The organism is Streptomyces sp. NPDC058000, assembly GCF_042886435.1.
Classification (GTDB): Bacteria; Actinomycetota; Actinomycetes; order Streptomycetales; family Streptomycetaceae; genus Streptomyces.
In genome coordinates this window covers 55,170-170,512 of sequence record NZ_JBHVQS010000012.1, presented here as the reverse complement: position 1 = coordinate 170,512, position 115,343 = coordinate 55,170, and the positions used below count along the sequence as shown (strand labels likewise).

At 72.6% G+C, this 115,343-nt stretch carries 86 protein-coding genes, 2 tRNA genes and 1 pseudogene (1 of these 89 only partly in view); 47 read left to right on the top strand and 42 right to left on the bottom strand.

Going from position 1 to position 115,343, the window contains the following annotated elements; all coding sequences use genetic code 11:
- From ACFVT2_RS15820 to ACFVT2_RS15795, 6 genes are all read left to right on the top strand, one after another.
- Positions 1 to 257, top strand: the 3' end of a protein-coding gene (locus tag ACFVT2_RS15820; protein ID WP_390017411.1) for a hypothetical protein. Its footprint begins 613 nt before the window's first position; 257 of the gene's 870 nt are visible here — the last part of the coding sequence; its start codon lies beyond the left edge, outside the window; its stop codon occupies positions 255 to 257.
- Between the two features lie 44 nt (positions 258 to 301).
- The gene (locus tag ACFVT2_RS15815; RefSeq protein WP_390017409.1) at positions 302 to 2,008 is read left to right on the top strand and encodes an FHA domain-containing protein; all 1,707 of its coding nucleotides are present in this window, start codon (positions 302 to 304) and stop codon (positions 2,006 to 2,008) included.
- 126 nt (positions 2,009 to 2,134) lie between these two features.
- Positions 2,135 to 2,539, top strand: coding sequence for a globin (locus tag ACFVT2_RS15810; protein WP_390017406.1), 405 nt, complete (start codon positions 2,135 to 2,137; stop codon positions 2,537 to 2,539).
- A gap of 197 nt (positions 2,540 to 2,736) precedes the next feature.
- On the top strand, positions 2,737 to 6,255 hold the full coding sequence (locus ACFVT2_RS15805) for an FtsX-like permease family protein (protein WP_390017403.1): 3,519 nt from the start codon (positions 2,737 to 2,739) through the stop codon (positions 6,253 to 6,255).
- Between the two features lie 30 nt (positions 6,256 to 6,285).
- Complete coding sequence (locus tag ACFVT2_RS15800) at positions 6,286 to 9,042, top strand: FtsX-like permease family protein (RefSeq protein WP_390017401.1); 2,757 nt, start codon at positions 6,286 to 6,288, stop codon at positions 9,040 to 9,042.
- A 139-nt stretch (positions 9,043 to 9,181) separates the two neighbouring features.
- Entirely contained in the window at positions 9,182 to 10,204 is a 1,023-nt protein-coding gene (locus ACFVT2_RS15795; RefSeq protein ID WP_390017398.1) for an ABC transporter ATP-binding protein, read from the top strand.
- 385 nt (positions 10,205 to 10,589) lie between these two features.
- On the opposite strand, the gene ACFVT2_RS15790 is transcribed toward ACFVT2_RS15795, so the two are convergent.
- The 7 genes from ACFVT2_RS15790 to ACFVT2_RS15760 form a co-directional block, all read right to left on the bottom strand.
- Entirely contained in the window at positions 10,590 to 11,420 is an 831-nt protein-coding gene (locus tag ACFVT2_RS15790) for a hypothetical protein (protein WP_390017396.1), read from the bottom strand.
- On the bottom strand, positions 11,417 to 11,851 hold the full coding sequence (locus tag ACFVT2_RS15785; protein ID WP_390017393.1) for an acyl-CoA thioesterase: 435 nt from the start codon (positions 11,849 to 11,851) through the stop codon (positions 11,417 to 11,419). Before ACFVT2_RS15785 ends, ACFVT2_RS15790 begins: the two co-directional genes overlap by 4 nt.
- 5 nt (positions 11,852 to 11,856) lie before the next feature.
- Positions 11,857 to 13,521, bottom strand: a complete 1,665-nt coding sequence (gene ettA, locus ACFVT2_RS15780; protein WP_390017391.1) for an energy-dependent translational throttle protein EttA — start codon at positions 13,519 to 13,521, stop codon at positions 11,857 to 11,859.
- Between the two features lie 284 nt (positions 13,522 to 13,805).
- Complete coding sequence (locus ACFVT2_RS15775; protein WP_390017484.1) at positions 13,806 to 15,191, bottom strand: LAETG motif-containing sortase-dependent surface protein; 1,386 nt, start codon at positions 15,189 to 15,191, stop codon at positions 13,806 to 13,808.
- Between the two features lie 241 nt (positions 15,192 to 15,432).
- Positions 15,433 to 15,975: a single-stranded DNA-binding protein gene (locus tag ACFVT2_RS15770; RefSeq protein WP_390017388.1), complete on the bottom strand. Its 543-nt coding sequence runs from the start codon at positions 15,973 to 15,975 to the stop codon at positions 15,433 to 15,435.
- A gap of 326 nt (positions 15,976 to 16,301) precedes the next feature.
- Positions 16,302 to 18,068, bottom strand: coding sequence for a GTPase (locus ACFVT2_RS15765; protein ID WP_390017385.1), 1,767 nt, complete (start codon positions 18,066 to 18,068; stop codon positions 16,302 to 16,304).
- Between the two features lie 401 nt (positions 18,069 to 18,469).
- The gene (locus ACFVT2_RS15760; protein ID WP_390017383.1) at positions 18,470 to 20,221 is read right to left on the bottom strand and encodes a dynamin family protein; all 1,752 of its coding nucleotides are present in this window, start codon (positions 20,219 to 20,221) and stop codon (positions 18,470 to 18,472) included.
- Positions 20,222 to 20,533: 312 nt separating this feature from the next.
- Here ACFVT2_RS15760 and ACFVT2_RS15755 point away from each other — a divergent pair.
- Positions 20,534 to 20,609, top strand: a tRNA-Arg gene (locus ACFVT2_RS15755).
- 74 nt (positions 20,610 to 20,683) lie between these two features.
- On the opposite strand, the gene ACFVT2_RS15750 is transcribed toward ACFVT2_RS15755, so the two are convergent.
- Positions 20,684 to 21,910, bottom strand: a complete 1,227-nt coding sequence (locus ACFVT2_RS15750; RefSeq protein WP_390017482.1) for an FAD-dependent monooxygenase — start codon at positions 21,908 to 21,910, stop codon at positions 20,684 to 20,686.
- 263 nt (positions 21,911 to 22,173) lie between these two features.
- On the opposite strand from ACFVT2_RS15750, the gene ACFVT2_RS15745 reads away from it, so the two are divergent.
- On the top strand, positions 22,174 to 22,923 hold the full coding sequence (locus ACFVT2_RS15745) for a TetR/AcrR family transcriptional regulator (protein ID WP_390017380.1): 750 nt from the start codon (positions 22,174 to 22,176) through the stop codon (positions 22,921 to 22,923).
- Positions 22,924 to 23,106: 183 nt separating this feature from the next.
- On the opposite strand, the gene ACFVT2_RS15740 is transcribed toward ACFVT2_RS15745, so the two are convergent.
- On the bottom strand, positions 23,107 to 24,249 hold the full coding sequence (locus ACFVT2_RS15740; RefSeq protein ID WP_390017377.1) for a rod shape-determining protein: 1,143 nt from the start codon (positions 24,247 to 24,249) through the stop codon (positions 23,107 to 23,109).
- A 152-nt stretch (positions 24,250 to 24,401) separates the two neighbouring features.
- Positions 24,402 to 26,468 carry an FUSC family protein gene (locus tag ACFVT2_RS15735; RefSeq protein ID WP_390017375.1) on the bottom strand — a complete coding sequence of 689 codons (2,067 nt, stop codon included), beginning with the start codon at positions 26,466 to 26,468 and terminating at the stop codon, positions 24,402 to 24,404.
- Between the two features lie 447 nt (positions 26,469 to 26,915).
- Here ACFVT2_RS15735 and ACFVT2_RS15730 point away from each other — a divergent pair, with 447 nt between their 5' ends.
- Positions 26,916 to 27,935 (top strand): alpha/beta hydrolase, encoded by a 1,020-nt coding sequence (locus ACFVT2_RS15730; protein WP_390017372.1) that lies wholly within the window; start codon positions 26,916 to 26,918, stop codon positions 27,933 to 27,935.
- Between the two features lie 71 nt (positions 27,936 to 28,006).
- Here ACFVT2_RS15730 and ACFVT2_RS15725 read toward each other — a convergent pair whose 3' ends face one another.
- The 9 genes from ACFVT2_RS15725 to iolC all read right to left on the bottom strand — a co-directional run bounded on the left by ACFVT2_RS15725 (position 28,007) and on the right by iolC (position 40,512).
- Positions 28,007 to 28,444 carry a hypothetical protein gene (locus ACFVT2_RS15725; RefSeq protein ID WP_390017370.1) on the bottom strand — a complete coding sequence of 146 codons (438 nt, stop codon included), beginning with the start codon at positions 28,442 to 28,444 and terminating at the stop codon, positions 28,007 to 28,009.
- Between the two features lie 129 nt (positions 28,445 to 28,573).
- Entirely contained in the window at positions 28,574 to 29,434 is an 861-nt protein-coding gene (locus ACFVT2_RS15720; protein ID WP_390017367.1) for an ABC transporter permease, read from the bottom strand.
- Entirely contained in the window at positions 29,431 to 32,283 is a 2,853-nt protein-coding gene (locus ACFVT2_RS15715; protein ID WP_390017365.1) for an alpha/beta fold hydrolase, read from the bottom strand. Before ACFVT2_RS15715 ends, ACFVT2_RS15720 begins: the two co-directional genes overlap by 4 nt.
- Before the next feature lie 144 nt (positions 32,284 to 32,427).
- Positions 32,428 to 33,555, bottom strand: a complete 1,128-nt coding sequence (locus ACFVT2_RS15710) for a hypothetical protein (protein ID WP_390017362.1) — start codon at positions 33,553 to 33,555, stop codon at positions 32,428 to 32,430.
- A gap of 204 nt (positions 33,556 to 33,759) precedes the next feature.
- Positions 33,760 to 35,253 (bottom strand): CoA-acylating methylmalonate-semialdehyde dehydrogenase, encoded by a 1,494-nt coding sequence (locus ACFVT2_RS15705; protein WP_390017360.1) that lies wholly within the window; start codon positions 35,251 to 35,253, stop codon positions 33,760 to 33,762.
- 36 nt (positions 35,254 to 35,289) lie between these two features.
- Complete coding sequence (gene iolD / locus ACFVT2_RS15700) at positions 35,290 to 37,350, bottom strand: 3D-(3,5/4)-trihydroxycyclohexane-1,2-dione acylhydrolase (decyclizing) (RefSeq protein ID WP_390017358.1); 2,061 nt, start codon at positions 37,348 to 37,350, stop codon at positions 35,290 to 35,292.
- Positions 37,347 to 38,396: a 5-deoxy-glucuronate isomerase gene (gene iolB / locus ACFVT2_RS15695; RefSeq protein WP_390017355.1), complete on the bottom strand. Its 1,050-nt coding sequence runs from the start codon at positions 38,394 to 38,396 to the stop codon at positions 37,347 to 37,349. The genes iolD and iolB overlap by 4 nt, the downstream gene beginning before the upstream one ends.
- A 137-nt stretch (positions 38,397 to 38,533) precedes the next feature.
- Positions 38,534 to 39,421: a deoxyribose-phosphate aldolase gene (locus ACFVT2_RS15690; protein ID WP_390017352.1), complete on the bottom strand. Its 888-nt coding sequence runs from the start codon at positions 39,419 to 39,421 to the stop codon at positions 38,534 to 38,536.
- 98 nt (positions 39,422 to 39,519) lie between these two features.
- Positions 39,520 to 40,512, bottom strand: a complete 993-nt coding sequence (iolC, locus tag ACFVT2_RS15685; RefSeq protein WP_390017349.1) for a 5-dehydro-2-deoxygluconokinase — start codon at positions 40,510 to 40,512, stop codon at positions 39,520 to 39,522.
- 403 nt (positions 40,513 to 40,915) lie between these two features.
- Here iolC and ACFVT2_RS15680 point away from each other — a divergent pair, with 403 nt between their 5' ends.
- The 5 genes from ACFVT2_RS15680 (at position 40,916) to ACFVT2_RS15660 (ending at position 46,363) form a co-directional block, all read left to right on the top strand.
- On the top strand, positions 40,916 to 41,836 hold the full coding sequence (locus tag ACFVT2_RS15680; RefSeq protein ID WP_390017347.1) for a sugar phosphate isomerase/epimerase family protein: 921 nt from the start codon (positions 40,916 to 40,918) through the stop codon (positions 41,834 to 41,836).
- Positions 41,837 to 42,009: 173 nt separating this feature from the next.
- Positions 42,010 to 43,056: a Gfo/Idh/MocA family protein gene (locus tag ACFVT2_RS15675; RefSeq protein WP_390017479.1), complete on the top strand. Its 1,047-nt coding sequence runs from the start codon at positions 42,010 to 42,012 to the stop codon at positions 43,054 to 43,056.
- A gap of 569 nt (positions 43,057 to 43,625) precedes the next feature.
- Complete coding sequence (locus ACFVT2_RS15670; protein ID WP_390017344.1) at positions 43,626 to 45,173, top strand: sugar porter family MFS transporter; 1,548 nt, start codon at positions 43,626 to 43,628, stop codon at positions 45,171 to 45,173.
- Between the two features lie 69 nt (positions 45,174 to 45,242).
- Entirely contained in the window at positions 45,243 to 45,836 is a 594-nt protein-coding gene (locus tag ACFVT2_RS15665) for a peptidoglycan-binding protein (RefSeq protein ID WP_390017342.1), read from the top strand.
- 332 nt (positions 45,837 to 46,168) lie between these two features.
- A complete protein-coding gene (locus ACFVT2_RS15660) occupies positions 46,169 to 46,363 on the top strand; it encodes a helix-turn-helix transcriptional regulator (RefSeq protein ID WP_390017340.1) in 195 nt (64 codons plus the stop codon).
- Between the two features lie 307 nt (positions 46,364 to 46,670).
- Here ACFVT2_RS15660 and ACFVT2_RS15655 read toward each other — a convergent pair whose 3' ends face one another.
- The gene (locus ACFVT2_RS15655) at positions 46,671 to 47,756 is read right to left on the bottom strand and encodes a LacI family DNA-binding transcriptional regulator (protein ID WP_390017338.1); all 1,086 of its coding nucleotides are present in this window, start codon (positions 47,754 to 47,756) and stop codon (positions 46,671 to 46,673) included.
- A 560-nt stretch (positions 47,757 to 48,316) separates the two neighbouring features.
- Here ACFVT2_RS15655 and ACFVT2_RS15650 point away from each other — a divergent pair.
- Both ACFVT2_RS15650 and ACFVT2_RS15645 read left to right on the top strand, forming a co-directional pair.
- A complete protein-coding gene (locus tag ACFVT2_RS15650; RefSeq protein WP_390017336.1) occupies positions 48,317 to 49,351 on the top strand; it encodes a Gfo/Idh/MocA family oxidoreductase in 1,035 nt (344 codons plus the stop codon).
- Positions 49,352 to 49,365: 14 nt separating this feature from the next.
- Positions 49,366 to 50,189, top strand: a pseudogene (locus ACFVT2_RS15645) (TSUP family transporter).
- A gap of 53 nt (positions 50,190 to 50,242) precedes the next feature.
- Here ACFVT2_RS15645 and ACFVT2_RS15640 read toward each other — a convergent pair.
- Positions 50,243 to 50,830, bottom strand: coding sequence for a GNAT family N-acetyltransferase (locus tag ACFVT2_RS15640; protein WP_390017333.1), 588 nt, complete (start codon positions 50,828 to 50,830; stop codon positions 50,243 to 50,245).
- A 30-nt stretch (positions 50,831 to 50,860) separates the two neighbouring features.
- Positions 50,861 to 51,505, bottom strand: a complete 645-nt coding sequence (locus ACFVT2_RS15635) for a DedA family protein (protein ID WP_390017331.1) — start codon at positions 51,503 to 51,505, stop codon at positions 50,861 to 50,863.
- Positions 51,506 to 51,762: 257 nt separating this feature from the next.
- On the opposite strand from ACFVT2_RS15635, the gene ACFVT2_RS15630 reads away from it, so the two are divergent.
- Positions 51,763 to 52,050 carry a heavy-metal-associated domain-containing protein gene (locus tag ACFVT2_RS15630; protein ID WP_390017328.1) on the top strand — a complete coding sequence of 96 codons (288 nt, stop codon included), beginning with the start codon at positions 51,763 to 51,765 and terminating at the stop codon, positions 52,048 to 52,050.
- Positions 52,051 to 52,761: 711 nt separating this feature from the next.
- Here ACFVT2_RS15630 and ACFVT2_RS15625 read toward each other — a convergent pair.
- The 5 genes from ACFVT2_RS15625 to ACFVT2_RS15605 form a co-directional block, all read right to left on the bottom strand.
- Complete coding sequence (locus tag ACFVT2_RS15625; protein ID WP_390017325.1) at positions 52,762 to 54,051, bottom strand: citrate synthase; 1,290 nt, start codon at positions 54,049 to 54,051, stop codon at positions 52,762 to 52,764.
- 176 nt (positions 54,052 to 54,227) lie between these two features.
- Complete coding sequence (locus tag ACFVT2_RS15620) at positions 54,228 to 56,519, bottom strand: AAA family ATPase (RefSeq protein ID WP_390017322.1); 2,292 nt, start codon at positions 56,517 to 56,519, stop codon at positions 54,228 to 54,230.
- A 90-nt stretch (positions 56,520 to 56,609) separates the two neighbouring features.
- Positions 56,610 to 57,506 carry a sugar phosphate isomerase/epimerase family protein gene (locus ACFVT2_RS15615; protein WP_390017319.1) on the bottom strand — a complete coding sequence of 299 codons (897 nt, stop codon included), beginning with the start codon at positions 57,504 to 57,506 and terminating at the stop codon, positions 56,610 to 56,612.
- The gene (locus ACFVT2_RS15610) at positions 57,503 to 58,681 is read right to left on the bottom strand and encodes a DUF993 family protein (RefSeq protein ID WP_390017317.1); all 1,179 of its coding nucleotides are present in this window, start codon (positions 58,679 to 58,681) and stop codon (positions 57,503 to 57,505) included. The genes ACFVT2_RS15615 and ACFVT2_RS15610 overlap by 4 nt, the downstream gene beginning before the upstream one ends.
- Positions 58,678 to 59,826 (bottom strand): Gfo/Idh/MocA family protein, encoded by a 1,149-nt coding sequence (locus ACFVT2_RS15605; RefSeq protein ID WP_390017314.1) that lies wholly within the window; start codon positions 59,824 to 59,826, stop codon positions 58,678 to 58,680. Before ACFVT2_RS15605 ends, ACFVT2_RS15610 begins: the two co-directional genes overlap by 4 nt.
- Before the next feature lie 165 nt (positions 59,827 to 59,991).
- Between ACFVT2_RS15605 and ACFVT2_RS15600 the strand changes: the two genes are divergently transcribed.
- The 3 genes from ACFVT2_RS15600 to ACFVT2_RS15590 all read left to right on the top strand — a co-directional run bounded on the left by ACFVT2_RS15600 (position 59,992) and on the right by ACFVT2_RS15590 (position 64,252).
- Positions 59,992 to 61,155 carry a LacI family DNA-binding transcriptional regulator gene (locus tag ACFVT2_RS15600; RefSeq protein WP_390017312.1) on the top strand — a complete coding sequence of 388 codons (1,164 nt, stop codon included), beginning with the start codon at positions 59,992 to 59,994 and terminating at the stop codon, positions 61,153 to 61,155.
- Positions 61,156 to 61,183: 28 nt separating this feature from the next.
- Positions 61,184 to 62,110 carry a sugar phosphate isomerase/epimerase family protein gene (locus ACFVT2_RS15595; RefSeq protein WP_390017310.1) on the top strand — a complete coding sequence of 309 codons (927 nt, stop codon included), beginning with the start codon at positions 61,184 to 61,186 and terminating at the stop codon, positions 62,108 to 62,110.
- A 321-nt stretch (positions 62,111 to 62,431) separates the two neighbouring features.
- The gene (locus ACFVT2_RS15590; RefSeq protein WP_390017308.1) at positions 62,432 to 64,252 is read left to right on the top strand and encodes a glycoside hydrolase family 3 protein; all 1,821 of its coding nucleotides are present in this window, start codon (positions 62,432 to 62,434) and stop codon (positions 64,250 to 64,252) included.
- 86 nt (positions 64,253 to 64,338) lie between these two features.
- Here ACFVT2_RS15590 and ACFVT2_RS15585 read toward each other — a convergent pair whose 3' ends face one another.
- The gene (locus ACFVT2_RS15585) at positions 64,339 to 65,757 is read right to left on the bottom strand and encodes a S28 family serine protease (RefSeq protein WP_390017305.1); all 1,419 of its coding nucleotides are present in this window, start codon (positions 65,755 to 65,757) and stop codon (positions 64,339 to 64,341) included.
- A gap of 119 nt (positions 65,758 to 65,876) precedes the next feature.
- Positions 65,877 to 66,443 carry a TetR/AcrR family transcriptional regulator gene (locus tag ACFVT2_RS15580; RefSeq protein ID WP_390017302.1) on the bottom strand — a complete coding sequence of 189 codons (567 nt, stop codon included), beginning with the start codon at positions 66,441 to 66,443 and terminating at the stop codon, positions 65,877 to 65,879.
- 480 nt (positions 66,444 to 66,923) lie between these two features.
- On the opposite strand from ACFVT2_RS15580, the gene ACFVT2_RS15575 reads away from it, so the two are divergent.
- The 5 genes from ACFVT2_RS15575 (at position 66,924) to ACFVT2_RS15555 (ending at position 72,553) form a co-directional block, all read left to right on the top strand.
- Positions 66,924 to 67,985 carry an alpha/beta fold hydrolase gene (locus ACFVT2_RS15575; RefSeq protein ID WP_390017300.1) on the top strand — a complete coding sequence of 354 codons (1,062 nt, stop codon included), beginning with the start codon at positions 66,924 to 66,926 and terminating at the stop codon, positions 67,983 to 67,985.
- Between the two features lie 103 nt (positions 67,986 to 68,088).
- On the top strand, positions 68,089 to 68,280 hold the full coding sequence (locus ACFVT2_RS15570; protein WP_390017297.1) for a hypothetical protein: 192 nt from the start codon (positions 68,089 to 68,091) through the stop codon (positions 68,278 to 68,280).
- Positions 68,281 to 68,601: 321 nt separating this feature from the next.
- The gene (gene abc-f, locus ACFVT2_RS15565) at positions 68,602 to 70,236 is read left to right on the top strand and encodes a ribosomal protection-like ABC-F family protein (RefSeq protein WP_390017295.1); all 1,635 of its coding nucleotides are present in this window, start codon (positions 68,602 to 68,604) and stop codon (positions 70,234 to 70,236) included.
- Between the two features lie 80 nt (positions 70,237 to 70,316).
- Positions 70,317 to 71,978: an ABC-F family ATP-binding cassette domain-containing protein gene (locus ACFVT2_RS15560; protein ID WP_390017292.1), complete on the top strand. Its 1,662-nt coding sequence runs from the start codon at positions 70,317 to 70,319 to the stop codon at positions 71,976 to 71,978.
- 20 nt (positions 71,979 to 71,998) lie between these two features.
- A complete protein-coding gene (locus ACFVT2_RS15555; protein ID WP_390017290.1) occupies positions 71,999 to 72,553 on the top strand; it encodes a CGNR zinc finger domain-containing protein in 555 nt (184 codons plus the stop codon).
- Here ACFVT2_RS15555 and ACFVT2_RS15550 read toward each other — a convergent pair.
- Together ACFVT2_RS15550 and ACFVT2_RS15545 are read right to left on the bottom strand one after the other, a co-directional pair.
- Positions 72,550 to 76,608, bottom strand: a complete 4,059-nt coding sequence (locus tag ACFVT2_RS15550; protein ID WP_390017287.1) for an ABC transporter ATP-binding protein — start codon at positions 76,606 to 76,608, stop codon at positions 72,550 to 72,552. The genes ACFVT2_RS15555 and ACFVT2_RS15550 overlap by 4 nt on opposite strands.
- Positions 76,609 to 76,735: 127 nt before the next feature.
- Positions 76,736 to 79,594: a discoidin domain-containing protein gene (locus ACFVT2_RS15545; RefSeq protein WP_390017284.1), complete on the bottom strand. Its 2,859-nt coding sequence runs from the start codon at positions 79,592 to 79,594 to the stop codon at positions 76,736 to 76,738.
- A 237-nt stretch (positions 79,595 to 79,831) separates the two neighbouring features.
- Between ACFVT2_RS15545 and ACFVT2_RS15540 the strand changes: the two genes are divergently transcribed.
- From ACFVT2_RS15540 to ACFVT2_RS15530, 3 genes are read left to right on the top strand one after another with little or no spacing between them, the layout of a single operon-like run.
- Entirely contained in the window at positions 79,832 to 80,599 is a 768-nt protein-coding gene (locus tag ACFVT2_RS15540) for an ATP-binding cassette domain-containing protein (protein ID WP_390017282.1), read from the top strand.
- Positions 80,571 to 82,856 carry a YhgE/Pip family protein gene (locus ACFVT2_RS15535; RefSeq protein ID WP_390017280.1) on the top strand — a complete coding sequence of 762 codons (2,286 nt, stop codon included), beginning with the start codon at positions 80,571 to 80,573 and terminating at the stop codon, positions 82,854 to 82,856. The genes ACFVT2_RS15540 and ACFVT2_RS15535 overlap by 29 nt, the downstream gene beginning before the upstream one ends.
- Positions 82,853 to 83,491 carry a TetR/AcrR family transcriptional regulator gene (locus tag ACFVT2_RS15530; protein WP_390017277.1) on the top strand — a complete coding sequence of 213 codons (639 nt, stop codon included), beginning with the start codon at positions 82,853 to 82,855 and terminating at the stop codon, positions 83,489 to 83,491. The genes ACFVT2_RS15535 and ACFVT2_RS15530 overlap by 4 nt, the downstream gene beginning before the upstream one ends.
- A 10-nt stretch (positions 83,492 to 83,501) precedes the next feature.
- Here the strand turns inward: ACFVT2_RS15530 and ACFVT2_RS15525 are convergent, their stop codons facing one another.
- Both ACFVT2_RS15525 and ACFVT2_RS15520 read right to left on the bottom strand, forming a co-directional pair.
- Positions 83,502 to 85,229, bottom strand: a complete 1,728-nt coding sequence (locus ACFVT2_RS15525; protein ID WP_390017275.1) for a thiamine pyrophosphate-binding protein — start codon at positions 85,227 to 85,229, stop codon at positions 83,502 to 83,504.
- Positions 85,230 to 85,327: 98 nt separating this feature from the next.
- Entirely contained in the window at positions 85,328 to 86,830 is a 1,503-nt protein-coding gene (locus tag ACFVT2_RS15520) for a sodium:solute symporter (protein WP_390017273.1), read from the bottom strand.
- A gap of 222 nt (positions 86,831 to 87,052) precedes the next feature.
- Here ACFVT2_RS15520 and ACFVT2_RS15515 point away from each other — a divergent pair, with 222 nt between their 5' ends.
- Positions 87,053 to 88,624: a helix-turn-helix domain-containing protein gene (locus ACFVT2_RS15515; protein WP_390017270.1), complete on the top strand. Its 1,572-nt coding sequence runs from the start codon at positions 87,053 to 87,055 to the stop codon at positions 88,622 to 88,624.
- A gap of 62 nt (positions 88,625 to 88,686) precedes the next feature.
- Positions 88,687 to 89,124, top strand: a complete 438-nt coding sequence (locus tag ACFVT2_RS15510; protein ID WP_390017267.1) for a hypothetical protein — start codon at positions 88,687 to 88,689, stop codon at positions 89,122 to 89,124.
- Between the two features lie 250 nt (positions 89,125 to 89,374).
- Here ACFVT2_RS15510 and speB read toward each other — a convergent pair whose 3' ends face one another.
- Positions 89,375 to 90,346 (bottom strand): agmatinase, encoded by a 972-nt coding sequence (gene speB / locus ACFVT2_RS15505; RefSeq protein WP_390017265.1) that lies wholly within the window; start codon positions 90,344 to 90,346, stop codon positions 89,375 to 89,377.
- A gap of 192 nt (positions 90,347 to 90,538) precedes the next feature.
- Between speB and ACFVT2_RS15500 the strand changes: the two genes are divergently transcribed.
- The gene (locus ACFVT2_RS15500; RefSeq protein WP_390017263.1) at positions 90,539 to 91,330 is read left to right on the top strand and encodes a phosphatase; all 792 of its coding nucleotides are present in this window, start codon (positions 90,539 to 90,541) and stop codon (positions 91,328 to 91,330) included.
- 70 nt (positions 91,331 to 91,400) lie between these two features.
- On the opposite strand, the gene ACFVT2_RS15495 is transcribed toward ACFVT2_RS15500, so the two are convergent.
- Together ACFVT2_RS15495 and ACFVT2_RS15490 are read right to left on the bottom strand one after the other, a co-directional pair.
- A complete protein-coding gene (locus ACFVT2_RS15495; RefSeq protein ID WP_390017260.1) occupies positions 91,401 to 91,934 on the bottom strand; it encodes a GNAT family N-acetyltransferase in 534 nt (177 codons plus the stop codon).
- Positions 91,931 to 93,214, bottom strand: a complete 1,284-nt coding sequence (locus ACFVT2_RS15490) for an XRE family transcriptional regulator (protein ID WP_390017258.1) — start codon at positions 93,212 to 93,214, stop codon at positions 91,931 to 91,933. The genes ACFVT2_RS15495 and ACFVT2_RS15490 overlap by 4 nt, the downstream gene beginning before the upstream one ends.
- Before the next feature lie 174 nt (positions 93,215 to 93,388).
- On the opposite strand from ACFVT2_RS15490, the gene ACFVT2_RS15485 reads away from it, so the two are divergent.
- The 6 genes from ACFVT2_RS15485 (at position 93,389) to ACFVT2_RS15460 (ending at position 96,444) form a co-directional block, all read left to right on the top strand.
- Positions 93,389 to 93,712, top strand: coding sequence for a hypothetical protein (locus tag ACFVT2_RS15485; RefSeq protein WP_390017255.1), 324 nt, complete (start codon positions 93,389 to 93,391; stop codon positions 93,710 to 93,712).
- Complete coding sequence (locus tag ACFVT2_RS15480; RefSeq protein ID WP_390017253.1) at positions 93,709 to 93,915, top strand: hypothetical protein; 207 nt, start codon at positions 93,709 to 93,711, stop codon at positions 93,913 to 93,915. Before ACFVT2_RS15485 ends, ACFVT2_RS15480 begins: the two co-directional genes overlap by 4 nt.
- A 99-nt stretch (positions 93,916 to 94,014) precedes the next feature.
- Positions 94,015 to 94,428, top strand: a complete 414-nt coding sequence (locus ACFVT2_RS15475) for a hypothetical protein (RefSeq protein WP_390017251.1) — start codon at positions 94,015 to 94,017, stop codon at positions 94,426 to 94,428.
- Positions 94,429 to 94,511: 83 nt separating this feature from the next.
- Complete coding sequence (locus ACFVT2_RS15470; RefSeq protein ID WP_390017248.1) at positions 94,512 to 95,117, top strand: DUF6875 domain-containing protein; 606 nt, start codon at positions 94,512 to 94,514, stop codon at positions 95,115 to 95,117.
- Between the two features lie 29 nt (positions 95,118 to 95,146).
- Positions 95,147 to 95,899, top strand: a complete 753-nt coding sequence (locus ACFVT2_RS15465; protein WP_390017245.1) for a hypothetical protein — start codon at positions 95,147 to 95,149, stop codon at positions 95,897 to 95,899.
- Positions 95,899 to 96,444: a GNAT family N-acetyltransferase gene (locus ACFVT2_RS15460; protein WP_390017242.1), complete on the top strand. Its 546-nt coding sequence runs from the start codon at positions 95,899 to 95,901 to the stop codon at positions 96,442 to 96,444. The genes ACFVT2_RS15465 and ACFVT2_RS15460 overlap by 1 nt, the downstream gene beginning before the upstream one ends.
- Here the strand turns inward: ACFVT2_RS15460 and ACFVT2_RS15455 are convergent.
- The 3 genes from ACFVT2_RS15455 to ACFVT2_RS15445 form a co-directional block, all read right to left on the bottom strand.
- Complete coding sequence (locus ACFVT2_RS15455) at positions 96,377 to 97,291, bottom strand: acyl-CoA thioesterase (protein WP_390017476.1); 915 nt, start codon at positions 97,289 to 97,291, stop codon at positions 96,377 to 96,379. The genes ACFVT2_RS15460 and ACFVT2_RS15455 overlap by 68 nt on opposite strands.
- A 107-nt stretch (positions 97,292 to 97,398) precedes the next feature.
- The gene (locus tag ACFVT2_RS15450; RefSeq protein ID WP_390017239.1) at positions 97,399 to 98,556 is read right to left on the bottom strand and encodes an acyl-CoA dehydrogenase family protein; all 1,158 of its coding nucleotides are present in this window, start codon (positions 98,554 to 98,556) and stop codon (positions 97,399 to 97,401) included.
- Between the two features lie 96 nt (positions 98,557 to 98,652).
- Positions 98,653 to 99,309 carry a TetR/AcrR family transcriptional regulator gene (locus ACFVT2_RS15445; protein WP_390017237.1) on the bottom strand — a complete coding sequence of 219 codons (657 nt, stop codon included), beginning with the start codon at positions 99,307 to 99,309 and terminating at the stop codon, positions 98,653 to 98,655.
- 145 nt (positions 99,310 to 99,454) lie between these two features.
- Between ACFVT2_RS15445 and ACFVT2_RS15440 the strand changes: the two genes are divergently transcribed.
- From ACFVT2_RS15440 to ACFVT2_RS15425, 4 genes are read left to right on the top strand one after another with little or no spacing between them, the layout of a single operon-like run.
- A complete protein-coding gene (locus tag ACFVT2_RS15440) occupies positions 99,455 to 101,086 on the top strand; it encodes a carboxyl transferase domain-containing protein (RefSeq protein ID WP_390017474.1) in 1,632 nt (543 codons plus the stop codon).
- Positions 101,087 to 101,094: 8 nt separating this feature from the next.
- On the top strand, positions 101,095 to 103,185 hold the full coding sequence (locus tag ACFVT2_RS15435; protein ID WP_390017234.1) for a biotin carboxylase N-terminal domain-containing protein: 2,091 nt from the start codon (positions 101,095 to 101,097) through the stop codon (positions 103,183 to 103,185).
- Positions 103,182 to 104,138 carry a hydroxymethylglutaryl-CoA lyase gene (locus ACFVT2_RS15430; RefSeq protein WP_390017232.1) on the top strand — a complete coding sequence of 319 codons (957 nt, stop codon included), beginning with the start codon at positions 103,182 to 103,184 and terminating at the stop codon, positions 104,136 to 104,138. The genes ACFVT2_RS15435 and ACFVT2_RS15430 overlap by 4 nt, the downstream gene beginning before the upstream one ends.
- 2 nt (positions 104,139 to 104,140) lie before the next feature.
- Positions 104,141 to 105,295, top strand: coding sequence for an acyl-CoA dehydrogenase family protein (locus ACFVT2_RS15425; RefSeq protein WP_390017229.1), 1,155 nt, complete (start codon positions 104,141 to 104,143; stop codon positions 105,293 to 105,295).
- Positions 105,296 to 105,452: 157 nt separating this feature from the next.
- On the opposite strand, the gene ACFVT2_RS15420 is transcribed toward ACFVT2_RS15425, so the two are convergent.
- Positions 105,453 to 107,048 (bottom strand): beta-N-acetylhexosaminidase, encoded by a 1,596-nt coding sequence (locus ACFVT2_RS15420; RefSeq protein ID WP_390017226.1) that lies wholly within the window; start codon positions 107,046 to 107,048, stop codon positions 105,453 to 105,455.
- Positions 107,049 to 107,281: 233 nt separating this feature from the next.
- On the opposite strand from ACFVT2_RS15420, the gene ACFVT2_RS15415 reads away from it, so the two are divergent.
- Positions 107,282 to 107,557: a hypothetical protein gene (locus ACFVT2_RS15415; protein WP_016574541.1), complete on the top strand. Its 276-nt coding sequence runs from the start codon at positions 107,282 to 107,284 to the stop codon at positions 107,555 to 107,557.
- Between the two features lie 80 nt (positions 107,558 to 107,637).
- Positions 107,638 to 109,467: a glutamine--fructose-6-phosphate transaminase (isomerizing) gene (gene glmS, locus ACFVT2_RS15410; protein WP_390017471.1), complete on the top strand. Its 1,830-nt coding sequence runs from the start codon at positions 107,638 to 107,640 to the stop codon at positions 109,465 to 109,467.
- Positions 109,468 to 109,801: 334 nt separating this feature from the next.
- Here the strand turns inward: glmS and ACFVT2_RS15405 are convergent, their stop codons facing one another.
- Positions 109,802 to 110,323 (bottom strand): universal stress protein, encoded by a 522-nt coding sequence (locus ACFVT2_RS15405; protein ID WP_390017223.1) that lies wholly within the window; start codon positions 110,321 to 110,323, stop codon positions 109,802 to 109,804.
- A gap of 1,022 nt (positions 110,324 to 111,345) precedes the next feature.
- Here ACFVT2_RS15405 and ACFVT2_RS15400 point away from each other — a divergent pair.
- The 3 genes from ACFVT2_RS15400 to ACFVT2_RS15390 all read left to right on the top strand — a co-directional run bounded on the left by ACFVT2_RS15400 (position 111,346) and on the right by ACFVT2_RS15390 (position 113,425).
- Positions 111,346 to 112,617 carry a GlxA family transcriptional regulator gene (locus ACFVT2_RS15400; protein WP_390017221.1) on the top strand — a complete coding sequence of 424 codons (1,272 nt, stop codon included), beginning with the start codon at positions 111,346 to 111,348 and terminating at the stop codon, positions 112,615 to 112,617.
- A gap of 5 nt (positions 112,618 to 112,622) precedes the next feature.
- Positions 112,623 to 113,243: an oligoribonuclease gene (orn, locus tag ACFVT2_RS15395; protein ID WP_390017219.1), complete on the top strand. Its 621-nt coding sequence runs from the start codon at positions 112,623 to 112,625 to the stop codon at positions 113,241 to 113,243.
- A gap of 106 nt (positions 113,244 to 113,349) precedes the next feature.
- Positions 113,350 to 113,425, top strand: a tRNA-His gene (locus tag ACFVT2_RS15390).
- A gap of 81 nt (positions 113,426 to 113,506) precedes the next feature.
- Here the strand turns inward: ACFVT2_RS15390 and ACFVT2_RS15385 are convergent.
- The gene (locus tag ACFVT2_RS15385) at positions 113,507 to 114,157 is read right to left on the bottom strand and encodes an NAD(P)-dependent oxidoreductase (protein WP_390017216.1); all 651 of its coding nucleotides are present in this window, start codon (positions 114,155 to 114,157) and stop codon (positions 113,507 to 113,509) included.
- 162 nt (positions 114,158 to 114,319) lie between these two features.
- Between ACFVT2_RS15385 and ACFVT2_RS15380 the strand changes: the two genes are divergently transcribed.
- On the top strand, positions 114,320 to 115,228 hold the full coding sequence (locus ACFVT2_RS15380) for a helix-turn-helix domain-containing protein (RefSeq protein WP_390017214.1): 909 nt from the start codon (positions 114,320 to 114,322) through the stop codon (positions 115,226 to 115,228).
- The last annotated feature ends 115 nt before the right edge of the window (positions 115,229 to 115,343 follow it).

The following is a 115,343-nucleotide window of genomic DNA, read 5'->3' as shown; positions in this document are numbered from 1 at the left end:
GACTGGATGCGGCCAAGTGGGGAGATGCCGGCCGCGCCGTGGTGGAGCTGCGTCGCGCGGCGTCGCTGGCCGGCGCCCCGGGGAACGGGGACACTGCGAAACTCCTTGCGAAGGTGGTGGGCGACGTCGATCCCGCGACCGGTACTGTGCGACAGGCGGCGAAGGCGGCCGAGGTCGAACGGGAGAGCTCCCGGACGGCTCCCGGCCCCCACTCTCCACCCGGAGAAACCGCAATGAACGAGCACGATCAGCCCTGATCGGCACCACCCGGAAGAAACGGTACGGAGGGGGAAGAACCGACATGCCGACCTGCCCGAGCGGCCACCAGTCGGTGGCCGAAGACTGGTGCGAGGTGTGCGGCCAGCGCATGGCGGGTGCCGTCCCCCCGCCACCCTCTCTGCCCGCTGGATTCCTGACCACGTCGCCGCCCGCCGAGCCGACCGGCCCCGCCGGTCCCCCGCCTGGCCAGCCCGGACCGCCGCCGCCCGGCCACGCCGGTCCCCCGCCGGCGGGTCAGCCCGGACCCCCGCCCGGCATGCCCGGCCCCGGCCCGGTCGGCCAGCCCGGCCCGCCGCCCGGCCTGGGTGGTCCCGGCGCGCCCGGACCCGGCCCCGAGGCCCAGGGCGGTTACGGTTTCCCGCCGCCGCCCGGACCCGGCCCGCAGGCCCCGTTCGAGCAGCCGGCCCCGTTCCAACAGCAACAGGCACCGCAGCAGCCACAGCAGCCGGGCCCGCCGCCCGGCATGCCCGGCCCCGGCGGCCAACCGCCGCAGGGCGGCTACGGCTTCCCGCCCCCGGCACCCGGCCCGGGTGGTCCCGGCACGCCGCCGCACGGCGCGCCGCCCCCCGCGCCCGCGCCCGGCCCCGAGCAGTCCACGGAGTTCTGCCCGCAGTGCCGTACGCCGCGCGAGGGCATGACGCCGTTCTGCGCCGAGTGCCAGTACAACTTCCTCACCAACTCGCCGGCGTCGTTCGCGCCGCCGCCCGGCATGCCCGGCCCCGGCGGCCAACCGCCGCAGGGCGGCTACGGCTTCCCGCCCCCGGCACCCGGTCCCGGTGGTCCGGGCGGCCCCGGCGCCCCGATGCCCGGCCCCGGTCCGCAGGGCGGCCAGGGCGGTTACGGCTTCCCGCCGCCGCAGGCCCCGTTCGAGCAGCAGGCCCCGTTCGAGCAACCGCAGCAGGGCTTCGAGCAGTCGCAGCCGATGCAGCAGCCGGGCCCGCCGCCCGGTATGCCCGGCCCCGGCGGCTTCCCGGGTCAGCCCGGACCGCCCCCCGGCATGCCCGGCCCCGGCCCGGCCGGTCAGCCCGGACCGCCGCCGCCCCCGCAACAGGGCGGTGACGACTGGCCGCTGAGCCCGCCGCACCAGCAGCACCCGGGGAACGCCGCCCCGCCGATGGCACCGCCGTACCCCGGACCCGGCCCGCAGGCCCCGTTCGAGCAGCAGCCGCCGGCCCCGTTCCCGCCGCAGCAGGGCTTCGGGCAGCCCGCCCCGTTCGAGCAACCGCAGCAGGGCTTCGAGCAGCCGGGACCTGACGGCCAGTGGCCCGGCGGCCCCGGCCAGGCTCCGGCGGCGCCGCCGCAAGGTCCGCCGCCGGTGGTCGGCGACGGCTGGGTGGTGGCCATCGCACCGGACCGCGAGTACTTCATGGCGATGATGAGCCGCAGCGGCCCGGAGGCGGCGGGGCTCAACCTGCCCTCGTACTCCCCCGAGCAGGTGCTGCCGCTCGCCAACGGCCAGATCTCGGTGGGCCGGCGCCGCAACAGCACCGGCGAGTCCCCGGACGTCGACCTGGGCCGGACCCCGGAGGACCCGGGCGTCTCGCACCAGCACGCACTGCTCGTCCAGCAGCAGGACGGCAGCTGGGCCGTGGTGGACCAGAACTCCACCAACGGCACCACGGTCAACCTCGCCGCGGAACCGATCCAGCCGTACGTCCCGGTGCCGCTGCACGAGGGCGACCGGGTGCACGTCGGCGCCTGGACGACGCTGACCGTCCGCCGCGGCTGACCACGGCAGCACCGACGAACACCCCAACTCCGGGGCGTGATCACCCGATCACGCCCCGGAGTTGCGTCCGCCGTCGGTCGTCCTGAGTCCGGAGTCCTCGGTCGGGGCGTCTGCCACCATGGACCGGTGAACAACATTCCGCACGGCACGCTTCAGGAGCAGACCTTCTACGAGCAGGTCGGTGGCGAGGACACCTTCCGCCGCCTGGTGCGCCGCTTCTACGAGGGGGTCGCCGAGGACCCGCTGCTGCGGCCGATGTACCCGGAAGAGGACCTGGGACCGGCCGAGGAGCGCCTCGTCCTCTTCCTCATGCAGTACTGGGGCGGCCCCCGCACCTACAGCGAGAACCGCGGCCACCCCCGGCTGCGGATGCGGCACGCCCCGTTCACCGTCGACCGGGCCGCGCACGACGCCTGGCTGCGGCACATGCGGGACGCCGTGGACTCCCTCGGGCTCGCCGAGGAGCACCGGGCGCAGCTGTGGGACTACCTCACGTACGCGGCCGCGTCGATGGTCAACACCGCGGGCTGAGAGAACGGTCACACCGACCGGAACCCGCGCTTCCCCGTCACGATCCGGTCAAGACCACCCACAATCCCTGACCCGGCGCCGCCGCCCTCTGAAAACATCCACGGCATCCGATCACTCTTTCGGATACGCCACGTTTTCGGGTGCTGAGAGCCACCGGCACACCCCGGCCGGCGGCCTGCGCCGCACCGGGGGGATCCGTGTCCGGCTTCATCGTGCTGCGGGTGCGCGCGCACCGTGTGCTGCTGGCCGCGGCCCTGCTCACGGTGGTGCTGACCGCCACCGTCCTGGCCACCCTCGCCGCCTTCTCCGACGCGGCCGGCGACGCCGGACTGCGGCAGGCCCTACAGACCCGTCCCCGAGCGCCCACCTCCGTTCACGCAGGGGAGACCCCCACCGCGGCGGCCGCCGCCCTCCAGATCAAGGCCCAACTCCCGTCCTCCGGACGACAGTTGGCCGACCTGGCGGTGGAGCGGGGCGCCCGGCGGGCCTTCGGCGGACTGCCGTTCACCGTCCGCACGCTGACCCGCTCCGGGCCGTACGCGCTGCCGCGCACCGTCCGGCCGCCGGCCGGGGCCGGACGGACGACGGACGCGACGGGCGGCGCGGAGCCCGACCTCACCCACCTCGCGGTCCTCGACCGCAGCCGGATCGTCCTCACGGCCGGCCACTGGCCCGGGGAGCGCGCGCAGGGCCGGCTCCCGGTGGCGCTGCCCGAGGCCGCCGCCACCCGGCTCGGCCTCCGCCCCGGCCACCGGCTCACCCTCGACAACCGGCTGTCCGGCCCCGCCCACCTCACCATCGAGGTCACCGGCGTCTACCGCCCCAAGGACCGCACCGACCCGTACTGGAAGCTCGACGAACTCGGTGGACGCGGGGTGCGCACCCTCGGCTTCACCACGTACGGGCCGCTGCTCGCCGGACCGGGGGCGTTTCGGGCCGGCGGGCCGCTGGTGCAGGACTCGGTGGCGTGGCTGGCCGGCGCCGACTTCCGCACCCTGACCGCGGACCGGCTGCCCGCGCTGACCGCCGCCGCCCGCCCGGCGGCCCGGGCGCTGATGGCCGACCCGGCGTTCCACGGCCAGGTCACCGCCACCACCGAACTCCCCGACATCCTGGCGAAGTTACAGCGGTCGCTGCTGGTCAACCGGTCCACCGTGCTGATCGTCGCGCTCCAGCTCCTGCTGCTGGCCGAGTACGCGCTGCTGCTGGTGGCGCGGATGCTGAGCGCCGAACGGACCGGCGAACGGGCCGTGCTGCGGGCCCGCGGCGCCTCCCGCCGGCGGCTCGCCGGCCTGGACCTCGCCGAGGCGCTGCTGCTGGCGCTGCCGGCCGCGGTCGCCGCTCCCCTGCTGGCCGGGCCGCTGCTGCGGCTGCTGGCGGGCGGCGGCGGCGGTTGGGGCCTCCCCTGCTCGAACGGGGTCGAGTGCTCGGGGAAGGGCCGGATCGGACTGCCGCCGGACTCCGCCCTCACCGGCGGCACCTGGCTGACCGGTGCGGCGGTGGCCCTGGGCTGCGCCGTCACGGTCGCCGCACCCGCCGTGCTGCGGTCCGGCGCGGACGGCCCGGCCGGGCGGGGGCGGGCGCTGCCCGGTGCGGTCCGGGCCGGCGCCGACCTGGCGCTCCTGGTGGTCGCCGGGGTGGCGTACTGGCAGCTGTGGCGGCGGACCGGCGGCGACGGTGGCGGGGTGCTCAGCCAGGACGGCGGCGGCCAGTTGGGGATCGACCCGGTGCTGGTGGCCGCCCCGGCGCTGGCGCTGCTCGCCGGCACGGTGCTGACGCTGCGGCTGCTGCCGCCGGCCGCCCGGCTCGCCGAACGGGCCGCGGCCCGCGGCCGGGGGCTGGCGGTGGCGCTGGCCGGCTGGCAGATCAGCCGCGGCTCCTCCGCGGGCTCTCCGCCGCGTACGAGCGACGGAGGCCCGCGCCGCGTCACCGACCCGGTGCTGCTGCTGGTGCTGGCCACCTCGCTGGGCATGCTGGCGATCGGCCAGCGCGCCTCGTGGGACCGTTCGCAGGACGACCAGGCGGACTTCCGTGCGGCCGCCACGGTGCGCGTACTGAGCGGGTGGACACCGCAGTTGGGGCAGGGCGGCGGTTACGCGGCCGTCCCCGGGGTGGCCGCGGCGCTGCCCGTCGGGCACGCCGCCCTGAACCTGCCGGACGGCCACGCCGCGTCGCTGCTGGCCCTGGACACCCGGCGGGCGGCAGGTTCCCTGCTGCTCCGCGGCGACCTGGCGGGCGGCGCCGCCGACGGGCCGGCGGGCGCCCGGGCCACCGACGCGATGCTGCGGGCGGCGGCACCTCCGGCCGGCACCCCGGCCGGCGTCGAACTCCCGGCGGACACCGCGCGGTTGGCGTTCACCGCGACCCTGACCTCGCTCCGGACCCTGCCGGCGCCCGCCACCCGCCCGACCGACGACAGCACCGGCGGCCCCTTCCGGTCCGACGCCGGCCCGGTCCCCGCGACCGTCTCCGTCGTCGTCACCGACGCCCACGGCAGCCCGTACACCCTGCCGCTCGGCCAGTTCCCGGCCGACGGCCGGCCGCACACCAGCACCGTCGACCTCGCCGCCGCGGCCGGCGCCCCGGCCGGCCGGCCGACCGGTCCACTGCGGCTGACCGGCCTCGTCCTCGACCTGGACCAGCCGCCGGTCCCGCACCGCCAACGGCTGACCCTGGACACCGCCCAGGCCGTCACCGGCGACGGCACCGCCCACCGCCTCACCGCCCCGCGCGGCCCGGCCTGGACCGGGCAGATCGACGACCGGAGCAGCTCCACCGGCCGGCCCGGCGGCCCCCGGGCGTTCCGGACCGAGGTGCCCGCCGGCGGGCTGCTCACGCAGACCTACGACACCGGCGCCCAGCAGGACCAGTGGACCGCCGCGGTCACCACGGTGCGGATCACCGCCGCACACCCCGCGCGCCCGCCGCTGGCGGCCGTCGCCACCGACGCGTTCCTGCGCGCCAGCGGCTCCCGGGTCGGCGCGGTCGTCGACACCACCGTCAACGGGCGGGCGCTGAAGGCCAGGATCGTCAAGGCGGTCCGCGCGCTGCCCGGCCCGGCGGACGAACCGACCGGCTCCGGCGGGCTGCTGGTCGATTTCGGCGCGGCCAACGAGGCCCTGTCCGACCTCGGCGCCACGCCGCTGGACGCCGCCGAGTGGTGGCTGCGCACCCGACCCGGCACCACCGCGGCGGTGGTGTCCGCGCTGCGGGCCCGCCCCGACCTCGACCCCGGCCAGGTGCTGGTCCGCGACGAGATCGCCCGGGACCTGCACGACGACCCGTTGGGCCGCGGCCCGCAGACCGCGCTGGCCGCCGCCGCGGCGGTCGCGGTGGCCCTGGCGGCGACCGGTTTCGCGGTCGCGGCGGCCGGCTCGGTCCGCGGACGGGCCCGGGAATTCGCCGTGTTGCGGGCCCTCGGCGCGCCCCGCCCCCAGCTGGCCCGGATGATCGCCGCCGAACAGGGCGTCCTGATCGTGCTCGCACTGGCCGTCGGCACGGCCCTGGGGACGGTGCTGACCCGGGCGGTCGTCCCGCTGGTGGTCCTGACGCAGGAGGCGGGCCGCCCGGTGCCACCGGTGCTGGTGGAGCTGCCGACCGGGCAGGTCGCCGGGCTGCTCGCGGCGGTGGTGGCGGTCCCGCTGCTGGTCGTCGCGGCCGTCGGGCTGCGCCGCGGCGACCCGGTACGGGCCCTGCGCGCCCAAGGGGAGCGCTGAGATGACCGAGCCGACCGAGGTGGAATGACGATGCCGAAGGGAACCACGATGCCCGGCGGCCTACTGGTCCGGCTGCGCGCCGCGATTCTCCCGGCTCGCCCCTTCTCCCCATCCGCCGGGGAGACCCCGACGGCCGTGCTGGCCCTGGGCGCCCTGATGCTGATCACCGCGTTCCTCGCGGCGGCGTTCCCGCGCGGGGTGGACGCCTACGAGACCCGCGGCGTCCGGGCGGCGCTGAGCGACGTCCCGCCCGACCAGCGGACGGTGCGGATCACCGCGGGCCGCCTCGACACCACCCCGCGCAGCCACACCCCTGCCGTAATGGACCGTCAGGACAGGGTCCTGCGAAGCCAGTTCACCGCCCCGCTGCGGATCTCCCCCGCCGACGCCGTGCACGGCGCCCGCACCACCGCCCCGCTGTCCTCCCACGACCCCGGGCTGGCCCGACCCGACGGCGTCGATCCCCGCTTCTCGCTGTACGCGGTCTCCGGCCTGGCCCGCCACGCCACCGTCGCCCAGGGCCGCCTCCCGCGCACCGCCGCGCCCGGGACACCCACCCGGGAAGCCGCGGTCACCGTCGCCACCGCCCACGCCCTCCACCTGCGCCCCGGCAGCCAACTCCACGTCGGCGGGCTGACCCTGCGGATCTCCGGACTGCTCACCCCGCACGCCCCGGAGGGCCCGTACTGGGCGGTGGACCCGCTGATGACGACCGCCGCCCTGGTCGCCGAGGGCGTCCCGCCGCAGAAGCTGTGGCAGGCCGGAGTGCTGCTCGCCCCCGAGGACGGGCCGGCGCTGCTGTCCACCAAGGGGCAACCGGAGCGGTTCTGGCGCTACCCGCTGGACACCGGCGCACTGACCGCCGGGGACGCCCCGCTGCTCCAGGACCGGGTGCGGTCCCTCCAACACGGCCCGGGCCTGGCGCGGCTGCGCGGGGTGGTGGGCCCCGGCGGGCTGGCGGAGAGCGCGGTGGACGGCCTGCTGGACGGCTTCGCGCGGACCCGGGCCGCGGTCGCGCCGGTCGTCGCGGTGGCCGCGTGCGGCATCGGCACCGTCGCCGGCGTCGTCGTCCTCATGACCGGGGGGTTGGCGGCCGCCCGCCGCCACCGGGAACTGGCGCTGCTACGGGCCCGGGGCGCGTCACTGCCCGGCCTGGTCGGGCGGTTGGCGGCACAGACCGCGACGCTGGCGCTGCCCGCGGCCGGCGCCGGCTACGCCCTGGCCGTCCTCCTCGTCCCCGGCGAACGGCTGCTGCCCCCGCTGCTCGCCGCGGCCGCGGTCGGACTGCTCGGCACCCTCGCACTGCCCCTGCGGGCCGCCGCCGCACACCGCAGGACGCGCCCCGACGTCCGCGCGGACCTGGTGAGCGGCCGCCCCTCCCGGCGCCGCACAGTCGCCGAACTCACCGTGCTGGTCCTGGCGGTGGCCGCGGTCCTGGCCCTGCGCCGCCGCGGTACCGGCTCCGGGGGCGTGGACGTCCTGGTCAGCGCGGCCCCCGTCCTGGTCGCGGTGATCGCCGCGCTGCTCCTGATGCGGCTGTATCCGCTGCCGCTGCGGCTGGCGGCCCGGCCCGCCGCCCGTACCCGGGGGCTGTCCGGCTTCCTGGCCGTGGCCCGGGCCGGCCGCGCCCCGGCCGCCGGACTGCCGCTGCTCGCCCTCCTCGTGGCGCTGACCACCGCGTCGTTCGGCGGCTCGGTGCTCGCCGGGGTCGCCGACGCACGCGACCGCGCCGCGCTGGCAGCGGTCGGCGCGGACGCCCGCCTCACCGCCGACAAACCACTCCCCCGGGCCCTGTTGTCGTCCCTCACGACCGTCCCCGGCGTCCAGGACACCGTCCCGCTGCGTCTGAGCACCCAGCCCGCCGACGACAACGGCCCGCCCCTCTACCTCGTCATCGCCGACGCCGACGCCTACGCCCGGCTCGCCCGCACCACCGGCCTGGGCGCCTTCGACGCCACCGACCTGGCCGACCCCGGCGGCGACCGCCCGCTGCCCGCCCTCGTCTCCCCCGGCATCCGCACCCGGTTCGGGGACGCCCCGATGGTGCTGCAACCGGAGTTCGGCCAGATCGTCGTCCGTCCCGCCGTGGTACGCCGCGACACCCCCGCCCAGCCCGGCGGCGACTTCGTCGTGGTCAACGCCCGCAGCGTGGCCCGGCTCCACCCCGACACCTACGCCGACCCCGCCACCGGCCCCTCCGTCGTCCTCCTCGCCGGCCGCTCCCTCGACCCCACCGCCCTCCGCACCACCCTCCGGACCCACACCCCCACCACCCTCCCCACCCGCCTCACCCTGCGCTCCACCACCCGCGCGCACTTCGCCGACTCCCCCCTCCAACAAGGCGCGGAACGCCTCTACGCCGCCGCAGTCGCCGCCGGCGCCGGCTTCGCCCTGCTGGCCCTGCTCCTCTCCCTCCTCCAGACCGCCCCGGAACGCGCCCGGCTCCTCACCGGCCTCCGCGCCATCGGCCTGCCACCGGCCCAGGGCCGCCGCCTCCTCGTCCTCGAAGCCCTGCCCCAGGCCCTGCTCGCCGCCCTCGGCGGCACCCTCACCGGCGCCGCCACCCTCCGCCTGCTCGGCCCCGGCACCGACCTCACCCCGCTCGCCCTCCCCACCACCTCCGGCCCCACCCCGACCGCCCCCGTCCTCCTCCACTCCGACCCCACCTCCCTCCTCCTCCCCGCCACCGCCGTCCTCCTCCTCTCCCTGGCCACGGCCCTCCTCCAGGCCCTCACCAGCCAACGCCGAGCGGAGAACACGGGGCTACGGACGGGGGAGTTGGGGTGACGGGGCGACGAGGTGACGGGCGACGGGCGACGGGGCAAGCCTCTACAACCGCCTTCGCCCCCCGGCCCACCCCAACAACCACCCCACCCACCACAACCGCCACGGCAACGGGCGACGCCACGACCACCGGAGCCACCCCATGACGACCCGCCCCGACGACACACCACCACCGCCGTCACCACTCCCGCCCCAGCCGCCCTCCCTCACCGACCTGGAGCACCGCGCCGCCGCCCGCCGCGCCCGCCCCGCCTACGGGCACGACGCCCTGATCGCCTGCGACCGCCTGGTCCGCGTCTTCACCACCGACGGTGTGGAGGTCCAGGCCCTCCAGGGACTCGATCTCCTCGTCACCGAGGGCGAGTTGCTGGCCCTGGTGGGCGCGTCCGGAAGCGGCAAATCCACCTTGATGAACATCCTGGCCGGACTCGACGTCCCGACCGCCGGCGCGGCCCGCGTCGCCGGCCGCGACCTCCTCACGATGGACGCCCGCACCCGCCTCGACTACCGCCGCAACGTCGTCGGCTTCGTCTGGCAACAGACCGCCCGCAACCTGCTCCCCTACCTCACCGCCCTACAGAACATCGCCCTGCCGATGCAACTGCGCGGCGGCCGTCGCCGTGCCGAACGCACCAAGGCGGCGCAGGAACTGCTGTCCCTGCTCTCCCTCACCCACTGCCGCGACCGGCGCCCCCACCAGCTCTCCGGCGGTGAGGCCCAACGCACCGCCATCGCCGTCGCGTTGGCCAACACCCCGTCCGTCCTCCTCGCCGACGAGCCGACCGGCGAACTGGACTCGCACACCGCCGAGCAGGTCTTCGCCGCGTTCCGCACCGCCAACGAGGAGCTGGGCACCACGATCGTGATCGTCACCCACGACCAGAAGGTGGCCGACGAAGTCCGCCGCACGGTCGCCATCCGCGACGGACGCACCTCCTCAGAAGTCCTACGCCGCACGGAAATCGACGCCACGACCGGTCAGGAATCCGTCGTGGCCCGCGAGTACGCCACCCTCGACCGCGCCGGCCGCCTCCAACTCCCCGCCGACTACACCGCCCCCCTGGGCATGCGGGACCGCGTCCTCCTCCAACGGGAACCCGACCACATCGGCATCTGGCCCGACACCCCACCGCCCCCACCCGCCTCCAGCCCGTCCGACGTTTGAGGGCGGACCTCCGGCCTGCTCAGCGCTTGAGGTCCGCCGCCCGTCCGACGTTTGAGGACGAGCCCGCAGGGCGACAACGAGCCGCAGGGCGAGGCCCCCACACAGCCGGGCCCCCCACAACGCAAGAGGAGCCCACGGCCCAGGATTCAGGACTCGGGGCCCGGGATTCACCCCCGGTTTCGGGAAGGCGCGGGACCGGGGCACACCCCACGAACGCCCACAGCCCCCACCCGGGCGACCGCATCGACCCCGTGCCCCACCGGCCCCGGACACCGACCACCAAGGCGCCAAGCGCCAAGACACCGACCACCAAGGCGTCGGCCCCCAAGGCACCGGCCACCACACCCTGAGCAGCCCTCGAAAACCCGGGCCAGCCGGGGCCCCGTCAAACCGGCGTGACCGTAAGCCCCGACAGCCCGGCCAACCCCGCCGGCCCACCCGCCCGCACGGCGATCGACCCGTACGGCGTGCTCAGCCGCAGCCACCCCCCGGCAGCCAACAGCGCCAGCGTCGGCACCGACGCCTCCGCACCCGCCACACCGGCCGTGCCGGACACCGCACCGCTCGCGGCACCCGCGCGGGAGACCGCACCCGCACGCAAGGCCGTACCCGCCCGGGAGCCCGCCCCCGCGCTCCCGGAGGCCGCCATCGCCCCGGCCTGCGCCCCGCGCAAGAACCCGAGCGCCTGCGCGGCATGCACCGCCCGCAACGGCAGCTCCGTATCGCCCAGCGTCCGCGACCAGATCTCCCGCCCGATCCGGTCCCGCTCGTTCCGGTTGCGCCGCTGCGGCGGCAACGCCTCGTCCCGGGCGCGGAATTCGGCGACCGCGGCGGACACCGCACGCAGCAACGCCTCCGGGGCCGGCAGCCCGGGCACCCGCGTCCAACCGCCCCGCGGCGGCAGCACCCCGGCCCACGGCGGGCCGGTGACCGGGGCGGGCACGGTGACACTGCCCGCCGCCTCCGATATGCCTTCGAGGAGTTCCCCCGCGGAAACCGTCACGTCCAGGCCGGGACCACCCGCAACGCCGTCGGCCGCCAGCCGCGCCGTCCGGATCGCCAGCACCTCGAACGACGGCGGGCGGCCGAAGACGGCCAGCACCCCGTTCCCGGCCTGGAGCCGCACCGCCGCCCCGCGGTCGTAGTGGATCAGCCGGGCGAGGAAGGCGGCGAGATCCGCCGCCTCCCCGGCGTCGGCCAACCGCAACACCGTCATGCGCCGACGGCCCCTTCCTGATGCGCGGCGTCGTCCAGGTACTCCTTGAGGATCGCCTTCTCCTCCGCCGTGAGGCGGCGCGGCCGCCCCGCGGCGAAGTCGAACGGCACGACCACGGTCCGGGCCCGCAGGTAGACCGTGTCCTCGTCCTTGACCTCGTACCCCACCGTCATCGATGCGGCGCTGATCTTCGTCACCCACAGCTCGACGGTCACCGGCTCGGGCCGGTGGACCAGCTGCCGCACGTAGTCGATCTCGTGCCGGGCGACGACCGAGCCGCCCGTGAACGACGGACTGCCGTCCCCCGGCGCCAGCCGACTCATGAAGTCGATCCGCGCCTCTTCGAGGTAGCGGACGAACACCGCGTTGTTGACGTGGCCGAACGCGTCCATGTCCGACCAGCGGAGGGGGCAGGAGTAGAGGTGTCGCACGACGGTCAGCCCCGGGTCAGCTTCTTGTACGTCGCCCGGTGCGGACGGGCCGCATCGGCGCCGAGCCGCTCGACCTTGTTCTTCTCGTAGGACTCGAAGTTGCCCTCGAACCAGAACCACTTGGAGTTGCCCTCGTACGCCAGGATGTGCGTGGCGACGCGGTCCAGGAACCAGCGGTCGTGGGAGACGACCACGGCGCAGCCGGGGAATTCCAGCAGCGCGTTCTCCAGGGAGGACAGCGTCTCGACGTCGAGGTCGTTGGTCGGCTCGTCGAGGAGCAGGAGGTTGCCGCCCTGCTTGAGGGTGAGCGCCAGGTTGAGGCGGTTGCGCTCACCGCCGGAGAGCACGCCGGCCGGCTTCTGCTGGTCCGGGCCCTTGAAGCCGAACGCGGAGACGTAGGCCCGCGAGGGCATCTCGACGTGGCCGACGTTGATGTAGTCGAGCTCGTCGGAGACCACGGCCCACAGGGTCTTCTTGGGGTCGATGTTCTCGCGGCTCTGGTCGACGTAGGAGATCTTGACGGTCTCGCCGACCTTGATGTCGCCGGCGTCCGGCGTCTCCAGGCCCTGCAACATCTTGAAGAGCGTGGTCTTGCCGGCGCCGTTCGGGCCAATGATGCCGACGATGCCGTTGCGCGGCAGGGTGAAGCTGAGGTCGTCGATGAGGACCTTCTCGCCGAACGCCTTGTTGAGGTTGTTGACCTCGACGACGACGCTGCCCAGACGCGGGCCCGGCGGGATCTGGATCTCCTCGAAGTCCAGCTTCCGCATCCGGTCGGCCTCAGCGGCCATCTCCTCGTAACGCGCCAGACGGGCCTTGGACTTGGCCTGCCGCCCCTTGGCGTTGGAGCGGACCCACTCCAGCTCTTCCTTCAGGCGCTTGGCGCGCTTGGCGTCCTTCTGGCCCTCGACCTTCAGACGGGTCTGCTTGGTCTCCAGGTACTTGGAGTAGTTGCCCTCGTAGCCGTGGAGGCGGCCGCGGTCGACCTCGCAGATCCAGCCGGCGACGTTGTCGAGGAAGTACCGGTCGTGGGTGACGGCGACGACGGTGCCGGGGTACTTCGCCAGGTGCTGCTCCAGCCACTGCACCGACTCGGCGTCGAGGTGGTTGGTGGGCTCGTCGAGGAGGAGCAGGTCGGGGGCCTCCAGCAGCAGCTTGCACAGCGCGACGCGGCGGCGCTCACCACCGGAGAGGTTGGTGACCTGCCAGTCGCCGGGCGGGCAGCCCAGCGCGTCCATGGCCTGCTCCAGCTGGGTGTCGAGGTCCCAGGCGTTCGCGTGGTCCAGGTCTTCCTGGAGCTTGCCCATCTCCTCCATCAGCGCGTCGGAGTAGTCGGTCGCCATCAGCTCGGCGACCTCGTTGAAGCGCTTGAGCTTGTCCATGGTCTCGCGGGCGCCGTCCTGGACGTTCTCCAGGACCGTCTTGGACTCGTCGAGCGGCGGCTCCTGAAGGAGCATGCCGACCGTGTAGCCGGGAGAGAGGAAGGCGTCACCGTTCGACGGCTGCTCAAGACCGGCCATGATCTTCAGCACCGTGGACTTACCGGCGCCGTTGGGACCCACGACACCGATCTTCGCGCCCGGCAGGAAGCTCAGCGTCACGTCATCGAGGATGACCTTGTCGCCGTGCGCCTTGCGCGCCTTGCGCATCGTGTAGATGTACTCAGCCAAGAGAAACCGTCCGCCAGTTTGGATCTATCAGGTGGTCTGGGTGGCTCCGCCGCGTGGGCCGTGGTGCGGCGTGGCCGCGCGAGGGCAGATACAGCCATCTTGCCGTACGTCCGTCCCCGGACGGAAACGGGCGCCGAGGGGCGGACGGCAAAGGCCCCGGAGCGGACACTTCGCTCCGGGGCCTTTGCGGTACGCGCCCGGTGATCACCGGCTCACGGTGCGCCGACGGCTCACTCACCGGTGGTCACGAGGTCTGTTGTGACAGTGACGACCGACCGTCTCGCTTACGCGGACTGTCCGGTCTTCTTCTTACGCAGGAAGAACACCGCTCCGCCGCCGACCAGCACGAGGGCGACCGCGACGCCCGCGATCACCGGGGTGGCGCTGCTGGAACCGGTCTCGGCCAGGTCGGTGCCGTGACCGCCGGTGGTGCTACCACCCGTGGTGCCGCCGGCCGTGGCCGGGCTGGGGTGCGAGGAGGGCTGGCCTGCGGTCTTGCAGTCCAGGACGCCGGAGAAGCTCTTCTTGAAGCCGCCCGCTCCGGTGATCGTGATCTGGTACGGCTGGTCCTCGCCGACCGGAACGGTCACGGTCTTGGCCGCGCCCGGCGCGACCTCGTAGTCCTTGCCGGACAGCTGGAAGCGGAACGCCTCATCGCCCTTGTTGGTCGCGGTGACGTCCACGCCGCCCTTGGAGCAGTTCTTCTCCGCGGTGATCGCGGGGATCGCACCCTGCTTCTTCCAGGAGACCGTGGCGGCCGCGGAGACCGTGGACTCGCTGGAGCCGGCCAGGATCTGGGTCTGGCTCTTGGCGTGCTCACCGATGCCGGTGAAGGCCCGGCCGACCGGGACCTTGGTCGCGGCCTGCGCGGTCAGCGAGGTGTTGCCGTCGGCGGTCCCCTTGGGGACGTCGAAGAACAGCTGGGTGCCGTCGGCGGCGCTGGTGACCGGCTTGCCGTCCTTGCCCACGATCTTCACGCCGGCGGGCACGCCCGCCGCCGGGGAGATGGTGACGCTGTCGGCGTTGGTGTGCACGGTGACCGGGCCGATCTTGCCGCCGGACTTGCCCGAGACCGCCGGCGGGTCCAGGGTCAGCGACGCCTTGGGCTCGGAGACGCTCTGCGCGTTCTTCTCCAGGAAGTCGGCGAGCTTCTCGGCGGCCGGGTCGACCGCGTCCACCTTGACGTGGTCGGAGAAGCGCCAGATCGCGACCTGGGTGCCGGCCGCGGCGGTCTTCTCGGACAGCTGCCCGGCGCCGGCCTTGGCGGAGAGCGCCGCCAGGTCGTTCACCTGCGGATAGGAGTTCTGCAGGATCCAGCGGATCCGGCCGGCGTCCGGGTTGTCGTGCAACGACGAGGCGCTCCAGGGCACTTCCTGGTAGCGGGCCTGCTGCTGCGTCGGATTGTGGATGTCGATGCAGTACGTCTGCAGCGTGCCGCCGTTGTCGACCGACATCTCGAAGAGGCCGGCACCGACGCGCTGGTCCCCTCCGTTTCCGTGCACCACGGCCTGATCGAAGGTCTTCAGGCCGCCGAGCGTCGCGGTGGCGCCCCCGTGCGACGCGGCCGGGTCGTCCGCCGCGGCGGTCCCCGCGGTGGCTATCGTGCCCGCCGCGATCAGGCCCGAGGCCACGACTGCGGCGGCAAGGCGGGCTGCGCCCCGCCCCTTCATCGAAAGCATGATTTCCCCTCTGGGCAAGGCGGTCGGCTGGAGAGGTCGCCTCACCGGAAAGATCCCAAGAACTCAGCGGCCGAACTGGTCAGCCTGGTCAGCCCCCGTGAGTACTCGTCGGATCTTATGGAGCGGGCGCATCAGGGTCCCCGGTAATAGCGTCCTATAAGCGATCCGAATCGTAATCGTTACCGAATACGCGCACCCTGAGCTGGCATTATCGACAAATCTCCGTACCTTTTCATGGCACAGATACCTTCTGGGGCGAATTGCCGGACGGGCCTGTGCGCCCCACCTGAGCGGCCGTCCGGCGGTTCGCCGGCACCCCCATTACCACAGTCGTACTCGATTCAACTTTCTCCAACGGCGCGCCATCCGGCTCCCGTTGTGTTTCCTCCGCTGCTTTCCGTGCCCTTACCACCCGGCGGAATGCGGACGTCCCACGCGCGAGATCGTGCCCGATCGCCAGGGCTTCGACCTCTGCCGCGAACCAGCGCTGACCCCCCTTCTCCGGCGGCTGTTCGCCCTCCCGAACCCGCAACCGCCCCTGTACGACCAGCGGTTCACCAACCGCCACCGACGCGGCGACATTGTCCGCGAGCGCCCGCCAGGACCGGACGGTATAGAAACTCGTCTCCCCGTCGGCCCAACATTCCCGGGCCTTGTCCCACCGCCGCGAGGTCGCCGCCATCCGGAACCGCGCCACCGACACCCCCGCCGCGGTCTCCCGGTACTCCACCGCCGTGGCCACGTTCCCCACCAGCGTCACCATCGTGTCGTTCATGGAAGACTCCCCCGTCCCCTTCTTTACGACGTCACTTCAGTACGTCGATTCCGTTCAGTACGTCTCTTGAACGCGCCTCTTCGGTACGGCTCTTCGGTACGGCTCTTCGTCGTGTTCTTCTTTGCTGTGCTTCTGCGGCCCGTGTCTTCGGCGCATGCGCATGTCTTCCGTGGCGGGCCGTCCCGTGTGCGCTTCGCTGAATCCATGCTGCACGGATTCGGCGCGGGCCGTGGCGGCCTGTGGACAAAGGAGCCTGTGGACAACTCCGTCACCCGACAGGGACGGCGGTACCCCGTCCGCCGCCCCGCCACGAGGCGCCTCTCACCTCATACGCCCGACGCCACCGCGTACCGCTCCCGCACCTCGCGGTACCGCAGCAATTCGGCTGCCACCGGCTCCAGTACCCGTGCCCGACCGCACCCGGCCGCCGCGCCCCGCAGCCGCCGCTCGGCCTCCTGCCCGTACCGTCGGGCCGGTCCACGGGCCGCCACCCCGGACAGCCAGGTCAGGAACGGTCCGCCCACCGACCCCACGACCGCGGGCAGCAACCCGGACAGCCACTCCGACGCGTCCACCACACCCGTCACGGCGCCCAACAGCCACAGCGCACCGACCACTTGCAGCACGAACAGCAACCCCTGCAACGAGGCCGCCACCGTCCACCACCGCGGCTTCACGTCCGGCCCCTGCCGCAACGCCTCCTCGGCCTCGGCCGCCACCGCGTCCAACGCCTCCGGCAGCCCCTCGGCCCCCCGCGCCGCCGCCTCCCGTACCGCCTGCGCCCAGGGCACCGGCAGCCCCAGCGCGGCCTCGCCCGCCACGGTACGGACCGCCTGCTCCACCACCGGCCGCGCCGCCGCCCGCCCATCCTCGCCCCGCGTGACGCCGGCCGCCGCGGAGCGTACGGGGACGGCCCCAGCGGGCGCGGAGGCAACCCGCCCGGCCTCCTCATCCCCGGAACCGGGCCCTCCCGCCCCCGGGCGGCCCGCCCCGGTACGCGGTGCGCCGATCCGGACCGCACCCGTGCGGTTGCCGGCCCCGGCCGCCGTCGCCGCGCCCCGCCGGCGCGCTCCCCGGCCCTTGCCTCGGGCCCGCAGCCGCGACCACGGCGAACCGCAAGCCCGTTCCGCGTGCCGCAGCCAGTCCCGTTCCGCCGCCCGCCCGGTGGCCACCGCCCCGACCGCCTCGGCGAGCCGGTCGTCGAACTCCTCCCGGGCCCCTTCGGTCAGTCCCACCCGGCTCTCCGCGACGTACGCCGTCCGCAGTCGTTCCGCCGCGGTGTCCACATCCGCCGTCAGCCTGCGGTCCGCCGCGCCCCGTTCCGCGACGAACTGGCCCAGCGCCTCCCGAAGTTCCGCCACGCCCTCGCCGGTCGCCGCGGAGAGCGCCAGGACCGCCGCACCCGGCTCCCCGTGCTCGCCCAGCGCCAGCCCGTCCTCGTCCAGCAGCCGGCGCAGATCGTCCACCACCTGGTCGGCGGCGTCGCCGGGCAGCCGGTCCACCTGGTTGAGCACCACGAAGGTGACCTCGGCGTAGCCCGCCAGCGGGCGCAAATACCGCTCGTGGAGCACCGCGTCCGCGTACTTCTCCGGGTCCACCACCCAGATCACCGCGTCCACCAACTCCAGCATCCGGTCGACCTGTTCGCGGTTGGCGACGGCCGAGGAGTCATGGTCGGGAAGGTCGAGCAGGACCAGCCCGGCCAGTTCGGGACTGCCCTGCGCGGGGGTGTACCGGCGGTGCACCGGCACCCCGAGCCGGCGCAGCAGCCCCTCCGCGCCCGGCCGGCCGCCCGACCAAACGCAGGCCACCGGCTCGCCGGTCGTCGGCCGACGCGCCGCGACCTCCGAACGCGGCGCCCCCGCCAACGCGTTGAACAGCGAGGACTTCCCGCTCCCGGTCGCTCCCGCGAGGGCGACCACGGTGTGCTCACCGGACAGCCGGTACCGCTCGTCGGCCGCCTCCAGCACCCGTCCGGCCTCGTCCAGCACCATCCCGTCCAGCCGGCTCCGGGACAGCGCGATCAGCTCCCGCAGCGCCTCCAGCCGGGGCCGCAGCCCCTCCTCGGCGGCCCGCCGCGCGCCGCCGGGCACCCACTTGTAGCCGGGCCCGCAGTCCCCGACCTCCTCACCGCGCCCGCCGCCGGCCCCGGCTACGTTCCCGCGCCCGCCGCCCGGCCCCTCCCCCGCAAGCGCTCCCGCGCTCCTCCCGCCGCTCTGGCGCCGCCCACGGAACGCCTCACCCACACCGCAAGCCCCATCCACCTGATCCATCCCAACAGCCCCATCCGCCTCGGCCGTCGGCGGAACATCCGCCCCGGCGCCAGGTCCCACGGCCCGCCCACCGTGCCTCGACTCCCCCTCCCGCGCCCGCCGCGCGATCACCCCGTCGTCCCACGTCCCGCCGTCCCCCGTCCCGTCACTCCACGCCGCCCCCTCGCTGTCCTCGCCGTCCTCGCCGGCACCGGTCTCCGCCCGACGCTCCCCGGACTCCGTCACCGCGTCACCGTCTCTCTCCCGCAGCGGTCCGCCACCGGGCATTCGCGTTCCCGCTCCGTCTCCCGCTCGTCCACCGACCGCGTCCGGTGCTGCTCGCGCTGCACCACGGACACCGCGGCGATCAGTTCGGCCTGCTGGTCCGGCGGCACCGTCAGACGGTCCAGGGGGGCCAATCGGCGCTCCCGTTCACCGTCGAGGGCGTGCGCCAGATACGTGGTCAGCAGTTGGGCACCCTGGTCACACAGCCGCAGCGCGCTCTGTGCCCCCAACAGGTCGGCGAGGTTCTCCCCCGCCGTACGGGCCCGGCGCCCGCCCAGCAGCGCGGTGGCCAGCAGGGCCGCCGGTTCCTCGGCGTCGACCGGGTCGCCCCGTTCACCGGCCTGGCCGCCGCGCGCCTCCCGGGTCTCCTCCTCGGCCAGTTCCTCCAGACAGCGCCGCCACCTTCGGACGATCACGCCGATCCGCCCGGCGGCTCCCGCGGCCCCGTCCATGGCGGTCAGCGCCGCCTCGGCCGCCGCGGGGTCCCGCCGCCAGGCGCCCGCGGCCCGCTCGTCGGCCTCCTCGACGGCGCAGACCAGCAGCGCGGTGAGCCCTTGGGCCAGCGCGTCCAGCAGTTCGTCGGCACGACCGCCGAGCCCGTGCGCGTGCCAGTGGGCGCGGGCGTCGCCGGCCAGCACTTCACCGGCCGCGACCTCGCGCCGCACCCGCTCCGCTGCCTCCTCGTACGCCTCCTCGGCCCGGCCGGCCAGCCGTAGCGCCGCGGCGTGCTGGGCGGCGGCGGCCCCGGCCAGCGCGGGCAGCCGGCTGCGCAGCGAGGCGATCACCCCGGAAGCGGTCCGGTCCGCGGCGGCACTACGGGCAACGGGGTCCTGGGCGTGCCGTTCCAGCCACTCCCGCAGACCGGCGACCGCCGTCGCGGGCAACAGTCCGCGGCCCCCGCCCGCGGACTCGGGCAGCTCGGGAATGGTGAACCGGGGTACGTGTCCGAGCCCGGCCCGCTGTAGGAGCTCCGCGTACCGCGCGGAGATCTCGGCGGCGATCTGGTGCGGTACCCGGTCCAGCACGGTGACCAGCGTGACGTCGTACTCCTTGGCGGTGCGCAGCAGATGCCAGGGCACGGCGTCGGCGTACCGGGCCGCCGTGGTGACCAGAACCCAGACGTCGGCCGCGCAGATCAACTCGGCGGCCAGTTCGCGGTTGCCGGCCACCAGTGAGTCGATGTCCGGGGCGTCCAGCAACGCCAGCCCGCTGGGCAGCGCGGCGTCCGTCTCGATCCGCACCGTCGGCGTCCCCGGCTCACCGGCGGCCCGACCGTGCCCACCGCCGAGCCCCTTCTCCTCTCCTTCGTTGCGCTCGCTTGCCTCGCCACCGTCCTGCTCCGGCACCCACACCCGGGTGAGCCCCGGGAGCACCCGCTGTCCGGCGAACCAGCGGTGATCGTCGGGGTGGCAGACCAGCACCGGCGTACGCGTCGTGGGCCGCAGCACCCCGGCCTCCGAGACGCGCCGCCCCACCAGCGAATTGACCAGGGTGGACTTGCCCGCCCCCGTGGAACCTCCGATGACCGCGAGAAGTGGAGCCTTAGGGGCGCGCAGGCGGGGCATCACATAGTCGTCCAGCTGGGAGAGCAGCTCGGCCCGGTTGCGCCGGGCGCGGTCGGCGCCCCCGAGCGGTAGGGGAAATCGTGCGGCGTCGACGCGGTCACGCAGAACGGACAGTGCGTCGATCAGCCGGGGTCCTACGTCCAAGGTCGCCACATGTGCAGAATGCCCAATTTCGTTAGGTTTTTGAAGCGTATAACCCCTTGTGTGCGCCGCGAGAATCTCCACGGAACGCGATAGGTGAGATATGGGATTTTCGTAACATCTCAGACGCAGGCATAACGAGTGCACAACACCCGCCGCGCGAGACGGCAAAAGCCGTGCAGGATTCGTACCTGCCTGCGATTATCGGGATCGCTTCACCGAACCTCCACAACGTGCCACGGAGGTGAAGCAACCGGGACGAGCCACCCGGACCTCTATCCTGGTCCGCGGTTCGTGATCCACGCCCACCATCCGGCCCCCGTAGCTCAGTGGATAGAGCAGGTGCCTTCTAAGCACTTGGCCGCAGGTTCGAGTCCTGCCGGGGGCGCCAGGCCAGACCCTCCCGTTGGGAGGGTCTTTTTGTTGGGTGGGTGGTGGGCTGCCTGGGGGCGGGGGGCGGTTCGGTTAGGGGTGGGGGTTTCCCTTGGTGGGGGTGTTGAGTAGGGACGGGTAGTCGTCGAGGGATATGTCGGCCGAGATTTCGTGGCCCTCTTGGAGGATGGCGGTGAGGGTGGCCGGGTCGTTGAGGGCGGCGTTGCGGGCGGTTAGCGCTTCTTGGGTGAGGGGGGCCAGGAATTCACCGGCGCCGCGGCCGCCTTCCTGGCAGCGCGTGACGTACGGTCGCAGTTTTTCCTCGTAGCGGGTGAAGGCTTGGCGGTGGTCGCCGGCCGCGGTGGCCAGCTCACCGGCGAGGACGTAGGCGCCGACGATCGCCGAGCCGGTGCCCATGCCGCCGACGGTGGCGCCGTAGGCGGCGTCGCCGAGGAGTGCTATCCGGCCCGTCGACCAAGTCGGTATGTCGACGCGACTGATGGAGTCGAAGTAGAGGTCGTCGGCGTCCCAGACCGTTCCGATCAGTTCCGTGGTGCGCCAGCCGGCGCCCTCGTACGCCTGGGTGAGGGCCTTTCTCTGGGCCTGCGGGTCACGGCGGTCGTGGCTCAGCCGCTCGGACGCGAAGACGCAGAAGGTCTCGCCTCCGTAGGTGGGGTCGTCGGCCCGGCGGGGGACACGGCCGACCGTCGCCAACCGGCCGGGTTCGTTGTAGCCGACGGCGCGGGCCGCGAGGTCCGGGGCGGCCGTTATCGGGAGGTCCCAGCCGGCGACGTAATAGCCGAGGTGGCTGACGAATTGGTCTTCGGGGCCGAAGGCGAGCCGGCGCACGGTGGAGTGCAGGCCGTCGGCGCCGATGACCAGGTCGAAGGTGCGGGGCTCGGCGTGCTCGAAGGTGACGTGGACTCCGTCGGCGGATTCGGTGAGGGAGGTGGGGGAGTCGCCGAAGAGGTATTCGGCGGAAGGGGCGTGGGGTGGGCGGGTGTGGTCGTAGAGGATGCGGGAGAGTTCTGAGCGGAGGATTTCCACGTCGCCGCCCGCGAACTCGGGGGGCATGGCGGCCACTTGCTCCCCCTGGGCGTCGATGAAGGTCATGGGGCTGCCGGCGGTGCGGCGCTGTCTGATCTTGTCGAGGACGCCCATCCGCTGGAGCACCTCCAGATGCGCCGCACCGCGGAAGTCGACCGCGAAGCCGCCGCCGCGGAGAGCCGGCGCCACCTCGACGACGGTGGGGCGGAAGCCGTAGCGAGCGAGCCAGTAGGCGAGGGCCGGGCCGGCGATGCTGGCACCGGAGATCAGCACCGTGCGGGGCCGGGCGGACGCGGGCGGCGCGGCGGGCGCGCCTTCTTCCCTGGTCGGAGGCATGGCCGTCGTGGCCGGCGCGACCGTCGCGGCGGTGGTGGCCGGCGCGGCAGTCGTGGCGGTGGCGGCCGTCGCGGCTGGTGTCGTCGTTGATTCGTGCGTCATTGGACGCTCCCCCTGTGTCGGTGTGGCGTGGTGACGAAATAACTGTATCCGGTGGACACGGATATGTATACTCGTGGACACAGTTTTAGGATGCGGGGGTGGCTGGAGACGAGAAGAGCAGTGTGTTCGGGGATCAGGCGGGCAGCGTCGAGCTGTTGTGGGGCGGGCGCGGGCGGCCGAGCCGTGGCCCCAAGCCGGCGCTGAGCCTGGAACGGATCACGCAGACGGCCATCGGGCTCGCCGACACGGGCGGGCTGGGCGCGGTCTCCATGCAGCGGGTCGCGGCGGAGCTGGACTTCACGAAGATGTCCCTGTACCGGTACGTGCCCGGCAAGTCGGAGCTGGTCGCGCTGATGATCGACATGGCGATGGGGGAACCGCCGGAGCCGGCGGGCACCGCGGCCGACGACTGGCGTGGCGCGTTGCGGGAGTGGGCGGAGCGGCTCGCGGCGGTCTTCGACCGGCACCCGTGGCTGTTGAGCGCCATCATCGGGTCGCGGGTCATGGGCCCCAATGAACTCGGCTGGACGGAGCGGGCGTTGGCGGCGCTCGCGAACACCGGGCTGACGGGCGGTGAGCAGTTGGATGCCGTGGTGGTGGTGAGCGGGCACATCCGGGCCATCGCGCAGGTGTCGGCGTCCATGGGCGTGGGCAGCGCTCGGGCGAAGGAGCCGGAGGCGGTGATGAGTGCCGCGCTGAACGAGCTGCTCGTCGGGCGGTCCGAGCGGTTTCCGGCGGTGGCGGCGGCGGTGGCGGACACCGCGGGGGGCGCGTCCCGGGATCAGGCCCGGGAGTTCGGGCTGGAGCGGATCCTGGACGGGCTGGAGGCGTACGTCGGGCGGGGGTGAGGTTGTCGGTCGGGCGGTGCGGTTGTCGGTCGGGCGGCCAGTGCGGTTTCGGTGGCGTGCGTCTTCCGTCGGGCCCTGGTGGTGGATGGGTGTCCCCCACCGAGCGGGCACCCGGAACCGCCCCGGCCCCCTGCCTCGGGGCGGGCGAGCCGCAAGGCAGGGGAAGCCCCACGGGCGCCGCCGCTACATACCCAGTCGTACCGACTTGCGGGGCTGCTCCTTCGCACCCGTCAGGAGGCCGTGCAGGGTGGCGAATTCGTCGACGCACTTGGCGGTGCCGTTGACGACGCAGTCCAGGGGGGCGTCGGCGACCATGACCGGGACGCCCATCTCCTGACGGAGGCGCCGGTCCAGGCCGCGGAGCAGGGCGCCGCCGCCGGTGAGGGCGATGCCGCGTTCGATGATGTCGCCGGAGAGCTCCGGGGGGCATTCGTCGAGGGTGCGGTGGACGGCTCGGACGATGGCCTCGACGGGTTCGGTGAGGGCGGTACGGATTTCTTCGGCGGTGATTTCCTGGAGGCGGGGGAGGCCGCTGAGGTGGTCACGGCCGCGGACGGTGAAGGAGTAGGGGGAGGACGGGGGCGCCTCGGGGTCGGCTTCGGTTTCCGCTCCGGTTCCCGCGGTGGGAGTGGGGAGGGCGGCCAGGGCGGTGGTGTCCTCGGGGGTCCAGGCGGCCGAGCCGATGGCGATCTTGATTTCTTCTGCGGTGCGTTCGCCGATGGCCAGGCCGTGTTCCTTCTTGATGTACGTGGAGATGGCGGCGTCCATCGCGTCCCCGGCGACCCGTACGGAGTGGGCGGTGACCAGGCCGCCCATGGAGACGACGGCGACCTCGGTGGTGCCGCCGCCGATGTCGACGACCATGCAGCCGACCGGTTCGGCCACCGGGAGGCCCGCGCCGATCGCGGCGGCCATCGGCTCTTCGATCAGGTGCACCTCGCGGGCGCCGGCGCCCCGCGCGGAGTCGATGACGGCGCGTCGTTCGACCCCGGTGATGCCGGAGGGGACGCAGATGACGACCCGGGGGCGGGAGAAGCGGCGGCTGGGCAGGGCCTTCTTCATCAGGGCGCGCAGCATCTGTTCGGCGGCGTCGAAGTCGGCGATGACGCCTTCCCGGAGGGGGCGCATCGCGGTGATCCCGGAGGGCGTGCGGCCGATGGTGCGTTTGGCCTCCGAGCCGACGGCGATGACGTCGCCGGCGGCGTTGACGGCGACCACGGACGGCTCGTTCAGCACCACGCCTTTGCCGCGGGCGTAGACGAGGGTGTTGGCGGTGCCGAGGTCGATGCCTATGTCGTACGTACCGGACGAAGTGCTGGACGCCATGGGGAGTTCGTTTGCTCTCTCTCGGGAGGACATTGCGCCGCAGAGAGCGTCATTGACCTACCAATGACGGTAATTGCGGGCAATTATCTAGACTACTGGGGGTGCGGAATGGTTCCTGCGGGGGCGGCCCGCGGGGTAAAGAGGCGGCAAGGTCAGGGGTCGGGGGGCAGCGCCTCGGTGAGGTCGTCGAGGGCGTCCAGGAGGAGTTCGGAGGCGCGGACGGCGACGCCCGCGTGCTCGCCCTCGGCGTTCCAGCGTTCCCAGACGGCGTGCGATTCGCTCCAGTCCAGGGGGGCGCCGTCGCGGACGGCCCGGGCCGCGCGGTCCAGGGCGGGGCGGAGGGCGGCGGTGAACGCGGCGGCGCCGGGCGCGGGTTCGGCGTCCTTGTCGGGCAGGTGGGCCTCCAGGATCATCGTGACCCGGCCCATCGTGGCGAGCGTGGTGCTGGCGGCGTGCGCCGCGTGGAGCGAGAGGCCGCGGTGGCGGACCGGCTCCTTCTCGGCGCGGGCCTCGCTCACTTCCCAGGCGGCGCGGGCCGCGCGGGCGTCCAGCAGGGCCTCGCGGACCTGTCGGGGGCGGCGCTCGGCGGGCCGGGCGTAGCCGTCGAGGACGGCGCATGCGTAACGGCCGTTGGCGGTGAGCCAGTCGGCGAGGCGGTCGCGGAGCCGGGGCGTCTCCCAGGCGGGGAACAGCGCGTAGGACAGCATCGCCAGGACGCCGCCGATGAGGGTGAGCACGACGCGTTCCTGGACGGTCTGTTCCCAGCCGGCGCCGACGATGCCGAGCAGGAAGACGACGTAGCCGGCGATGCAGGCCGAGGTGACCGAGAAGCCGGTGCGCATCAGCAGGTACATCAGGAAGACGCAGACCAGGGCGAGGCCGGCGCTGATGTAGGCGTCGGGATGGGCCAGGGCCATCAGGGCGCCGGCGATGGTGACGCCGACCAGGGTGCCGGCGAAGCGGGCGACGCCGCGGGAGTAGGTCTGGGCGAAGTCGGGGCGCATCACCATGACGGAGGCGAGCGGCGCCCAGTAGCCGTGGCCGAACCGGAGGGCGGTGGCGAGCAGGTAGCCGGCGGCGGCGACCGCGGCGACGCGGAGGGCGTGTCGGAAGATGTGGGAGGACCAGCGGGCCTCGCGGTGCAGGGCGCGGAGGGCGACCGGGACGAGCTTGGGGACGCTGGGGCGCAGCAGGTGGCCGCGTTCGGCCGCGGTGGTGGGGCGGGTGGCCTCGACGGGTTCGTCGGTGAGTTCGACGGCGTCGGCGAGCAGGGAGATCAGGCGGTAGGCGGCGCGGCGGGCGGGGCCGCTGAGCATCGGGCCGGTGGCCGGGACTTCGAGGGCGGCCATCGCCTCCGGTGGCAGCCGGACCGGCTTGTCGTGCCGTACGGCGTGCGCGACGGCGTCCAGGACGGTGGCGGCGGCGCCCAGCAGTTCGCGGGCACGGTCGCGTTCGGGTCCTTCCAGGGGGGCACCGACGACCGGGTCGGCCAGTGAGGCGAGGACCGGGCGGACGCGTTCGGCGAGACCGCGGGGGCCGTGCAGTTGGACGGGGCGGCGCCTGGCCTGGCGGGGGGTGACGGCGGAGGCGAGCCGGGCGTCCATCAGGGGCGCGGGGTCGAAGGGGGCGACCGGGTCGTGCCGTAGTCGTCGGGCGTAGTCGGCCTCGGCGGCCAGGGCGTCGGCCAGGGCGTCGCGCTGGATGCCCCAGGGGCGTACCGGGAACAGGACGATGAGGGTGGCCTGGACGAGGCCGCCGAAGGCGATCAGTGCGGCGTGTTGCAGGGCGCCCAGGACGGACGTCGGGAGCGTGACGGTGATCAGCATGATCGCCACGGTCTGGGTGCCGATGAGGCCGGAGACCGGGCCGATCGCCCAGGCCAGGCCCGCCAGGAAGGTCCAGCCGGTGAGCAGCAGGACGAAGGCGACGAGGTGGGCGGCGGCCAGGTAGCCGAGGAAGGTGGAGACCGCCAGGGCGCCGGCGACGGCCAGGGCCAGGACCGGGCGGGGCCGCATGCTGCGCTGGAAGGTGGCGATACCGGAGGAGAAGGCGCCGAAGGCGGAGGAGACGGCCAGGGCGGGGCTGCCCTGCCACAGGCACAGGCCGATGACGACGGCCACGCCGGCGGTGCCGCGGATCGCGATCAGCGGGGTGAGTTTGGCCCGTTCGACGGTCAGCCCCGAGCGGGCGGCTTCCTTGAGCGCTCGCGACCAGGTCATAGCGAGAGGATACGGGCCGGTAGCTGGGGTGACGGGGTATCGGGGTGTCGGGGTGGGGGTACCTCCCGGCGGTAGCCGGGGGAGGGTGCGGGAGGGCTGCCCGGATGCCTTCGCGGGGGTGCGGAAGGGGGGCGCGCGGGGGCGCGGAGAGCGGGTGGCGGGGCCATCGTGGGAGGGAAGGGCGCCAGGGCGCGTGCGGGTGCCCGCGGTGGTGGGGAGGGGCGCGCGGAGGGCAATCCGGGCTCAGCGGTGCGCCCTCACCAGGAAAATGACGGTAAACCGGATCTCCGCTGAGCGTAAACACCACAGGTCAGAGCGGTGTAAGGAGTTTCGGCCCGGAGCGGTGCGAGCAACCAGACACCCCGGGAGGGAAACCTGTCCCCGCCCCGTCCCCTCTTGCTGGCCGGTCGGGACAACTCCCGGCCCGTTCGCCAAGGAGAAGGTCCCGTGCGCAAATCCCTTGTCAAACCGGTGATCGCGTTGATCGCCCTGACCGTCCTCGGAGCCACGGCAGGCTGCGGCACGAGCGACTCCGAGGCCACCCCCGTACGGTTCAGTGGCCCCCGGACGGGTGCCGCCATGCAGACCGCGCCGACCAGCAAGAACTCGCTGGTGCAGATGCCCACTCACCCGATCAGCTTCCAGGAGACCAGCAAGGTCGGCGGGGCCGGCGAGAACACTCCAATAGCCCTGACCACCTACCACGGGAAGAAGTCCGGCTTCACGGGGAAGGTGTGGGTCTGGGCGCCGCCGGAGTACTACGAGAAGAAGAACGCGAACAAGGGCTTCCCGGTCATGGAGGCGCTGCCCGGCGCCTACGGCTACCCGGTCAACTACTGGATCGGCTCCGACCTCAAGCTGGAGGAGTCCCTCGCCACCTGGTCGAAGGCCGGTAAGAGCCTGCCGTTCATCGTCGTGATGCCGGTGCTCAACCCCAATGACAAGCAGTACTACGACGGCAGTGACATCCCCGGTCAGCCGAAGATCGGGACGTGGCTGAGCAAGGACGTCCCGGACCTGGTCCGGGAGAACTTCCGCACCCTGAAGACCCGCAACGCGTGGTGCATCATGGGCTCCTCCTCGGGTGGTTTCTCGGCGCTGAAGAACGTGCTGCAGAACCCGAAGGACTTCAAGGTGGCGATCCCCAACGGGCCGGACATCGTGCCCGATTCGCCGCTGTGGCGGGGGCACCTCTCGGCGATGCGGGAGAACAACCCCGAGGTGCTGGCGCACCAGTTGATCGCCCGCGGCGGGCCGGACGTCTACCTCGCCTTCCAGGACGGTTCCAAGGAGAACACCGTGCTGCCGAAGGTGCGGAAGTTCATCGCCCAATACGGCCACGGGCCGGTGAAGACGCGGCTGCAGGTCGTGCCGGACGGCACGCACAGCGGCGCCACCTACGTCCAGGGCATGGGCATGGGCACGATGGAGTGGGTCAGCGCCCACATGCAGGGTCCGACCGGCTGAGCGCGGGGCGGACCGAAGGGCGGTCGCGACGGACACCGGTCCGTGGCGGCCGCCCTCGTCGTGTGCGGGGGTCACGGCGCGCAGTCGACGTCCTGGAGGGTGACCGGGTGGGAGTCCAGGCCGACGTAGGCGGTGAAGGCGCGGCGGGTGCCGCCGTCCCAGTGGGTGGTGACGGTGGCCCAGCCGACGCCCGCGGACTGGGCGGTGGTGACCTTGCCGATGGTGATCGACCGCGGGGTGTTCTGGGCGCAGAGCAGCAGGTCGTAGCCGTCGGTGTGGGCGGCGCGGTCCTTGAGGTGGGCGGAGACCTGGTGGCTGCGCCGGTAGGGGGTGGGGCCGTGCTGGCCGTAGAAGCCGGTCAGGAAGTGGTGGATCTCGGCGGCGGTGTGGCGGCCGCCCGGGTCGCTGCGGACGGTGGCGGCGGCGGGTCCGGTGGCGGCGAGGGTCAGGGCGAGGGCCGCGGCACAGGCGGCGAGGGCGGTGACGGGACGCGGTGCGGTACGGGACATGGCAGGTCCTCACCTTCAGGCGTGTGACTGCGTAGACACGCGTTTCCGGCGGAAGGTTGCCGTCCGGGGCGGGCCGGGCAAAGGGGACAGTCGTTCGCAGAACGGTGTGCGTCCCCGTGCCCGGCCCCCTTACGACACCACGTCCTTGCGGGCGAAGCCGCGGAAGGCGAGTGCGGTGAGCACCAGCGCGTAGGACACCGAGACCGAGGCGCCCTGGAGCATCCCGGACCACTCCGTCTGGGGTTGGAGCGCGTCCGCCCATGCGTACTGCCAGTGGGCGGGCAGCACCGCGCGCCAGTCGCCGAGCGCGGTGACCTGGTCGAGGACGTTGCCGACGATGGTCAGCCCGACGGCGCCGCCGACCGCGCCCAGCGGTGCGTCGGTCACCGTGGACAGCCAGAACGCCAGCGCCGCGGTGACCAGTTGGCCGACGAAGACGTAGCCGGTCACCACGGCCAGCCGCAGCACCGCGTCGCCCGGGGCGAGCGCGCCGCCGGTGGGCAGCTGGAGCGGACCCCAGCCGTACGCGGCGGTGCCCACTGCCAGGGCGACCAGCGGCAGCAGCAGCATCGCGGCGGCGCTGAACACCAACCCCACGGTGAGTTTGCTCAGCAGCAGCCGGGCCCGCGGCACCGGCGCGGCGAGCAGGTAGCGCAGCGAGGACCAGCTGGCCTCGGAGGCGACGGTGTCCCCGCAGAACAGCGCGACCGGCACCACCAGCAGGAAGCCGGCGGAGACGAACAGTGCGGTGGCGGCGAAGTTGCCGCCGGAGGCGGTGGCGGTGGCCATCAGGCTGATCCGGCCGGTGTTGCGGGTGCCGGGGTCGCCGCCGATCGCGAACGCCGCGACGAGGACGAACGGCAGCAGCGTCAGGATCGCGGCGATCACCAGGGTGCGGCGCCGTAGGAGTTGGCGGCGGGCCTCGACGCGCAGCGGCAGGGTGCGCCGGGCGCGGTAGCCGGGCGCCGCCGCCGGGGTGGTGGCGGTCATCGTCCGTCTCCTTGGATCAGGGTGAGGAAGGCGTCCTCCAGGCGGCGGTGCGGGCCGACGCGGTGCACCGGGACTTCCAGCCGGAGCAGTTCGGCCAGCAGCTGCGGGGTGCCGTCGGGGGCGGTGAGCCGGATCAGCAGGCCCTCGTCGGCGCGGGCCGCGAAGGCCACGCCGGGCAGCGCGCCGACCTTCTCCACCAGTGCGTCGGGGAGCGGCGCGGCGGCGCCGACGTCGATCAGCACGGTGTCGCCGGAGCCCACGATGTCGCCGACCGGGCCGGCCTGGACGAGCCGGCCGCGGTCCATGACGACCAGGTGGGTGCAGCTCTGCTCGACCTCGGACAGCAGGTGGCTGGAGACGATGACGGTGCGTCCGGCCGCGGCGTAGCGGATCATCACCTCGCGCATCTCGCGGATCTGCGGCGGGTCCAGGCCGTTGGTCGGCTCGTCGAGGATCAGCAGGTCCGGCAGGCCGAGCATGGCCTGGGCGAGGGCGAGGCGTTGCCGCATGCCCTGCGAGTAGGTGCGGACCGCGCGCTCCAGGGCGTCGCCCAGTCCGGCGATCTCCAGCGCCTCCTCGGTGTGTGCGTCGGCGGCGGGGCGGCCGGTCGCCTGCCAGTACAGGTCGAGGTTGGCCCGGCCGGACAGGTGCGGCAGGAAGCCGGCGCCCTCGACGAACGCGCCGACCCGCGACAGCACCGGCGCGCCCGGCCGGATGGCCTGGCCGAACACCCGGACCTCGCCGCCGTCCGGGCGGATCAGGCCCATCAGCATCCGCAGGGTGGTGGTTTTTCCGGCGCCGTTGGGCCCCAACAGGCCCAATACCTGGCCGCGTTCGACGCGGAAGGTCAGGTCCCGGACGGCGTACCGGTCGGTGGACTTGGCGTAGCGCTTGCTCAGGTCGGTGATCTTCAGCGGGACGTCGGCCAGGGCCGGGTCGGGGGCGGGCGCCGCGGTCCTGCGGCGGGCGGTGAGCAGCAGCAGCGCGGCCACCACCGCGGCGGCCGCGGGCAGCGTCCAGGTCCAGGCGGGCAGCGGGGCGGCGGCGCTGCGCACCTCGGGCGCGGTGGGCACGTCGAGGGTCCCGGTGGTCGCCGGGGCGTGGGTGGGGGTGCCGCCGGCCAGGGAGACGGTGTAGGTGGCGGGCGCGGCCGGGGTGGCGTAGCCCAGGTCGGTGGCGGCGAGCACCAGGCGCAGCCGGTGGCCGGCGGCGAAGTCGTGGTCGACGGTGGGCAGGTGGAGCCGCACGGTCCGGCCGTCCCGGGCCCCTTCGACGCGGTATGGAGTGACCAGTTGGGACGGCAGCAGTTGGCGCCGGCCGTCCGGGGCGACGTCGTAGAGCTTGGCGAAGAACACCGCGTCGGGGGAGCTGGACCGGATCCGCACGGTGGTGGTGGGGCTGCCGGTGAGGTGGACGGAGGTGCGCAGCGGGGCGGAGTCGAAGTGGGCGTACTGGCCGGGGAAGTCGAGGGAGAGGCCGCCGGCGCCGAGGGCGGAGAGGTTGCCGAGGGCGCCGACTCCGGGGACGGCGGAGATCGCGGGTGGGGCGGCGCCGGCGGGGTTGGCGAAGCGCTGTTCCCGGCCGGTCAGCGGAACGGGGCGCGGGTCGTGGTCCAGGCCCGGGTAGCGGTCGGCGCTCGCGCCGCGGAGCCGTACGGTGCCGGCGGTGGAGTCCACTCCTCCGGTGCGGCTGACCCGGAACGCGGGCCCGGTGGCGGCGTGTTGGTCGCCCTTGAGGTAGCGGTCGAACCAGGCTGTGGTGCGTGCGGTGAGCCGGGTGGTCTCCCGGTCGCCGCCGTCGTGTCCGCCGGCGATCCAGTCGACGGCGACGGGTGCGCCGTTGTGGCGGAGGGCCCGGGCCGTGGCGTCGGCCTGGTCGAGGGGGAACAGCGAGTCGGTCTGGCCCTGCATGAGGAGGGTGGGCACCTTGATGCGGTCGGCGACGGCGGAGGGGCTGCGGGCCTCCAGGAGCCGGCGGGCCGCGGCGTCCGGTGTTCCGCTGACCGCGACCCGTTCGTACATCGCGCAGAGCGCGGGCTGGAAACGCCCGCAGCCGCCGGCGGAGACGGACGGGTCGGATGAGCCGGATGAGCCGGATGAGCCGGGCGAAGTGGCGGGGGTGGACGGGGTGGTGGGCGCGGCGGTGGCGGTGCCCGAGGTGCCGGTGGGAGAACCCGCCGTGCCGGTGGGGGAACCTGCCGTGCCGGTGGGGGAACCTGCCGTGCCGGTGGTGAAGAAGATCCCGGCCCACAGCTTCTTGAACACCCCGTTGGGGAAGAGGGCGTCGGCGAGGTTCCAGTAGGTGATCTGCGGGGCGATGGCGTCCACCCGCGGATCGTGGCCGGCGGCCAGCAGGGCGATGGCGCCGCCGTACGAGGCGCCGGCGATGCCCACGCGCGGGTCGCCGGGCTTGTCGAGCCGCACCTCGGGGCGCTTGGCGAGCCAGTCGATCAGCCGGCTGACGTCGGCGACCTCGGCGTCCGGGTCGTTCAGTCCGATCTTGCCGGTGGACCTGCCGAAACCGCGCGCCGACCAGGTCAGCACCGCATAGCCGTCCCGGGCCAGTTGCTCGGCCTCGGTACGGACGTCGGTCTTGCTGCCGCCGAAGCCGTGGCCGAGGAGGACCGCGGGCCGGCGGCCGCCGGTGTCGCCCCCCGCGGTGAAGAAGGAGGTGTCGATCCGCACCGTCCGGGTGCCGCCGGGCGTCTCGGGCATCGTCAGGACGTGGTCCTCGCGGTGCACGGTGGGCGGGGTGTCCGCGGCGGCGGCCGCCCAGGTGCCGCCTCCTATGAGGAGGGCCAGCGCGCCCACGGTGGCGTAGAGCCGGCGCCCGCGCAGTCGGAGATCCATAGCTGAATCCTAGGGAGCGGTCCGGGCGGGCGGCCCGTCCCGGGGGCGGAACTGCGCGCCCTCCCGGCGCAGTAGCCCCCGCCGGGCCCGTACCGCGTCCGTGGTACGGGCCCGGCGAGGGCTACCCCGCCGGTGTCGCCGCGGTCAGTACTGCGGCGGGCCGAAACCGCCCTGCGGGGGCTGCGGCGGCTGCGGAACGCCGGGCGGCATGGGCGGGCCGCCGACCGGGGGCATCGGCGGCGGGCCGGGCTGCTGCCAGCCGGCCGGCGGCGGGCCCGCGGGACCCGGTACAAAGCCGGGTGCGGCGAAGGCCAGTGCCGGGGACGGCGGCTGCCAGGCGGGCGCGACCGGTTCGCCGCGGACCATCAGCGCGACCAGCACCAGCGAACCGAGCAGATCCAGCGCCACTTGGGCGCAGATGATGACGCTCAGGCCCGGCATCTGCTTGCTCATCTCGGCGAGATCGCCGGAGCCGAAGAACCAGGCGATCGTCAGCAGGGCGTTGGGCAGCAGGGCGATGGCCAGGCCGAGGGAGAGACCGCGGGCCGCGCAGCCGCGGGTCAGGGAGTTGAGGCCGGCGATCGCGGTCAGCAGCAGGAACACCACCGCGTACCAGCCGGGGGCGAGCGACAGCAGCGAGGTCAGCACGCCCTTGCCCAGGTAGAACGTGGTGACGTACCCGGTGCCGCCCTGCACCAGCATGTAGACCTGGTAGACGACGTAGCACAGCGCCATCGCGCCGAGCACCAGACCACCGATCACGCCGGCGGCCTTGCCCGGGCGGGCCGGCGGCTCGCTGGGTGCCGGGCGCGGCCAGGAACGCATCCCGGCGAGCAGCACGACGCCGGCGACCAGGGTCAGCAGGAACAGCGGCAGGGCGCTGAGGAAGACCCCGTCGAAGGTGGCGGTGCCGGTCTCGGCACTGCTGAACCAGCGGTCGTCGCTGGTGTGGTTGCCGACGCTGATCAGGGCCTGGAGGGCGGTGGCGAAGGTGACGGTGGTGGCCACGGCCAGCAGCCCGCCGGCCGAGCGACGGCCCGCGAACGCGGCGATGGCGGCGGCCAGTTGGAGCAGGCAGAAGCCCAGTTGGACGGGGTTGGTGACCGCGTTGACGCCCGGCCGTCGGCTACCGGCCCAGCTGCCGAAGAGGTCGGCCACGCCGAACGCGCCGATGTCGACGACGAGCCAGTACGCCGTCCACGAGAAGAACAGCAGACAGAGGATGCCCCCCGTGATCCGCGCGCCCTTGGCCAGCGCCATGCCTTGTGCCATCTCATCCCCCGTTGTGTTGGTGCCGCGCCGCCGGCCTCCGGCGGCGCGAGGAGCACCGTAGCAACGCCCGTCCGCGGGGTCTCCCTCGGGCGGCGGCCCGTTGCCGCGGGTATGCGGACTCCCTGCCGGCGGGGGTCCGGCAGGGAGTCCGGGCGGAAGCGCCCGTGAGGGGGGCGCCCCGCCGGCCGGGATCCTGGGCGTCGCTCAGTGGTTGCTCGGGAAGCCCAGGTTGATGCCGCCGTCGGCAGGGTCGGGCCAGCGGGTGGTGACGACCTTGCCGCGGGTGTAGAAGTGCACGCCGTCGTTGCCGTAGATGTGGTGGTCGCCGAAGAGCGAGTCCTTCCAACCGCCGAAGGAGTGGTAGCCCACCGGGACCGGGATCGGCACGTTCACGCCGACCATGCCGGCCTCGACCTCCAGCTGGAAGCGGCGGGCCGCACCGCCGTCCCGGGTGAAGATCGCGGTGCCGTTGCCCCACGGCGAGGAGTTCATCAGCTCGATGGCCTGCTCGTAGGTCTCGACGCGGACGACCGAGAGCACCGGGCCGAAGATCTCGTCGCGGTAGGCGTCCATCTCCGGCGTGACGTTGTCGAGCAGCGAGACGCCGATCCAGTGGCCGTCCTCGTGGCCCTCGACGGTGTAGCCGGTGCCGTCGATGACGACGTCGGCTCCCTGGGCGGCGGCACCGGTGACGTACGAGGCGACCTTGTCGCGGTGGGCCTTGGTGATCAGCGGACCCATCTCGGAGGCCGGGTCGTCGCCGGGGCCGATGCGCAGCTTGTCGGCGCGCTCCTTGATCTTGCCGATCAGCGGGTCGGCGGTGTCACCGACGGCGACGACCACGGAGATCGCCATGCAGCGCTCACCGGCCGAACCGTACGCGGCGTTGATCGCGGAGTCGGCGGCCAGGTCGAGGTCGGCGTCCGGGAGGACCAGCATGTGGTTCTTGGCGCCGCCCAGCGCCTGGACGCGCTTGCCGTTGGCGGTGCCGGTGGTGTGGATGTACCGGGCGATGGGGGTGGAGCCCACGAAGGAGACGGCGGCGACGTCCGGGTGCGTGAGGAGCGCGTCGACGGCCACCTTGTCGCCGTTGACGATGTTCAGCACGCCGTCGGGCAGGCCCGCCTCGGCGGCCAGCTCGGCCAGCTTGAACGCGGCGCTGGGCACCTTCTCGCTCGGCTTCAGGATGAAGGTGTTGCCGCAGGCGATGGCGATCGGGAACATCCACATCGGGACCATCGCGGGGAAGTTGAACGGCGTGATGCCGGCGACCACGCCCAGCGACTGGCGGATCGAGGCCACGTCCACCCGCGTCGACACCTGGGTGGACAGCTCGCCCTTGAGCTTCTCCGGGATGCCGCAGGCCAGCTCGACGATCTCCAGGCCGCGGGCGACCTCGCCGAGCGCGTCCGAGTGCACCTTGCCGTGCTCGGCGGTGATCAGCCGGGCCAGCTCGTCGCGGTGCGCGTCCACCAGCGCGCGGTACGCGAAGAGCACCGAGGTGCGCTTGGCCAGCGAGCTGGTGCCCCAGCTGCGGTACGCGTCCTTGGCGGCGCGGACCGCGGCGTCGACCTCCTCGACCGAGGCGAAGGCGACCTGCTTCTCCTGGGCGCCGGTGGCCGGGTTGTAGACCGGCCCGAAGTTGCCGGAGACGCCCTCGACGGGCTTCCCGCCGATCCAGTGGTTGATGGTCTTCATGCGAGGGGCCTTTCGTACAGTGCGGCAGAGCGGATGTCAGAGGTGGCGGCGGCGGGCGGCGGCGTGCTCGTCGTACGCCTTGCGGGCGGCGACCGCCGCCGGACGCGTCGCGGTCTCGGCAACGGGTACATCCCACCAGGCCTGGGCCGGCGGCGCGCCCGGCACAGTGTCAGTCGTTTTGGTCTCCACGTAGACACATGTGGGCGCTTTTGCGTCACGCGCCTCGGCGAGCGCGGTGCGCAGCTCGGCGACCGTCTTGGCGCGCAGCACCCGCATCCCCAGTGAGGCGGCGTTGGCGGCGAGATCGACGGGCAGCGGCTCGCCGGTGTACGTGCCGTCCGCGGCGCGGAAGCGGTAGTCGGTGCCGAAGCGCTCGCCGCCGGTCTCCTGGGAGAGGCCGCCGATGGAGGCATAGCCGTGGTTCTGGATAAGGACGAGGGTGATGTTGATGCCCTCCTGGACCGCGGTGACGATTTCTGTGGGGTTCATCAGGTATGTACCGTCGCCGACGAGCGCCCACACCGGGCGGTCGGGAGCGGCCATCCGGACCCCGATCGCGGCCGGGATCTCATAGCCCATACAGGAGTAGCCGTATTCGAGGTGGTACTGCCGGCGGGACCGGGCGCGCCAGAGTTTGTGCAGGTCACCGGGGAGGGAACCGGCGGCGTTGAGGACGATGTCGGATCCGTCGACGAGCGCGTCCAGCGCCCCGAGGACCTGGGTCTGCGACGGCTGCGCGGAGGGGTCGGCGGCCTCGTACGCGGCGTCCACCCGCCGCTCCCAGTCCGCTTTGGCCGCGGCGTACTCCGCCTCGTAGGCGGCGTCCACGCGGTGGCCGGTGAGGGCCTCGCGGAGCGCGTCGAGTCCGGCGCGGGCGTCGGCGACCAGGGCGAGGGCGCCGAGCTTGTGGGAGTCGAAGGCGGCGATGTTGAGGTTGACGAAGCGGACGCCGGGCTCGGCGAAGAGGGTGGCGGAGGCGGTGGTGAAGTCGGTGTAGCGGGTGCCGACGCCGATCACCAGGTCGGCCCGCCGGGCCAGCCCGTCGGCGGTGGCGGTGCCGGTGTGGCCGATGCCGCCGACGTCCGCCGGGTGGTCGTAGCGCAGCGCCCCCTTGCCCGCCTGGGTGGCGGCGACCGGGATGCCGGTGGCCTCGGCGAAGGCCCGCAGCGCCTCCTCGGCCTCGCTGTGGTGGACGCCGCCGCCCGCGACGATCAGCGGCCGGCGGGCCGCCCGGACGGCCCGTACCGCGTCCGCCAGGGCATCGGCGTCGGGCGCGGGCCGGGGCACCCGCCACACCCGGTCGGCGAAGAACTCCACCGGCCAGTCGTACGCCTCGGCCTGCACGTCCTGCGGCAGCGCGAGGGTGACGGCGCCGGTCTCGACCGGGTCGGCGAGCACCCGCATCGCCTGGAGGGCGGCCGGAATCAGCGCCTCGGGCCGGGTGACCCGGTCGAAATAGCGGGAGACGGGGCGCAGCGCGTCATTGACCGACACATCGCCGGCGGACGGCACTTCGAGCTGCTGGAGGACCGGATCGGCGGGCCGGGTGGCGAACACGTCGCCGGGCAGCAGCAGCACCGGGAGGCGGTTCACGGTGGCGAGCGCGGCGCCCGTGACGAGGTTGGTGGCCCCCGGCCCGATGGAGGTGGTCACGGCCTGCGCGGAGAGCCGGTCGCACTGGCGGGCGTAGCCCACCGCGGCGTGCACCATGGCCTGTTCGTTGCGCCCCTGGAAGTACGGGAGCTTCGGCGGCCCGTCCGCCGCCCCGCGGGACGCCGCGCCGCCGGACTCCAGCAGCGCCTGCCCGATACCGGCGACGTTGCCGTGCCCGAAGATGCCCCAGCAGGCGGTGATCAGGCGGTGTCGGCGGCCGTCCCGCTCGGTGTACTGGTGGGCGAGGAACTCCACCAGGGCCTGCGCCACGGTCAGCCGACGGGTACCGGCCGCGGCGTCCGTCGCGTCGCTCGTGGGGGCGTGCGCGGGGGCGTGCGCGGGGATGCTCGGGGAGGCGTCCGTCGCATTGCTCGTCGGGTCGTTGGTCTTCGAGTCGTTGCTCTTCGAGTCGTTGGTCGGCGGCTCGTTGGTCGGCGCGGTCATCGCGGATCTCCTGCCGGTGCTTCGTACAGAGGGAGTCGGGGATCGACCGGCTGCTGCGGCCAGGTCGTGCGGATCCAGCCGTGGTCGGGGTGGTCGCAGATCAGCCACTGGCGCTGCTCGCCCGGCCCCGCCATGACGTTGAGGTAGTACATGTCGTGCCCGGGGGCGGCGATGGACGGGCCGTGCCACCCGTCCGGGATCAGCACCGCGTCCCCCGTACGGACCTCGGCGAGGACGTCCGTACCGCGCCCGTGCCCGGAGGGCGTCACCCGCTGATAGCCCAGCCCCGCCGTCCCGTGGGCGGCCGCGATCTCGAAGTAGTAGATCTCTTCGAGCTCGGACTCCTCCCCGGGACGGCACTCGTCGTGCTTGTGCGGCGGATACGACGACCAGTTGCCACCGGGGGTGAGCACTTCCACCGCGATCAGCCGGTCGCAGTCGAACACGCCGGCCGCACCGAAGTTGTTGACCTGCCGCGAGCAGGTGCCGGTGCCGCGCAGCTCCACGGGCACGTCGGACGCGGCGCCATAACGGGCGGGCAGCCGGCGCTCGCAGCGCGCCCCGGTGAGCGCGAACCGCCCGCCGCCCGGACTGGCGATCCGGACCTGCGCGTCCCGCGGCACGTACGCGAAGTCCGTCACTCCGCTGAACACGCTCTCCCGACCGGTCAGTTCGAACGTCCCGCCTCCGGGGCCGTCGGTCCGGACCGTGCAGCCGCCGGAGAGCGGCAGCACGATCCATTCGCTGTCGCCGGTCGCGAAGGAGTGGTCGCCGCCCGGCGACAGGTCGAGGATCCGCAGGGAGGAGTAGCCCCAGCCGGCCTTCTCCGGCGAGACGTCGAGGGCGTACGGACCGTCGGCGGCACGGCCCGCCGTGAGGTGGAAGGAAGAGGTGGGGGTGGGGGCGGAGGTGGGGGTGGGGGCGGAGGTGGAGGTGGAGTTGGACGTGGGGCTAACGGTGGCGGGCTCGGTGGCGGACTCGTCGATCCCGTCGTGCGGTGTGTCGTGCCCGCGGGAGGTGTGGGTATCTGCGAACTCGGCGCTCATGACTGCAAGTCTCCTACTCGCCACTGACAGTGAGGTTCTCCGGCGGCGTGGCGCCGGGATCGGACCGTTCGCCCCGACGGCATCGCCCCGGCGTCAGGGCCCGTCCGACCGTCCGGCCCTGATCCACCGGACGGGCTCTAGAGCAGCCCCACGGCGGTGTCGACCGCGGCCGCCACATCGCCGTCCGCCGGATAGAGGAGCGAGCGGCCGACGACCAGGCCGTGCACGGTCGGCAGCCGGAGTGCCTTGCGCCATTTCTCGTAGGCGGCTTCCTGCTCGTGCACCGTCCCGCCGACGTCGCCACCGAGGAGGACGACGGGCAGGGTGGAGGTCTCGCAGACCCGGGCCATCGCGTCGGGGTCGTCGGTGACCGGGAGCTTCAACCAGGTGTAGGCGGACGTACCGCCGAGCCCGGAGGCGATGGCGACGGAACGGGTGACGGCGTCCGGGCTGAGGTCGTTGCGGACCACGCCGTCTATCCGCCGGGAGAGGAACGGTTCGACGAACGTGGGGAGTCCGCGTTCCGCCATCGCGTCGATGGCGCGGGCGGTGGCCTCCAGGGTGGTCAGCGAACCGGGGTCGTCGTAATCGATGCGCAGCAGCAGCTTGCCCGCGTCGAAGCGGAGTCGGGCGATGTCCTGGGGGCGGTGGCCGGTGAACCGGTCGTCCATCTCGAAGGCGGCGCCCGCGATCCCGCCGCGGTTCATGGAGCCCATGACGACCTTGCCTTCGAGGGCGCCGAGCAGCAGCAGGTCCTCCAGGATGTCGGCGGTGGCCAGTACTCCGTCGACACCGGGCCGGGACAGCGCCAGGACCAGCCGTTCGAGCAGGTCCAGGCGGTTTGCCATGGCCAGTTGGCGGTCACCGACGGCGAGCGCGCCGCGGGCCGGATGGTCGGCGGCGACGATCATCAGCCGGCCGCTGTCGCCGAGCAGCGGGCGACGGGTGCGGCGGGCGGCGGCCTCCGCGACGGCTTCGGGATGCCGGGCCCGTAGCGCCGGGAGGTCACTGATCCGAGGAGTCAAGGCTCAACTCACCTTCTTGAGGGCACGAGTGGGGCGGGCTTGGGGCGGGAGCGGGCATGGGGTGCGGCGGAAGCGGGGCGGGCCCACGAGGAGTCCGGTCAGCGCCCCGCGAGGAACTCCTCGACCTCGTCGGCCGTCGGCATCGCGGACGAACACGCCAGCCGGGAGGCGACGATCGCCCCGGCGGCATTGGCGTAACGCATCATCGGCGCCAACTCCCGGCCGGCCAACAGCCCGTGGCACAACGACCCGCCGAACGCGTCCCCGGCGCCGAGCCCGTTGACCACCTCGACGGGGGTGGGCGGCACCTCGGCGGAGCGCCCGTCCCGGTGGACGGCGAGGACACCCTTCGGCCCCTGTTTGATGACGGCCAGTTCCACGCCCATGTCGAGCAGCGCCTCGGCGCAGGCTTTCGGGTCCCGCAGGCCGGTGGCGACCTCGGCCTCGTCGACGTTCCCGACCGCGACCGTCGCATGCTTCAGCGCGGCCTCGTAGTACGGCCGCGCGGAGGCCATCGCGGCCGCACCGGTCGCCCCGCCGTCCCCGGAGGCGCCGCCCTCCCCGCCCCAGAACATCGGCCGCCAGTCCAGGTCGAAGACCGTGGCGCCCTTACGGTCACGGGCTTCCAGTGCGGCCAAAGTGGCGCCGCGGCTCGGCTCCTCGCACAGTCCGGTGCCGGTGACCCAGAAGATCCGGGCCGCGGAGATGGCCTCCAGGTCCAGTTCCTCGGGGTGAATGACCAGGTCGGGGGCCTTGGGGCGGCGGTAGAAGTAGAGCGGGAAATCGTCCGGCGGGAAGATCTCGCAGAACGTCACCGGTGTGGGGAGGCCCGCCACCGGGGTCACCCAACGGTCATCGACACCGAAGTCGCGCAGCGCCTGGTGGAGGTACTCCCCGAACGGGTCCCGCCCGGTGCGGGTGATGACGGCGGTGCGGCGGCCCAGTCGGGCGGCCGCCACCGCCACATTGGTGGCGGACCCACCGACGAACTTCCCGAACGTCTCCACCTGGGCGAGCGACACCCCGGTCTGCAACGGGTAGATGTCCACCCCGATGCGCCCCATGGTGATCAGGTCGTACGGCTCGGTCATAGACGCCCCTTCGGGTCGCCCGGCGCGACGGTGGGACTCCCCCGGCTCAAGCGAAGTCGAAAGCCTGGGGGAGGCCGGCACGGCGGGTCGGTCGATCGGAACCGGCTCTCCCCGCCGGCTCCAGCTCCGACCAAAGGTCTAACGGGCGCACCCAAACCCTGTCAACACTTTGTCCTTACATTATGACGTCACCCACTCCACCTCAGCCACCAATCCCGCCCACCAATCCCCCCTCCCTCACCCCTCCCCCCGCCCCTCTCCGCCCTCCCCTCCCTCCTCCAAGTCATTAAGTCCTTATGTCAGGACGAAGTCTTGACACTCCCCAGGGCGGCAGAGAGGCTGTGCCCACAACCCACCCCAGCGCCTCCCGGTCACCGCCGACCGGCGAGAGGAGAGCCGCAGCATGTCCGTACCCCGTGCCGCCTCGCCCGTTCTGGACCGCCTCCGCATCGGTTCCGCCCCGGACTCCTGGGGCGTCTGGTTCCCCGACGACGCGCAGCAAGTCCCCTGGCAGCGCTTCCTGGACGAGGTCGCCGAAGCCGGCTACGAGTGGATCGAACTCGGCCCGTACGGCTACCTGCCCACCGACCCCGCCGCCCTGCGCGAGGAGACCACCCGCCGCGGCCTCAAGGTCTCGGCCGGCACCATCTTCACCTCGATGCACCACGGCCCGTCCGTCTGGGACAAGACCTGGGCGCACGTCACCGAGGTCGCCACCCTCACCCAGGCGATGGGCGCCCAGCACCTCGTCGTCATCCCCTCCTTCTGGCGGGACGACAAGACCGCCGAGATCATCGAGCCGCCCGAGCTGACCGTCGAGCAGTGGAAGCACCTGACCACCGGCATGGAGCGGCTGGGCAAGCGGGTCCGCGACGAGTTCGGGCTGGACATCGTCGTCCACCCGCACGCCGACACCCACATCGACACCGAGGAGCACGTCGAGCGCTTCCTCGACGTCACCGACTCCGACCTGGTCAACCTCTGCCTGGACACCGGCCACTACGCCTACTGCGGCGGCGACAGCGTCAAGCTGATCCGCACCTACGGCGAGCGGATCGGGTACCTCCACCTCAAGCAGGTGGACCCGGACATCCTCAGCGACGTCGTCGCCAAGGGCACCCCGTTCGGCCCGGCCGTCCAACAGGGCGTGATGTGCGAGCCGCCGCTGGGCGTCCCGGCGCTGCCGCCCGTCCTGGAAGCCGCCCAGGAACTGAACGTCGACCTCTTCGCCATCGTCGAGCAGGACATGTACCCGTGCCCACCCGACCAGCCGTTCCCGATCGCCCAGCGGACGCGCCGCTTCCTGCGGTCCTGTGGGGCGTGAGTGATTCTCGGTGTACGGGCGGCGTGTGCCAGGAACGGCATGCGGGCCTGCGCACGGAGGAACGGCGTGCGTCAGCGACAGCATGCGTCAGCGTGACGAAGGGCTTGAGGGACGACATGGGTGAGACGAGGGACGACATGGGCGAGATGGGTGAGATGAGCGAGATCGGTGAGATGAGCGTGGCGGGCGTGGCGGGATCGAAGGAGACGCGGGGGACGTTGGGCGTTGCGGTCATCGGGACCGGTCGCATGGGCGCCGACCATGTGCGGCGCATCAACGACGTGATCAGTGGGGCCAGGGTCGCGGCAGTGGCCGACATCGACTCCGACCGGGCGGAGCGGTTCGCCAAGGGCATCGAGGGCGCCACCGCCTACACCGATCCGGCCGCCGCCATGGACGACCCCGGAGTGGACGCCGTACTGATCGCCTCACCGGGCCCGGCCCATGAGGCGGCACTGCTCGACGCCTTCGCCCGCGACCTGCCGGTGTTGTGCGAGAAGCCGCTGACCCCGGACGCCGCCTCCGCGCTGCGGATCCTGGAAGCCGAGCAGAAGCTGGGCCACCGCCGCGTCCAGGTGGGGTTCATGCGCCGCTACGACGCCGGCTACCGCTCCCTCAAGTCCCTGCTCGACGAAGAGACTTACGGCCGTCCGCTCCTGCTGCACAACAAGCACCGCAACGCCGACACCCCACCCGGCTTCACCAACGCGATGATGATCAACGACTCGGTGGTGCACGAGATCGACGTGACGCGCTGGCTGCTCGGCGAGGAGATCACGGCCGTACGGGTCCTCCGCCCGGCACCCACCGGCAACGCGCCGGAGGGGCTGAGCGACCCGCAGCTGATCCTGTTCGAGACGGCGGGCGGCCAGGTCGTGGACACCGAACTCTTCGTCAACTGCGGCTTCGGCTACCAGGTCAGCTGCGAGGCGGTCTGCGAGGGCGGTACCGCCCGGATCGGCGACGACCACGGGGTGTTCGTCAACACCGCGGGCCGGTGGGGCGGCACCATCCCCCCCGGCTTCGTGGAACGTTTCGAGGACGCGTACGACCGGCAGGTACAGCGCTGGGTGGACGCCACCCGACGCGGCGAGGTCGAGGGCCCCAGCTGCTGGGACGGCTATGCGGCGGCCGCGGTGTGCGAGGCGGGCGTCCTGGCACAGGCAACCGGGGATCGGGTCGTGGTCGAGTTGATCGAGCGGCCGGATCTCTATCGGTGAACTGGCGAATCGATGAATCGATGAATCGATGAATTAGCGAATTGGCGCTCCGATGAAGCGGTGAAGACCCGTAGTTGAGCATTCCTTGCGACTGGTGCGCGTTGTCCGACCGGCCTTGGGTCGTGGTCGTTTCCCTTGCCCACGGCCGGTCCCGCTTGCCTCCTCGCCTTGTCACACCTTCGGCCCGCCGCCCCTTCAACGGCCATCGCACTGCCCAGCCGCCCCCCGTCATCGCTTTACCGAGTCACCAAGTCCTTGAGCGCTTGAGTCCTTAAGTCATCGAGCCCTTGAGTTATCGAGCCCTTGAATCTTTGCGCTATCGACCCAACCCCGTGAGCAATCAAGCCACCGAAAGGCCGCACCATGTGTACCGCGCACGGTCCCCGCATGCCCTACGGGCCAGCGTTTTCGGGAATGGCTCCCGAGTCGCCGGTCCTGCCACCGTTTCTGCCGCCCACCCCCTCATCGCCCCTCCCCTCGCCCTTCTCGTCGTCCGACCGGATAGGTGAGCCGGTGGGCGTGGCCCTCAGGGTGCCGGTGCATGGCGCCACGGCGAACGGGAGTTGACGATGGCAGCTCCGACCAGTCGGCCCGCGTCCCCCGGTGAGCGCAACCCTGACCACGGCGACAGCCATGACAACGACCGCAACCACAGCCACAGCCACGACCAGGAGCAGGGACAGGGACAGGGACAGGGGCAGACCAACGTCCGCCCCGAGACCCCGACCCCGCCCCCGCCCCTGACCGCCAAGCGCTTCATCATCGCCATCGCCGCCATCGCGGCGCTCGGCGGTGCCCTGTTCGGCTACGACACCGGGGTGGTCTCGGGCGCGCTCCCCTTCATGGAGGGGCACTTCGGCCTCACCTCCCTCAGTGAGGGCGTCATCACCAGCGCGCTGCTGATCGGCGCGGCCTTCGGCTCGCTGGCCGGCGGGCGGATGGCCGACACGCTGGGGCGGCGCAACTCGCTGCTGTGGGCGGGCGCGGTGTTCATCGGCGGGGCGGTGGCGGTCGCGCTGGCGCCGACCGTGCCGTTCATGACCGTCGCGCGCTTCGTGCTGGGCCTCGCCGTGGGCAGCGCCTCCGTCATCACCCCGCTCTACCTCTCCGAGATCGCGCCCTCGCACATCCGTGGCCGGCTGGTCTCGTTCAACTCCCTGATGATCGTCAGCGGTCAGTTGCTGGCGTACCTCATCAACGCCGTGCTGGCCCATTGGGAGGCGTGGCGCTGGATGCTGGGACTGGCCGCGCTGCCCGCGGTGGCGCTGTTCCTCGGCGTCCTCTTCCTGCCCGATACGCCGCGCTGGTACATCAGCCGGGGGCGGCAGGACGAGGCTGCCGCGGTGCTGCGCCGTACGCTGGTCGCCGACGACGTCCCGGACGAGCTCGCCCGTATCCAGCAGGCCCGCCATCTGGAGACCGATGCGCAGAGCGGCGCATGGCAAGAACTCCAACTCCCCTGGGTGCGACGGCTGCTGCTGATCGGCATCGGGCTGGCGATCGTCCAGCAGATCACCGGGGTCAACGCGGTCATCTACTTCGCTCCCAAGATCCTGGCGACGACCGGCCTGGGTACCAATGCGGCGATCACCGCCACCATCGCGATCGGCGCCATCTCGGTCATCGCCACCGCGATCGGCATGTCCCTGATCGACCGGGTGGGCCGGCGCCCCATGCTCCTCTGGGGACTGTCCGGGATGACGGTGTCACTGGCCCTGCTGGGCGCGGCGTTCCACCTGCCGCACTCCACCGGCGTCAGCTACCTGGTGCTCGGCCTGATGGTCCTCTACATGGGCTTCATGCAGGCGACCCTCAACACCGGTGTCTGGCTGCTGCTCGCCGAAATGTTCCCGCTGAAGGTACGCGGGCTGGCCATGGGTGCGGCGGTGTTCGTGATGTGGCTGGTCAACTTCGGGATCGCGTTGGTCTTCCCGTTGCTACTCGACGCGGTCGGCGCCGGCGTCACGTTCTGGCTCTTCGGCGCGATGTGCGTACTCTCGCTGGTCTTCTGCAAGCGGTACGCGCCGGAGACGAAGGGGCTGGCGCTGGAGGACCTGGAGCAGGAGCTCCGGAAGACCGCGAACGAGTCCGCCCCGGGCACTGCCACGGAGGGATGAATCGGCTTCCCCTCGCGCAAACGGGTGCGCTCACATCCAACGCATCCAACGGGGGAAGCAATGGAATTCGTGAAAGCCAACGAAAAGGCCCTGGAAAAGCGCGACGAAGAACTCGGCGGGCAAGCCACCGACGCGGACTTCGCCACAGCTACGAAAGCAATCACGGGAACGGGAACGACAACGGGAGCGGGAGCGGGAGCGCGAACGGGAGCGGGAGCTCGAACGGGAGCGCGAACGACCGCAGCGGCGGGAGCGGGAGTAGAGACCGTTCGGAGTGTCGGTCGGGGTATCGGTCGGGCCGTCCGGCGCGCGGGCGTCCTCGCGGCGGCCGCGGGCCTGGTCACCGCCGGGCTGCTTGCCGACCCGGCGTCGGCCACCGCGTCGGCCACCGCGACGGCCGGGCGGGACGACTCCACTCGACCCGCCACACTGGCCGCCTGCGCGTTCTACGGCGGAAACGCCCTCACCGTCTACGGTCAGCACGGTGACCCGGTCAAGCAAGTGCAGTGCCTCCTGGCGAACCGCCACTACCTGACCTGGCAGGACGTGACCGGCTCCTTCGGGACGAAGACCCGGACCGCGGTGACGAAGCTCCAGACCAAGCACCACCTACCCGCCAACGGCAAGGTCGACAAGAAGACCTGGCAAGCGCTGTATTCCTAGTTCCTGATTCCTGATCCTTGATCCCTGGATCCCGAATCCCGAATCCCGCCTGGTTTGCCCGCGGCCGCCCGCTACTGCCCACCTACACCCGTCCCCGGCGCTCGGGGCGTTCGACGGACTGTCCGGCTCGTCCCATTGGTGTCACATCCGTCCCTCCCCTGTTACGGCTGTCACCATTGCGCGGGTCTTCCGTCACAGCCTTTCAACAGCCCCTCGCCGACGATCACTCACCGTCGTTGTCCGGGCACAGGGTGAGCGATCACCCCGCCGTACGCTGCCCCTGCCGGCTCGCCGGGCCGACCCTGTGTGCGGCGCCAAGGAGGTGCGCAGAGATGACCGACCGAAGGCTCTGGTCGTACAAGGAGATCGCCGCCCACATCCAGGTGCAGCCGGACACCGTGCGTTCATACCGCAAGCACGGTTTGCTACCGGAGCCCGATCTAGTGGAGGGCGGTAAACCGTACTGGTTCGCGGACACCGTCAGAGCCTGGGTGGCACAGCGCCCGGGCCAACGCGGGCGACAGTGACCGTCCGGGTCTGAGCCGGCGGGGACGGGCCCGGCTCCGACGTTCGGCACCCGCTCCGTTCGGGCGCCCGTACTGGTCGGCACCCGTCCCGTTCGACGCTCAGCACCCGACGCTCGACGGCCATGATGCGGCGGACACGGCGGACGCGCCGGACGCGGCGGATCGAACGGGACGGTGCTGACGCCGCTGCGGGCGGTCGACCGCGAACCGGTCCGGCGAACCGCGCAGTACCCCAAGGCCCGCAAACCCGCGCCCCCGCAACCCCTGGCCCGCGGCAGTCCCCGAGCCACGCTGACACGCCCGTCCGCTACGGCGCCGCCGCCCCGACTCCGTCCCGAGGCGGTGCCGTGGAGCCTCTGATCTCCAGTTCCGGGGTGACGAGTTGATGGCCGGCGGGTGCGTCGGGGTGCGTCATCCGGTCCAGCAGGCAACGGGCGGCGCGGCGGCCGACCTCGTGGCTGGCGTTGTTGACCGAGCTCAGCCAGAGGTGGCGGATGCGGGCTAGGTAGGTGTTGTCGTAGCCGACGACGGAGAGGTCGGCGGGCACGTCGAGGCCCAGTTCCCCGGCGGCGGACAGCGCGCCGATGGCGGCGAGGTCGTTGAACGCGAAGACGGCGGTGGGGCGGTGACCGCCACGGACCGGACTGAGCAACCGTACGGCGGCGCGGTAGCCACCCTCCTCCGTGCCGTCACCGCTCTCCACCACGGCGTGTGCGGCCAACCCGTGGTCGCGCATCGCGGCCTCGAAGCCGCGCCGGCGCAGTTCGCCGACCAACCCCCGGCCGGCGATGTGGGCGATCCGGCGGTGTCCGAGGCCGATGAGGTGCTCGGCGGCGAGGCGGGCGCCGTGTTCGTCGTCGTTGGCGACGATGTCGGCCCGCGGCAGCCGGGGTTCGTGGTTGCCGGCGATGACGGTCGGCAACCGCTCGGCGACCTCGGCGAGCCCCGCGGTGTCCGGGAGAGTGCCGACCACGACCAGGCCGTCGACCCGGAGTTCCTGGAAGGTACGGGCGAACTCCTGGCCGGCGCGCCGGTCCAGACGGCCGTCGGCCATCAACATCCGCAGGCCGTGCGCGTGCAGCAGGGAGTTGAGGCCGTCGAGAACGTCCACGAACCAGGGGTTGCGCATGTCGTTCAGCAGGACGCCCACGGTGTGCGTGCGGCGGGCGACGAGGCTGCGGGCGGCGGCGTTGGGCCGGTAGCCCAGCTCGTCGATGGCGGCCAGGACGGCCTGCCGCTTGGCGTCGCTGACCCGGGGCGAGCCCTGGAGGACGAGCGAGACCAGCGATTTGGAGACACCGGCGCGTTCGGCGACACCGCGGATCGTCGGAGGCCGGTCAGTGCCGGGGGCCGCCTTGGGGGGCTCGCCCGGCGGGGTGTTGGACCGTTCCATGAGTGGAAATCCTTCCATCGGTGCAGGTCGGCGTCAATGCGTACGCATACGGGCGCCGCCGGACCCAGCTCCCTCCCCACCGGCGGGCACCACCGCGAGCCACCCCACACACCGCGCATTCCTCATTACTCGACACCCATCGCCCATCACCGATCACTCACCACTTGCCACTTGCCACTCGCCACTTGCCACTCGCCACTCGCTAACTTGTCCCTCCTGACTCCCGGCACCTGACTCCCTAGCCCCCGGGCCCCGCCCCCGCCCCGCCCCTGGCTCCTGGCTCCCGGCTCCCGGCTCCTGCCACGGCACGGGAGTTGACTGTCCCCCGGGGGTTGACATCCGGACATACGGACATGCAGGGTGCCGAGGACACCACGTTTGGACCGTTCCAAACGGCGCCGGGTCGCGCCAGCACCTCGTGCCCCCACCGCGCCCACCCCGTGCCCTTTCCCTCCCCCCTCCCCTCTCCCCCACCCTCCCCTCTCCCCCACCCTCCTCTCGCCACCTCCTCCCTCCCCTTCCGCCCCTCCCTCCCTCCTTCCGCCCCCGAAAGGAACCCCATGAAGATCGGCCTCATCGGTACCGGGCGCATTGGCGCGTTCCATGCCGCGACCCTGCAGAACGTCCCCGGCGTCACCGGCCTCGTGGTCGCCGACGCGGACCCGGCGCGGGCCGCCGCGCTCGCCGACACCCTGGGCGTACGGGCCGCCGACAGCATCACGGCGCTGTACGCGGAGGGCGTGGACGGCGTGGTGATCACCGCCGCGACCAGTGCGCACGCCGCGTTGATCCATCAGGCCCTGGACGTCGGTGTACCGGTGTTCTGTGAGAAGCCGGTGGCACTGGACGTGCCGGGCACCCGTGCCGTCGTGGAGCGCGCCGAGGCCGGCACCGTACCCGTGCAGATCGGCTTCCAGCGACGGTTCGACGCCGGGTATCGGGCGGCGCGTGAGGCACTGCGCTCCGGTGAGCTGGGTTGGCTGCACACCCTGCGGGCCTGCACCAGCGACCAGTCACCGCCGCCGGCGGCCTTCATCCCCACCTCCGGCGGGCTGTTCCGGGACTGCAGCATCCACGACTTCGACATCATGCGCTGGCTGACCGGTCGCGAGGTGGTCTCGGTCTACGCCCAGGGCGCCAACCGCGGCGCGGACTTCTTCGCCGACGGCGACGACGTCGACACCTGCGCCGCGCTGCTGCGCTTTGACGACGGCACCCTGGCCACGGTCACCGCGACCCGCTACAACGGCGCGGGCCACGACGTCCGGCTGGAGGTCTGTGGCTCCGCGGGCGCCCGCTTCGTCGGCCTGGACGACCGGGCACCGATGCCGTCGGCCGAGGCACAACTGTCCTGGCAGCGGGCGGACGCCCCGTACGCCACGTTCATGGAGCGGTTCCACGACGCGTACGTGACCGAGTTGGGGGTCTTCGTCGAGGTCGCCGCGGGCCGTATGCCCAACCCCTGCGCCCCCTCCGAGGCGTTGGAGGCGCTGTACGTCGCGGAGGCGTGCGACCGCTCGCGGCGGACCGGTCAGCCGGTGGTCGTCGCGGACGTCCGGGCGGCCGCGGGCGGCAGGGCGGCGCCCGGCGCGTGACCGGCGGCGGTCTCATGACCGAGCAGTTGGCGGCCGGTCCGGGGACGGCGCGGGGCGTGGGGACGCTCGCCGTGCTGGTGCCGGCCGCGCTGCTGGTGGGGGTCTCCAAGACCGCCGTCAGTGGCGTGGGGACGCTGGGTGTGGCGCTGTTCGCGATCGTGCTGCCGGCCAGGGAATCCACCGGTGTCCTCCTTCCGCTGCTGCTCGTGGGTGATGTGCTGGCCGTGCGCGCCTACCGCGGGCACGCCGACCGGACCGTGCTGCTCCGGCTGCTGCCGTCGGTGGCGGCCGGGGTGTTGCTCGGGGTGGTGTTCGTCGCGCGGACCGGTGACGGCGTGCTGCGGCGCACGATCGGTGTGCTGCTGCTGACGGTCGCGGTGCACCAGGTGTGGCAGCGGGTCCGCGCCCGGGCCCGGGCGTCGGAACGGGTGCGGGCTGGGGGCGTGGGCGTGGGGGTGGTGCGGGGTCGTTCCCGGTGATCCGTCAGCACCGGTGGGGGACGGTGTTCTTCGGGCTGGTCGCCGGGTTCGCGACCATGGTGGCCAACGCCGGTGGGCCGGCGATGTCGCTTTATCTCCTTTCGGCTGGCTTCGGGATGCTCGGGTTTCTGGGGACCGGTGCGTGGTTCTTCTTGCTCGTCAATCTCGTGAAGGTGCCGTTCAGCGTGGGGTTGGGGCTGGTCACGGCGGACGGGCTGGCGCTGGATGCGTTGCTGGTCGTTGCCGTGGTCGTCGGTGCGTATACCGGGCGGGCGCTGGTGCGTCGCATCGACCGGGGAGTTTTCGAGCGGTTGGTGCTCGTCTTCACGGTCCTCACCAGCGTCGTGCTGGTGCGCTGAGGCGGGGAGGGTGGGCAGGGCGGCGAGGGGCTTCCCGCCGGTGGTCCGTCACGTCATTGCGTCGTCCCCGGCCGGCCGGCTCCGGCCGCGGCGTCGTCGCCGGTCGTCGGCTCCGGCAGCGTCGTCCGCCACTCATGGGCGCGTATGAGGTGGCCCTTGGGGTATTCGACCTCGCACGCTCCTATGAAGGTGAAGCCGGCTTTGCGGCATACCGCGTTCGACGCGGCGTTGGCCACGGAGGGGAAGGCGTGGACGATGCGGTGCCGGCCTTCGGCGGCGGCCGCCGTGAGGACCTGCCGCACCGCGGTCGCCGCGATGCCGCGGCCCTGGAATCCGGGGAGCACGCCCCAGCCGGTCTCGTACACCGTCGTTCCCTGCCACTCCGTTTCCCAGAAGCCGATCGTGCCCACGGCCTCGCGCTGCGGCAGGAGCAGGATGCGGTACATCCGGCCGGGTCCCTCGGCCGCGAGGTATCTGCGATGGCGGCGGGCGAGCTGCTCCTCGGTCTCGGGACCGCCCAAGTGTCGGGTCATCTCAGGGGCGTTGGCCTTGCGCAGCAGGTCGAGGTCGGCTGCCGTCCACGGCTCGATCCGCACGTCGGGGGCGGCTGCCGGCGCTTCGGTGGTGCGTTCCGTCGTCATGTCCTCAACGTTACGCACGACCACTGACAGTCACACCGATGCTGTGGATGACGCCTGGTCATCGCCCTCTTCGCGGTCGGTGCACGGGGGTTCGCCGGGGGGCCGGCGGCCGGCCTGGGCGCGCAGGGCGCGGCGGCGGGTGCCCCACTGGACGGCGGTGCCGGTGGCGGCGACGAGGACGGAGACACCGATGCCGATGCCGGCGGCGTAGAGGGGGTTTCCGGCGGCGGCGCTGCCGAGGTAGCCGAGGCCGATGGAGTAGGCGGCCCACAGGGACTCGGCGAGGCCGGCGCCGATCAGGTACTTGCGCAGCGGGTAGCGCAGTATCCCGGAGGCCAGGGGGCCGACGATCCGCCCGCTGGGCAGGAACCGTACGGCGATCACGAAGGGGACGCCGTAGCGCCGGATCCGCCGGGAGGTCCATTCGAGGGCCGCCCGGCGGCGCGGTCGGCGCAGCATCCAGGCGCGGACGGGGCCGCCGAACCGGCGGGCGGCGAGGTACATCAGCAGGTCACCGACGAAGGCACTGCCGGCGACGATCGCCAGGACGAGGGGGAGGGCGACGCGCCCTTCGGAGGCGAGGACGCCGGTGGAGACCAGGAGTGCGGAGTTGGGGACCAGTGGCGGCAGGGTGGTCAGCGCCAGCAGGCCGTAGAGGGCGAGTGTGCCGTCCATCCGGCCGCCTCCTCGGATCCGCGCCCCGAGCCCGTATCCCCAGGCTGACGCGTGGCGGGGCGGGTGGCAACGCGCGCGGTCCGGGGCGTCCCGGGGTTGGATCGATACCCCTAGGGGGTATACAGTGACAAGAGTCGGGAGGACGACACCGGCCGCCACCGCGCTCCCCCACGCCACTCAGGCACCACACTGGGCGCAACGGCCACATCGCCCGTACCGGCGCATGTCGGCACACACGGCACCACGAGGAGAATCCCATGGCTGAGAACGGCTCCTGCTGCACCCCCGAAGGGTCCTGCCACACCGGCGGCGGCACCGCCGTCCAGGTTGGCGCGGTGACCGCCACCTACAAGGTCACCGGCATGACCTGCGGTCACTGCGAGGGTGCGGTGTCGACCGAGATCGGCGAGATCGCCGGGGTGAGCTCGGTGCAGGCGGTCGCGGCGACCGGCCTGGTGACCGTCACCTCGGAGGCGCCGCTGGACGAGGCCGCGGTGCGCGCGGCGGTCGACGAGGCGGGGTACGAGCTCGCGGGTCAGGTCTGACCCACCCCGCACTCCCTCACGAGGCGCAGGACGTGCCCGCCGGCGGCGGGACGGCCTGCGCCTCGCGCGTACCGGAGAAACGGCCACCCAACCGGACACTGACGGTAATCGCCGCAGAGCGGGACGATCAGCGACGAACGATCACAACTTCAGGGCACGGCCACAGAAATTCACACGGCCTTTACAACTCGCACAACACCCATACCTTGGGGCGCTGATCTACAAATGGAAGCCCTTGACCATATTCGCCCCCATATGGCATGAGACTCAGATCACACTCTTCGGAACGTAACCATCGAGGGGGGTCGCGAGTCTAACCGGGCAGTGCGAGCACCCCGGCGGGGCTTGCACTGCGACAGCCGTGCAAGGTCTTGGGGGACCATGCCCGGCTCTGCGTTGGCCGGGGCGACGCGCCCGGGGAGCTTTGAGCGGCCCTCCCGTATGTGCGCGTCCCGGCAGAGCGCGGTGCAACCCGGAACGCCCGGACGGATCCCGTGGGGGGAATCCGCACCGGGACATGGGAAGCGCCCCGCACTCTGGACCCGTGGGGGGATCCGGAGGCGGGGCGCTTTCTTTTGCGCGCTCGCGGCTTCGTCTGCGCGCTCGCGTCGCGGCACCGACCGGCGACCGAGCGGGCGTCGCATTTACGCGATTATCGATCACCCATACGTAACAGTCGGCCTCGGTCCAGCCGCTACGCGGGGACCGGGTTCAGCGCTCCTGGACGGGTACGAAGTCGCGCTCGACGACGCCGGTGTAGATCTGCCGCGGACGGCCGATGCGGGAACCGGGCTCCTTGATCATCTCGTGCCACTGGGCGATCCAGCCGGGGAGCCGGCCGAGCGCGAAGAGCACGGTGAACATCTCGGTCGGGAAGCCCATCGCCCGGTAGATCAGGCCGGTGTAGAAGTCGACGTTCGGGTAGAGCTTGCGCTCGACGAAGTAGTCGTCGGCCAGCGCGTGCTCCTCCAGCTTCAGGGCGATGTCGAGGAGCTCGTCATCCTTGCCCAGCGCCGAAAGGACGTCGTGCGCCGCCGCCTTGATGATCTTCGCCCGGGGGTCGAAGTTCTTGTAGACGCGGTGCCCGAAGCCCATGAGCTTCACGCCGTCTTCCTTGTTCTTCACCTTGCGGATGAAGGTGTCGACGTCGCCGCCGGCGTCCCGGATGCCTTCCAGCATCTCCAGCACCGACTGGTTGGCGCCACCGTGCAGCGGGCCCCAGAGGGCGTTGATGCCCGCCGAGATCGAGGCGAAGAGGTTCGCCTGCGAGGAGCCGACCAGGCGCACGGTGGAGGTCGAACAGTTCTGCTCGTGGTCCGCGTGCAGGATCAGCAGCTTGTCGAGCGCGCTGACCACGACCGGGTCCAGGTCGTACTCGGCGGCGGGGACCGAGAAGGTCATCCGCAGGAAGTTCTCCACGTACCCGAGGTCGTTGCTCGGGTAGACGACCGGGTGGCCGACCGACTTCTTGTAGGCGTAGGCCGCGATGGTCGGAAGCTTGGCCAGCAGGCGGATCGTGGAGATGTGCCGCTGCCGCTCGTCGAACGGGTTGTGGCTGTCCTGGTAGAACGTCGACAGCGCGCTGACCACGGAGGACAGCATGGCCATCGGGTGGGCGTCCCGGGGGAAGCCGTCGTAGAAGCGCTTGACGTCCTCGTGGAGCAGGGTGTGGTACGTGATGTCCTGCTTGAAGGTCGCCAGCTCGTCGACGGTGGGGAGCTCACCATTGATGAGGAGGTAGGCGGTCTCCACGAACGTGCTGCGCTCCGCGAGCTGCTCGATCGGGTAACCGCGATAACGAAGGATGCCCTTTTCACCGTCGAGATAGGTGATCGCGGATTTATATGCCGCGGTGTTGCCATAACCGGAATCCAGGGTCACCAGACCGGTCTGGGCGCGCAGCTTCGAGATGTCGAAGCCCTTGTCGCCGACCGAGCTGTCGACGACCGGGTAGCTGTATTCGCCGTCCCCGTAACGCAGTACTACAGAGTTGTCGCTCACGTCATCCCTCACCGACGTTGTGCCTCTTCTTCGAGGTGCCCTGACTGCCTATACCTTCCCCCATTTGGACCTTGGATGTGCACTCGGGGTCGGCCATAGGGCCTCATCGCGGCACTCAGTGCCGCGTCGGAGTCCATCCTGCTCCCGTTCGCCCCGATTAGGAAAGAGGGGCGACCTCACCGCGCTCCGGCGAGCCGGTGATCCAGCGCGGTATGCCTCCGACCGGCGGATACCGTCCGCACGGCCTGACCGAGTGCTCTCCGGGACCCCACCAGCACCACCAGGCGCTTCGCCCGCGTCACGGCGGTATAGAGCAAATTGCGCTGGAGCATCATCCAGGCGCTGGTGGTGACCGGAATCACCACGGCCGGATACTCGCTCCCTTGGGAGCGATGGATCGTCACCGCATAGGCATGGGCGAGTTCGTCCAGTTCGTCGAAGTCGTACGGCACCTCCTCGTCCTCGTCCGTGAGGACCGTCAGCCGCTGCTCGACGCTGTCCAGGCCCGTGACCACCCCCACCGTCCCGTTGAAGACGCCGTTACGGCCCTTCTCGTAGTTGTTCCTGATCTGGGTGACCTTGTCGCCGACGCGGAAGACCCGGCCGCCGAAACGGCGCTCCGGCAGATCCGGGCGGGCCGGGGTCACCGCCTGTTGGAGCAGGCCGTTCAGCGCCCCCGCACCGGCCGGGCCGCGGTGCATCGGGGCCAGCACCTGGACGTCCCGGCGCGGGTCGAGGCCGAACTTCGCCGGGATGCGGCGCGCCACCACGTCGACCGTCAACCGGGCGGCCTCCTCCGCGTCCTCCTCCGGAAACAGGAAGAAATCCGCGAGACCGCTGGTCAGCGGGGGAACGCCGGAATTGATGCGGTGCGCGTTGGTGACCACACCGGACTGCTGGGCCTGGCGGAAGATCTTGGTCAGCCGGACGGCCGGCACCGGGCCGCCCTCCCCCATGGCCTTAAGGGCATGGGAGATGCCCCCATCCCGGCCACCGCCCCCGTCCGCCGCGCTGCGCCCGGCCCCTCCCCCGGCCAGCAGATCGCGCAGCACCTCGCCGGCGCCCACCGACGGCAGCTGGTCCACGTCCCCGACCAGCAGCAGGTGGGCGCCCGGCGGCACCGCCTTGACCAGCTTGTTCGCCAACAGCAGATCGAGCATCGACGCCTCGTCGACCACCACCAGATCGGCGTCCAGCGGGCGGTCCGCGTCGTAGGCGGCGTCCCCACCCGGCCTGAGCTCCAACAGGCGGTGCACGGTGGAGGCGTCCGCCCCCGTCAGCTCCGCCAGCCGCTTGGCCGCCCGGCCCGTGGGCGCCGCCAGCACCACCGTGGCCTGCTTGGCGCGGGCCAGCTCGACCACCGAGCGGACCGTGAACGACTTGCCGCAGCCCGGCCCGCCCGTGAGCACCGCGACCTTGCTGGTCAGCGCCAGCCGGACCGCCGCCTGCTGCTCAGGCGCCAGCTCCGTCCCCGTACGCCGCGCCAGCCACGCCAGCGCCTTGTCCCAGTCCACGCCCCGGAACGCGGGCATCCGGTCGTCGTCCGTGCGCAGCAGTCTGGTCAGCCGGCCGGCCAGGGAGATCTCGGCGCGGTGGAACGGCACCAGATACACCGCGGTGACCGGAGCGCCGTCCTCCGGGCCGGGCACCTTCTCGCGGACCACGCCCTCCGGGTCCTCGGCCAACTCGGCCAGGCAGTCGATGACCAGGCCGGTGTCCACCTGGAGCAACTTCACCGCGTCCGCGATCAGTTGCTCCTCGGGCAGGAAGCAGTGCCCCTGGTCCGTGGACTGCGACAGCGCGTACTGGAGACCGGACTTGACCCGCTCCGGGCTGTCGTGCGGGATGCCCACCGACTGGGCGATCCGGTCGGCGGTCAGGAAGCCGATGCCCCACACGTCGGCGGCCAGGCGGTAGGGCTCGTTCTTCACCACGGAGATCGACGCGTCGCCGTACTTCTTGTAGATCCGCACGGCGATGGAGGTGGACACGCCGACGCCCTGGAGGAAGACCATCACCTCCTTGATCGCCTTCTGCTCCTCCCAGGCGGCACCGATCAGCTTGGTGCGCTTGGGGCCCAGGCCGGGCACCTCGATCAGGCGCCCGGGGTCCTGCTCGATCACGTCGAGGGTGTCGATGCCGAAGTGCTCGGTGATGCGGTCCGCGATCCGGGGGCCGATGCCCTTGATGAGGCCCGAGCCCAAATAGCGGCGGATGCCCTGGATGGTGGCCGGCAGGACGGTGGTGTAGTTCTCCACCGTGAACTGCTTGCCGTACTGGGGGTGCGAGCCCCAGCGGCCCTCCAGCCGGAGTGACTCCCCCGGCTGCGCCCCCAGGAGCGCGCCCACCACGGTCAGCAGCTCGCCGGAGCCGCGGCCGGTGTCGACCCGGGCGACGGTGTAACCGTTCTCCTCATTGGCGTAGGTGATCCGCTCCAGGACCCCTTCCACCACGGCTGCGTTGAGCATGCCTTGACGGTACCGCCGGGGGCTGACAGCGGGATGGGGCGCCGGGGCTTCCCTCGCCCCCTGAGACAGATGGCAGGTCCACGAAACGGGTCAGGTGACATGGCTGAGGAAGCGGGTGACGACCTCGGTGAGGACTTCGGTGCCGTTGCGGGACCACAGGGACGGGTTGAAGATCTCCACCTCGATGGGGCCCCGGTAGCCGGCCGCGTCGACGCGTTCGCGGAACCAGCGCAGGTCCACCGAGCCGTCGCCCAGCTGCCCGCGCCCCAGGAGGACGCCCTCGGGGAGCGGCGTGATCCAGTCGGCGAGTTGGAAGGCGGCGATCCGGGAGGGCGCGTTCTCCGCACCGGTGGTGCCGTCCGCATCGGTGGTGCCGTCCGCGCCGCCGGCCCGGGCGAGTTGGGTGCCGACCGTGTCGTCCCACCACAGGTGGTAGGTGTCCACCACCACGCCCACCTGGTCGGCGGGGAAGCGCTCCGCCAGATCGAGGGCCTGGGCGAGGGTGGAGACGACGCACCGGTCCGCCGCGTACATCGGGTGCAGCGGTTCCAGGGCCAGTCGTACGCCCCGCTCGGCGGCGTACGGGGCCAGTTCGGCGAGCGCGTCGGCGACCCGCTCCCGGGCGCCGGCGAGGTCCCGGCTGCCGGGCGGCAGTCCGCCGGAGACCAGGACCAGGGTGCCGGTGCCGAGTGCCGCGGCCTCCTCGACGGCGGCCCGGTTGTCCGCCAGGGCCGCCCTGCGCTCCGTGGGGTCCGCGGCGGTGAAGAAGCCGCCCCGGCACAGGCTGGTGACGGTGAGCCCGGCGTCCCGTACGAGGCGGGCTGCGGCGGTCACCCCGTAGGCGCGCACCGGTGCCCGCCACAGGCCGACGCCCCGCAGGCCCGCCCGGGCGCAGCCGTCGGCCAGTTCGGGCAGCGACCACTGCCGGATGGTCTCCTGGTTGAGGCTCAAGCGGGAGAGGAGGGGCTGCGCCGCGGTATCCGTCACGTGGTGCTCGCCTCCTCGGCGCCGTGGACGGCCAGGAGGGCGCGCATTCTGGCGGCGGCCAGGTCCGGGTCGGGGAACAGGCCCAGTGCGGCGCCGAGTTCGTGGGCGCGGCGCAGGTGGGGGAGGGAGCGGGCGGATTGCAGGCCGCCGACCATGGTGAAGTGGGACTGGTGCCCGGCCAACCAGGCGAGCAGGACCACGCCGGTCTTGTAGTAGCGGGTGGGGGCCTGGAAGAGGTGACGGGCCAGGGGGACGGTCGGGTCGAGGACGGCGCGGAAACCGGCCGGGTCGCCGGCGTCCAGGCGGCGGACGGCCGCGGCTGCCAGGGGGGCGAGCGGGTCGAAGACGCCCAGCAGGGCGTCGCTGAAGCCGTGGGCGTCGCCGGCGATCAGTTCGGGGTAGTGGAAGTCGTCGCCCGTATAGCAGCGCACTCCCGCCCGTCGCCCACCACCGCCCTTGTCCGTGGCACTTCGGGCCACCCCCATTGTCCGGAGCCGGCGGCGCAGCCGTACTTCCCGGGAGGCGTCCAGGAGGGAGACCTTGACGCCGTCCACCGCGCGGGGGTTGTCGGCGATGATGCCGAGGAGCGTCTCCGTGGCGGTGTCGAGGTCCGGGCTGCCCCAGTAGCCGGCCAGTGCCGGGTCGAACGCCGGGCCGAGCCAGTGCAGGATCACCGGGCGGGTGGCCTGGCGCAGCAGGTGCCCGTAGAGGTCGCGGTAGGCGTCGGGGCCGGCGCCGAGCGCGGCGAGCTGGCGGGAGGCCATCAGGACGGGCAGGGCGCCGGCGTCCTCGACCACGGTGAGCTGCTCCTCGTAGGCGGCTCGGACGTCGGCCAAAGAGGCGCCGGCCGGGGGGAGTTGGTCGGTTCCGGCGCCGCAGGCGAGGTGGCCGCCGACCGCGCGGGCCTCGGCGGCCGAGCGGCGGATCAGTTCGGCGGCGCCGGCCCAGTCCAGGCCCATACCGCGCTGCGCGGTGTCCATCGCCTCGGCCACGCCCAGCCCGTGCGCCCAGAGGTGGCGGCGGAAGGCGAGGGTGGCGTCCCAGTCGAGGGCGGCCGGGCCGTCCGGGGCGGTGTCGGCGCGCGGGTCGGCGACCACATGGGCGGCGGCGAAGACCCTACGGGAGCGCAGCCGCGGGGGCGTCCCGGTGGCGGGCGCGGCTTCCGGAGTGGTCACCGGGTCAGTTCCGGTACGGGCAGCCGGCGGCCCTCGACCGAGGAGCGCAGGCCCAGTTCGGCGAGTCGGACACCGCGGGCGCCCGCCCAGAGGTCCCAGTGCCAGGGCCCGTCGGCCACCACGTGCCGGAGGAAGAGCTCCCACTGGGCCTTGAAGGCATTGTCGAACTCGGCGTTGTCGGGGACCTCCTGCCACTGGTCGCGGAACGGCTCGGTGGACGGCAGGTCGGGGTTCCAGACGGGTTTGGGGGTGGTGGCGCGGTGTTGGACGCGGCAGCGGCGGAGTCCGGCGACGGCCGAGCCCTCGGTGCCGTCGACCTGGAATTCCAGCAGTTCGTCGCGGTGCACCCGGACCGCCCAGGAGGAGTTGATCTGGGCGAGGATGCCGCCGTCGAGTTCGAAGAGGGCGTAGGCGGCGTCGTCGGCGGTCGCCTCGTACGGGGTGCCGGACTCGTCCCAGCGGCGCGGGAGGTGGGTGGCCACCCGGGCCTGGACGGCGCGGACCGGCCCGAAGAGCTCGTGCAGCACGTACTCCCAGTGCGGGAACATGTCCGCGGCGATGCCGCCGCCGTCCTCGGCGCGGTAGTTCCAGGAGGGGCGCTGGGCGGACTGCCAGTCGCCTTCGAAGACCCAGTAGCCGAACTCGCCCCGTACGGACAGGACCCGGCCGAAGAAACCGCCGTCCAGGAGGCGGCGGAGTTTGCGCAGACCGGGGAGGAAGAGCTTGTCCTGGACGACGCCGTGTTTGACGCCGGCTTCCTGGGCGCGGTGGGCGAGGTCCAGGGCTCCGGTGAGGCCGGCGGCGGTGGGCTTCTCCACGTAGAGGTGCTTTCCGGCAGAAATCGCTTTCTTGACTGCCGGTTCGCGGGCGGCGGTCACCTGGGCGTCGAAGTAGATCTCGACGGAGTCGTCGGCGAGGACGGTGTCGAGGTCGGGGCTCCAGGTGAGGCCGTACCGTTCGGCCAGCGCCCGGACCCGCGGCGCGGAGCGGCCGACCAGCACCGGTTCCGGCCAGATCACCGTGCCGTCGTCCAACGGGAGTCCGCCCTGTTCCCGCAGGGCGAGGAGGGAGCGGACCAGGTGCTGGTGGTGGCCCATGCGCCCGGTCACGCCGTTCATGGCGATGCGTACGGTCCTACGTGTCACGGCCCGGCCTCTCTACGCGCTCGGTGGGTGGGGTGCGTGCGGGGTGATGCGCGGATGGGGTACCTGTGGACAGTAAGCGCTTTCTCCAAGAGGGGACGCTAGCCTGCGTGGCAGGTCGCCAACAAGGGTGCGGCCGAGGGTCGTTGCGGCATGCGGGAGGGCGTGATGGCGGTGACGCTGGCGGATGTGGCGGCGCGTGCGGGGGTGTCGCCGGCGACCGTCTCGCGCGTGCTCAGCGGCAGCTATCCGGTGACCGAGGGCACCCGCGGCCGGGTGCTGCGCGCGGTCGCGGAGTTGGAGTACGTCGTGGACGGCCCGGCGAGCGCGCTGGCCGGCGCCGGTTCGGACCTGGTCGGCATCCTGGTGAACGACCTCGCGGACCCGTTCTTCGGGGTGTTGGCGGCCGCCGTCCAGGGGGAGCTGGGCGATGCCGCCGGGAGCGGGGCCGAGAAGCTGGCCGTGGTGTGCAGCACGGGCGGCTCCCCGCAGCGCGAGCTGGACTACCTCACCCACCTCCAGCGGCAGCGGGCCACCGCGGTGGTGCTGACCGGCGGCGCCCCGGAGGACCCCGGGCACGCGCGGGCCCTCGCCGCCAGAGTGGCGCGGCTGGCGGAGGCGGGCACCCGGGTGGTGCTGTGCGGGCGGCCCCCACAGGACCGGGAGGTGACAGCGGCGGCGGTGCCACCGGGCGCGGGCCGGGCCCGGGCCGCCGTTCCGCCCGTCACCCTGGCGTTCGACAACCGCGGCGGCGCCCGGCGGTTGACGGCGCACCTGCTGGCGCTGGGGCACCGCCGGATCGGCTGTGTGGCGGGCCCGGCCGGCCGCACCACCACGGCCGAGCGGCTGGCCGGCCACCGGGACGCGCTCGCCGCGCACGGCACCGTGGACGTGCCGGCGCGCACCGTCCCCGGGGCCTACGACCGCTCCTCGGGCTATGACGCGGCCCTGGAACTCCTCCGTCGGGAGCCGGACCTGACGGCCGTGGTGGCGGCCAACGACACCGCCGCGCTCGGGGTGTGCGCGGCGCTGCGCGACCGGGGGCTGCGGATACCCGAGGACGTCTCGGTCGCCGGTTTCGACGATCTGCCGTTCAGCATGGACGCGGCGCCCGCGCTGACCACCGTGCGGCTGCCGCTGCGGGAGGCCGGGGCGCGGGCCGGGCGGCTGGCGCTGGGGCGGGCGGTGGCGCCGCCGGGTGGAGTGGCGACGCTGTCGGCGGAGCTGCTGGTGCGCGAGTCGACCGGTCCGGTGCGGCCCGGGGCGGCGACCGCCGGGGGTGGCGGGGGCGCGGTTTCGGGCGGGGTCGGGTCGGGCAGGTCTGGCGGCTGACGTGACATCAGGGATGGCGGGAGGCGGGATGGACGGGGACGGTGCCCCGGCGGGGGTGCGGCTGGCGTTCTCGACGCTCGGGGTGCCGGGGACGCCGGTGGCCGAGGTGGTGCGGCTGGCCGTGGCGTGCGGCTATCAGGGGGTGGAGCTGCGGGCGCACCCCGAGGAGCCGGTGCATCCGCTGCTGGGGATGCGGGAGCGGGCGGCGGTGCGCGGGCGGTTCGCGGACGCGGGCGTGGAGATCCTGACCGTGGCCGGGTACGCGAGGGTCGCGGCCGAGTGCCCGGGCCCCGCGGCGGAGGCGGCGCTGGCCCACGAGTTGGCCGAACTGGTGCTGTTGGCCGGCGACTTGGGGGCCGGGTACGTCCGGGTCTTCCCCGGGGGCGGTGGCCGTCCGGCGGAGCGTGCGGAGGCGGACGCGGTCCGGCGGCTGGGGGCGGTGGCGCCGCTGGCCGCGGAGCGCGGGGTGCGGGTGCTGTTGGAGACCCATGACTCGCACCGCACCGGCGCGGCGGCGGCCCGGATCCTGGCGGCCGTGGACGATCCGCGGGTGGGGGCGCTGTGGGATGTGCTGCACAGCTGGCTGGGTGGGGAGGCGCCCGCCGCGACCCGCGCCGCGCTGGCCGGGCACCTGGGGTACGTACAGGTCAAGGACGTGGCGTCGGCGGAGGATCTGACGCCGCTTCCGTTGGGGGCGGGGGTGCTGCCGCTGCCGGAGGTGGTGGCGGCGCTCGCGCCGGAGGCCGGCGGGTGGTGGTGCTGGGAGTACGAGAAGCGGTGGTATCCGGGGGCGGCGGGGCTGCCGGGGCTGCTTGCGGCGGGACGGGCGCATCTGGCACGGCTGCTCGATGCAGGCGGGGGCGGGGACCGGGGCCAGGGCCAGGGCCAGGGCCAGGGCCAGGGCCAGGGCCGGGGCCGGGGCCGGGGCCGGGGCCGGGGTCCGGGCGACGCCTGAACGCGGCCCCGCACCCGGCGATTCCCCCGCGACGTCCCGATGGCATCCCCATGACGTCCCCCCGATGTCCCCGCGACGTCCCCCCAACGTCCGACGACGCCCCCGCGGCATCCCCGCACCGTCCCTACGACGTCCCCACGGCGTCCCCACTGCGTCCCCGGCAGCCCCACGGCTCACTCCCCCACCACACCCCGGCCCGGGCCGCAATCCCTGGGCGGCGCCGTGGTTCTCCGTCATTGACCGGCAGGAATTTTCCGGCTATCCGTGTCTCCTTGGAAGTTTCCTTCACATGTTCGAGGAAGCCCCCCGGAAGGAGCGCAGATGCACTCCAGACGTACCGTCCTGACCACCGCCGCCGCAGCAGCCGCGGCCGCCGCCCTGGGCCTCGGTGAGGCCCACGCCGCCCCCTCCCCCGTCCCGTCACCCCCACGCGCCACCCTGGACCGGCTGCGCCGGTTGATCGCCCGGATGTCGCCGGAGGAGAAGGCCGGCCAGCTCTTCGTGATGCGGGTGTACGGGCACTCCGCGACCGACCCGGACCCGGCCGACGCCGCGGCCAACCGCAAGGAGATCGGCGTCGCCGACGCCGCCGAACTGATCGCCGAGTACCACGTCGGCGGCATCATCTACTTCGGCTGGGCGCACAACACCCGCGACCCGTACCAGGTCGCCGACCTGTCCAACGGCATCCAGGAGGCCGCCGCCGCCCTCCGCGTCCCCGTCCCGGTGTTGATCTCCACGGACCAGGAGCACGGAATAGTGGCCCGGATCGGGGCGCCGGCGACGCTGCTGCCCGGCGCGATGGCGCTGGGCGCCGGCGGGTCCGTCGAGGACGCCCGCACGGCGGGGCGGATCTCCGGCCAGGAGCTGTTCGCGATGGGCGTCCGGCAGGACTACGCGCCGGACGCGGACGTCAATGTGAACCCCGCCAACCCGGTCATCGGCGTACGGTCCTTCGGGGCCGACCCGCAGGCCGTGGCCCGTATGGTCGCGGCTCAGGTGCGCGGCTACCAGGGCGCGGGGGTGGCGGCCTGCGCCAAGCACTTCCCCGGGCACGGTGACACCGACACCGACAGCCACGTCGGGCTGCCCTACATCCACCACTCCGCCCAGGAGTGGGAGCGGCTGGACGCGCCGCCCTTCAAGGCCGCGATCGCCGCCGGCATCGACTCGGTGATGACGGCGCACATCGTGGTGCCGGCCCTCGACCCCAGTGGCGATCCGGCGACCCTCTCCCGTCCGATCGTCACCGGCATCCTGCGGCAGCGGCTCGGCTACGACGGGGTGGTGGTGACCGATTCACTGGGCATGGAGGGCGTCCGGGTGAAGTACGGGGACGACCGGGTGCCGGTGCTGGCGCTGAAGGCCGGGGTGGACCAGTTGCTGAACCCGCCGGACCTGTCCGTCGCGCACGCCGCGGTGGTCCGGGCGCTGCGGGACGGGGAGCTGAGCGGGCGGGAGATCGACGCCAAGCTGTTGCGGATCCTGTTGCTGAAGGAGCGCCGGGGGCTGTTCGCCGATCCGTACACCTCCAGGCAGCGGGTGGACCGGGTGGTGGGGGTGCGGGCGCACCGCGCCGCCGCGGACCGGATCGCGGACCGCACCACCACGCTGCTGCGCAATGAGGGTGGGGTGTTGCCGCTGTCCCGGCGGCGGACCGGTCGGCTGCTGGTGGTGGGGGTGGATCCGGCCGCGCCGACCGGCACCGGCGGCCCGCCGACCACGGTCCTGGCCGAGGAACTGACCCGGTCGGGCTTCACGGCCACCGCGCTGTCCACCGGGACGGCGCCGTCCTCGGAGCTGATCGCCCGGGCCCGGGCGGCGCTGGCGGAGCGGGATGCGGCGGTGGTGGCGACGTACGACGTGACCGCGTCGTCGGCGCAGCGCACGCTGGTCGGGGAGCTGCTGGCCACGGGGAAGCCGGTGGTGCAGCTGGCGGTCCGCAATCCGTACGACATCGCCCTGTTGGACGGGGTGGCGGCGGCGCTCGCCAGCTATTCGTGGACGGATGTGGAGTTGCGGGCGGCGGCCCGGGTGATCGCCGGGCGGCGGGATCCGGCGGGCCGGCTGCCGGTGGCGATAATGCGCGCGGAAGCGCCGCGGACCGCGCTCTACCAGATCGGGCACGGGCTGCGGTACTGAGCGGACCGACGGGGTCCGGTGGGTGCGTGCCCTCCGTCCGGCGGAGGGCACGCACCCGGCACACCCGGGCGCAGTGCGGTGCGGGCCTACGGCCGCAGGGTCATGTGCGGGGAGAGTTCCGGCCGGTCGAGGGCTCTGTTCTCCGGGGCCTGGGCGACGGCCCGGCCGTTGGCGGGCACCGGGAGGCCGGCCCAGGTGAGGAGTTCGGCGGTGGCCTTGGTGCGGTCGGTGTCCTTGAGCGTGGCGATGTTGGCGCCGTGGTTGCCGCCGGGGACGGTGAAGAGGTACGAGTCCCGGGCGCCGCGGCCGAGTTCGAAGTGCTTGGCGCTCCACGGGTCGAACTGCCCGTTGACGAACATCATGCGGGTGGCGTGGTGCCGCACCCAGCGGTCGACGTCCGGCATGGCGCGCCGGTCGAACCGCATGGGGATCTCGCGGGGCACGAAGCTGCGGGAGTTGTTGATGCCCGGGTAGCGCAGCAGGCCGCGCAGGTTGGGGTAGTGGTACGCGGGCTCACCGAGCTGGGTGCCGGCCTGGTAGTAGTACGGCTGGTACTTCTCCATGCCCTGGTCGGTGTAGGAGTCGAAGCCGCCGACCTTGTCGATCCAGGTCCACAGGGCGTCCGTGGAGGCGGTGGGTGCGGGCACCTCGGGGCAGGCGGTCGCGGCGGGCTGGTACTGCCAGAAGCCGAAGACCAGGTCGGTGACGAGGACTTCGTAGGCCCGGTCGGCGTTGCCGATGAGGTGGAAGGTGCGCTTGTGCTCGCCGGCCCACTTCTCGTAACGGTTCACGATCTCGTCGCGGCGGAGCAGTGCCTCGCGCTCGACCTTGCCGACGGCGGCGCGGCACTCGGGGGTGCCGACGGTGGCGAAGAAGCGGTCGTAGGGGGCGGTGTCGGTGCGGTCGGTGTTGTTGGGGGCGACGTAGGCGACGGTGCCGTTCATGTCCTGCGGGAAGAAGCGGCGGTAGTAGGTGGCCGTCATTCCGCCCTTGCTGCCGCCGGTGGCGATCCAGTGCTTGGGATAGAGGGCGTGCAGTGCCTGGAAGATGCGGTGCTGGTCGGTGGCGGCCTGCTGGATGTCCAGCTTCTTCCAGTCGGTGGGCACCGGGCGGGAGGGGGTGAAGTAGCGGTATTCCAGGGAGACCTGGTTACCGTCGATGATCTTGGTGGGTTCGCTGCGGGACGGTGTGGTGCCGACGTCGTAGCCGGAGGTGAAGAACACCGTCGGGCGGTCCACCGACTTGTGGAGCAGGGTCAGCCGCTGCTGGAAGGTCCCCTTCTCCGGGTGCCGGTGGTCGACCGGCTGGGTGTAGGTGAGGACGAAGTAGCGGTAGCCGTCGACCGGCTTCTCCTCGATCAGGCGCATTCCGGGGATCGCGAGGATCCGGTCCTTGATGTCCGTGCCGTCCGGTCCGGCGGCGGTGGCCGCCCCTGCCGGTGCGCTGACGCTCGCCGCACTTATGAGTACGGCGAGCGTCAGCAGCCATCTCTTGCCCTTGCGCATGGGCCCTCCCCTTGGGGTGTCAAAGGTCGGGCCGAACCTATCCGCGCGGCGGGGGCGCCACCAGCCCCCATTGGGGCGCCGCCCGGGGCGGGGTGACGAGTCGCCGGGCGGGGTCCCGGTCATGCCGTCAGAAGGTTCTCCGCGGCCTCGCGCAGTGTCGCCCTGATGGTGCGGGGGTCGTCGAGCGAGCCGCCCACCATCGCTCCGTCCCGCAGCAGGACCAGGGTCCGGGCCGCGCGCTCGGGGTCGGGGTGCCCGGCGTCGCCGGCCACGGTGCGCAGTACGCCGTGGAACCAGCGGCGGTGCTCGGCGATGCGGACGCGTACCGGGTGCGCGGGGTCGGGGTACTCCGCGGCGGCGTTGAGGAAGCCGCAGCCGCGGAACCCCGGCCGGCAGAGGGTGTCGCCGATCATGTCCATGAGGGCGAGCAGGGCGTCGCGGCCCCGATGGGCGGCGAGGATGGCCGCCACGGCGTCCGCCACCCCCGCTCCGCGGGCCTCCAGGTAGGCGGCGACCAGTCCGTCCTTGCTGGCGAAGTGGCGGTAGAAGGTCGCCCTGGTGACCCCCGCCTCGGTGACCAGCTGCTCCACGCCCACGGCCTGGATGCCCTGCGCGTAGAACAGTCGCCCCGCGGTGTCCAGGAGGCGCTCTCTGGGGTGGGTTCTCTCGGTGGCTCCCGTGGTCATGGGCACCAGCGTAGGGAAGGGGCGGTCGGACCCGGGCGGTCAGGGGCGGGACGTCGCGGGTCCGTGCTCCCGCCGCCGGTGGGCGCAGCGGCCGCGGCCGTCGGGACGGGGGCGGTCGCGCCGAGGGCACCGGCGGCGGCTGCGCCTCCGTTACGGATCAGGGTGCGGCGGTCGATCATCAGCGGGCTCCGTTCGGGGCGGCTATCAAGAGAGAATGACCGTTCTTTCTGCTTCGCCAGAGTGCCGTCCCGCCACGGGAGAACGCAAGAGGGAGACGCATCTTTCCCGGACGGACCCGGCCGCCAAGCGCCCCTGATGTGGGCAGAGTTGGCGTGCATCACCTGTTTGACCGGTGACGAATGCTGTGCCACAGTCGTCGGGCGCGCCCCGGCGGCCATCGGGCCCCGGACGCACTCGGGATCTCCCGCGAGGCACGGATCGGTCGCAGGCCGGCACTTCGAGACGCACGGAGGGCTTCACATGATCAACAGGCGTACGTTCGGCAGGGCGCTCGGCCTGGGTGCCGGCGGCGCGGTCGCCGCGACACTGGTGGGGGCGGGACCGGCGCATGCCTCGGCCGCACCACGGCGGCCGGCCGGTGCGACCACCACGACCGCGGCCGGCCCCCGCGGGAGCGGCGGGTTCCCCCCGCTCAAGACCGTCAGGGCCGGCCTGTTGGAGGTCGGCTACGCCGAGGTGGGACCGGCGCACGGGCCGCCGGTCATCTGCCTGCACGGCTGGCCGTACGACATCCACAGCTTCGCCGAGGTCGCGCCGCTCCTGGCGGCCGAGGGGCACCGGGTGATCGTTCCCTATCTGCGCGGCCACGGCACGACGCGCTTCGTCTCCCCCCGGACCTTCAGGAACGGGCAGCAGTCGGCCCTCGCCCTCGACGTCATCGCCCTGATGGACGCGCTGGGGCTGGAGAAGGCGGTGCTCGCCGGATTCGACTGGGGAGCCCGGACCGCCGACATCATCGCGACGCTGTGGCCCGAACGCTGCAAGGCCCTGGTGTCGGTGGGCGGTTACCTCGTCGTCAACCTCGAAGCGAACCTCCGGCCGCTGGCCCCGGCAACCGAGCACGCCTGGTGGTACCAGTACTACTTCGCCACGGAGCGGGGCCGGATCGCCATGGAGGACAAGGCCAAGCGGCACGACCTGACACGGCTGGTCTGGGACACCGTGTCCCCGACGTGGCACTTCGACGACGCCACCTTCGCGCGCACGGCCGCCGCCTTCGAGAACCCGGACTACGCCGCCGTCGTGATCCACAACTACCGCTGGCGACTGAACCTCGCCGAGGGCGAACCGCGCTACGAGCCGTACGAGAAGCGGCTCGCCACCCGGCCGGTCGTCGCCGTGCCGACGGTGACGCTGGACGCCGAGCGCGACCCGTTCACGGCTCCGGGCGACGGATCGGCGTACCGGGACAGGTTCACGGGCCCGTACGACCACCGGACCCTGAAGGGCATCGGCCACAACCTGCCCCAGGAGGCACCCGAGGCGTTCGCCCGCGCCGTCATCGACGCCGGGCGCCTCTGATGGGCCGTCGACCACCCGGCGGATACGGGTGCGCGCCGAAGCGTCCGGCGCGGCGGGAGCGCCGGGCCGGGTACGGGGCAAGCGAGCGAGCGGGAGGCTGACGATGCAGGACCACGGCACACGGGACGGCGACTCGGCGGTGCGCCGGGCGCGGTTCGGCGCACTGCCCGAGCGGATCGCCTACGAGGACATGGTCGAGGTGACGGCGGCCTCGCCGGGGGACCCCGAGCGCGGCGCCGGCACCCCCGGGGCGGGGAACCTCCTCGCCTGCCTGGCGTGGGACCTGGTGCTCTGAAGCGCGTCCGCCGCCGCGCGGGCCGCGGGGCGTCGCGGCGGCGGCGGAAAAACCTTTCGGCCGGCCGCGCGGTGCCTGGTACGTTGGCCGCGGCAGTGATCCTTCGTAGAGGAGTCCAGACATGGCGGGTGACGACGACATCTCCGGGTGACCCCCGGATCTGATCGACCACCGGCAGGCGCACCTTCGCAGTGCCGCCGATGTGGTCGTCTCGTCGTCCCCTTTTCCCTGTCTTCAGGTGCAGTGCCCTTCGCACGGCGGTTTCCGTACCGCGGTTTCCCCGGGGAGTGCTCTGCCCTCTTTCCCCACGAGGTCATCCCCATGTCCGACGCTTCCCTCATCTGCTCCCAGCTGACCTTCTCCTGGCCCGACGACACCCCGGTCTTCGCGGGCCTGTCCTTCACCGTCGGCGCCGGCCGTACGGGCCTGGTGGCGCCCAACGGCTCCGGCAAGAGCACCCTGCTGAAGCTGATCGCCGGCGAACTCCGCCCCGCGGCCGGGTCGTTGACCGTGCACGGCACGATCGGCTACCTCCCGCAGACCCTCCCCCTGACCGGTGAACCGACGGTGGCCGAGGTGCTGGGCGTCGACGCGGTGATCCGCGCCATCGACGCCGTCGAGTCCGGTGACGTGGGCGAGGAGCACTTCACGACCATCGGCGACGACTGGGACATCGAGGAGCGCACCCGCGCCCAGCTCGACCGGCTCGGCCTCGGCCATCTCGCCCTCGACCGGACCCTGGGCACCCTCAGCGGCGGCCAGATCGTCAGCCTCGGCCTGGCGGCGCAGCTGCTCAAGCGCCCCGACGTGCTGCTGCTGGACGAACCGACCAACAACCTCGACCTCGAAGCCCGCCACCGGCTCTACGACGTGCTCTCGGACTGGAACGGCAGTCTGCTGCTCGTCAGCCACGACCGGGCCCTGCTGGACCGCATGGAGCGCATCGCTGAACTCGACCGCGGTGAACTGCGGCTGTACGGCGGCAACTTCACCCAGTACGAGGAGGCCGTACGGGCCGAGCGGGACGTCGCGGAGAAGAACGTACGCAACGCCGAACAGGAGCTGAAGCGGGAGAAGCGCGAGATGCAGCAGGCCCGGGAACGGGCCGAGCGGCGCGCGAGCAACGCCGCCCGCAACCTCAAGAACGCCGGTCTGCCGCGCATCTTCGCCGGGAACATGAAGCGCGGCGCCCAGGAGTCCGCCGGCCGGGCGGGCCAGATGCACGCCACCCGCGTCCACGAGGCACAGGCCCGGCTCGACGAGGCGGGGCGCGCCGTGCGGGACGAGCAGCGGCTCGTCCTGGAGCTGCCCGACACCGACGTCCCCGCCGGACGCACCGTCGTCCTGGGCGAGCGGATGCAGATCCGCCGCGGCGAGCGGAACCTGTTCGCGGGGGACGGCGCCGACCTCACGATCCGCGGGCCCGAACGCATCGCGCTCACCGGCCCCAACGGCGCGGGCAAGACCACCCTGCTGAGGCTGATCTCCGGCGAACTCGCCCTGGAAAGCGGGGACATCAAGCGGGCCGACGGGCGGATCGCCGCCCTGTCGCAGCGCCTGGACCTGCTCGACGCCGACCGCACCGTGGCCGAGAACTTCGCGGTGTTCGCCCCGCAGCGGCCGGAGGCGGAGCGGATGAACCTGCTCGCGCGCTTCCTGTTCCGCGGCCCCCGCGCGCACCTGCCGGTGCGCGTACTCTCCGGCGGCGAACGCCTGCGTGCCACGCTCGCCTGCGTGCTGTGCGCCGAACCGGCCCCGCAGCTGCTGCTGCTGGACGAGCCGACGAACAACCTCGACCTGGTCGGCGCGGGCCAGCTGGAGAGCGCCCTGGCGTGCTATCGCGGCGCGTTCGTGGTGGTCAGCCACGACGAGCGGTTCCTCGCGCGGATCGGCGTCGACCGGTGGCTGCGGGTCGCCGACGGCGAGCTGACGGAGACGGGGGCGCCGCACTCCTGAGCCGCCGACGTGCCGCCCGTGCCCACGCCCGAGGTGCCGCACCCGGTGGGCCCAGAAACGACCGCGTCGGACGGATCACCATGTCTCACCCCGCCCTGCTCGCACACGACATCGTCCGCACCCTCGGCACCCGCCGGGTCCTCGACGGAGTCGGCCTCACCGCCTCGCCCGGCCACCGGATCGGGCTGATCGGCGAGAACGGCGTCGGCAAAACGACGTTGCTGCGCATCCTCGCCGGTGCCGACGAGCCCGACTCGGGCAGCGTCGTACGCCCGCCCGACCTCGGCTTCCTGCACCAGGAGATGCCGTTCGACACCGGGGCGACGATCGCCGACGTCCTGGACGACGCCCTGCGCGAGGCCCGCGAGACCCTCGCGGAGATCGACCGCCTCGCCCAGGACCTGGCCCACACCCCCGAGGACGCCCCCGGCCACCCGGACCTGCTCGACGCCTACGCGCGGCACCTCGAAGCCGCCCAGCAGCGCGAGGTGTGGGACGCCGACCGGCGCGCCGCGCTCGTGCTGGACGGGATCGGCCTCGGCGCGCTGCCGCACGGGCGGCCCCTCGGCTCCCTCTCCGGCGGCCAGCGCGGGCGCCTCGCGCTGGCCGCGCTGCTGGTGCGCAGGCCGTCCGCGCTGCTGCTGGACGAGCCGACCAACCACCTCGACGACGGCGCCGCCGCCTTCCTGGAGGAGCAGTTGCGCGGCCTGCCCGGGGTCGTCGTGGCGGCCAGCCACGACCGGGCCTTCCTCGACGCCGTCTGCACCGACGTCGTCGACCTCGACCCGGCGGTGGACGGCCCGGTCCGCTACGGCGGCAATTACCGCGCCTACCTGGTGGAGAAGCGCGCCGAGCGGGAGCGCTGGCTGCGGCGGTACGCCGAGGAGCAGCACGAGTTGGCGGCGCTGCGCCGCTCGGCGGAGGTCACGGCCCAGCTGGTCGCACCGGGCCGGGAGCGGCGCGACAACGAGAAGATGGGCTACGGCCACCGCTCCGGGCGCGTACAGAACCAGATCTCCCGGCGGGTGCGCAGCGCCACCCGCCGGCTCCAGGAGCTCGAACGCGACCAGGTCGCGGCGGTGCCGCAGGTGCTGCGACTGCGGCACACCCCGCTGGCGCGGCCGTCCGCGGAGGGCACCCTCGTCTCTCTGCGCCGGGTGCGGGTGCCGGGCCGGCTGGCCGTCGACCGCCTCGATGTGTCGTCGGCCGAGCGGCTGCTGGTCACCGGCGGCAACGGGGCGGGGAAGTCGACGCTGCTGGCCGTGCTCGCCGGGCGCCTCGAAGCCGGCGGAGAGGTACGGCGACGGCGCGGCCTCACCGTGGGGATGCTGTCCCAGGACACCGTCTTCGACCGCCCGGACCGTACCGCCCGGGAGACCTACGAGGGCGTCCTCGGCGCCGAGCGGGCCGACGCGGTCCCGCTGGGCACGCTGGGGCTGCTGCACGAGGCGGACCTCGGCAAGCCGGTGGGGCACCTGTCGGTCGGGCAGCGCCGCCGGCTCGCGCTGGCGCTCCTGGTGGCCCGCCCGCCGGCACTGCTGCTGCTCGACGAGCCGACGAACCATCTCTCCCCGCGCCTGTGCGACGAGTTGGAGTCCGCGCTGGGCACGGGTCCCGGCGCGATCGTCCTGGCCAGCCACGACCGCTGGCTGCGGCGGCGCTGGCCGGGCCGGGAGATCCACCTGAACGCCGCGGGGGGAGGGCCCGGCGGGCCCGGCGGGCGATCCTTGCGAGCGCCATAGTCACCCGTCAAGATGGTGACGTGAACCTGGATCATGTCTTTGTGTGCGGCAATCCGGCCCTGGACTTCGCGGCCACGCTCCGGGCCCGCCGCACGGCGCGGTTCGAGATGTTCGCGGCACCGGACCGCCTGGACGCCTGGTACGTGGAGTCCGGCCTGGTCGACGCCGTCTCGCCCGCCCGGCAGGCCGACGTGGAGCGGGCGACGACGGTACGGGAGGCCGTCTACCGGCTGATCACGGCCCGGCGCCGCGGCGCGGACTTCGACGACGAGGCGCTGGCCGCGGTCAACGACGCGGCCCGCAGGGCTCCCGCGGCACCGCAGCTGACCCACTCCGGCCGCTGGACGGCGGCGACGCAGCGAGAAGCGCTGTCCGCCGTCGCCCGGCACACGGTGGAACTGCTGAGCGGCCCGGACGTCCCCCTGCTCAAGGAGTGCGGCAACCCCGAGTGCACCCGCGTCTACGTCGACCGCTCGCGCGGCAGCCGGCGCCAGTGGTGCGGCATGGAGTCCTGCGGCAACAAGCTCAAGGCCGCCGCGTACCGCGCCCGCAGGAAGACCGCCGTCACGGCCTAGGACACCGTGAGGGTCTCCTCCTCGCCGGTGAAGGTTCGCCAGAGTTCCGCGTAGCGGCCGCCGCGGGCGAGTAGTTGGGAGTGGGTGCCGTCCTCGATGATCCGGCCGCGGTCGAGCACCACCACCCGGTCGGCGCGGGCTGCGGTGGTGAGCCGGTGGGCGACGACGAGGGTGGTACGGCGGCCGGTGAGGCGGTCGGTGGCTTGGTTGACGACGGCTTCGGTGGCCAGGTCCAGGGCGGCGGTGGCCTCGTCGAGCAGCAGGACGTCCGGGTCGGTGAGTTCGGCGCGGGCCAGGGCGAGGAGTTGGCGCTGGCCGGCGGAGAGGTTGCGGCCGCGCTCGGCGATCTCGTGGAGGTAGCCGCCGTCGAGGGTGGCGATCATGGCGTGCGCGCCGACCGCCCGGGCGGCGGCCTCCACGTCGGCGTCGGTGGCGTCCGGGCGGCCGTAGGCGATGGTGTCGCGGACCGTGCCGGCGAAGAGGTAGGACTCCTGGGGGACCACGCCGAGCCGGCGGCGGTAGCCGGTCAGGTCCAGTTCGCGCAGGTCGGTGCCGTCGATGCGGACCGCGCCCGCGGTCGGATCGTAGAAGCGGGCGACGAGCTTGACGAGGGTGGACTTGCCGGCGCCGGTCTCGCCGACGAAGGCGACGGTCTGGCCGGCGGGGATGGTCAGGTCGATGTCGGCCAGGGCCTGCTCGTCGTGGTCCCGGTAGTGGAAGTGGACGTCGTCGAAGGTGAGGTCGCCGCGCAGCGCGGGGACCTCGCGGGGGTGCTCGGCGGCCGGGGTGGAGGTGGGCTGGGCGAGGAGTTCGCGGATCCGGCCGAGCGAGACGGACGCCTGCTGGTAGCCGTCGAAGACCTGGGAGAGCTGCTGGACGGGCGCGAAGAACAGGTCGATGTAGAGGAGGTAGGCGACCAGGGCGCCGACGGTGAGGGTGTGCCCGCCGACCCGGTCGGCCCCGACGATCAGGACCAGCGCGGACGCCACGGACGACAGGAGCTGGACGAACGGGAAGTAGACGGATATCAGGAACTGGCCGCGCACCCGGGCCCGGCGGTAGGCGTCGCTGTGCGCGGCGTACCGCTCGGCGCCGTGTCCCTCGCGGCGGAACGCCTGGACTATCCGCAGTCCGGCGACGCTCTCCTGGAGTTCGCCGTTGACGGTGCTGATCCGCTCGCGGGCGAGTTCGTACGCCTTGACGCTGCGCTTGCGGAAGACGTAGGTGGCGAGGACCAGCGGGGGGAGGGTGGCGAAGACGACCAGGGCCAGCTGGACGTCGAGGGCCAGCAGGGCGAGCAGGATGCCGAAGAAGGTGAGGACCGAGACGACGGCGGTGACCAGGCCGGTCTGGAGGAACGTGGACAGTGCGTCGACGTCGGTGGTCATCCGCGTCATGATCTTGCCGGTCAGCTCGCGCTCGTAGTAGTCGAGGCCGAGGCGCTGGAGCTGGGCGAAGATCTTCAGGCGGAGGGAGTACAGGACCCGTTCGCCGGTGCGGCCGGTCATGCGGTTGGCGCCGATCTGGGCGACCCATTGGGCGGCGACCACGGCCAGCGCGAACCCGGCGGCGGTCCAGACGCCGGCCAGGATGCCGCGTCGGACGCCGTCGTCGATGCCCTGCCGGATGAGGACCGGCAGCAGCAGTGAGGCGACCGCGTCCACGGCGACCAGGAGGAGGGCCAGGACCAGCGGCCCGCCGAAGCCGTGCAGCAGCCGGCGCAGACCGTAGGAGCGCTCGGGGCGGACCGCGGCGGCCTCGTCGATGTCGGGGGTGTCGCCGGCCGGGGGCAGCGCGGCGACCTGGGCGAGGAGTTCGGGGGTGGCCGGGCTGCCGGCCATCGCGGCGGCGATACCGGGGCCGGCGGCGGTGGCCGCGCGGGGTGCGGTGCCGGCGGCGCCCGCCTCGGCCTCCTCCTCGCGGCGGACCCACAGCTCGGGGGTGATGCCGCCGGTGGCGGCCGCGGCGGCGGTGGGGTCGGCGGGCTCGTCCGGGTCGGCGTCGACCAGGACACCGGGGCGGCGGGGGGTGCCGTCGGGGTGCGGCCGGTCGCGGTCGGTGGCGGGCTCCAGCAGGCCGGTCGTCCCGGACGCCGCGTACTCGCCGTCGAAGGCGCCGCCCACCACGCCGGCGGGGTCGTGCGGGACGCCGCCCAGTTCTTCCGGGGCGGTCAGCAGCCGGCGGTACAGGGCGCAGCGTTCGGCCAGCTCCTCCTGGGTGCCGATGTCGGCGAGCCGGCCGCCGTCGAGGACCGCGACCCGGTCGGCGAGCGCCAGGGTGGAGGCGCGGTGGGCGATCAGCAGCGTGGTGCGGCCGGCCATGACGCCGCGCAGCGCCTCGTGGATCTCGTGCTCGACCCGGGCGTCGACCGCGGAGGTGGCGTCGTCGAGGACCAGCAGCCGGGGGTCGGTGAGGATGGCGCGGGCCAGGGCTATGCGCTGCCGTTGGCCGCCGGAGAGGGTCAGGCCCTGTTCGCCGACCTTGGTGTCGTAGCCGTGCGGCAGCTCCGCTATGAAGCCGTCGGCCTGGGCGGCGCGGGCGGCGGCGCGGATCTGGTCGTCGGTGGCCTCGGGGTGGCCGTAGGTGATGTTGTCCCGTATGGAGTCGGAGAACAGGAAGCTGCTCTCGGGGACCAGGCCGATGGCGGCGCGCAGCGATTCCAGGGTGAGGTCGCGGACGTCGTGGCCGCCGACCAGGACGCGGCCGGCGGTGACGTCGTAGAAGCGGGGCAGCAGCAGGGAGACGGTGGACTTGCCGCTGCCGGAGGCGCCGATGACGGCGACCGTCTCGCCGGCGTCGATGCGGAGGGAGAAATCGTCGAGGACGGGGCGGAGGGGCCGGGGGGCGGGGGGCCCTCCGGTGCCGGTGCCGGTGCCGGCGGCCTGGTCAGCCGGGCTGTCCTGGTCGGCCGGGCTCTCCTCGTCGCCTCGGCTGTCCTGGCCGTCCTGGCTGTTCTGGCCGTCTTGGCCGTGCGCGTTGCCGGTCGGTTCGTGGTGCGGGCCGTAGCCGAAGGTGACGCGGTCGAAGACGACGGTCGCCGGGACGTCGGCGGGCAGCGCGTGGGCGTCCGGGTGCTCCTCTATGGTCGGCTCGGTGTCGATGAGTTCGTAGACCCGCTCCACGCCGGCGCGGGCCTGCTGGCCGACGGTGAGCATCATGGCCAGCATCCGTACCGGGCCGACCAGCTGCGCGAGGTAGGTGGAGAAGGCGACGAAGGTGCCGAGGGTGATGTGGCCCTGGGTGGCCATCCAGCCGCCGAGCGCCAGCATCGCGACCTGGCCGAGCGCCGGGACGGCCTGTAGGGCGGGGGTGTAGCGGGCGTTGAGGCGGACCGTGCGCAGCCGGCCGGCGAACAGGCGGCGGCTGACCTCCCGGAGCTTGCCGGTCTCCTGCTCCTCCTGGCCGAAGCCCTTGACGACCCGGACACCGGAGACCGCGCCGTCCACGACGGAGGCGACCGCGGCGGCCTGGCCCTGGGCGTACCAGGTGGCGGGGAACAGGCGGATGCGGCTGCGGCGGGCGATGAACCACAGGGCCGGGGCGACGGCCAGCACGACGACCGTCAGCAGCGGGGAGAGGAAGGCCATCACGGCCAGCGAGACGGCGAAGAGGAGGACGCTCCCGATCATCATCGGGAGCATGAACAGCAGGCCCTGGATGAGCTGGAGGTCGCTGGTGGCGCGGCCGACGACCTGGCCGGTGCTCAGCTCGTCCTGCCGCCGCCCGTCGAGTCGGGCTATCGCGTCGAACATCCGGGTGCGCAGGTCGTGCTGGACGTCCAGGGCGAGCCGGCCGCCGTAGAAGCGGCGGAGGTAGGTGAAGCCGTAGACCACGACGGCCGCGACGATCAGGAGCACGGCCCAGGGGGCGAGGGCCCGCTCGTGCCGGACGATCACGTCGTCGATGATCAGCTTGGGGATGAGCGGGACGAGCGCCGTGACGGCCATCCCGGCGAGCGAGGCGCCGAGCGCAAGCAGGACGTCCTTGCGGTACTGCCAACAGTCGCCGATCAGTCGCCGCGCCCAGCCCTGTCGTGCCGTGTCCGTCCCCGCCACCCGATGCCTCCCATGCGTCGTCTACCGCACAGAACCAACACCGGAGGCGGCGGATTTCATCCCGCCGCAACAAACCGCCGCGACGAACCGCCGTGGCGGAGCCGGCCCTCCCCCGCCCGGGGCGGGGTCAGCGCGCCCGGGTCACCTCCAGCTCGGTGACGCCCGGATGCGGGGCGGGCTTGCCGCCGGGCCCGGGCCGGGTGTCGCCGTGCACCACGACGCGGACGTACCGGGCCGGGCTGCGGCCCGCGTAGCCGGTGCCGGTCCAGTGCCGGCCGTCCCGCGAGACCTGCACGACGTACGACGTCGGGCGGGTGGCGGTCCAGTGCGGGGTGATCTGGCCGACGGTGACGGTGCGGCCCAGGTCGACGGTGAGGGTGCCGTCGGCGGCGTCCGGGACCCAGGCGGTGGTGGCGTTGCCGTCGACCGCGGCGCCGGCGTAGAGGCCGGGTTCCTCGGAGCTGGCGGTGGCGGTGGCGCACCGGGCGGCGTCGGTGGTCGCGGCGAGGTCGGGACGGCGGGTCTTGAGGACGGCCGGGACGCCGCGGCTGACCAGCTTGTCGCCCTCGGGGGTGGCGAGCGGCAGGGCGGGGCCGGCGGTGAGCCGGACCGTGGTCTGGTGGGCGCCGAGCGCGACGTCGAAGGTGCGGCCCTGCCAGAGCAGGCCGCGCAGGGTGACGCCGGCGGACAGCTGCGGCGGCAGCATCGGGTCCAGGCGCACCCGGTCCTCGGTCATCCGCAGGCCGGTCAGGCCGTGGGTGAAGACCTGGAGGAAGCCGCCCTTGCCGGTGAGGAAGTCCTGGGCGGGGCGGCCGGCGTGCGGGTCGCCGGCGCCGGCCTTCTCGCCGCGGGCCTCGGAGAACTCCGCGAACGGCCCGCGGACGAACGGCTTGATGGCGCGCTGGAGGTAGGTGTAGGTGGCGCAGCCGGGCTCCCCGAGGGCGGCGGCGTCGATGGCGTGCACCGAGTCGGTCATGGCCGGGCCGTCGGGGTCGGTACGGGCCGCGTAGTAGTCGAGGGTGGCGGCGGCCTGCTGCTGGGTCATCGGCCATTGCAGGGGGTACATCAGGAGCACCGTGTCGGCCTGCTTGATGGTCGTCCCCTTGTACCCGGCGTACTGCTCGAAGACCTTCTTGGTGCTGTCGTAGGGGATCCGCAGCTTGTCGGCGACGGTCTGCCAGGCGGCGGGGGCCGGTTCGCCCAGGAGGGTGGCGGCGCGGGTGGCGTCGCGCAGGGCGGTGGCGGCGCCGGCGTTGGTGAAGACCGCGTCGTCGACGCCGTTGCTGTACTCGTCCGGGCCGGCGACGTTCTTGACGGAATAGCTGCCGTCGGGGTTGCGGGTGGCGCGGGAGGCCCAGAAGTCGGCGATGCCCGCCAGGACGGGCCAGCCGCGGGACTTCAGCCAGGCGGTGTCCTTGGTGGCGAGGTAGTACTGCCAGGCGGCCAGCGAGATGTCGCCCATCAGGTGGTTCTGGGTCTTGCAGTGCGGCGGGTCCCAGCTGTGGCACTCGGTCCACAGGTCGCCGGTGCTGCCGCTGGTCCAGGAGTAGAAGAGGCCCTGGTAGCCGAGGCGACGGGCGTTGGCGCGGGCGGCGTCCCGGGTGCGGTAGCGGTAGTCGACGATGGACCGGGCGAGGTCGGGGTGGGTGGCCAGCAGGCCCGGGTACATCCAGGTCTCGGCGTCCCAGAAGACCTCGCCGGCGTAGTTGTCGCTGGTCAGGCCGGTGGGGCCGATGCTGTTGGCGCTGCCGGGACGGGTCGCGGCCAGGAGTCCGTACTCCGCGGAGCGGACCCAGGACTGGAGCGCGGGCTGCCCGGACACCTCGATGTCGCTGCGCCACAGCTGCTGCCAGGCGGCGCGGTGCCGGGCGGTCAGGGCGGCCCAGCCGGAGTCGGCGGCCCGGCGGGAGGCGGTCTCGGCGGCGGCGCGCGGACCGCGGGAGGTGAGCGCGGTGTCCACGCCGACGTACTTGGTCAGCTCGTAGGTGTGGCCGCGGCGGACCGGGAAGGTCAGTCGCTGGTGGGCGCTGAGGTCCTCGGCGGCGGAGCCGGCGGAGCCGCGCTGCGGTCCGGCGGCCGTCGGACCGGCGTGCGGTGGGGCGGCGGGGACGCCGGGCCCGGCGCGCAGGGTGGAGGCGACGGCGCCCTCGGTGCCGGTGCCGTCGGTGCGGAAGCCGACGGTGACCGTGCCGGGGCGGCCGGCGCGGTCGCCCGGGGCCGGGCCGGCGGGGCGCAGTCGGCGGGCGCCGCGGCCGTCGAGGGTGTCGGTGACGGTGCTCGCGCCGCTCCAGTGGGGCGTCATCCGCAGGCGGACGGCGGCGGTGTGCGCCGCGGCCCGGTCGGTGAGCACGTCGTAGACCAGGTCGGTGGCCCGGCCGTCGGCGGCGGTCCAGGTCAGTGCGGTGCGGACGAAGCCGCAGCGCAGGGAGAGGGTCTGGCGGTAGTGGCTGATGCGGCCCGGGGCGGTGGCCGAGGAGAACGTGTCGGGGTGGGGGCCACCGGTGGTGACGTCCAGGGTGGTCCAGGTGGGGAGGGCGGCTATCGCCTGGCGGCCCTGGAGGTTCGCCGGGCCCTTGGCGTAGAGGCCGGAGACGAAGGAGCCGTCGTACTCGGGGGTCTTCAGGGGCCAGCCGGTGGTGCCGCCGGGGGCGGCGTAGCCCATGCCGTTGGGCGGGACGCGTTGGCCGAGGTAGCCGTTGCCGACGTAGGCGTGGTGGCTGTCCTGGGGGTCGATGGCGGTGGCGGTGGCGGCCCAGCCGTCGGCGGTGCAGGAGCGCTGCGCGGCGGCGTCCGGGGCGGGCGCGGGGTCCGCGGCGGCGGCCGGGGCGGCGGCGGGGGCCAGGGCCGCGAGCAGGGTGCCGGCGAGGAGCGCGGCGAGTGGTCCGCGCCTGCGGCGGGGCCCGTCGGGGTGGGCGGTGGGCGGCTCCGGGCGCTGCCCGCCGTCGTTCCGGGCGCCCTGCTGTGGCGTCCGCTCCGTGTGGTCCATGGCTCTCCGTCCCCGCGCGGCCGGTACCGCGCTCCGAGGCACGGACCCAGCCTCAGCTCTGCCCAACGTCTGCGCACCCTACGGGCCGACGAATCGCACCGTCACCGTTGAATGCACGGTCCATCGATTTCCGGCCGCGGTCATCGATTTCCGGCCCTCACGTCGCCTCCGATTGGCCAATACGGGCATGCGTACGGCACACTTTTAGACTGACCAGTCAGATCAAAAGGAGGGGTTGTGGAGACCACCCGCCAGGGGGCGGCCATCAACGCCCGGGGCATCGGAGTGAAGGGCCCACGCGGCTGGGCCTTCAGAGGCGTCGACCTCACCGCGGACCCGGGGTCGCTGATCGCGGTACAGGGCCCGTCGGGCTCCGGCCGCACCTGCCTGCTGCTCGCGCTCACCGGACGGATGCGGATCGCCGAGGGCCATGCCACGGTCGCCGGCTTCCCGCTGCCCAAGCGGATGGGAACGGTCCGCGGCCGTACCGCGCTCGCGCACGTGCCCGGTATCGCCGACCTCGAACCGGCCCTCACCGTCGCCGAACACCTCCGGGAACAGGCCCTCTTGGGCCGCCGAGGCGCCCCGCTCCTCTGGGGCCGCCGCCGCAAGGAAGCCACCCGGGCCCTGGTGGACGCCGCCCTGGCGACCGCCGGACTCGACCCGGACACCCTGCCCAAGGGCCTGCGGACCTGCGTCCGCGACCTGGAGCGCCTGGAGGCGCTGCGGCTGTCGGTGGCACTCGCGGCCATGCACCACCCGCGCCTGCTGGCCGTCGACGACCTCGACCTCAAGCTGTCGGCCGAAGAGCGTGCCGCGGCCTGGCAGTTGCTGCGGGACGTGGCACTGGCCGGCACCACCGTCGTCGCGGTCGCCTCCGACGCCCCGGCGGACGCCCTGGTCGTCTCCACGGGCGCGACCGCCAGCACCCCCACCGCCCACGACACCCACGACACCCACAAGGAGGAAGCAGCGCATGCGTTCGCCGAGACTGGCCGCGCTTGAGCTCCGGCGCTTCGGCCGGGGGAAACTCCCCCGCCTCGGCCTGGTCGCCCTGATGCTCATCCCGCTGCTGTACGGAGCGCTCTACCTCTGCTCCTTCTGGGACCCGTACAGCCGGCTGGACAAGATCCCGGTCGCGCTGGTCAACGAGGACCAGGGCGCCACCTCCGACGGCAAGAAGCTGACCGCCGGCGCCGACCTGGCCAAGAACGTCAAGGACAGCAAGACCTTCGACTGGGAGGAGGTCAGCGCCGCCGACGCCGCCAAGGGTCTGGAGAAGGGCGACTACTACCTCTCGCTGACCGTCCCGAAGGACTTCAGCAAGAAGATCGCCTCCAGCGGCGGTGCCGACCCGCAGACCGGTGCCCTCCAGGTCCGCACCAACGACGCCAACAACTACATCGTCGGCTCGATCTCCAAGACGGTGTTCTCGGAGATCCGCGCCAAGACGTCGTCGAAGTCCACCCGGGCCTTCTTCGACAAGATCTTCGTGTCGTTCTCCGACCTGCACGACGAGACCGCCAAGGCGGCGGACGGCGCGGGCAAGGTCGATGACGGCCTGGGTACCGCCGGTCAGAAGTCGGGCGAACTCGCCGACGGGTTGGGGAAGCTGAACGACGGCGCCGGCAAGCTCGACAAGGGCGCGGGCGACCTCAGCAACGGCGCCGGCAAGCTCGACAAGGGCGCCGGGGACCTCAGCAACGGCGCCGGCAAGCTCGACAAGGGCGCGGGCGACCTCAGCAACGGCGCGGCGCAGGCCGCCTCCAAGGCCAAGGAGCTCAGCCAGGGCGCGAGCCAGGTCGCGGACGGCACGCAGCAGTTGGCCGACAAGGTCGACGGCCTCGCGCGCAAGGACCTCCCCTACATCAAGGAGCACGGCGCGGAGATCGCCAAGGGCGCGCAGTTCGTCGCCGACGCGACCCAGGACATCGACGACCTCCTCGCCAAGCTGCCGGCGAACTCGGCCAAGGCCGCCACCCAGGCCCGCAAGAACGCCGACGACGCCGAGGCCCTCTACGAGAAGCGGTGCACGGGCGGGAACACCGACCCCGACTGCGCGAGCATGAAGGGGAACGCAGCCGGCGCGAAGCTCGGGGCCGACCTGGCGGAGAAGGTCAACAACGACATCGCCCGCACGGACTTCGGCCAGCTGCGCGCCAAGCTGCGCGAGGTCCACGACGGCGCCCAGATGGTCGCCGACCAGGTGCCGGGCATCATCAAGAACGCGGACGGCGACCTCGCCAAGCTCAACCAGCTCAACGCCGGCGCCCACCAGGTCGCGCAGGGCGCGGGCCAGTTCGCCGCCGGCCTCGGAACCCTCGCCAACGGCGCCGGCGACCTCGCCAACGGCGCGGGCCAGCTCCACAAGGGCGCCGGCGACCTCGCCAACGGTGCCGGCCAGCTCCACAACGGTGCCGGCGACCTCGCCAACGGTGCCGGCCAGCTCCACAACGGCCTCGGCACCGCCCACGACGGCGCCGAGAAGCTCAGCGGCGGCCTCTACCAGCTCAAGGACGGCGCCAACCAGCTGGCCACCGGGCTGCACAGCGGGGTCGCCAAGATCCCCGACTACGACAAGAAGGACCGCGACGACCGGACCGACGTGATGTCCGACCCGGTCAAGCTGGCCGCCAAGTCGATGCACAAGGCGCCCAACTACGGCACCGGCCTCGCCCCGTACTTCATCCCGCTCTCCCTCTGGGTCGGCGCGATGGTCGCGTTCATGCTCCTGGCGCCGCTCGGCAAGCGGGCGCTGGCCGCGGGCGCACCCGGCTGGCGGATCGCGCTCGGCTCCTGGCTGCCGGCCTTCGCCATCGGCGTCGTCCAGGTGCTGGCCCTGATGGCCGTGCTGCACTGGGCGCTGGGCCTGGAGATGGCCCGTGCGGGTGCCACCATCGGCTTCCTGATGCTGGCGACCGCCTGCTTCACCGCCGTCATCCAGCTGCTGAGCGCCTTCTTCGGGCCGGCGGGCCGGGTGCTGACGCTGGTCATCCTGATGCTCCAGCTGACCTCGGCGGGCGGCACCTACCCGGTGCAGACCAGCCCGGCGTTCTTCTCGGCCATCCACCCGTTCCTGCCGATGAGTTACGTCGTCGACGGTCTGCGCCGGCTGATCACCGGCGGTGACGTGGACGTCGTCTGGCAGGGCAGCGCGGTGCTCGCCGCGTTCACGCTGGGCGCGCTGGCCCTCACCGCCCTCGCGGCCCGCAGCCGCCAGGTCGTGCGGATGAAGGACCTGCACCCGGAGCTCAGCCTGTGAGCACACGCTCCGGTAACGGGGGCGGCGCCATCTCCGGCGCCGCCCCCCGCCGCGCCTCGACCCGACGCCGGCTCTTCGACGCCGCCGTCACCCTCATCGCCGAACAGGGCTTCTCGGCCACCACGGTCGAGGAGATCGCCGAGCGCGCGGGCGTCGCCAAGGGCACCGTCTACTACAACTTCAGCAGCAAGAACGTCCTCTACGAGGAACTCCTGCGGGACGGCATCGACCTGCTCGCCGCCTCCCTGCGCACCGCCGCCGACCGGACCGTCGCCCGCGGCGGCACCCGGGTCGACGCCCTCGACGCGATGATCCGCGCCGGCCTGGACTTCATCGCCGGCTCCCCCGCCCTGACCCAGCTCTACGTCGCCGAACTCTGGCGCACCAACCGCACCTGGCGCGCCACCCTCACCTCCGTACGGGGCCGCGCCCTGGCGGTCGTCGAGTCGGTGCTGGCGGACGCCGTGCGCGCCGGGGAGCTCAGCGACGAACTCGACGTCCCCCTCACCTCCTCCGCACTGCTGGGGATGGTGCTGGTCGCCGCGCTGGACTGGCAGTCGTTCCAGCCCGACCGGTCGGTCGAGGAAGTGCACGCCGCGCTGTCCCAGCTGGTGCAGGGGCGGGTCGGGGCATGAGCGGGCGCGCTCACGCCGTCAGGTGCGTGGGGGCGAACATCCGCAGCCGGGCGGGGAGGACGACGACCGACGGGCCGGGGGCGGCCAGCGCCGCGGCCAGGTCCGCGGCCAGCCGCTCCGGGCTCGTCCGGACCGCCGGCACCCCGAACGCCCCGGCCAGCGCCACGAAGTCCGGGCGGGTCAGCTCGGTGGCCTCGGCAGCGGTCGCGCCGAACGCGTCGGTCATGTACTCCCGCAGGATGCCGTAGCCGCCGTCGTCGACGATGAGCCAGGTCACCGGCAGGTCGTACTGGCGGGCGGTGGCGAGTTCGGCGAGCGAGTACATCGCACCGCCGTCGCCGGAGACCGCCAGCACCGGCCGGCCCGGGGCGGCGACGGCCGCGCCCAGCGCCGCCGGGAACCCGTAGCCCAGGCCACCGGCGCCCTGTGCGGAGTGCAGCACGTTGGTCCGCCGCGGGTCGAAGGCCGACCAGGCCCAGTACGCCAGGATCGTCATGTCCCAGCAGCTGACCGCGTCGTCGGGCAGCGCCGTGCGGACCGCGGTGAGGATCCGCCGCTCCGCCTCCAGCCCCTGGCCGTCGAGCCGGTCCCGGACCCGGGCGAGCAGCGCGGCGACGGCACCCTCGGGGGACGGCTCGTAGGACGGCTCATCGGGGGACGGCTCGTAGGGCCGCTGTTCCGGAAGCTGCTCCGGGAGCCGTTCCTGGAGCTCCGCCAGCAGTGCGGCCAGCGCCGCCCGGGCGTCCGCGTGGAGGCCCAGCCCGGCGTGGTTGGACTCCAGTTTGCCGAGGTCCGCCTCGATCTGGACGACCCGGCCGCGCGGTCGGAAGGTGTGGTAGTTCGAGGAGAGTTCGCCGAGCCCCGAACCGACCACCAGGAGCGTGTCCGCGTCCTCCAGGAAGTCGGTGGTGTGGCGGTCCTCCAGCCAGGACTGGAGGGAGAGCGGATGCTCCCAGGGGAAGGCGCCCTTGCCCCCGAAGGTGGTCGCCACCGGCGCCCGCAACCGCTCGGCCAGCGCCAGCAGTTCCCCCTCCGCGCCGGCCCGTACGACGCCACCACCAGCCAGGATCACCGGCCGCCGGGCCGCCGCCAGCCGCCGGGCCGCCTCCGCGATCAGCTCCCGCCGCGGCAACAACTCCCTTGGTGCGACGGCGAGTTCGGTGACGGGCGGGACGTCCACCGGCGCCAGCAGCACGTCCTGCGGGATCTCCAGCCACACCGGGCCGTGCGGGGCGCTCAGCGCCGACTCCCACGCCGCGGCCACCGCGGACGGGATCTGCGACGCGGCCCGCACCGTGTGCACGGACTTGACCACGCCCCGGAACGCGGCCGCCTGGTCGGGGAGTTCGTGCAGATAGCCGTGGCGGCCGCCGCCCAGCCCGGCCACCGGCACCTGACTGCCGATGGCCAGGACGGCGGCCGAACCGGCGGCCGCCTCCTGGAGCGCGGGCAGTGTCAGCAGCGCGCCGGGCCCGGTGGAGACCAGCAGCGGGGCGACCCGGTGCGTGGTCCGGGCGTAGGCGTCGGCGGCGAAGCCCGCGTTGTTCTCCACCCGCAGCCCCACGTACCGCACGCCCGGCGCGCGACGGAGCGCGTCGAACAGGCCCAGCGCGTGCTGACCGGGAAGTCCGAAGACGGTGTCGGCGCCGAGTGCGGTGAGCGATTCGATCACCAGGTCGCCGCCGGTGCGGGGCGGCCGGGTCGCCGTGGGGGGCGCGGGGGTCGGGGTGGTGCTCATGGCGGTGTTCTCTCCGTCTCGTCGGGGTCGATCGGCGGCTCATGGGAGCTGACGGCGACTCTCGGGGGCTATCGGCGACGCTCGGGGGCTCCGGAGGGTCAGTCGCCGGACGGGCCCGGGGCGCCCGTCACGGCCGCGGGCCGCGGGCTCAGCCGTTCCCGCCAGGCCGCCAGGACCGCCGCGTCCGTGGGCCGGGTGGCCAGGCTGACCGCCACGTAGGCCACGAGGGAGGCGAGCAGCCCGTAGTAGATGGGCTCGTTGGCGAGGACCCCGAGGGCGACCATCAGACCGACCACGGTCAGCCCGCCGACCACGACGGCGGCCAGCGCCCCGGCGGCGTTGCCGCGCTTCCACAGCAGGCCCCCGAGGATGGGCACCAGCAACCCGCCGACCAGCACGTTGTAGGCGAGGGTGAGCGCCTCGACGACGTTGTTCAGCGCGCCCGCGATGACGATCACCGCGACGCCCATGAGCAGGATGAACAGCCGGTTCCCCCGCACCTCGTCGTGCGGCCCGGCCGCCTCGGGCGACCGGCGGTCGGGCGCCTCCGGCCGGCCCGACCGGCGCCCGGTCCCGCGCCGCACCCGCGCCCAGATGTCGTTGTTGGCCACCGTGGCACAGGCGATCAGCGCCCCCGACGACGTCGACATCACCGCCGACAGTGCCGCCGCCAGCACCAGTCCGCGCACCCCCACCGGCAGCGCGTCCTTCACGATCGTCGCGAACGCGTCGTCCGGGCTGCCCAGATGGGGGTAGAGGACCTTGGCCGCGGTGCCGATGGCCGCCCCCGCCACCGCGTACACCAGGCAGTACGTACCGGCCACGGTGCCGCCCAGGCGCGCCACCTTGTCGCTGCGCGCGGTGAACACCCGCTGCCAGATGTCCTGCCCGATCAGCATCCCGAACGAGTAGATCAGGACGTAGGTGAAGACGGTCTGGCCGCCGATGCCCAGCGGGGCGAAGTAGTCGTCCGGCAGCCGGGCCTCCAACTGGGCGAAGCCGCCCGCCTTGACGATCGCCAGCGGCAGCAGGAGCAGCAGCACCCCGATCGTCTTCACGACGAACTGCACCATGTCGGTCAGGGTGATCGACCACATGCCGCCGAGCGTCGAGTACGCCACCACGATCGCCCCACCGAGGATGATCGCGGGGGTGCGGTCCATGCCGAAGAGGACGTCGAAGATGGTCGCGTAGGCGATGGTCGAGGTCACCGCGAGCATCAGGGTGTACGCCCACATGACCACGCCGGAGATGATCCCGGCGGCGCCGCCGTAGCGCAGGTCCAGCATCTCGGAGACGGTGTAGACCCTCAGTCGGGCGATCCGGGCCGAGAAGAAGACGCTCAGGCCCAGCAGCCCGAGGCCGATGGTGAAGACCATCCACGCCCCGGACAGTCCGTACTGGTAACCGAGGCCGACCCCGCCGATGGTGGACGCGCCGCCGAGCACGATCGCGGCCATGGTCCCGGAGTACATCACGGGGCCGAGGCGCCGCCCGGCGACCAGGAAGTCGCTCTTCGACGTGGCGCGCCGCATGCCCCACCACCCCATGGCGAGCATGCCGGCCAAATAGAGAACGATCACCGCATAGTCGACAGCCATGGGCCATCCCTTCCAGCTGCGCCGAGGGGAGAGGGGGAGAGCGGGGGGAGAGGGGAAAACAAGGGGAAGCAGGGGTGGGGTGCTGTGAGGTGCTGTGAGGAGGGAGGGGCGAGTGGGGCGGTGGGGGCGACCCGTCTCGGGGGTTGACCCTAGGAGGCGCACGGACGGCGCTGAAGTGTACGTTTCCTCCACTCCGCCGCCCCCGACGTGGAGGGTCCGCACATGCCGCGCCCGCTGCCCCCGCCGTCCACCCCTCCGGTCCCCCTGGCGGATCTGCTCGCCCGTACGGACCTGGGCCTGCGTCAGCTCGCCGGGCCCCGCGAGGGGGTGACGATCCACTGGGTGCACACCTCGGAGATGGCCGATCCGGTGCCGTACCTCCTGGGCGGCGAACTGCTGTTGACCGCCGGCGTCCACCTGGCGGAGGCGGTGTCCTCAAAGGACGGCGACGCGCTCGACGGCTATCTGGACGGCTATGCCGCCCGTACCGTCGCGGCCGGTGCCGCCGCCCTCGGGTTCGGCATCGCGCCGGTGCACCGGACCGTCCCGCGGGCCCTGGTGGACGCCTGCGACCGGCACGGGCTGGCGCTCGTCGAGGTCCCCGAGGGGACGCCGTTCACGGCCGTGGAGAGCGCCGTCTGGCAGGCCGTGACCGAGGCCCGGCACCGCGAACTGACCCGGATCGGCGCGGCCCAGCGAGCCCTGTCCGCGGCGGCCGCCCGACCGGAGCCGGCCGCCGCCGTCCTGCGCGCGCTGGCCCGCCACGCACACGGCTGGGCCGCGCTGCTCGCCCCCGACGGCACCCCGCACGGCTCGGCCGGCCCGCGCCCCTCCGCCGCCTGCCGGGCCGCGGCCGTCCGCCTGGCCGGGGTGGTCACCGCAGGCGGCCCCACCTCGGCCGCGGACACCCTCCCGGGCACCCAACTGACCGGCTACGCCCTGACGGGACAGGCGGGCGCCGGGCCCGCAGAACGGGACCGGACGGCCGCCGCCCACCCCGAGGACACCGGCGGCGGGCTCGCCCTGGTGGTCGCCACGGACCCCGGCGACCCGCCCGCGCACACCATCGCGGGCGTCGCCGCCGTCCTGCTCTCCCTGATCACCGGCCCGTCCACCACCGCCGGCCCGACCGGCGCCGCACACTCCGCGGCCCTGGTCCACCTCCTCGTCGGCGCCCGCCCGGCCGACGTCGCCCCGCTCCTCGGCCATCCCCGGTGGACCGTCGTCCACGCCGCGCCCCGCCGCGACACCCCCGCCGCACCGGCCACCCTGGCCACCGCCCTGACGACCCCGCTGGTGGCCCCGGCCTCCGCCCCGGACGGGCTACGGGCCCTGGTCCCCGGCGACCGCGAGGTCACCGCGCTCCCCGGCTGGACGCTGGGCGTCAGCGCACCCGTCCCGGTGGCCGACCTGCCCGCCGCCGACCGACACGCCGCGACCGCCCTCCGCCGCGCCCTCGCCCGCCGCACCGGGCTGGTGCGGCACCACGCCGCCGACCTGCACGGCCTCGGCGCCCTCCTCGACCCCGCGGACGCCCGGGAGCACGCCCGGGCCCGCCTCGCCCCGCTCGTCGACTCCCCGCACCTGCTCACCACCCTCCACAACTGGCTCTCTCTGCACGGCAGTTGGGACCGCACAGCGGTCGCCCTCGACATCCACCGCAACACCGTGCGCCAGCGCATCACCCGTATCGCCCGCCTCCTGGGCACCGACCTGGACGATCCCGACGTCCGCATGGAACTGTGGTTCGCCCTCCGCACCCTGGAGGACGCACCAGGGGAATCACCGGAGTGAACCGCATCAATCGAATCAACCGAATCAACCAAATCGGCCGCACCGCCCGAACCGCCCCTCGGGTGCCCACAGCCGGCGACCCGGCCGCGAACGAGGGCGGGAACGCGGGCGCTCCGGAGGGTGCCGCCGGCGGTCAGCCGACGCTGCCGCCGTACCCGCCGAGCACCGTCCCCGGTCAGCAGCCCGGCGCCAGCGTCGGCGCCCCGCCCAAGGTGGTCCCGATCTCCGCCGACCACGCCCTGGAGATCGGTCGCGCCTACTTCCCGCCGGTCGGCTCCCCGGGCGGCCCGGTCTCGCTCCTGGTCCACGCATTCGACGAGGGCTACCTCGTCCACGCCGGCCGGCCCGCCCCCGAGGACCCCACCGCCCCGCCGGCCAGCCCCGGCGGCACCCACATCGTGATCGCCAAGAGCAACGGCGACGTGACCACGGTGCCCAACTTCCCCCCGGAATCCGCCATTGCGGTCTACCGGCAGTGGTACCGCCCGGGAACGGCCTGACGCACCCCGAAGCCGGCCGTCGCGGAGCGTGGACGGCGGCCGGACGACGACGCCCCTGTGACAGCAGGTGTCAGCGACTGGCCCCTCCCCCTACCTCAAGCCGACTGACCGCCGTATCCGCCCCATCCGCCCATCCGCAGCACCCGCCGCACGCACCACATGCACCGCACCCACCGCACGTACCGCACGTACAAGAACCGCCGGCGAGCCCCAGGCTCGCCGGCGGTTCCGGGGGATCCGCAGTCGACGGTCAGCCGCGTGCGTCCGCGATCTGCCGCGACATGATCGTGGTCAGCTCGTACGCGGTGTGCGAGGCGGCCACGGCCGTGATCTCCGCGTGGTCGTAGGCCGGCGCGACCTCGACGACATCGGCGGACACCAGGTTGCAGGACGCCAGCCCCCGCAGGATCTCCAGGAGCTCGCGGGAGGTCATACCGCCCGCCTCCGGCGTGCCGGTGCCCGGGGCGTGGGCCGGGTCGAGGCAGTCGATGTCGATGGAGATGTAGAGCGGCCGGTCACCGATGCGCTGGCGCAGCTGGTCGGCGATCTCGTCGGCGCCGCGGCGGTAGACGTCGGCCGAGGTGACGATGCCGAAGCCCATCTTCTCGTCGTCGGTGAGGTCCTTCTTGCCGTAGAGCGGACCGCGGATGCCGACGTGGGAGAGCGCGGAGGTGTCGAGGATGCCCTCCTCGACGGCCCGCCGGAACGGGGTGCCGTGGGTGTACTCGGCGCCGAAGTAGGTGTCCCACGTGTCCAGGTGCGCGTCGAAGTGCAGCAGCGCGACCGGACCGTGCTTCTTGGCGACCGAGCGCAGCAGCGGCAGCGCGATGGTGTGGTCGCCACCCAGCGTCATCATGCGGGCGCCGGAGCCGAGGAGGTCGTCCGCGGCGGCCTCGATGGTCTCCACGGCCTCGTTGATGTTGAACGGGTTGGCCGCGATGTCCCCGGCGTCCGCGACCTGCGCCAGCGCGAACGGCGAGGCGTCCTGCGCCGGGTTGTACGGCCGCAGCAGCCGCGACGCCTCACGGATCGCGTTGCCGCCGAAGCGGGCGCCCGGGCGGTAGGAGACGCCGGTGTCGAAGGGGACACCGACGACGGCGACATCGGTCCGGCCGCCGACCTCGTCGAGGCGGGGCAGCCGGGCGAAGGTCGCGGGCCCGGCGTAGCGCGGAATGCGGGAGGAGTCGACGGGGCCCACGGGCTCGTGCGATGCGGTGGTCATGGGGGCAGAGTAGGGACCGCCCCACCACCCGGGACATGGACATTTCCGAGCTCCAGGCCACCGGCGTTCGACATTCTGTCCAGCCCCGCCGCCGCCCACCGAGCCGCCCTGGCGGTGTCCGGCCCGTGTCCGCCCGGTGTCCGCGCTGTGGAACGCCCGGCCCCTGGAGATCCGTACGGGCACAATGTCGCTATGCCGATAGCCGCTACCGCCCCCTCGCGCGTCGAACTCATCGACCACCTCGTACGGACCCGGATCGCCGGGCAGGTCGCCACCCCCCGCGAGAACAACCTCCTCCACTACCGCCGGCTCGCGAACGGCGACCGCCACTACTGGTTCGGCTTGGAGTTGGGCGACCGCTGGACGGACGAGCAGGACGTGCTGGCCGTGATGGCGGAACGCTGCGGCGTCAGCGACGACCCGCACCACCGGCAGGGCCAGGACACCATCGACCCCGAGCTGACCGTGGACGCCCTGGACCGCGCGGCCGCGGTGCTGCGCAAGGCGGCCGCCGACCGGCAGCGCGTCCTGTTCGCCACCGGCCACCCGGGCGGCCTGCTGGACGTCCACCGCGCCACCGCGCAGGCCCTGCACGCCCGGGACTGCGAGATCGTGGTCATCCCCGACGGGCTGCACGCCGACGACGGCATGGTCTTCCAGTTCGGCGACGTGGCGATGCTGGAACGCGGTGCCACGCTGTGGCACACGCACTCCCCGGAGCCGATGGCGGCCATCCTGGACGGCCTGGAGCGCGCCGGCCGCCCCCAGCCGGACCTCGTCGTGGCCGACCACGGCTGGGCCGGCTGCGCGGGCCAGCGCGGCATCCCCACGATCGGCTTCGCCGACTGCAACGACCCCGCGCTCTTCCTCGCCGAATCCGAGGGCACCGTCCAGGTCACCATCCCCCTGGACGACCACGTCCTGAGCCCCCGCCACTACGACCCACTGACCGGCTACCTGCTGGATGCGGCAGGGCTGAGCTGACGTGCATACGGGCTGAAGAGGCAGGCACCCCCCGCAGGGGCAGGGGGCGGCCTGCTCGGTGGCGCCAGGATCAGCGCACCGCCCTGATCATCACGGTCAGGACCGGCGAGGCTGCTGAGGGCCGGCTCCGGCCGATGTCTTCGTATCCCCAGATTTCGTAGAGGCGGTGCACCTTTCCGTCTCCGGCGGCAGGGTTGACCATGAGGGTGACGTACGGCTCGTCACGGTCGGCGAGAAGGGCATCGTGGATGCGCCGGGCGGCGCCGGTGCCGCGCCAGGGGATGCGGACACCGATTTCCTTCAGGGCCACCGCATGCCGGTCGGTGTATTCAGCCGGCGGGTTAGGCGCGACGCGCTTCCACCAACGGTCTTCAGAGTCGACGGTGTTGGCGTACGCATACCCAATGGGATTGCCGTGCTCATAGGCGAGGACAGCTACCCAGCCAGGTTCCTCGGAGTGGCGGTCAAGGCGCTCCGCGAAGGCCGAGACGGCGTAGTTCGGAAGATGCAGGAGGTCGGCGCGGACATCGGCATACACATCCAGGAGATGTTGCCGGGCCGGTTCGAACGAGTGGAACGTACGTAGCTCGATGGTGGACGTCATGCCGATTCCTTCCGGGTGGCGTGCGTGCACTGGCTCCACATGCGGGCGGCCGAGCTGTCCGGTGCCAGGGCGTGAATCTTGGTGTTGAAGCCGCGGAGCATCCGGGCGACCCGCGGGTGGTGGGCAGCAATATCGACAGAGATCGACATGGCGGTGGAGACAGCCGGTTCCACGTCACCTTGACCAAGTTGGGCGCATGCCAGGCGAGTGGTGGCGATGGCCTTCGACCGTTGCATATGGGGCCGGAGAGCCGCCAAACACCGGTGCGCATGCGCTTCGGCCGTCTCGTATTCACCAAGTGCCAGGTAGCCGGTGAGCGCAAGAGAATCCAGCTCTGCCTGGTCGTAGAACGAGGTCATCCACACGGGACGGTCGGCACTGGGATCGGCGCGGTCCATCGCATCCTGGGCTTGGTCGAAGCCGCGCCGGGTAACCGTGACATTCCCTGCAACGCCTTGAATGGCAGCCTGCCTGGCCAAGCCGAGGGAAGCGAACAGTGGATCGCGACGCGCGATGGAGAGGCTTCGGGCAACGTCATTCGCAGCTAGAGCTTCGACTGGGCGTCCCATGTGTCGGTACAGCGTCCCAGCATGTGACCAGATACGGAATTTGATGGCAGGGTCGGCTGCCAATTCGGCAAGGGATTGCGCTTCCCGCATGTGAGCGATCGCGTCGTCGTAACGTCGACCGTCGATGGCCGCCCACATCGCCGAGGACCGGAATGCCGCCGCGCATCCGTAGACGTAAGCGCGGACCCGCTGACTCGCGCTCCCGGAATTCTGCAAGGCCAGGGCCTCTTTGGCGAGCGCCGCAGCTTTCTGCTCGATGCCGAGCCGACCGCCGTGGCGGTGATCGCTCACGATGATCTCGGTAAAGCGTTGTTGGAGCCGGACGACGTCACTTGTTCCGATGCGATGGCTGGAGGCGAACGCAGGTGTGGCCGAGGCAGCGGCTAAGGCCGTCCCGGCGGCGATGAAACGACGACGTTCCACGGCGACCTCCGGCGTTGTTTCGGGCACGGGCGACGGGGCACGGCCCCGCGGTACGAACCCTAAAGCGGTGGCAGGCAGGCCGGTGACCTTCTCCAGTGCGACCCGGGTCGCCGACTTGGGCCACCGCACCCGGCCCGCTTTCCAGTCACGGATCGATGAGCCGTCCAGTCCTCCGACTCTGCCGGTGAGGTCGCCAACTGTCGAATTCACAGCCTCTGCCAGCGAGTTAGAGCTGTAGCCGTGCTCCTTCATCCAAGCCTCAAGCGCCGTGTTCCGCGAGGTGTTCACGTACGCACGGTAGTCCCGCGATCACCAAATCGTCAGCCAAAGGGCCAGCCAAATCGCCCTAGGGGCTGTGCCGAAGCACAGCCCAATCTCCCTAATCACCTCGCCCCGGCACGGCGTTAGCTCGTCATAAGCCATCTGTCTCCGCGTCAGCAGCGCCTGGAGGACTGAACCACGATGTCGACTGACTCAACCGCCCGCCGCGCCCGCGCGGATGCCGCTCCGCCCCCGCGTGCGGCAGACGCCTTACGGATCGACGCCAAACCCCTGCCGCCCGAAGCCAACGCACTCCGCCGTCAGCAGGGCGACCCCGCCGGATGGGACGCCGTTCCCTCCCTGAAGATGTGGACGGTCGACGAGATCACGGGCAATGCGTGCCCGCGCTGCCACTGCGTCTACAGCCTGGCACGGGAGAAGGTCAGCGGTCCTGACGGGCGGCATGCCTGCCGGTTGTGCGCCGTCCTGCTCGGCGTCCCCGCGAGCACAGAGGCCGCGCTGTGAGTCCCAAGCAACTCAAGAAACTGCCGGAAGTCGGAGATGAGGTCGAATACGCCCAGGGGCGGTTGGCCATCGTGACCGACATCCGCAAGGGCATCCCTTACCTGCGAAAGCCAGGGATCCAGGAATGGCCGGTGCAGGACCTGACCACTTTGACGGTCAGGCGGACCCGAGACGAGCGAATCGCCGCCGATGACTTCCAATGAGAAAAGCAGTCCCCCAACTCCCGCTCCACCGGGAAGAGGACAACGGTCAAAGGGGGATCAACAAACCCCTTCGCGAACAACCATTGAGAGGAGCACAGCATGAGTCCTACACAAACCCCTGAGCGGGTAGAGCTGGGAAAGTTCTTCATGGTCAGCGTCGGTGAGTTCGAGAAAGGTCACGCAACTCCGGAGATGTTCTCCGCTGCCATCGATGCCGAATGGCATCGGCTGCTGGGCTCTCCTGAATACGTCGAGTTCAGCAGTCGGCACGCCGGGCAGCCCCTTGAGCACGTCAGCAGTTGTGGGACCGGACGCGTCTCCTGGATCGCCACATACGAGAAGCTGTTCGGCCCGCTCCCTGACATCTGGTTCACCGACGCAGACGGAACGGTCAACCACGAGGCCGCAGCCCGTTACAGGAAAACCGGTGAAGTCTGGGCCGCGTGGAACTGCTCGCCCGCGCCGGGAGACCCCGAAACCGTCCCACAACCGCAGAAGGTCACCATCCGGTGATCAACCCATGCATCGGCGGAGCGTCCCGGCCTACCGCTGGGGCGCTCCGTCTCGTCGAGAGCAGAACCAGCGAACCTCTGACGGTGGACGTCAACGAGTACGTCCGTGCTGTGGCCTCTCACTGCCCCTTTCTCGCACCGTCGGTGGCACGAGAGCTAACGGGCTGGACGGTGTACGAGATCTCCGGGGACGCCCAGGCAGTCGAGACTGAAGCCGAGGTGTTCCACGCAGGCGTGCAGGCCGCCGAGTGGATACGTCCGTTGACGAACCGTCGGCACGGCGCGCTCGTGTGCGAGAACATCGTGCTTCTGGGAGGCGACACCACAGCCCACCGCGGGCTGATGGCGTGGCCGCACTGGGCGCTGAAGCATCTCTACGGACCGGTGGGGCTGATGTTCGGCAAGTTCTGGGCGGATGAGGAGAGCACCGACCGACGGGGACGCCGCATTCCTGCCCCGCCGTTCTCGTTCCTCGCTGTGCGCTGCGCCATTCGTCCTGTCGACGCCCGGTTCCTTGCCGACACCCCGGACCTTGCACAGTCGCTCACCACAGCGGTGGATGACGGGCGCGATGTGTTTCGGGATCTCCCGTACGAGTGGAAGGCAGTGAAGAAATGCGCGAGTTCCCTCCTTTCCCCGCAGCGGCCCGTGCCACCGCCGAAGCCACCTGCGGCACCCCGGTCGAGCTGAAGGAGATCTCCGACCGGCGTGGAGCGGCGGTGTGGAAGGTCACCGGTCCCGATGGGGCGGTGGCGGTCAAGGCGGGCAAGGACGAGGGGACGGCCGCCACTCGGCGAGAGGCAGCGATCCTGCATGCGATCGGCTGGCCCGACTACCTCTTGGCCTCCGGCGAGGACGAGGCCCTTGCCTGGCTGGTGACCCGTTGGTTCAAGGGCCCGTCGACCTGGCAGGCTTTCGCGCCTGTGCGACGTGGTACGACCGCCGGAAGGACAGGCGCCCTCGTGGCAGCTGTGGACCTGTGCCGGGCCGTGGCTGAGCTTCACGCCTCCGGCTGGGTCCACTCCGACCTCCAGCCCTGCCACGGCATCCACGCCGACCATGGCGTACGGCTGATCGACTGTTCCTGGTCCTGGCGCGAAGGTGTTGAGCCGACCAGCGATTTCCGCGGCGGGCTCACCCACCTGGTGGCACCGGAACTGGCCGCATCCATCAACATCGGCATCCAGCCGGTCACACCCAGCATGGCCGCGGAGGTGTACGCCCTCACCGGGACCCTGTGGACGTGCATCACCGGTCGCTGGCCACTGGACTACGCCGCGGCGGGAATCGATCCCTCCCAGCTCACTCCGGCAGAAGTTCGCGCCCACATCGCCAACCGCCGCATCCCTCTCGACACCACAGCCCCCTGGCCGGCACTCCAGGGCATTCTGCGTCCGGTCCTCCTCGGCAGGGCTGCTGAGCGCCCAACGGCCATCGAACTCGCCGACGCCGTAGCCGAAGTAGCCGGGTGATGGAGTTACGAGAGCTCACCGAGGAAGATGCCCCCGCCCTCCAGAAGATCTACCGCGGCGCGTCCTTGACGTACATCGAGCGTCAAGGACTCAGCGCTGCCGAGGCCATCACCATGGTGTCGGACGCGCTTACCGGACCACACGGCCGCTGGGTGTTCGGCATCGCAGTCGACGATGACCTGGTCGGGAAGGTCAGGCTCCGTTGCCGTGCCGAAAGCCATGCCGCGATCAGTTACGTCCTGCGTGAGGACTCATGGGGCCACGGATACGCCACTCAAGCCGTCGCCGGCATGCTGCGTTACGCCTTCACCGCTACCGGGATGACGAGCATCGGCGCCCGGCACCACCCCGACAACACCGCCTCTGGTCGAGTCCTGCAAAAGAACGGGTTCACCTACCGGGGCACCTTTGGCGGGTGGCTGCTGTACGACCTCCGCAAGACCAACGGGTGGCATCCCCGGAGCCGTACACCGCTCCCTACGACCACGGCACCCGGACGACCCCCTCCTGGATCACCGACACCGCCAGTTGCCCGTCGGCGGTGAAGATGCGGCCCTGGCCCAGCCCCCGGCCGCCTCGCGCGGTCGGCGACTCCTGGTCGTAGAGCAGCCACTCGTCGGCGCGCAGCGGGCGGTGGAACCACATCGCGTGATCCAGGCTCGCGCCGACCACGTCGCCCACCGCCCAGCCGCCGCGGCCGTGGGCCAGCAGGATCGAGTCCAGCAGGGTCATGTCCGAGACGTACGTCACCAGGCAGATGTGCAGCAGCGGCAGGTCCTCCGGACCGTCCAGCTTGCCGTCGGTGCGGAACCACACCTGCGACCGGGGCTCCCGTGCCGTGCCCACGCTGCCGAACGGCGGCTCCTCCACGTAGCGCAGGTCGACGGCGGCCCGGGCCTCCAACAGCCGCTGGACCATGTCCGGTTCGCGGAACCGGTCGGCGTACCGCGGCAGCAGTTCGGCCTGGGTCGGCAGGGTCAGCGGATCCGGCGCCGCCGGCATCGGCTCCTGGTGTTCCAGCGCCGCCTCCTCGTGCGCGTGGAAGGACGCGGTGAGGTGGAAGATCGGCTTGCCGTGCTGGACGGCGACCACCCGCCGGGTGGTGAAGGACCGTCCGTCGCGGATCCGGTCGACGGTGTAGACGATCGGCGCGCCCGGGTCGCCGGGGCGCAGGAAGTAGGCGTGCAGCGAGTGCGGAATGGGGCCTCCCCTGCTCGACCGGAGTGGAGAGCTTGGGGAACGGTCGGCGGGGACGGTGCGGCCGGCCGCGACCAGGGCCTGCGCGGCGACCTGGCCGCCGAACACCCGGGGTACCACCGAGGCCCGGCTCTGGCCGCGGAAGATGTCCTGCTCGATCCGCTCCAGGTCGAGCAGATCGAGCAGCGCGTGCAAGGCGTCCGATGGCGATGCGCCGTTGCGCGATGCTTCGTTGCGCGATGCGTCGTTGCGCGATGCGTCGTGGTGCGATGCGTCGTTCACGTGCGTGGGCCCTTGCGCCCTTACAGGCCCATGGACTTGGCGATGATGGACTTCATGACCTCGCTGGTGCCGCCGTAGATGCGGTTGACGCGGTTGTCGGCGTAGAGGCGGGCGATCGGGTACTCGTTCATGAAGCCGTAGCCGCCGTGCAGTTGGAGGCAGCGGTCGATGACGCGGTGGGCGACCTCGGTGCAGAAGAGCTTCGCGGAGGCGGCCTCGGCCGCGGTCAGCTCGCCGGCGTCCAGGGCCTCCAGGGCGCGGTCGGCGACGGCCTCGGCGGCGTCCACCTCGGCCTGGCAGGCGGCCAGTTCGAACTTGGTGTTCTGGAAGGAGGCGACGGTCTTGCCGAAGACGGTGCGCTCCTGCACGTACTGCTGGGCGAACCGGACGGCGGCCTTGGCCTGCGCGTAGGCGCCGAAGGCGATGCCCCAGCGTTCGGAGGGCAGGTTCCGGCCGAGGTAGGAGAAGCCCTTGTTCTCCTCGCCGAGCAGGTCCTCGACGGGCACCTTGACGTCGACGAACGCCAGCTCGGCGGTGTCGGAGACCTTCAGGCCCAGCTTGTCGAGCTTGCGGCCGATCGAGTAGCCCTCGGAGGCGGTGTCGACGGCGAAGAGGGAGATGCCGTGGCGGCGGTCGTCCTCGCGCGCTGCGGAGGTGCGGGCGCACACGATGACGCGGTCGGCGTGCACGCCGCCGGTGATGAAGGTCTTGGAGCCGTTGAGGACGTAGTGGGTGCCGTCGGCGGAGAGCTTGGCGGTGGTCTTCATGCCGGCGAGGTCGGAGCCGGTGCCCGGCTCGGTCATCGCCAGGGCCCACATCTCCTCGCCGGAGACGAACTTGGGCAGGTAGCGCTTCTTCTGCGCGTCGGTGGCGAGCATCTGGAGGTACGGCAGGCCGAGCAGCACGTGGACGCCGGAGCCGCCGAAGGAGACGCCGGCACGGGCGGTCTCCTCGTACATCACGGCCTCGAACTTGTGCGAGTCGATGCCGGCGCCGCCGTACTCCTCGGGGACGCGGATCCCGAAGATGCCCAGCTCGGCGAGCTTGTAGTAGAAGTCGCGGGGCACCAGGCCGGCGGCGTACCACTCGTCGTGGGCGGGCACGACCTCGGCCTCGATGAAGGCGCGTATGGTCTCGCGGAACGCCTCGTGATCCTCGTTGAACACCGTCCGACGCATGCCCTTGGCCTCCTTCACCACCACACTAAGCGTTTGCTCAGCGAAAGCTACCCGCCGGTCACCAAAGCTGTCCAGAGCGGGGAAGGGGGCAGTCCCTCAGCCCGCCCGGCGCGACGCCACCACGCCCCGCGCGCCGTCCCCGGCCGCCTCCGGCACCTCGGCGTCCACCGCCCCGAACGCCCCCAGCGCCAGCCGGTGCAGCAGCCGCGCCATCTCCGTCCGGCCCGGGAGCGAGCCCGGGCGGCCCAGGTGCGGGGTGGAGTTCAGCAGGCCGAAGACCGCGTGCACGGCCGCCCGCACCTCGGACTCCGACGACTCGGGGTGGACCTGCCTCACGACCTCCACCCACAGCTCGACGTACTGCCGCTGGAGCTGCCGGACCCGCTTGCGGTCGGCCTCCCGGAGCCGGTCCAGCTCGCGGTCGTGCAGGGTGATCAGGGGGCGGTCGTCGAGCGCGAAGTCGATGTGCCCGTCGATCAGCGCGTCGAGCACCGCCGCGGGGCTCTCGCCGCCCTCCTCGACCCGCATCCGGCCGCCGGCCAGCAGTCGCTCGCTGATCCCGACCAGGAGTTCGGCGAGCATCGCGTCCTTGCCGGCGAAGTGCCGGTAGAGCCCGGGGCCGGAGATGCCCACGGCCGCCCCTATTTCGTCCACGCCGACGCCGTGGAAACCGCGCTCCGCGAAGAGCCGGGCGGCCTCCTTGAGGATCTGCTCGCGGCGGCTGGTCGGGGCGGGGGCATGCGCATTACTCATGCCGTCGATTGTAGACAGGCGGGTTAGTGGTCGTTAACCTGAGGGAAATGAGGTTAACGCCTATTAACCCGCCTGGCTCCGGGACACACCCCGTGGCGCCCGGCGGGCAGCCGACCGAGCGAGGGGGCCCATAGCGATGGAGGCCATCGAGCAGGCACCGGTGCTGGCCAGCACCGACGACCCGGCGTCCGACGCCTGGCGGGCCAACGAGGCCGCGCACCGCGAACTGGCCGAGCAACTGCGCGCGAAGCTGGCCGCGGCCCGGCTGGGCGGCGGCGAGAAGGCCCGGGCACGGCACACCGCCCGCGGCAAGCTGCTGCCCCGCGACCGGGTGGACGCGCTGCTGGACCCCGGCTCCCCCTTCCTGGAGCTGGCGCCGCTGGCCGCGGACGGGATGTACGGCGGGGCCGCGCCGGCCGCCGGGGTGATCGCCGGTATCGGCCGGGTCAGCGGCCGGGAGACCGTGATCGTCGCCAACGACGCCACCGTCAAGGGCGGCACGTACTACCCGATGACGGTCAAGAAGCACCTGCGCGCGCAGGAGGTGGCGCTGGAGAACCGCCTCCCGTGCCTGTACCTCGTCGACTCCGGCGGCGCGTTCCTGCCGATGCAGGACGACGTCTTCCCCGACCGCGAGCACTTCGGGCGGATCTTCTACAACCAGGCACGGATGTCCGCCGCCCGCATCCCGCAGATCGCCGCGGTCCTCGGATCCTGCACCGCCGGCGGCGCCTACGTACCGGCGATGAGCGACGAGGCGGTGATCGTGCGGAACCAGGGCACGATCTTCCTCGGCGGCCCACCGCTGGTGAAGGCCGCCACCGGCGAGGTGGTCAGCGCCGAGGAACTGGGCGGCGGCGAAGTGCACTCCCGCACCTCCGGGGTCACCGACCACCTCGCCGAGGACGATGCGCACGCCCTGCGGATCGTCCGCACCATCGTCGCCACCCTCGGCGACCGCCCGCCGCTCCCCTGGTCCGTCCGGCCCGTCGAGGAGCCCAAGGCCGATCCCGCCGGGCTCTACGGCGCCGTGCCGGTGGACTCCCGCACGCCCTACGACGTCCGTGAGGTCATCGCCCGGATCGTCGACGGCTCCCGCTTCGCCGAGTTCAAGGCCGAGTACGGCACGACCCTGATCACCGGCTTCGCCCACGTGCACGGGCACCCGGTGGGCATCGTCGCCAACAACGGCATCCTGTTCTCCGAATCCGCCCAGAAGGGCGCCCACTTCATCGAGCTGTGCGACCAGCGCGGCATCCCGCTGCTCTTCCTCCAGAACATCTCCGGCTTCATGGTCGGCCGCGACTACGAGGCGGGCGGCATCGCCAAGCACGGCGCGAAGATGGTGACCGCGGTCGCCTGCACCCGCGTCCCCAAACTGACCGTCGTCGTCGGCGGCTCCTACGGGGCGGGCAACTACTCGATGTGCGGCCGGGCCTACTCCCCCCGCTTCCTGTGGATGTGGCCCAACGCCAAGATCTCGGTGATGGGCGGCGAGCAGGCCGCGTCCGTCCTCGCCACCGTCAAGCGCGACCAGTTGGAGGCCCGCGGCGAGGAGTGGAGCGCCGCGGACGAGGCCGCCTTCAAGGACCCGATCCGCGCACAGTACGAGACCCAGGGCAACGCCTACTACGCGACCGCCCGCCTGTGGGACGACGGCGTCATCGACCCACTGGAGACCCGCCAGGTAGTGGGCCTGGCCCTGACGGCCTGTGCCAACGCCCCCCTGCCCCAACGGGACAGCGCAGCGCCGGGCTTCGGCGTCTTCCGGATGTGAGAGGACCTATGACCACCTTCGACACCGGCCTGTTCGACACCGTCCTGGTCGCCAACCGCGGGGAGATCGCGGTCCGCGTCATCCGGACGCTGCGCGCGCTCGGCATCCGCTCGGTCGCGGTGTACAGCGACGCGGACGCCGACGCCCGACACGTCCGGGAGGCCGACACCGCGGTCCGGATCGGCCCGGCCCCGGCCGCCGAGAGCTACCTCTCCGTGGAACGCCTGCTGGCCGCCGCGGCCCGCACCGGCGCCCAGGCCGTCCACCCCGGCTACGGCTTCCTCGCCGAGAACGCCGGCTTCGCCCGCGCCTGCACCGACGCCGGACTGGTGTTCATCGGGCCGTCCGCGGACGCCATCGACCTGATGGGCGACAAGATCCGGGCCAAGGAGACGGTCCGCGCGGCCGGCGTCCCGGTCGTCCCCGGTTCGTCCGGCAGCGGCCTCACCGACGCACAACTGGCCGCCGCGGCGCGGGAGATCGGCATGCCCGTACTCCTCAAGCCGTCGGCCGGCGGCGGCGGCAAGGGCATGCGCCTGGTCCGGGACGCCGCCCGGTTGGCCGACGAGATCGCCGCCGCCCGCCGCGAGGCCCGCTCCTCCTTCGGGGACGACACCCTGCTGGTGGAACGCTGGATCGACCGGCCCCGGCACATCGAGATCCAGGTCCTGGCGGACGGCCACGGCAACGTCCTCCACCTCGGCGAGCGCGAGTGCTCCCTCCAGCGCCGCCACCAGAAGATCATCGAGGAGGCCCCCTCGGTACTGCTGGACGAGGCCACCCGGGCCGCGATGGGCGCGGCAGCCGTCCAGGCGGCCCGCTCCTGCGGCTACCGCGGCGCCGGCACCGTCGAGTTCATCGTCCCCGGCAAGGACCCGGCCGGCTACTGCTTCATGGAGATGAACACCCGCCTCCAGGTGGAACACCCGGTCACCGAGCTCATCACCGGCCTGGACCTCGTCGAATGGCAGCTGCGGATCGCCGCCGGGGAACACCTGCCCTACGCCCAGGAGCACCTCTCCTTCTCCGGGCACGCCATAGAGGCCCGGATCTGCGCCGAGGACCCCGCCCGCGACTTCCTGCCGACCGGCGGCACCGTGCTCACCCTGCGCGAGCCCGGCGGCGACTGGGGGTCCCCCGGGTTCGAGCGAAGTGGAGAGCCGGGGGGAGTGCGCACCGACTCCGGCCTCACCGAGGGCGTCGAGGTCGGCAGCCGCTACGACCCGATGCTCGCCAAGGTCATCGCGCACGGCCCGGACCGGGCCAGCGCCCTGCGGAAGCTGCGGGCCGCACTGGCCGCCACGGTCACCCTCGGCGTGCCGACCAACGCCGGGTTCCTGCGCCGCCTGCTGGCCCACCCGGACGTGGTCTCCGGCGAGTTGGACACCGGGCTGGTCGAGCGGGTGGCGGCCGACCTGGTGGGCGACGCGGTGCCGGACGAGGTGTACGCGGCGGCCGCCGCGGTCCGGCAGGCGGCCCTGGAGCCGACGGCGGACGCGGCCGGCTGGCGCGACCCGTTCGCCGCGCCGACCGGCTTCCGGCTCGGCGGCGAGCCGGCCCCGGTGCGCCACTGGCTGCGGGTCCCCGGGCAGGACCCGGTGGCGTACGACGTCCGGCCCGGCGCCGCCCCGGAGCGCTTCGAGGTCACCGCCGACGAGGTGCGACTCACCGTCGACGGCATCCAGCACACCTTCCACCGCGGCGGCGACTGGCTGGGCCGGGACGGCGACGCCTGGCACGTCACCGACCACGACCCGGTGGCCGAGGCGCTGCGCGCGGCGGCCCGCGGGCACGGGGTGGACACCCTCGCCGCCCCGATGCCGGGCACCGTCACCGTCGTCAAGGTGGCCGTCGGCGACGAAGTCACCGCCGGGCAGGGCCTGCTGGTGGTGGAGGCGATGAAGATGGAGCACGTGATCTCCGCACCGCACGCCGGGACGGTCACCGAGTTGGACGTCACCCCCGGCAGCACGGTCGCCATGGACCAGGTGCTGGCCGTCGTCGCGCCCCACGAGAGCGCCGACGGCGAGGACGCCGGCACGGCCCCCGGCACGGCCCTCGGCACGACCCCCGGCACGGACGAGGAGGTGACGGCATGACCACGGACGGCGCACCGGTGACCGGGCTCCCCATGGAGGTGCCCGCGGAGGGCCTGCCCACCCGCGTGCGGATCCACGAGGTCGGCCCGCGCGACGGACTGCAGAACGAGCAGGCGGTGGTGCCCACCGAGGTCAAGGCGGAGTTCATCCGCCGGCTGGCCGCCGCCGGCCTGCCGCTGATCGAGGCGACCAGCTTCGTGCACCCCAAGTGGGTGCCCCAACTCGCCGACGCCGAAGCGCTGTTCCCGATGCTGGACGGGCTGGACCCGCGGCGGCTGCCGGTGCTGGTGCCCAACGAGCGGGGCCTGGCCCGTGCCCTGGCCCTGGGCGCCCGCCGGATCGCGGTGTTCGCCAGCGCCACCGAGTCGTTCGCCAAGGCCAACCTCAACCGCACGGTCGACGAGGCGCTGGCGATGTTCGAGCCGGTCGTCCGGCGGGCCCGGGACGAGAAGATCCACGTCCGCGGCTACCTGTCGATGTGCTTCGGCGACCCCTGGGAGGGCCCGGTGCCGATCGCCCAGGTCGTCCGGGTCTGCCGGGCCCTGCTCGACCTGGGCTGCGACGAGCTGAGCCTGGGCGACACCATCGGCGTGGCCACCCCCGGCCACGTCCAGCACCTGCTCGCCGCCCTCAACGAGGCGGGCGTGCCCACCTCCCGGCTGGGCGTCCACTTCCACGACACCTACGGGCAGGCCCTCGCCAACACCTTCGCCGCGCTCCAGCACGGCGTCACCACCGTCGACGCCTCCGCCGGCGGCCTGGGCGGCTGCCCGTACGCCAAGAGCGCCACCGGCAACCTCGCCACCGAAGACCTCGTGTGGATGCTGCACGGCCTGGGCATCGAGACCGGCGTCGACCTGGGGCGGCTGACCGAGGCCAGCGTCTGGTTGGCCGGGGTCCTGGGCCGCCCCAGCCCCTCGCGCACCGTCCGTGCCCTCTCCCCCAAGGAGTGACCATGTCCCTGGACCACCGCCTGCCCGACGAGCTGGAAGAACTCCGGCGCACGGTCGAGGCGTTCGCGCACGACGTCGTCGCCCCGGAGATCGGCGCGTACTACGAGCAGCACGCCTTCCCGTACGACATCGTCCGCCAGATGGGCCAGATGGGCCTGTTCGGCCTGCCGTTCCCCGAGGAGTACGGCGGGATGGGCGGCGACTACCTGGCGCTCGGCATCGCCCTGGAGGAGCTGGCCCGGGTCGACTCCTCGGTGGCGATCACCCTGGAGGCCGGCGTCTCGCTCGGCGCGATGCCGCTCTACCGCTTCGGCACGGAGGAGCAGAAGCAGGAGTGGCTGCCGAAGCTGTGCAGCGGGGAGCTGCTGGGCGCCTTCGGCCTCACCGAACCGGACGGCGGCTCGGACGCCGGCGCCACCCGTACCACCGCGGTCCGCGACGGCGAGGACTGGGTGATCAACGGCAGCAAGTGCTTCATCACCAACTCCGGTACGGACATCACCGGCCTGGTGACGGTCACCGCGGTCACCGGCCGCAAGGCCGACGGCTCCCCGCTGATCTCCGCGATCATCGTGCCGGCCGGCACCCCCGGCTTCACGGTCGCCGCCCCGTACTCCAAGGTCGGCTGGAACGCCTCGGACACCCGTGAGCTGTCCTTCGCGGACGTCCGCGTCCCGGCCGGCAACCTCGTCGGCGAGGAGGGCCGGGGCTACGCGCAGTTCCTGCGGATCCTCGACGAGGGCCGGATCGCCATCGCCGCACTGGCCACCGGCCTCGCCCAGGGCTGTGTGGACGAGTCGGTGCGGTACGCCAAGGAGCGGCACGCCTTCGGCCGCCCGATCGGCGCCAACCAGGCCATCCAGTTCAAGCTGGCCGACATGGAGATGCGCGCCCACACCTCCCGGCTGGCCTGGCGCGACGCCGCCTCCCGGCTGGTGCACGGCGAGCCGTTCAAGAAGGAGGCGGCGCTCGCCAAGCTCTACTCCTCCGAGATCGCGGTGGACAACGCCCGCGAGGCCACCCAGATCCACGGCGGCTACGGCTTCATGAACGAGTACCCGGTCGCCCGGATGTGGCGGGACGCCAAGATCCTGGAGATCGGCGAGGGCACCAGCGAGGTCCAACGGATGCTGATCGCCCGGGAGTTGGGCTTCTAGGGGAGCACCTCTCGGGTGGGGCGCATCCCGCGTACCCCTCGGATGGGGCACACCCCTCGGGGGCGGGCGAACAGATCCCCTAGGGGGTGACAGCGCCCCCTGTGGGGCCACAACGGGGCGGGGCCGGGAGGGTATTCCCGGCCCCGCCCCGCGTCCGTCACCGTGCCGGCCACGCCACCTCGGGCGCCCGGTAATAGTGGATGCCCTGGGCGTCCCACCGCGGCCCCTGCGCGGCCAGCCGCGCCCGGTACCCGTCCCAGCCGTGCGTCCGGGCCGGCGACCAGCCCAACTCGGCGATGCCGGGCAGCCGCGGGAAGGCCATGTACTCAATGTTCGCCGAGGTCGTCAGGGTCTCCGACCAAAGGGGTGCCTCGACGCCCAGGACCGCCGAGCCGGGCGCACCGTCCAGGTACGTCCCCGGGTCCCATTCGTAGGCGCGCCGGACGTTCACGTAACCGGCCCAGGTCAGGCCCAGCGGGGTGTCCTTGTCGTACTTCATGTCGAGGTAGGCCCGGTCGGCGGGCGAGAGGATCAGCCCCGTCCCGTGCTTCGCGGCGTCGGCGACCTGCGCGCGCTCCTCCGCCCCCGTCTTGTCGTAGCCCCAGTACTGGGCGACGGCGCCCTTGACCGGGTGCGCCCCGGTCAGCTGGTGCCAGCCGACCACCGTCTTGCCGTATTTGGCGACCACCGGCTGCACCTTGTCCATGAAGGTGACGTAGTCCGCGTGGCTGGTGGAGTGCGCCTCGTCGCCGCCGATGTGGAGGTAGCGGCCGGGGGTGAGCGCGGCGATCTCCCGGATGACGTCGTCGACGAAGTCGTAGGTGACCTTCTTGGGCACGCACAGCGAGCTGAAGCCGACCTTGGTGCCGGTGTAGAGCGGCGGCGCCTCGCCGTTGCAGTTGAGGTCGGCGTACGAGGCGAGCGCGGCGTTGGTGTGGCCTGGCAGGTCGATCTCGGGGATCACCGTCAGGTAGCGGCTGGCGGCGTAGCGGACGATCTCGCGGTAGTCGTCCTTGGTGTAGTGGCCGCCGCGGCCGCCGCCGACCTGGGTGCTGCCGCCGTAGGTCGCCAGCCGCGGCCAGGAGTCGATCGCGATCCGCCAGCCCTGGTCGTCGGAGAGGTGGAGGTGCAACTTGTTGATCTTGTACTGGGCGAGCTGGTCGATGTACCGCTTGACCTGCTCGACGGTGAAGAAGTGCCGGGAGACGTCCAGCATCGCGCCCCGGTAGGCGTAGCGCGGGGTGTCGGAGATCGTCCCGCCGGCGATCCGCCAGGGTCCGGGCTGCCGGCTCTTCTTCTCGACGGCGGCCGGCAGCAACTGGCGGAGGGTCTGGACGCCGTGGAAGAGGCCGGCCGGGCGGGCGGCGCTGATGGTGACCGCGCGGCCGCCGGAGGTCAGCCGGTAGCCCTCCGCGCCGAGGCCGCGGGTGTCCCGGCCGCCGAGCCGGAAGACGATGCCGTCCGCGCCGCCGCGGGTGGTGACCGGCAGCGAGAAGCCGGTGGCCGGCCGCAGCAGCCCGGCCAGGTAGCCGGCGATCTGCCGGGCCTCGCCGGAGTTGCCGGGCACCCGGATCCGGGTGCCCGTGCCGATCGTGTACGCGTCGCCGGCCGGGCGGACCGAGGCGGGGGCCGGGATCACCCGGTCCAGTGGGGTGGCGGCGGGCGCCGCGGCGCCCTGCGACGGCACGGCGGCGGTCACCGTGCCGGCCGCCGCGACCAGCAGCAGCGAGAACAGGAGTCTGCGTCGTCTCATGGACGGTCCCTTCGGCGAGCTTGGTCAGCGGCACGTGGTGCGGGGCGTTCTGCGGGCGGCGCGCCCGGCGGCGCGCGTTCCGCATGGCATGGAGCGACCGGACGGTGACCATGCGTACCGCGCGCCCGGTTGCCGGTCAAGGTGTAGACCAGTTTCCGGGCGCGTTCGGCTCTAGCTGCCCGATATCGGGCAGATTTCTTGCGATTCTCCGCGCGGCCCCGCAATATCGACGGGTGCTCGAACGCCGTCCGTCCCACGAGGACCTCATCGACCACCTGGTCCGCAGCACGCCGCTACAGCGCGGCGAAGCGGCCCGGGTGGTGCTGGACGTGCTGGCGTACTTCGACGAGAGCACGGAGGGGTTCGTCCGCCGCAGACACCGCGAGCTGCAGTCCCAGGGACTGCGGAACGAGGCGATCTTCGAGCGGATCGCACACGAGCTGCCGCACCGCGCCGTGTCCCCACCGCCGCTCTCACTGCGCCAGCTGCGCCGCCTGGTCTACGGCTGACGGCCTCCGGAGCCGAAACCGGCCCCGGACCGGCCAGGGACGGCCGAGCCCCCATGAACGCCAACGAGAAGGGTCACCGTATGTGCGGGATCGTCGGATACATCGGCAAGCGCGATGTCGCGCCGCTGCTCCTTGAGGGCCTCCAGCGCCTGGAGTACCGCGGCTACGACTCGGCCGGCATCGCCATCCACGCCAAGGGCACCGGCAAGGCCGCCGGCGGTCTGAAGACCGCCAAGGCCAAGGGCCGGGTCCGGGAGCTGGAGTCCCGCCTGCCGAAGCGCTTCGCCGGCTCCACCGGCATCGCGCACACCCGCTGGGCCACCCACGGCGCCCCCACCGACGAGAACGCCCACCCGCACCTCGACACCGAGGGCAAGGTCGCGCTCGTCCACAACGGCATCATCGACAACGCCGCCGACCTGCGCGCCCGGCTGACCGCCGACGGCGTCGTGTTCGCCTCCGAGACCGACACCGAGGTGCTGGCCCACCTCATCGGTCGCTCCACCGCCCCGACGCTGGAGGAGAAGGTCCGCGAGGCGCTCCGCCACGTCGAGGGCACCTACGGCATCGCCGTCCTGCACGCCGACTTCGCCGACCGCATCGTGGTCGCCCGCAACGGCTCCCCGGTCGTCCTGGGCATCGGCGAGCACGAGATGTTCGTCTCCTCCGACGTCGCCGCGCTGGTCTCGCACACCCGCCAGGTCGTCACCCTCGACGACGGCGAGATGGCCACCCTCAAGGCCGACGACTACCGCACGTACACCACCGAGGGCTCCCGTACGACGGCGACGCCGGAGACCGTCGAGTACGCGGCCGAGTCGTACGACCTGGGCGGCCACGACACCTACATGCACAAGGAGATCTCCGAGCAGGCGGAGGCGGTGGACCGGGCGCTGCGCGGCCGGATCGACGACCGCTTCTCCACCGTCCACCTCGGCGGCCTCAACCTCGACGCCCGCGAGGCGCGTGCGGTGCGCCGGGTGAAGATCCTGGGCTGCGGCACCTCGTACCACGCCGGTCAGATCGGCGCCCAGATGATCGAGGAGCTGGCCCGCATCCCCTCGGACGCCGAGCCGGCCTCCGAGTTCCGCTACCGCAACCCGGTCGTGGACCCCGACACCCTCTACGTCGCCGTCTCCCAGTCCGGTGAGACCTACGACGTGCTGGCCGCCGTCCAGGAGCTCAAGCGCAAGGGCGCCCGGGTGCTGGGTCTGGTGAACGTGGTCGGCTCGGCGATCGCCCGGGAGACCGACGGCGGCATCTACGTCCACGCAGGACCCGAGGTCTGCGTGGTCTCCACCAAGTGCTTCACCAACATGGTGGTCTCCTTCGCGCTGCTCGCCCTGCACCTGGGCCGGATCCGGGACCTGTCGGTCGCGGACGGCAAGCGGATCATCGAGGGCCTGCGGAAGCTGCCCGGCCAGATCGACGAGATCCTCAAGGGCGAGGACGAGATCAAGGAGCTCTCGGCCCAGTACGCCGACGCGAAGTCGATGATGTTCATCGGCCGGGTGCGCGGCTACCCGGTGGCCCGCGAGGCGTCGCTGAAGCTCAAGGAGGTCTCGTACATCCACGCCGAGGCGTACCCGGCCTCTGAGCTCAAGCACGGCCCGCTGGCGCTGATCGAGCCGGCGATGCCGACGGTCGCGATCGTGCCGGACGACGACCTGCTGGAGAAGAACCGCGCCGCGCTGGAGGAGATCAAGGCCCGCAGCGGCCGGATCCTCGCCGTCGCCCACACCGAGCAGGAGAAGGCCGACCACACCATCGTGGTGCCGAAGAACGAGCCCGAGCTGGACCCGATCCTGATGGGCATCCCGCTCCAACTCCTCGCCTACCACACGGCGTTGGCCCTGGGCCGGGACATCGACAAGCCCCGCAACCTCGCCAAGTCCGTCACGGTGGAGTAGGCCCGCAAAAACAGGCGCTGGCTCCGCGTGCGTGCCACCGTACGCACGCGGAGCCGGCACCTCCCCTTTGCCGGCGTCGCCCATTACGCCGGCGGGATGCCGCCGCCCCGGGATCCGTCACGTCCCGGCCGGCAGCACGTCGCTGTGACCGTTTTCTACCCGTCACAAGCGCACAACCAACCTCCGGACGGCAACCGGGCTTCCGTTGCCCACAATCCCCATGACGCCCCCTCAACTGTGGACATGTCGCGGAGAGTCGATCAACGAGGGGCACGCACAAGGGAGTTCGGCCGCGCACCGACCGGGGGCGGAATCCTCGCCGTCCTCGCCGGTGTCAGGGAATGACCATGACCGGGCGGCGTGCCCGGCGGGCCAGCCGGCCGGCCACCGAGCCGAAGATCCGGCCGACGAGACCGTGCGTCGAGCCGACCACGATCGCGTCGGCCTCGTACTCCCGGCCGACCTCCTCCAGCTCGTGGCAGATGTCGCCGCCGCGCTCGACGAGGATCCAGGGGACCTCGGCGAGGTGGTCGGCGCAGGCGAGCTCCAGCCCGAGCACCTCGGTGCGGTGATCGGGGACGTCCACGAAGACCGGGGGTTCGCAGCCCGCCCACACCGTCGTCGGCAGCCGGTTGGCCACGTGGACGATGATCAGGCCGGAGCCGTGGCGTCGCGCCATACCGATTGCATACGCCAACGCGCGTTCGCTCGACGTGGAGCCGTCGAAGCCGACCACGACGCCGTGCCGGAAGGCGGGATCGCAGGAGTGGTGCTTCTGTTCCACCGCTTCGAGGTCCGCCATCGGATCGGCGACCTGCTTGCGGTCCGCGGGTTCAGGGGTTTCGTGACCGGCCATGGGTGTCTCGGCGAGAACGTCCTCTTGCGGAGGGGCGAACGGGGAACGGCGATTGACTTGATCCGGCAGTTGACCTGGGCGGCTCGATCAAGGAGCAGGAGCCTTAGTTCAAAGAGGAACAACACGACTGGGAATCATCTTTCCAAGCCGATACCCCAAGAGTACGGCGCTACTCCTTCACTGCCCAGAACGCCCACGGGTCACCGGGCGCCCGTACGGGGCGGTCCGGGGCCGCAAGCGTTCCCCGGAGCATGCCGGAGCGTGGCGCGGATGGCAATGCCCCGCCCTGCCCCCGTACGTACCCCCGGCGGCGCCCCGCGCGCATCGACGGCGCCGCCCTCGCCGCCTGGCCTCGGTGATCACCACGACGCCGCCGCCGCACCGTAGATCACTCGACCCGGTGAGCGGCGTCGCGCCCCCGGGCGCGTCCGACCGCCCGCGGCACCCGTCGTCTTGATCGCGGGCGGGACGGCACCGGCGGGCACGGACGGGCGCCACGCTCGGCGCCGCGGGGGCGGCCGGCGCCCGCCGCGGGTCATCGCACCGACCCGAGTGGACAACCACGCAACCCCGTGCTGGAGACGCCACCCACCAGAGGGGCAAAAGGGGAAATACCGGGACGGGAGTGCAAGGGGGCGCACCCCTCAGCAGGGGGCGCACGCCGGCCGATTGAGAGCTCCGCAAGTCTGTGCACGACCGTTTTCGGCCAACTTCCGGCCCGTACTCACCCCTTGCCCTGGACCCCCCTCAACCCCGGTGTGAGCAGGGAGGAAAGGACCGCCGGGCATGGTTGTGCCCTACTGCGAACGGGCAGAGCCGAGACGCGTACTTCCCATGCAGGCCCGACGAGTGGAACGCTTCGTGATCGAATGCTTCGCGCCAAGTTGCCATATCGACATACCAGCGGGTGGTGAACTTGGCACTCCATCCTCACGGGACACAGTAGATTCGATCTTGGTAGCTACGGCGGGGGAACTGTGCAAGACCGAGAGGGCGAGACGACCGAGGGGGGCTTAAGTGCCATGAGCCAGGACTCCGCTGCCGTACCACCAGATGCCGCACGCAAGCTCGCCGCCCGACGACGCCGCGAAATAGTCGCGGTGCTCCTCTTCAGCGGCGGCCCCATTTTCGAGAGCTCCATTCCGCTCTCGGTCTTCGGCATCGACCGCCAAGACGCAGGCGTTCCGAGGTACCGGCTACTTGTGTGCGCGGGCGAAGATGCGCCTTTGCGCACGACCGGGGGGCTCGAATTGTCAGCCCCCTACGGGCTGGAGGCGATCTCCCGTGCCGGGACGGTCGTCGTACCGGCCTGGCGTTCCATCACCCAGGCCCCGCCACCCGCGGCGCTCGACGCACTGCGTCGTGCGCACGAGGAAGGGGCCAGGATCGTCGGGCTGTGCACGGGGGCGTTCGTCCTCGCCGCAGCCGGACTGCTCGACGGCCGACCGGCCACCACCCACTGGATGTACGCGCCGACGCTCGCCAAGCGCTACCCGTCCGTCCACGTGGACCCGCGTGAGCTCTTCGTCGACGACGGCGACGTCCTCACTTCCGCCGGCACCGCCGCCGGGATCGACCTGTGCCTCCACATCGTGCGCACCGACCACGGCGCCGACGCGGCCAACGCGCTCGCCCGCCGACTGGTCGTCCCGCCCCGGCGGACCGCGTCCGACCTCGGGCACCAGCGCTACCTGGACAGGTCGTTACCTGAGGAGATCGGCGCCGACCCGCTCGCCGAGGTCGTCGCCTGGGCGCTGGAGCACCTCCACGAGCAGTTCGACGTGGAGACGCTGGCGGCCCGCGCGTACATGAGCCGGCGCACGTTCGACCGGCGGTTCCGCTCCCTCACGGGCAGCGCTCCGCTCCAGTGGCTGATCACCCAGCGGGTCCTCCAGGCCCAGCGGCTGCTGGAGACCTCCGACTATTCGGTGGACGAGGTCGCCGGGCGCTGCGGGTTCCGCTCGCCGGTCGCACTGCGCGGCCACTTCCGGCGGCAGCTGGGCGCTTCACCCGCGGCCTACCGGGCGGCCTACCGCGCCCGCCGGCCGCAGAACGGTGCGCCCGAACCAGCGCTGCGCCCGGAACGGGCCGAGCGTCCGGAGCGTGAACGGGCGGCGCTGGGCAGCGAGCGGTTCTCCGCCGCCGCCCTGGGCGGGCACGGTCTGGCCGCCGAGGCGGCCGACGTGGGCAAGCCACCGTTGGAGGGTTACGCCGCGCGGCTACCGGAGACCCCGGTCGGCCGGGGGGCCGGTCGCCCCGTACTGCCCGGTCAGCGGGAGCGCCCCGTAGGGTGAGACGTATGAACGATCGCATGGTGTGGATCGACTGCGAGATGACCGGACTCTCGCTGGCGAGTGACGCGCTTATCGAGGTGGCCGCCCTGGTCACCGACTCGGAGCTGAACGTGCTGGGTGACGGGGTGGATGTGGTGATCCGTCCCCCAGCCGAGGCGCTGACCACCATGCCGGAGGTGGTGCGGCAGATGCACACCACCTCCGGGCTGCTGGCCGAGCTGGACGCCGGAACGACGCTGGAGGAGGCCGAGGCACAGGTGCTTGCCTACATCAAGCAGCATGTGCCGGAGCCGGGGAAGGCGCCGCTGTGCGGAAACTCCGTCGGTACCGACCGCGGCTTCCTGCTGCGCGACATGCCGACACTGGAGAGCTACCTGCACTACCGGATCGTCGATGTGTCGTCCGTGAAGGAACTGGCCCGGCGCTGGTTCCCGCGGGCGTACTTCAACAGTCCGGACAAGAACGGCAACCACCGGGCGCTGGCGGACATCCGTGAATCCATCGCGGAGTTGCGCTACTACCGGGAGGCCGTGTTCGTGCCGCAGCCGGGGCCGGACTCGGAGACCGCGAAGGCCATCGCGGCCAAGCACAAGCTGCCCGCCGAACCGGCGTCGGCAGGACAGTGACGTAGCTCGCTCCCGGGGACGCGAAACCTGGGAGCGAGCACCCCCCGGGAGCCTGTACACTTTTTCTCAGCCGGTGGGGAAAAGGAACCACACAGCACCGGTCTTGGTGGGTATAGCTCAGCTGGTAGAGCACCTGGTTGTGGTCCAGGATGTCGCGGGTTCGAGTCCCGTTACTCACCCCAGCCTCAAGGCCCCCGATCTTCGGATCGGGGGCCTTGAGTGTTTCCGGGTCAGATGCCGCCGCCGGTAGGGGCGCCGGGCGCTCAGTAGCCGACAGTGAAGCGCTCACCGATGTGGCGGGGCTGCTCGATCTCGTCGAGGACGGCGACGGCGTAGTCCTCGGTGGAGATCCGGCTGCTGCCGTCCGCCGCGACGAGCAGGTCTTCGGTGGCGGTGCGGTAGGTGCCGGTGCGGTCGCCGGGCTCGATGGAGGCGGACGGGCTGAGGTTGGTCCAGCGGACGTCGGAGACGGTGCGGTAGAAGTCCAGGGCGTCGCCGTGCGCGTGCATGATCTGGAGCAGCGGGACCGGGAGGCCCTCGGCGTCCCAGACCTGGGTTCCGTCGGGCTTGCGGAGCGAACCGGCGCCGCCGACCGTGATCAGGCGGGGCGCGTCGCCGCTCAGCCTCCGCACCCCCTCGACCAGCGCCTCGGCGGCGGGCCGGATGGTGGCGATGTGGCCGGCGCCGTCGCCGCCGCCGACCGCGCTGACCACCACGTCCTGGCCCTTGGCCACCTCGGTGACGGACTCCGAATCGAGCACGTCGCCGTAGACCACGGTGAGGGCAGGGTGGGTCACGGTGACCTTCGCGGGGTCACGGACCACCGCGGTGACCTGGTGGCCGCGGCGCAGGGCCTCGTCGAGGATGCGGCTGCCGATGGTGCCGTTGGCCCCGAACAGAGCGATCTTGGACATGGTGCGTTCTCCCAGTGGTTCGGTGCGGGCTAGGTGTGCCCGGGGGTAGGCGCGGGGTGGCGGCCTCCGTGGTGCGGATGCCGTTTTCCGCCATCAGCTGTGCTGACGTCTCCTACGCTAGGGGTATCAACGGGAGATTCCGGGGTAGCGAGGCGACGGGTCATGGTGAAAAAGCGACAGGACCCCCGAGAGGATGCAGGGGCGATCCGTGAGGTGGCGTTCTCCGCGCCGGCCGGGCGGCCCGCCGGGGTGGAGGTACTGACCCTCGCCGAGCTGCGCGAGCGCGCGGACGCCTGCCGGCTCTCGACGCCGCACCGGCCCGGCTTCCACCACCTGCTGGTCCTGGACCGCGGGCACCTGGTGCACTGCGTCGACTTCCGGGAGCACCTCATGGAGCCCGGGGACCTGCTGTGGTCACGGCCCGGGCAGGTGCAGCACTTCGGGGACCTGTCCGGGGCGGAGGGGCGGCTGGTGCTCTTCGAGTCCGGGTTCCTGGACCCGGCGACCGCCGCCGCGGCCCGCATCGAGGACTGGTACGGGCCGGCCGTGCGGCACCCCGAAGGCGTCGCGGCCCGGGCGTTGGACGAGGCGTTGACGCAACTGCACCGGGAGTTCGGGGCGCTGGGCGGGCTGCCGCTGGAGGTGCACCTGGAGGTGCTGCGGCACCTGCTGGCCGTTCTGGTGCTGCGGGCCGCGCATCCGGAGGGGCCGGCGGACCGCCCGGACGGCGGGACGTGCGAGGCGGGCGAGACGTACCTGCGGTTCCGGGACGCGGTGGAGCGGGGGTTCGCCCGCAGTCGCCGGGTCGCCGACTACGCCCGGGCGCTGGGGTACGCGCCGCGTACCCTCTCGCGGGCCACCGAGGCGGCGGCCGGGGTCGGCGCGAAGGAGTTCATCGACCGGCGGGTGGTGCTGGAGGCCAAACGGCTGCTGGCGCACGGCGACCAGCCGGCGTCGCGGATCGCGGACCGGCTGGGTTTCGCGGACGCCACCAACTTCAACAAGTTCTTCCAACGGCAGGCCGGGACCACGCCGATCGCGTTCCGGGCCGCCGTACGGGGCGGGGACTGACCGGCTCGCGTCGTCGGGAAGGGGCGGGGCGAAGGGAGGCGGGGCGCAGCGGGTGGGGGGTGGCCGCCGCGCCCCGCCTGGGGCGGTCCGGGGCAGGGGATCCGGACCGGTGGGG

Excerpts from the sequence above, each read along its gene's own strand:
- ACFVT2_RS15580 (WP_390017302.1), bottom strand. The coding sequence starts at position 66,443 with ATGACCACGGGAGCCACCGAGAGAACCCACCCCAGAGAGCGCCTCCTG.
- ACFVT2_RS15425 (WP_390017229.1), top strand. The coding sequence starts at position 104,141 with ATGTCCCTGGACCACCGCCTGCCCGACGAGCTGGAAGAACTCCGGCGC.
- ACFVT2_RS15795 (WP_390017398.1), top strand. The coding sequence starts at position 9,182 with ATGACGACCCGCCCCGACGACACACCACCACCGCCGTCACCACTCCCG.
- ACFVT2_RS15675 (WP_390017479.1), top strand. The coding sequence starts at position 42,010 with ATGAGCGTGGCGGGCGTGGCGGGATCGAAGGAGACGCGGGGGACGTTG.
- ACFVT2_RS15680 (WP_390017347.1), top strand. The coding sequence starts at position 40,916 with ATGTCCGTACCCCGTGCCGCCTCGCCCGTTCTGGACCGCCTCCGCATC.
- ACFVT2_RS15655 (WP_390017338.1), bottom strand. The coding sequence starts at position 47,756 with ATGGAACGGTCCAACACCCCGCCGGGCGAGCCCCCCAAGGCGGCCCCC.
- ACFVT2_RS15815 (WP_390017409.1), top strand. The coding sequence starts at position 302 with ATGCCGACCTGCCCGAGCGGCCACCAGTCGGTGGCCGAAGACTGGTGC.
- ACFVT2_RS15650 (WP_390017336.1), top strand. The coding sequence starts at position 48,317 with ATGAAGATCGGCCTCATCGGTACCGGGCGCATTGGCGCGTTCCATGCC.
- ACFVT2_RS15630 (WP_390017328.1), top strand. The coding sequence starts at position 51,763 with ATGGCTGAGAACGGCTCCTGCTGCACCCCCGAAGGGTCCTGCCACACC.
- ACFVT2_RS15705 (WP_390017360.1), bottom strand. The coding sequence starts at position 35,253 with ATGAAGACCATCAACCACTGGATCGGCGGGAAGCCCGTCGAGGGCGTC.
- ACFVT2_RS15595 (WP_390017310.1), top strand. The coding sequence starts at position 61,184 with ATGGACGGGGACGGTGCCCCGGCGGGGGTGCGGCTGGCGTTCTCGACG.
- ACFVT2_RS15585 (WP_390017305.1), bottom strand. The coding sequence starts at position 65,757 with ATGCGCAAGGGCAAGAGATGGCTGCTGACGCTCGCCGTACTCATAAGT.
- abc-f (WP_390017295.1), top strand. The coding sequence starts at position 68,602 with ATGTCCGACGCTTCCCTCATCTGCTCCCAGCTGACCTTCTCCTGGCCC.
- ACFVT2_RS15420 (WP_390017226.1), bottom strand. The coding sequence starts at position 107,048 with ATGAGACGACGCAGACTCCTGTTCTCGCTGCTGCTGGTCGCGGCGGCC.
- iolB (WP_390017355.1), bottom strand. The coding sequence starts at position 38,396 with ATGAGCGCCGAGTTCGCAGATACCCACACCTCCCGCGGGCACGACACA.
- speB (WP_390017265.1), bottom strand. The coding sequence starts at position 90,346 with ATGACCACCGCATCGCACGAGCCCGTGGGCCCCGTCGACTCCTCCCGC.
- ACFVT2_RS15520 (WP_390017273.1), bottom strand. The coding sequence starts at position 86,830 with ATGGCTGTCGACTATGCGGTGATCGTTCTCTATTTGGCCGGCATGCTC.
- ACFVT2_RS15435 (WP_390017234.1), top strand. The coding sequence starts at position 101,095 with ATGACCACCTTCGACACCGGCCTGTTCGACACCGTCCTGGTCGCCAAC.
- ACFVT2_RS15575 (WP_390017300.1), top strand. The coding sequence starts at position 66,924 with ATGATCAACAGGCGTACGTTCGGCAGGGCGCTCGGCCTGGGTGCCGGC.
- ACFVT2_RS15475 (WP_390017251.1), top strand. The coding sequence starts at position 94,015 with ATGAGTCCTACACAAACCCCTGAGCGGGTAGAGCTGGGAAAGTTCTTC.
- ACFVT2_RS15800 (WP_390017401.1), top strand. The coding sequence starts at position 6,286 with ATGCCGAAGGGAACCACGATGCCCGGCGGCCTACTGGTCCGGCTGCGC.
- ACFVT2_RS15445 (WP_390017237.1), bottom strand. The coding sequence starts at position 99,309 with ATGAGTAATGCGCATGCCCCCGCCCCGACCAGCCGCCGCGAGCAGATC.
- ACFVT2_RS15740 (WP_390017377.1), bottom strand. The coding sequence starts at position 24,249 with ATGGCGTCCAGCACTTCGTCCGGTACGTACGACATAGGCATCGACCTC.
- orn (WP_390017219.1), top strand. The coding sequence starts at position 112,623 with ATGAACGATCGCATGGTGTGGATCGACTGCGAGATGACCGGACTCTCG.
- ACFVT2_RS15460 (WP_390017242.1), top strand. The coding sequence starts at position 95,899 with ATGGAGTTACGAGAGCTCACCGAGGAAGATGCCCCCGCCCTCCAGAAG.
- iolD (WP_390017358.1), bottom strand. The coding sequence starts at position 37,350 with ATGACCGCGCCGACCAACGAGCCGCCGACCAACGACTCGAAGAGCAAC.
- ACFVT2_RS15545 (WP_390017284.1), bottom strand. The coding sequence starts at position 79,594 with ATGGACCACACGGAGCGGACGCCACAGCAGGGCGCCCGGAACGACGGC.
- ACFVT2_RS15570 (WP_390017297.1), top strand. The coding sequence starts at position 68,089 with ATGCAGGACCACGGCACACGGGACGGCGACTCGGCGGTGCGCCGGGCG.
- ACFVT2_RS15775 (WP_390017484.1), bottom strand. The coding sequence starts at position 15,191 with ATGAAGGGGCGGGGCGCAGCCCGCCTTGCCGCCGCAGTCGTGGCCTCG.
- ACFVT2_RS15715 (WP_390017365.1), bottom strand. The coding sequence starts at position 32,283 with ATGGATCTCCGACTGCGCGGGCGCCGGCTCTACGCCACCGTGGGCGCG.
- iolC (WP_390017349.1), bottom strand. The coding sequence starts at position 40,512 with ATGACCGAGCCGTACGACCTGATCACCATGGGGCGCATCGGGGTGGAC.
- ACFVT2_RS15770 (WP_390017388.1), bottom strand. The coding sequence starts at position 15,975 with ATGAACGACACGATGGTGACGCTGGTGGGGAACGTGGCCACGGCGGTG.
- glmS (WP_390017471.1), top strand. The coding sequence starts at position 107,638 with ATGTGCGGGATCGTCGGATACATCGGCAAGCGCGATGTCGCGCCGCTG.
- ACFVT2_RS15495 (WP_390017260.1), bottom strand. The coding sequence starts at position 91,934 with ATGACGTCCACCATCGAGCTACGTACGTTCCACTCGTTCGAACCGGCC.
- ACFVT2_RS15670 (WP_390017344.1), top strand. The coding sequence starts at position 43,626 with ATGGCAGCTCCGACCAGTCGGCCCGCGTCCCCCGGTGAGCGCAACCCT.
- ACFVT2_RS15400 (WP_390017221.1), top strand. The coding sequence starts at position 111,346 with ATGAGCCAGGACTCCGCTGCCGTACCACCAGATGCCGCACGCAAGCTC.
- ACFVT2_RS15710 (WP_390017362.1), bottom strand. The coding sequence starts at position 33,555 with ATGGCACAAGGCATGGCGCTGGCCAAGGGCGCGCGGATCACGGGGGGC.
- ACFVT2_RS15660 (WP_390017340.1), top strand. The coding sequence starts at position 46,169 with ATGACCGACCGAAGGCTCTGGTCGTACAAGGAGATCGCCGCCCACATC.
- ACFVT2_RS15385 (WP_390017216.1), bottom strand. The coding sequence starts at position 114,157 with ATGTCCAAGATCGCTCTGTTCGGGGCCAACGGCACCATCGGCAGCCGC.
- ACFVT2_RS15720 (WP_390017367.1), bottom strand. The coding sequence starts at position 29,434 with ATGACCGCCACCACCCCGGCGGCGGCGCCCGGCTACCGCGCCCGGCGC.
- ACFVT2_RS15640 (WP_390017333.1), bottom strand. The coding sequence starts at position 50,830 with ATGACGACGGAACGCACCACCGAAGCGCCGGCAGCCGCCCCCGACGTG.
- ACFVT2_RS15535 (WP_390017280.1), top strand. The coding sequence starts at position 80,571 with ATGCGTTCGCCGAGACTGGCCGCGCTTGAGCTCCGGCGCTTCGGCCGG.
- ACFVT2_RS15560 (WP_390017292.1), top strand. The coding sequence starts at position 70,317 with ATGTCTCACCCCGCCCTGCTCGCACACGACATCGTCCGCACCCTCGGC.
- ACFVT2_RS15600 (WP_390017312.1), top strand. The coding sequence starts at position 59,992 with ATGGCGGTGACGCTGGCGGATGTGGCGGCGCGTGCGGGGGTGTCGCCG.
- ACFVT2_RS15515 (WP_390017270.1), top strand. The coding sequence starts at position 87,053 with ATGCCGCGCCCGCTGCCCCCGCCGTCCACCCCTCCGGTCCCCCTGGCG.
- ACFVT2_RS15635 (WP_390017331.1), bottom strand. The coding sequence starts at position 51,505 with ATGGACGGCACACTCGCCCTCTACGGCCTGCTGGCGCTGACCACCCTG.
- ACFVT2_RS15405 (WP_390017223.1), bottom strand. The coding sequence starts at position 110,323 with ATGGCCGGTCACGAAACCCCTGAACCCGCGGACCGCAAGCAGGTCGCC.
- ACFVT2_RS15380 (WP_390017214.1), top strand. The coding sequence starts at position 114,320 with ATGGTGAAAAAGCGACAGGACCCCCGAGAGGATGCAGGGGCGATCCGT.
- ACFVT2_RS15620 (WP_390017322.1), bottom strand. The coding sequence starts at position 56,519 with ATGCTCAACGCAGCCGTGGTGGAAGGGGTCCTGGAGCGGATCACCTAC.
- ACFVT2_RS15500 (WP_390017263.1), top strand. The coding sequence starts at position 90,539 with ATGCCGATAGCCGCTACCGCCCCCTCGCGCGTCGAACTCATCGACCAC.
- ACFVT2_RS15525 (WP_390017275.1), bottom strand. The coding sequence starts at position 85,229 with ATGAGCACCACCCCGACCCCCGCGCCCCCCACGGCGACCCGGCCGCCC.
- ACFVT2_RS15725 (WP_390017370.1), bottom strand. The coding sequence starts at position 28,444 with ATGTCCCGTACCGCACCGCGTCCCGTCACCGCCCTCGCCGCCTGTGCC.
- ACFVT2_RS15735 (WP_390017375.1), bottom strand. The coding sequence starts at position 26,468 with ATGACCTGGTCGCGAGCGCTCAAGGAAGCCGCCCGCTCGGGGCTGACC.
- ACFVT2_RS15450 (WP_390017239.1), bottom strand. The coding sequence starts at position 98,556 with ATGCGTCGGACGGTGTTCAACGAGGATCACGAGGCGTTCCGCGAGACC.
- ACFVT2_RS15590 (WP_390017308.1), top strand. The coding sequence starts at position 62,432 with ATGCACTCCAGACGTACCGTCCTGACCACCGCCGCCGCAGCAGCCGCG.
- ACFVT2_RS15790 (WP_390017396.1), bottom strand. The coding sequence starts at position 11,420 with ATGACGGTGTTGCGGTTGGCCGACGCCGGGGAGGCGGCGGATCTCGCC.
- ACFVT2_RS15430 (WP_390017232.1), top strand. The coding sequence starts at position 103,182 with ATGACCACGGACGGCGCACCGGTGACCGGGCTCCCCATGGAGGTGCCC.
- ACFVT2_RS15485 (WP_390017255.1), top strand. The coding sequence starts at position 93,389 with ATGTCGACTGACTCAACCGCCCGCCGCGCCCGCGCGGATGCCGCTCCG.